Raw genomic sequence first — 115343 nt, 5'->3', positions numbered from 1 at the left:
GCAGTCCAGACAAACGGCTGGAATTTGTGATAAGTTGAAGGCGAAGGGTCTGGGTGACCTATTTCATCGCAAAACGGGTCTACTCATTGACCCTTACTTCTCGGGAACCAAGGTAAAGTGGATTCTGGATCATGTGCCTGGTGCCCGGGAGCGTGCAGAGAAGGGTGAGCTTCTGTTTGGTACGATCGACAGTTGGCTGATCTGGAAGCTGAGCGGTGGTACTCATGTCACCGATGTATCTAATGCTTCTCGCACCTTAATGTACAACATCTATGATCTGCAATGGGATGATGAATTGCTGCAAATTTTGGACATTCCCAAAGCGATGCTGCCGGAAGTGCGCGGTTCATCCGAGGTGTACGCACACACGGTTGACTACCATTTCTTTGGTCATCGGATTCCGATTGCCGGAGCAGCAGGAGATCAGCAGTCGGCATTATTCGGTCAGGGCTGTTACACAAAGGGAAGCATGAAAAATACGTACGGCACCGGCTGTTTCATGCTTATGAATACTGGAGAACAACCTGTACAGTCCAACCACGGGCTGATTACAACTATTGCATGGGGCATTAATGGTAAAATCGAGTATGCGCTGGAAGGCAGTATTTTTGTTGCCGGTTCGGCGGTACAGTGGCTGCGTGACGGCTTACGGATGCTTCGTTCCTCAAAAGACAGTGAGGATTATGCGGCACGTGTACCCTCTACAGACGGCGTTTATATGGTGCCTGCATTTGTGGGTCTGGGCAGCCCTTACTGGGACAGTGAAGTTAAGGGAGCTGTGTTTGGTTTGACGCGAGGAACCACCAAAGAACATTTTATCCGTGCAACCCTGGAAGCACTGGCGTATCAGACCAAGGATGTACTGACGGCAATGGAATCCGATTCAGGTATTCCGGTGAATGCCTTGCGTGTGGATGGGGGAGCAGCGGCCAATGATTTTCTGATGCAATTCCAGAGTGATATTCTGAATATCCCTGTGGAGCGTCCCAATGTGAACGAAACGACGGCATTAGGTGCGGCTTATCTGGCAGGACTCGCAGTAGGGTATTGGAATAGCGCGGATGAATTGGCGAATCACGAGAATACGGAGCGTGTCTTCCATCCGGTTATGGCTGAAGATGAGCGTACAGGACTGTATGCAGGGTGGCAACGTGCAGTGAAGGCAGCGATGGTTTTCAAATGAGTGGATTATATTTCGAATGGGCATTTGTACTTTTTCGTTAAAGTTCTACAATAAATGATATTTATTGGTGGAAAATGATGCATAACTTACAGGGGTTATTTTCCTGGAGAAGAGAAAACATATACCCACTATAAGGAAAAATAAATGATTAGTGGATCAGCTTGAAATTCCATCCGCAGGCAGAACAACTTTTTGAAATTTTTTTGAATAATGTGTCATTTCAGGCCTTCACGCCGCCTTAATTGTGTGATAGGATTAAGTCACAAGTTAAAAAAATGATGTCTGGAGATCGGGAGAGACCACGTACCGCTCAGCAATTGCTGAAGCGAATGACGTGGTCTTTTTTTTGTGCTTTTGTGGGTATAACAGAGGTAATCAATGGGAGGAATCAGAATGACAACATCGTTCTCGGCGGAAAAGCGTACGGAATATCTGGATCGGATGGCGAATGCACATTTTGACATATTGATTATTGGTGGGGGAATCACGGGAGCCGGGATTGCGCTGGATGCAGCTTCCCGCGGATTAAAGACAGCACTGGTGGAAATGCAGGATTTTGCAGCAGGCACATCCAGTCGTTCGACCAAACTGGTGCATGGCGGTCTACGGTATCTGAAGCAGTTTGAAGTGAAAATGGTGGCTGAGGTGGGACGGGAGCGAGCGGTGGTGTACCAGAATGGGCCGCATGTGACGACACCCGAACCGATGCTGCTCCCCATCTATACGGCGGGTACCTTTGGCCGCTTCAGCACATCCATGGGCCTGATGGTGTATGACCGGCTTGCCGGAGTGAAGCGTAGTGAACGACGCCAAATGTTAAATGCCGGCGCCGTCTCAGACAGTGAGCCTTTGCTGCGCAAGGAAGGACTGCTGGGTGGTGGACGTTATGTGGAATACCGAACGGACGATGCCCGGCTTACCATTGAAGTGATGAAGGAAGCGGTAGAGCGCGGTGCACTGGCCGTGAACTATGTGAAGGCAGCGAAATTCCTGAAGGAGAATGGGGTTATTACAGGTATTCAGGCTGTGGACCAGATCAGCGGTCAATCTTATGATTTGCGGGCAACCAAGGTGATTAATGCTTCCGGTCCATGGGTGGATGAGCTGCGCAAGATCGATGGGTCTCGCCAGGGCAAAACGTTGCAGATGACCAAAGGTATTCATCTGGTATTCGACGGTACGCGTTTCCCGTTAAGGCAGGCTGTATATTTTGATACACCGGATGGACGAATGGTCTTTGCTGTCCCGCGGGATGGGAAAACCTATGTGGGAACCACAGATACCGTATTCGAAGATGATCCCGCACACCCGTTAATCTCTGAGGCAGACCGGAATTATGTCATCGATGCCGTCAACGGCATGTTCCCGGACGTTCGGATTCGAGCCGAGGATGTGGAGTCCGGTTGGGCAGGTGTGCGTCCGTTGATTCATGAGGAAGGCAAAGGACCTTCCGAAATTTCGCGCAAAGATGAAGTGTGGGTAGCCCCTTCGGGGTTGATCACCATTGCCGGGGGTAAATTAACTGGGTACCGCAAAATGGCCGAGATGGTTGTTGATCTCACTGCTCGCCAATTGGAGCAGGAGACGGGGAAATCCGTTGGACCATGTATAACGAAAGAGATGCCAATCTCTGGAGGTCATGTTGGCGGTTCCGCCGGATTTGGCGCGTATGCAGAACGCAAGATTAAGGATGGAGTAGCACTTGGGCTCGACAGATCTACTGCGGAACGATTAGCCCGAGTGTATGGTTCCAATGTAGGCGCACTGTACGAGCGGATGCCTGACCCGCGGGCAAAGGCAGAGCTGCATGGTATGTCGCAGGAGCTGCTGCTGATGCTGCGTTATGCCATTGACGAGGAGATGGCTGTGACACCTGCAGACTTTTTTGTGAGACGCACCGGAGACCTGTTTTTCCGCATTGACGAAGTCCGTCAGTATAAGGCAGTAGTGATTCAGTTTATGGCTGAACGCCTGGATTGGCGTGAGGAGCAAGCGATACGATTTGCGAATGAACTGGATCAGTTACTCTTGGAAGCATCGGGCAAAATTTAATGCAGGATTTCGCATGTGGGGGTCGAATGGAACATGTAAGCGTGTAACAAGGAGAGGGGTTTACATCTATGACTTTACAGATCGGAATCATTGGAACAGGTTGGTTCAGCAAGGTACATGCAGATATTCTGGCACGAATGGAAGGCGTTCGTGTAGCAGCTGTCTGTGGAACAACGCTGGAAAAGGCGGAGGCTATGGCTTCCGTCTATGATGCTGTTGGCTACGGTGAACTTGAACATATGCTGGATGGTGAAAAGCTGGATGCAGTCTATATCTGTGTTCCTCCGATGTCTCATGGATCGATTGAAGCTGAATTGGTTCGTCGGGGTATCCCGTTCCTGGTGGAAAAACCGCTGAGTACAGGCATGGATATTCCTCGTCAGGTGCTGGATCAGGTACAGAAGTCTGGATTGTTGACATCGGTAGGTTATCATTTCCGTTATCAGGAGGCTGCACAGGTACTGAAAGAAGCGATGAAAGAGCAGACCGTCGGCATGGCGCTTGGGCGCTGGATGGGCGGAATGCCAGGAGTCGCCTGGTGGCGTCGCCAGGAAGGATCCGGGGGGCAGTTTGTGGAACAGACGACCCATATCGTGGATTTGCTGCGGTACTGTGCTGGTGAAGTGACAGAGGTATACGCTGCAGCGGCCCAGCGCTGCATGCATGAGAAGCACGAACATGTCACGGTAGCCGATGTGGCGAATGTAACGCTTAAGCTAGAAAGTGGGGCGATCGCGAGCATTGCCAACACTTGCCTGCTGCCAGATGGTGAAGGCGGCGCAGGGCTCCAGTTTTACACGGACGCCGGAGTCTGGGATTGGACGCCTGAACGTCTTCTTCTGCCAAGTGCTGCCCCTCATGCGATGGCAGGTCTGGAGATTCCAGCAGGGCATAACCCGTATGAGCGGGAAAATGAAGCGTTCATTCACGCCCTTCGTACCGGAGATCGTTCACGGATTTTGTCCGATTATGCGGATGCCTGCCGTACACAGGAAATTACAACGGCGGCATTGGTTTCGGCAGATTCGGGATTGCCGATACAGCTTCAGCGCTCCAAACATCTCTCTCATTAATCCTTTTATGACGTAACCAGAAATATAACCACATGAAAAAGACGCCTGAATCTGGACTGATCCGAAGATCAGTTCAATTCAGGCGTCTTTGTGTTGTACATGAATCAGAATCTGGCTACTTAGTAGACTGCTGCTGTTTCAACCAGTCTGAGGACCAGTTGTAAATCTGATTGATGACGGGTTCGATGGCTCTTCCTTTGGGCGTCAATTCATACTCTACGCGGGGCGGAATTTCAGGATACATATGCCGGGTTACGATACCTTCCATTTCCATCTCCTTTAGACGTTCGGATAATAACCGACCGCTAATCGCCATTTCTGCTTCCAGCTCTGTGAATCGTTTCGGTCCGGATAACAGTTGGTACATGATGAGCAGTACCCATTTCTTACCGATGATATCCATGGCCTGAGTAATGAGACAGGGACTTGGTGATTTTACTTTTCTCAGCTTCAACGTGTTCACCTCGATTCAAGTATTGATGGATTTCTTCGTATATTCGTATATATAAAAGTGCGTGGCTTTCTGCCGCTCTGACCAAAGTAAGGGACAATGAAGTCAACATGTTACTACAAAATGTACTGTAACATACCTTTTGTATGTATTATACACTATTCGTCAAAAAATTACTTGAATAAATAATGTTATTATTATATACTCACTTCATAAAAGTAAGTTAATAATTATTAATATGTATAATTTCAGCACGTACCTTTTTTTGCAGTGCAAACTGCCCATTTTAAAAATAGAGTTACGCAGTAACTTTTACATAGATTGCTTTTTATACAACAGATGGATATGGACATTCATTTTCAGGAGGATTATACATATGAACAAAGGCTTAAGAATTTTGGGATATATTGCGTTGGTTGTGCTTGCAGGTGTGTTTGTAATGGCGGGGGTTAACAAGGTTAGTGGAGCAGAGATGATGGTGAAGACTTTCGAAGGTTTCTCTTATCCTACATGGACGATGTATCTCATTGGTGCAGTAGAGCTGCTCAGTGCGGTGGGTCTGTTGATTCCACGAACTCGTATTCTGGCTTCAGGAGTATTGACGTTTATTCTGATTGGGGCTGTGGGAAGTCATCTGATTTACGGACAATATACGGCTGTTCCTTTCCCGGCAGTGCTACTGGTTGCCAACATTGTCGTTCTTATTATGGGCATGCGTAAACTGGAAGCAGAAGAAATGGATATGGATCTCGTGCAGGTCTAAAGAGTTAGACGCTGGAGTAACGAATATTGAAAAAGATGACCACTGTGATTAAGCGGTAGTCGTCTTTTTTACGTTTATCTCAAAAAAAAGAAGAACCCACGGATTTCAAAGGGTTCTCTTGCAACGGGACTTCTTGAAACGGAAGGTCTCCTGATTAATAAATAATCGAATAAATTCCTATTATAGTAGTTTTTTAAGTTGGGAGACGCGTCCTTGGCTAATGCCAAGCTTTTCCGCAATTTGCTGTTGAGCCAAACCAGGATTCTGTTCAACAATTTCCTTCATCTGTTGCAGCATGCGTGCCGTCTTCGGCCGCAGGTCCGGGTACTCATGGTTGGCAGCTGTAGTCCCTTCTTCCCATGCGGGAGATGAGACTGTGGCGGATTCGGTAGCAGGACGCTCCACGGGTGCAGGAGCCTGTTTGTTTGGAGGAACGAACCAATCGGGAGTGTCATCCGGGTGTTTTAATTGAATTGCACAAGTCCGGCAGATGAATTGCTCTTTGAAATACATTTCAGTATCCACATCACCGCAAAAAATACACAATGTTGATTTGTACTTTCTCAAAATCAACTCTTTCCCTTCAATGAAAAACTCGAGCGGATCGCCGATATGGATTTCCATCGTATCCCGCATTTCTTTGGGAAGGACAATTCGTCCAAGGCGGTCCAGAGATCTCTTCATTCCGGTTCTTTTCATCGCATCTCCCCCGCAATATTCACAATTAAAACCTGTCCTTATTGTAAGGAAGAAAGGGCTTTAATACAACAATAATATTTCAAGAAATAGGGTTAATTCCATCTATTATGGGAAAATAAGTTTGGATAGCACGGGTGCAACCGCTAATGTGAACAATGCGGCCAGTACCATGGAGATGCTGGAGATGGTACCTGTCAGTGAACTGAGCTCAAAAGCCTTGGATGTGCCTGTTCCATGGGCACCGGTTCCAAGCAGCGTTCCACGTGCAATCTCACCATCAATACGCAGCATTTTCACAATGGATGGCCCCATAATCGCCCCCAGCAGACCGGTCATGATGACAAAAACCGCCGTAACCGCCGGAATGCCTCCAATGGTAGCCGATACATTCATGGCAATAGGGGTCGTGATCGATCTTGGGATCAGACTATGAATGAGTCCGGAGTCCAGGCGCAGCCATTTGGCGAGCAGGGCAGAAGAGAGGACCGCCACAACGGAGCCCGTCATAACGCTGAAGACGATCTCGGAAATATGTTTTTTGAGTACATGGAAGAATGTATAGAGCGGAATAGCGAAGGCTACCGTTGCCGGTTGAAGCAGCAAACTTAGCCATTTACCACCACTGCTGTAGGCTGCGTAATCCGTGCCTGTTGCGAGCAGCACACCGACGACAAGAAGCGGCGTAATCAGCAGCGGAGACAGATACACTTTGGGCAGGTTGCGATACATGCGTTTGGCGACCAAGTAAATACCGACGGTTAACAAGAGACAGAGGAATCCAATCATCCGGTGTGACGCTCCTTTCGTTTGGCGATTCGGGTGGCAACAAGGCCTGTGCAGGCCATGACCAGAAATGTGCTAAGCAGAACAATAAACAAAATTTGCAGTCCATCTTGCTCCAGCATGGGCATGTAGTTCATAATGCCAACGGCTGACGGGATGAAAAACAGCAGCAGCTCACCGAGCAGCCAGGCAGCTCCAATTTCGATCCAGCGCAGCTTCACGACCCGGGTCTGAAGCAGAATGAATAGCACGATCATACCGAGTATTGAACCTGGTACAGGTAGATGGAGAGCACGGGCCAACTGGTCCATGAGCAGTGAAAAGGCCATCAAGAGCGCAACTTGCAAAATGCCAAGGCCCCATTTCTTCACTTCAATCCCTCCTTGTATAATGAACGTGATGATTTTGAGTTGTTTATGAAAATGAATGGAAGCATTGTTTGAATCAATTTCATAACTCACTAAAAGTGAATTTAAGTAACTAGATATAGACCAATTGAATCGTTTTGATCTATATCTAGCCCTGATTGAAGCAGACAAATGTATTATGAAAATGATTCACTTGATATCACAAATTTTACATCGCATTCTTTCATGAGTAAAATGCATATTAAGAATGTTTACCATTCCATTTATCTATGAGAGATGGGGATCAGACGATGGATATCCGCCATTTGCAATATTTTCTGGAAGTTGCGCGGCAGCAAAGCTTCACCAAAGCGGCCGAAGTGCTGTTCATTACACAACCGACGATTAGCAAAACCGTCAAAAGCTTGGAAGACGAATTGGGCGTAACGCTGCTTGATCGTTATGGCAAGAAGGTAGCGTTAACGGATGCAGGGCATGTCTTTTTTCGGCAGGCGCTGGAGATTGAAAAGTCATTTCGCAGCTTATCGTCCGAATTGGATGACTTGATGAATCTGAAGAAAGGACACCTGCGGATCGGCTTGCCGCCGATGATAGGTTCGAGCTTTTTTCCGATGATTATCGGTGAATTTCATAAAGCTTACCCACAGGTAACCATTCAGCTCTTCGAAGACGGTGCCAAAAAAGTAGAGGCCGATGTGATTAGTGGTGCACTGGATATTGGTGTCTCCGTTCTGCCTACCGTGGATGAACTCGTGGACCACTTTGTTTTTGTGGAAGAGAAACTGAATCTGATCGTACACCCTTCACACCCGCTTGCGGGCAAAGAGTCCATCGCGCTGCGCGAGCTGGAGCATGATGCATTTGTGCTGTTTCGGGAAGATTTTGCGCTGCATGACCGGATTATCGCCGCCTGTCAGCATGCGGGATTCCAGCCTCGGGTGGTGTACGAGAGCTCCCAATGGGACCTGCTCAGTGCAATGGTAGCGGCCAATCTGGGTGTGGCTTTGCTGCCAGAAACGATCTGCCGTGAGGTGGATCATATGCGTGTGCGCATTATACCTGTGATGGAACCTGTGATTCCGTGGCAGCTCGGCATGATTTGGCGGAAGGACCGATATTTATCCTTTGCAACCCGGGAGTGGATCAGTTTCACACAGTCCATGCTGAGTGAATAAGAAAATAGGTGTAAACGGGGAAGAGGAACCGGAGAGATCGTTATCTTAACTCCACTGAAAGCTATAGAATCATATTAAAGCGCCCCTCAACACGGTTGAGGGGCGCTGCTTTTCTGTCTATTTATAAAACGAGTAATATTAATGTTCCTCTATATGCACAATAAGAGTAGCTACAGCGTACATGCTAATGCAGTTAGTGAAGCTCTGGCTGTGTTTTTTTCAAATATGCACGCCAAGTAATACACCATTGTTTCGGGTCGTCCAAAGATGATTCGTCATTGCGATGCACCGTACTGTTATGCGGAGCTGATTTGACGATATCTGGCTGAGTATAGGCTTCATTTGAGATATGCTCCAGCGCATGGATATATTCGTCGAGATCCTCCTTGGAATAGGATTCCGTTGGCTCCAGTGTGAACGGCTGTGGAACAATATACGGGTGATGAGAGGTCCAGTAATGCAAGCCAAAATCGCACATTCTTCGCGTAATATCCTCCGTCGTCACTCCAGTCTCATCCGTGAGTTGTTTCCAGCTGTAGCGGACCTGTTCTAAACGGCGTCCTTGGACATACGGGGCACTCGCTCCTCGTATTTGAACAATTTTATGATATAGATAGTTGTTATTCAGCACCGCCACCTGAGCGACATCCTTCAGACCGTCCGGTCCGAGGCTCATAATCCAGGCGTAGGAGCGGAGTACAGTTTGGGCTACACCGTGAAAACTCCGTACCTTACCAATGCTGACTTCCGTTTGATCTCTCAAAATATAACGTCCGTCATCTTCCTTATCCACCAAAGGGCCGGGCATGAAATTCTTCAATTCTTCCGTCACTCCGAGAGCGCCCGTAGCAGGACCACCGCACATATGGGGCGCAGCAAAGGTTTTGTGAAGATTGAAAAAGCACATATCAAAACCCGCTTCCTTCGCTCGTGTAATTCCGAGCAGGCCATTGGCGTTAGCCTGATCATAGTAGCAGACACCACCAGCTTCGTGCACGACATCCGTAAATTCTCGGATACGATGATTGTAGATGCCTGTGTCCTCTGGATTAGCCACAACAAATCCGGCAGTCCGCTCGGAGACAACGTTCTTCAGCTTCTCAAGGTCCGGGAATCCATTCTCGTCTGGATGCAACGTAATAATCTTATATCCCTTAACCGCAGCTGTAGCGGCTTGCGAAGGATGAGAGAAGATCGTTGTAATAATCTCATCACGTTGCTCACCTTCACCGCGCGAATCATGATAGGCGCGAACGATGGAGGCCATAGCCAGAAGTGCCTGGGTTCCGCTACTCGGCTGAAAGGAGAACGCATCCATACCCGAAATCTCTCGCATTGCCAGATCGAGATTGTGGAATATCTCCAGCATCCCCTGAACAGAATCCACATCTTGTAGCGGATGAAGCTCGGTCATACGTGGATTTCGGATAAGCATTTCGTTAATCCGGGGAATATATTTCATCGTGCAGGTTCCCTGACCAATCTCCACGTTCATATCCGATCCCAGCGTTTCCTGGGATAATCTCAGATAATGCCGCAGTACCTTTGCCTGCCCGATTTCTGGCAAAGCGGGAATAGTGCGCCGCCACATGGATGCCGGTATGTTGTCTTCTGCGGAGCCTACTTCAGCTGCTACAGTCGCTTCCGTTCCCGGCGGCACGACGCCTCGCTCCCCGGGTCGGTGAAGTTCAAAGATAACGGGCTCATCCCATTTAGCTTGGTGAAACTTCCGAACCTTATGATCTCTGCGAATTCGTTTCATGGCGTTCAGTCCTCCTCTATATGATCGTTATGACGTGCTGACAATGGAACGAAGAGTATCGACGAGTCGGTCCAAATCCGCCTGGGTATGCGTTTCCGTAACGCAGTACAGTGCACATTGACCCCATGATGGGTAGGATAAAGACAGATCCTTACCTCCGAAAATTCCTGTCTCCATTAATCTTTGGTTGATCTCATCAACGGTTAGACCTGTATCATTAAAATCAACAACAAACTCTTTGAAAAAGGTGCCATTTTCGAAGTGAAGAGATACACCTGGAATTCGTGATATCTGTTTTGCAGCGTAATGCGATTTCTGGATAATGGTGCTGCCAACCTCTTGCATTCCAGCAGGACCGAGAAGAGCCAGATATACTCCTGCCGTAATGCCCCATAATGCGGTCTGAGTTCCTACCGATTCCTTGCCTTTCTCCCGAAGAGCGAATGATGTACGTTCATAGGCCACATCTCCGAAGCCATATTCGCCTTCCACTTCGGTTGGCACGATGCCAAATAGCCGGGAAGGGTATTCCATTACGTATTTTTCCTCATCACGTGTTGCAATGAAGCCAGCCTGCCCACCGCCAAAGTTCATATGCATACCCAGCGGCTGTAAATCTCCGCAAATGATATCGGCCCCGTAATGGCCCGGAGGCTCCAGAACTCCAAGTGATATGGGATCAACACCTACAATAGAAACGGCATTAATCTTATGAGCTAGTTCAGATATCTCGGCACCCTGATCCTCAATGATTCCAAGATAACAGGGATTTTCAAAGTATACTGCCGCCGTATCGTCATTTAATTTGCTGCTCAGATCATTCAGATCCATTCGTCCTGTTACCTGATCGATGTCAACATACTGAATCTCCATTACCGGAGTACAGTAATTACGAATAATCGCCGCCTTATCCGGATCTACGGAACGCGGGAGCAGCACGGTTTTGCGCCCTGTAATACGCCCAGCCATCCGAATCGCGGTGGAAGCCGCCTGAGCCCAGTCAAAGGTTGGAACATTTACGACATCCATGTCCACGAGCTCGGCAAGCAGGCTCTGATATTCGAATAGGGCTTGGAATCGACCATGGTCTTCGTAAGGTTCTCCGGCATAGGCCGTCACGAACTCAGAACGCTGATTGATCTCGTCGCATACAGCCGGGATGAAATGCTGCCAGCATCCTGCACCCAGAAAATTAAGATAATCTCCACTGTGCTTGTTCTTTGCTAACAGTCCATCAATATGTCGGCGCAGTTCATACTCGTTCATGGCTGGCGGAAGGTCCATCTCCCGCTTCAGCTTCAGGCTGTCAGGGATCGCGTCGTGGAGTTGCTCCATAGACGTTAAACCAATTTCTTTCAGCATCGCGTCCCGGACCTCCGGAACGGTATTTGGAATATAGGGATGGGCATATGTTTTGTTGTCAGCCACAATTAACGCCTCCGTTCATATGTTGGGAAAATGGTAATTCTTATCGTCCTAAGCGATCCCGCCTCCGTCAACAACGAGCACACTGCCTGTTACCCATGAGGATAAGTCACTCGCTAGGAACAATACGGCATTCGCGATATCACGCGGTGTACCTAGACGCTCCAGCGGTCTGCCTCCTGCAGAGGCAACCAGAAATGCTGACTCATCCTGCTGCAGCTGCTTCGCTTCGTCACGCAGGAGTGGTGTATCCGTATCTCCTGGTGATACACAGTTGACTCGAATATTCGCCGCTCCATGGTCGATAGCCATGGCGCGCGTCAGATTAACAACGCCTGCTTTTGCTGCACAATAAGCTGCTGCGCGGTCTCCACCTTTCAGTCCCCAACCTGAGCCTGTGTTAATGATGCTACCGCCACCGCTTTGCTCCATAATGGGAATTACATATTTAGAAAGGAGAAAGACACCTTTGAGTGAGACATCTAGTACAAGATCCCAGTCTCTTTCATCCAACTCGGTAACCGTTTTGCGGCGAATAACCCCTGCGTTATTGAACAGGACATGAATTCCTCCAAGAGTCGATTTGATCTCTGAAGCTGTGCGTTCACAATCTGCGGCAGAGGTCACGTTGCAGCAGTAAAAGCTGGCCTGACCTCCCTGTTCACGGATACTGGCGACTGCCTCGTTACCCGCAGCCTCATTAATATCAATCAAGACAGCATGTGCCCCGAAGCTCGCTAGAAGCTCAGCGGTGGCCAGCCCAATGCCTGATGCCCCACCAGTAACGACGGCTACCTTGCCAGATAAATTCAAAACGTCCTGTGTATTAAGCATCTTTATCTTCCTCCATTTCATATTGCATCGCTTCTGTACTCATTCGGCGGCTCAGCCTTTCAGGAGAGCTATCCTCCGCCATATACGCCTGAAGCAAGATACGGAACCGGAACGCTTCCGGTTTAACTGTATTCTCAGGCGACTGTGCTGGGCCGCAGCTATTACTTCCCAGTCCGTTCTGTCGGTAATCCAGATTCAGAGTAATGAAATCACGAGGTGCCAAATCGCTCATATGCTGCGCCTTCTCCAGATCACCATCCGTGTAACGTCTAGCGCTGAAATCAAGCGTTGGCGCTCCTGCCGCCAGCAGACCGATTCCTGCTCCATCGGCAATCGAAACCCATCTTACATCTGTCCGATTTCCATTCTCTTGGGGATAAATATATGACGTGAACAATCCATCTACACTGCTCTGATATACGCCGAAGCGTCCGGCCTCCCGGCTATCCGAATAGCTCTCTCCCGGCCCACGGCCATACCATTTCACACGATCTATATCACCGGGAACTTTCATCTGAAGACCGATTTTCGGGAGCATAGCAGGTGGTGTTCCTTCCGGCATTCCCTTCACATCTATAATGATTAGTCCGCTTGCAGTAACCGTATAGGACGTTTCACAGCGGAAGCCCCAATCGTAGACAGGAGGTGCTATGCGTGAAGTCCAAGTCATACGCACAGATGTTTCATTCAATCGATCCCAGCGGAAGTCGTCTATCCGCTCGGTCAGTCGATCGAGGTGTGCCTTGCGCCAATCCGGGAGCACATACATATCGTTATCAATGGGAGCACGCCAGAAATTCAGTCGTGGTCCATGTTGAATGAGTTCCTTTCCGTTCAGGTGAAGTGAGGTGACCCCTGCACGTAGACGATTAAAAGAAATACGGAAACTGTCATTCGTAAGGATTAGCTCTCGCCCTTCTTCGGTAACTGACAACTTCTGCTCTACAGACAGCAGGGATGAGGGAGATACGGCTGAGGTGGAATGATTCGGCAGTGCAAACTGCGCCCAAGCCACCTCATGCCCCTGTTCCGCCCAAGCGCAGTCTGCTGCCAGCGTAAATCCGACATTCAGCCACATCTCCGTACCCGGCTCAAGATGAATCGACTGTTGATCTGTTAAATTCAAATGTGGAATCAATACGTTTGCGCTATCACCCGGACCAATCTGAGGAAGTACGAGTGCACCACTGTTTATGGTTCTTCCATCAGCCGTGATACTGTAATGAACCTGTAGATGATCTAAAGTCACGAAATCATACCGATTCGTTACGCGAATCTTTCCTGCGTCTATTAATTCGACCCTCACAGGTTCGATGATTTTCTTATATTCAATGAGTCCCGGAGAGGGGGTACGGTCTGGGCGAACCAGCCCGTCAATAACAAAATTACTGTTATTCGGTACATCTCCGTAATCTCCGCCGTAAGCGTAGTCAGCCTTGCCATCGATTGATTTTCTGCTCAGCCCATGATCGATCCATTCCCAGACAAAGCCGCCTTGAAGACGCCGATAAGCATCAAAGGTGTCAAAATACGTCCGTAACCCTCCGGGCCCATTGCCCATCGCATGGGCAAATTCGCATAGAATATGCGGTTTCGGATGATCGGTTAGCTGGCCGAATCCTTCCATTTTCTCCACAGAAGAATACATCGTGCTCACCACATCACAGACTTCTGCTTCACGGTCTTCTTCATAATGGATAAGACGTGTGGAATCATTGGCTTTGCACCATTCAGACATCGCACGGAAATTGCAGCCGAATCCCGATTCATTGCCAAGCGACCAGAAAATCACGGAAGGGTGATTCTTGTCGCGCTCCACCATACGGCGGATGCGGTCAACATAAGCATCCTTCCAAGCGGGGTCGTCACTAAGTCGTGAAATATTACCCAGCGGCTCAAAGCCGTGTGTCTCCAGGTCCGTCTCTTCCATAACGTATAACCCATACTCATCACACAGATCATAGAACCGCGGGTCGTTCGGATAATGTGCTGTCCGCACCGCATTGATATTGTGCTGCTTCATCATTTGAATATCTTCGAACATGGTGGTTACCGTGACGGTTCGTCCCGTATCTGGATGATGGTCATGCCGGTTTACTCCTTTGAGAAGGATCGGTACTCCATTCACCAAGAACTGTCCATCCTTGACTTCCACACGGCGGAACCCAACTCGCTGGGCAATCGTTTCTATAACCTGATTCTTCGAATCAACCACTGAAATGATTAGATGATATAAATAAGGAGATTCAGCATTCCATAAAAAAGGCTTCGCCACAGGCAGATTGAACTCGACACTCGAAGGATGGTTTAGATTCTTCTCAGCAGACAGGATCTGCTCGCCAACGTTATTCAGCAGTTGCAACTGTACCGTGCCCTGAACTTCTTCTCCATCCAGATCTAAGCGGACCGACAGTACCGCATTGGTAAACTCTGTATCTAGCTCCGTTACAATTCGATAATCTGTAATACGGGATGCTGAAGGCTCGGAAACCAGATAGACATCCCGGAAAATGCCACTCATCCACCACATATCCTGGTCCTCCAAATAACTACCGTCAGACCACTGGTATACCCGGACCGCCAATCGGTTAATTCCCGCCTGAAGGAAAGGGGTCAGATCGAACTCTGATGTCAGGCGGCTGCCTTGGCTGTAGCCGACAAATGAACCATTCAGCCATACATGAAAGGCGCTATCTACACCGTCGAACTTAAGTGAAACAACTCTTCCGTCCCAATGGTCTGGCAGCGTAAATTCCCTTACGTAGCTACCCGTTGGATTATCATTAGGTACATGAGGAGGATCAACAGGGAATGGGTAGTCGAGATCCGTGTAATGCGGACTTCCATATCCTTGCAACTGCCAGTGGCCCGGGACACGAATATTATCCCAACTAGAGGTGTCATATTTATTTTGATAAAAATCCGGGGTGGCCAGATCCGGCCCCTCAGCAAATTGGAATTTCCAAATACCATTCAGCGATTTGAACCATGGAGAGCTTCCTCTGTCATAGCTCAGAGCACTTTCTTTATTGGAATGAGGAATAAAATAGGAGCGACTCTTCGCACGATTTCTCTCCAGCACGCTGAGGTTATCCCAGTCGCGCTCAATGTTCATAACAGTCATGATCGTCATTCCTTTCCTCTATCTGTGTGTCCTAACCTTTAATACCTGTCGTGGCAATTCCGCCGACAATGTAACGCTGAGCGAAGAAGAAAATCGCAAGTGGTGGAATCGAAATTAAGCAGGTGATGGCCATGATGGATTGCATATCAACACCGTACATGCCCTTAAATTGAGATAGGCCGAGCGTTAACGTATATTTCGTCTGATCATTCAGGAAAATGAGTGGTCCCAGATAGTCATTCCAACAACTCATGAACTGGAATACGGAGACCAGGATCAGCGAAGGTCCCATTAGCGGTACGATGATTCGCAGCAGAATCGTCATTTTACTAGCGCCGTCAATCGTCGCTGCTTCATCCAGCTCCCGGGGGAGGGTCATAATGAACTGCCGCAACAAAAAGATATAATAGGCAGATCCGAACCACGATGGAATAATCAGCGGTTTGAGTGTGTTGATCCAACCCAAATAGTTAAACTCCATATACTGCGGAATCATCGTTACTTCCCAAGGGATCATCATGGTAGCCAGAACGACAAGAAACAGGAAATCACGCCCCTTGAACTGGAATCTGGCGAAGCCGTAAGCGACGAGCGTACAGGATATCAGCTGTCCAAGGGTGGATAAGACCGTAACGAGCAGTGTGTTTTTCAAAAATAAATTAAAGGGCTGGATGTTCCATGCCTCTGCGAAGTTACTGAATTTCCAGACGGACGGAATCCATTTGGGAGGGAACAGATAGAGCTCCTGCGGTGATTTCAGTGCCGTGGTCACCGCCCAGAACAGTGGGGCGATGAATAGCAGTGAGAACCCAATCAGCAACGTGTATGCAACTATTTTTTTCATTAGGACCGCCCCCTTGTACTGGCCTTAAGTTTCTTCTGCGGCTGCTTTTTCATTTCACCTTCATAGAACACCCAGGCTTCCGAAGATTTGAATACCAGAAACGTCAAGGTAAGCACGATCAGAAACATAAACCAGGCGTTGGCGGCAGAGTAACCCATCTTAAAATATTTGAAAGCGTTCTCATACATGTACATCGCATAGAAATAGGTTGATTTCATTGGCCCGCCTCCCGTAAGTAGCAGGGCGAGAGTTAATTGCTGGAATGCTGCAATAATTGATGTAATGAGATTGAACAGAATGGTTGGCGTAATCATCGGAATGGTTACACTCAAGAACTTTCGGATTTTACCTGCTCCGTCGATTGATGCCGATTCATACAGGTCCTTAGGAATGCCTTTAAGTCCAGCTAGGAAAATAAGCATCATCGATCCTTGTCCCCAGAGGCTGGCAACGACCATTGCAACAAGCGACCAGTTTGTATCATTCAGCCAATCGGGCCCTTGAATACCCAGGACAGACAAGAAGTAGTTCAGAATTCCATAGTCTCCGCTGTATACCCAGGACCAGATCATAGCAAGCGCAACACCTGAAATTACAGAGGGGAGATAAAATGCCGTACGGAAAATGGCGCTTCCTTTAACCCTTTGATTAAGCAGCATGGCAAGTCCGAGTGCGACTATAATATTGAGCGGAACGAAGAGGGCTGCAAATTTCAAAGTTACAAATAAAGATTTCCAAAAAAGCGGATCATTCGAAAACATCTCTACGTAGTTGTCTAGCCCGATAAAAGTTACCTTACCGACGATTGGCCAATCGAAAAATGAAATGACCAATGAGAACAGCAGGGGGCCTAAAGTGAAGAAAACAAATCCAAATATCCAAGGGAAGATAAAGAGGTAGGGTGCAAGCCCACCCCATCTACGTTTTTTCAAGGCCTTAAGGGTAGCTGTCGGTTCTGATGTATTCTGCAGGTAGGTCTGAGCCATCTCCTAACCTTCTTTCTACAAGTGTTATTTCAAATATCGTTCGCTGTCCTTAACCGCCTGATTCAGCGCTTCTTGGGCATTGCTGCCGTGCATAACTGCTTCCACTGCAGCCGACAGCTGTCGGTTCACTTCATTCCACTTCGGATTGAGTAGAAATGCAGGTGTATTGTCCGAACGCTCAAGCATGGTGTAATAAGGTTTGTAGAGCGGATCTTGATCCTTCTTGAGTTCGTTTACAACACTTTGTCGTACTGGCAGGTCAGCAACACGCATTTTGATCGATTCATTAGAAACATAAAATTTAACGAATTCCCATGCCAGATCTTTGTTCTTGGAGTCTTTGGCAATAGACAGGGCAGATTCTGCAAGTACACCTTTAACCGGTTTGCCTGGAAAAGCCGGAATTTCGACCGTACCTACATCAACTCCCGCTTGTTTGAATGATTCGAGCGGCCAGATTCCGCTTTCCCACATGGCGATCTTACCGCCTTTAAAGATATCATCACCGCTTTGCTGGCCTTTACCACCTGTAAGTACGGCGGTGCCGTCCTTCACCATATCACCAAACATTTGGATGGCTTCAGCGGTTTCTTTACTGTTCATGTAGCCCTCGATGGTTTTACCATCTGGGGAAATAAAGGAGCCACCGTTGCTCCAGACAAAGCCCTGCAAGTCATACGTATCATTCTCGGCACGGGCACCGAAGCCGTACTGCTTCTTGGAGGTGTCCGTCAGCTTCTTAGCGATATCCTGGAAATCGCTCCATTCCCATCCGTCTTTAGGATAAGGGACACCGGCAGCATCAAAGAGCTTTTTGTTATAATAGACGACACGAGTCGTGAAGCCGGCCGGAATGCCGTATAGCTTATCGTCAATTTTTCCATAGTTGAACAATCCTTTGTAAAAATCATCTATCTTCAGGTCTTTATCTTTTTCTGCGAAACTATCCAGTGGTTCAAGAGATTGATGGTAAGTAGGGAAGTCCCACATGTACATGACGTCTGGCGGGTTGCCCGCTCCAAAGCCTGCGGCAAGCTTCTGGTCAAATCCGTCCGCATAGGCCTCAACCTGCACCTTTGTACCGGGATGTTCTGCTTCAAACTTCTTGGCGATATCCTGCTCAATTTTGAGCGCGTCTCCCGTATCCCAGGTTGCAAAACGAAGCGTCTTCGTCTGATCCGAACCGCCGTTCTCCGGATTGGCTGTTCCAGCGTTACCGCTGCATGCAGACAGTATAGATACCATTAGCGTCGTTGCAAGGACAATGTGTGAAATTCTTTTTTTCATATTGTCAGCTCCCTGTCAGTGAGGTTTATAATAATTGAACCGCTTTCATCGTAACGCGATTGAAAGCGGTTCAAAACGTGTATCTATTCGAATGTTGTTGTGATTTTGTTCGAATTATTGAAGCAGGTGTCAATCTGTTCGAGAGCTGTCGTCTTTTTGTTGGGCACGGTAATGACTCGGTGTCTGACCCGTACAGCGTTTGAACCATTTGCTAAAATATTTGCTGTCTCCAAGTCCTGTCCGTTCCGCAATTTCCTGCATGGTTAGATGTGTATCCCGCAGTAAGCCATATGCAAGGCGTAGTTTCCGTTTATATTGGAAGGCAATGAAACTATCACCGACAGCCTTCTTAAAGAGAATGGAGAAATGACTGCGGCTGAGCCCAACCTCTTCCGCCAGTTCGCTGGCTGACCAGTCAGCTGCGGGATTAGCATACAGTAGATTCACGGCTTTCCAGATCGGATCTGGCCAATGATTTAAGGATATCCCATACAGCTTCTCTAGCTCAGCTTCTTTATGAAGGTTTTGGAAAGCCTGCTTCAGATCATCGCTGTTGAGCAAGGATTCTTTACGAGTCCACTTCAGCTGACTGCATTTGCTCTTACTCTCTACCAGCAGGCTGTCTGCAGACCCTCGCAGCGTATCAGGAACGATCCAATAGTAGTATTCTTCTCCATAAGGAATGATCGTACCCTCGCGCATGCTGCGGTCATTTTTCTCAGCTTCTTGTAGCAGCTCGGTCCAAGATGCTCCGCATTCTGCTGTTCGAATCAGATATATTAACAGCGGCTGACCATTAAAATGCGATTGACCGCCATGCAGCTTCTCCAGCTCCTCTGGAAATTTACAGCTATGTCCATTCAGCCATGCAAAGAGCAGTGTTTCCATACGTCCTTCATCTTTTGGAGAGGGGGGAGCGGAGACAGACAGTTCCTGCTGGAACTTCTTTAACATGTCTTCAAGTTCTTCGTCCTCAAAAGCGGTTTTCAAAAGATATCCGGAGGCCCCAAGTTGAATTCCCTGCTGTGCGTATTCAAAGTCGCGGTGGCAACTGAGCAGAATTATTTTGGTCTTCGCCGCCATCTCCTTTATCTTGCGAGACAGCTCGATGCCATCCATCTCTGGCATTACAATATCTGTTATTACAATTTCAGGCCGATGCTCCAGAAAGGCTTCCCAGGCTTTTTGTCCATTGGGCGCGTCAGCTATAACTTCCATTCCATATTTCTCCCAAGCTACGGTCGAACGTAGGCCTTTCCGTACAATACTCTCATCATCTGCAATCAGCACCTTAATTCTCTTTGCTGTATCCATCCGGACGCTCCTCCTCTTTGGGCCAATGAATGACAATCGCTGTACCTTCACCCTTAGTCGAAAATACCGTAAGCCCGTACTGCGGGCCGAAATGCAGTTTGAATTTCTGGTCTGCGTTCTGGACGCCTAATCCTCCGCGTCCACGACGTTTTGGATCTGGAACAAGCAAACGCTCCCGTTTTTCTTCCGTCATACCCGCTCCATTATCCCGGAGAGCCAGCAGAAGTTCATTTTTTTCCACGATGACATCCAGCTTAATTACACCTATCCCATCCGTGAAGCCGTGGAAAAATATATTTTCAAACAGCGGCTGCAGAGTCATACGCGGGATCAGATACTGCTTCAGTGAGTCTTCGCAATTCAGCTCATAGCTGAACACATTTCCGTACCTGATCTCCTGAATTTTCAAGAAATGCTCAATCATGCGTAGTTCTCTGCCCACCGTGATCAGTTCCTGCGATATATCCAGATTTCCTTCCAGCACCATCGTTAAGTGATATAACATCTGACGGATATCATCAGCCCCTTCCAGACGGGCCTTCCACTGAATGGAGTTCAACGTATTGAACAGCAGGTGAGGGTTAATCTGATAATGAAAAGCCTTCAGTTCCGCTTCCTTCTTGAGTCTTTCGCTCTGTTCCACTTCTTGTACAAGCGATTGGACACCACTTACCATCCGGTTAAAACTCATATCAAGGCTACCTAGCTCATCTCGACCTTCGATCGGCATCCGTGTATCCAGCTTACCGAAGCTGACCTTCTGCATCGAATCCTTTAGCGTACGAATACGTGCTGTAAACCTCGATGAGAACAGATAGGCGAATCCAAAGGCAAGCAGACATGAAATAATGGCTACGACAATGGTATTCGACCGAATAATGCCCGAGGACAAGTAGAAGGCTTTGGCAGGTAATCTCGCTTCGATGGTCCACTGGTTCACGGCAAGCGTCCGAATCCATGTAATGTCACTATCCTTCTTCGTAAAATTGGATGCGCTTTCATATACAATCCTTCCGTCCGAAGCTTTAATGGTCAGATGCGACTTCGTATCTGTCTCAAATAGTTTGAACATATGGATTAATTCCTGCGCATTCTCCTCTATGAGTATAGTACTGCCGTTTTGCGTTCCGTTGGAATTATGAATCGGAACAGCGAGCCCAAGGACGGGGAGATTCGAATCGCCTGAGCTGCTCATTGCGTGATTTTGCATATAAAAGCCTAGCCAGTATAGTCCTTTATAAGAAGCAGGTTTTGTCTTCCATTCTGGCATATTTCTCAGCTTGGCAACATCCAAATTGTTCTCTCCATAATAATAGCCAGAGGGTGTAATGATATAGATTCCTGCGGTTTGGTCCGTCCGCAGCGATTTCAGTAGGGCTTCAAAGTCATTCTTCTCAATGATTTCGCTATAGCTTATAGGTGCTTGATTCCTTAGATCTGTATGGGCGGGATCAAGCAAATACGAGTAGATCGTTTCACTCATTTGTTTCATTCGGCCTAAAGATGAGCTCGTTTGTTGTTCCAACTGCGCTACAGCATTTTCACCATATTTGCCAAACTGGGAATTGATGATTTTGGCGGATTGGTAATAGGACAACGCACCAAGCGAGAGCAGTGGAATCAGAGTCACGATGAGAAAACAGAAGAGCAGCTTGGTCCGTATACTGCGGTAGGAACCAGAGAAAATGCGTTTATTAAGCTGCCTGATCCATTGGATGTTCATAAACGTTTTCCCCTCTCGCTATAACTACATCTACCTGCATTCTAGCATGGACAGGTAGCCTATAGAAGAATCCAATCATTTCATGGTAACGCTTTCAATTTGTTGTTTGCAAATAAAATTTTTCGAGGAAACGGGAAAAGCACCTCCCCGGAAAGCTGTTTAAAACAGCAGCCAGGGACGTGCAATATTGGTTTTAGATTGTGTACTCGTGCCCCAGAACCAGGAACACACTCGATGTCCATGTGAATGCCCTGTCACGTAGGCCTTCACCAGTCAACGCATCGAAGTTCTCCGCCATACCACTCCGGCTAAGCATACTGCAGAAGCGGCGGGATACTTCCCGAGCCAGCTCCAGGTCACCGGCAGCAGCTACGCCCTCCACGAGCAGCATGGTTGATGGAGCCCAGATCGGTCCACGCCAGTACCCGTCTGGTATATAGTAAGGGCTGCTTATGCTCTCGGTCGCCCAACCATTTTCCGTTAGGAAGCGATTCTCCTCCCGTAACCCTTTTAGAAGAAGATCTCTGATGGGTTCAGGCAGGCGTTTGCCCAGTAGGATCGGAACGAATAACAGCAGACTGTCTCCAGCTGAAGGCTCATGTGTACCTGAACGTAAGGAGATAAATCTATCCTCTTTCCAGAAGTGGCTGATCATCTTCTCCAGCGTATCATCCGCCAGTTTTCTCCATTCCGAAGATTCCTTCGTAAGCCCAAGCAACCCAGCAATTTCAGCCAGAAGCTCTGTCTGGATAATCAGAAAGGCAGCTAAATCCGGACTTTCTACGGGAATTCCATTATTAAACGCGGTGCTGTTATCCCAACCGGAATCATTACCGTGGTTATATTGGGGAATCCCATCACCATCATCATCACGATACCTGAACCACCATTTCGTCCACTTGGACAATGGGCCGTACACTTCACGAAGCTGCGCCTCGCGAATATAATCCGTACGTTGCATCATCCAAGCCAGTGTCCATCCGTGAATAGGAGGTTTGTTGCAGTTCCACAGTTCATATTTATCGTTCACAAAGTCAGGAATTAATCCACTCTCATCTTGCCGATCAAAAAAGATCATGAACTGGTCCCACGCCAGCTTTGGATCATGGCGAACAAGCGCCATCGCATTGAAACAGTGGTCCCAGCTCCATATATTCGTCATCCAGTTCTTCGACATATACATAGCTGGACGCGTCAGACAACCCTCCGCCGGAACGAGGCAGGACCAAGTAATGTAAGCCGCGAGCTCCCGCGCATCCTGCCAGCGATCAGGGATCGCAAGACTGCTGTCCAGCCACTGGCTGAATTCAGTCCGAACCGCTTTTACGTCATCATCAAAGGAATCCCATTGTGGGCGAGGCTCCCATACTGTGCGGAACTCCTCAACGGCAAACTCAGCTGTATTCGTGTCTGTATCCGGATTGAACTCTGCGATTACGCGTGAGCTCTTTATTTTATCCCACGGCACTTCCAGCTTCATGTCGCCTACAATTCCAGTCAGCATGAAGCGGCATTCATGGGTGAAGCTATTTACTTCCCAGCTGTTCTTATTGACCTCATATGCATAATCATAAGTTGAGGGGATAAAGGTCAATCTGATCCCGCACCCTTTCGAGCGGAAGCGGACCGTGCAGCTATCCGAAATACAGATTTCGGCAAAGATTGCGGGCTCTGGTGAATTCAGCCGGACAGTTTCTGGAGAAGCTTCTGCCGTGAATGGAATCGTCTGATTCTGCTGATCCAACAGTTCAATACGGAACGCCTCGCCAAATTTATCATCCCCACCCCGCACAGTTCGTAGGTAGAGGCCCTGCTGTCTATTCTTGCCTTCAGGCAGAAGAGAGACGGCAAGGAACGACTCTCTGCGGCTGAAGGGTACAAAGTTCAGATCGAATTTCATAATTCTCCTCCTTCAACAAGGAATAATACGCTTTCATTGTAAACCGCTGCTCAAGGAACAGGAACGTCCAGGTGTCTTCGCTAAAGAGGGGAATTTGTTGGCAATGGATGATTCGGGTGGTTATAGGTGTCTTTTTGTTAGAAAGTTGGGGAGAAAGGTGTTAGATATAGAGGTTAGAAGGAATGGAAAGAGCCCATGAATCAGGTCGTTTCAGACCTTTCATGGGCTCTTGTCTTTTTTCATGATGGATTAAAATTGTTAAAGTTAAAAATAAGTTCATTTCGCATGTTGGATCATTTTACGGCATTTCGATTCGGTAACTGACTCAGATAACTGTTGGATAAGTGTAGAAGATCCAAAGCCCGATCGTACTGTTCCTTCGTAATATATTCGGAAGAGGTCGATCCCTCTTCGGTTGGTATGGCAGATGCGGGCACGGCCGGTTCATCCTCCAGACTGTCTGGAATCGTCCCCTTCTCCTGATCAAGCTCTGCCGAAACGACATCCTGTCTCCCGGCATCCGCAAGGGAGTAATGAGTACCGTCACCGTACCCCGTTTCAGGAACGAACAGTGAAGCATCGTTCAGTACGGAACCGGAGGGCAGATAATAGCGCTCTGGCAGCAGATTATTTCCATCACGCAGCAAATCCTGCCCGAAATACAGTTGGTTCTGGAGAGAGGCACCGGTCAACCCGGCGATCGTTGGCAGAATATCCACCTGTCCTCCGATCTGTTCCAGCTGAGCTGCCGGCGTGATGCCAGGAGCCGTGACGATAAGTGGAATATTAATCATGTCCGCAGACGTGTACTCCCGACCGTAGATTTCCTGCATGAGCTTCTCGTCAGTCCGATCCAGCGAGTAGATAGGCAGACCCAGATGGTCACCGTAAACGACCAGCACGCTATTTTCCCATAGTCCACGTTCCTTAAGTCCCTCAATAAATTGTCCCACCGCCTGATCGGCATAATGCTGGGATACAAGATAATCCCCGGGCAACGTATTAACGTACCGTTCCGGCAACGTCAGACTTTTCTTATCTTCTGGTAAATGGTAAGGATGGTGCGCAGACATGGATATGATTTGTGCATAGAAAGGTGATCCCGTGTCCTGCATGTCCTCCAGTTTATCAAGTGTTTTGCTGTACAACACCTCATCCGATGCCGAGAAGGCGATGGAATCCTCTGTTCCGAAATAATTTATGTCATAATACTGATCAAATCCAAGCGCCTTGTATAACTGATCGCGATTCCAGAAGTGCACATCATTTGTATGGAACGTGGCTGTTTGGTAACCGTTCGCGGACATCAGTCTGGGCAGACTTGGCAATTCCTTATTAGCATAGACGGTAGCTGCGGCTCCGTTGGGCGGTGTATAAAACGATGTATTCACGACAAACTCGGCATCCGACGTGTTTCCCTGTCCCACTTGCTGATAAAAGTTGGGGAAATACAGGCTTTGTCCAGCCAACATATTCAGATTGGGTGTAACTTCCTGTCCGTCCACCTGCAATCCGATCAGGAAGTTCTGGAATGATTCGAGCTGGAGGACAATGACGTTTCGTCCCTTGGCTGCACCCTCCTCCACAACAGCGGGTAGTGCTGTCGTTTGTTTAATCTCGTCGATATGCTTCTGATCGATTTGATCGAGGGGCATGGGTTTGTCAGGCCGATCAGCCAGGATGGTGTACGCTTCGTAACCGAGGATCCCCATCTGCTCCGCCTGTGTAATCTCGCTCATGCTCGCCCGATTGGGGTATATGTTGAGCATGCACAGCATCATCGACAGAATCAGAATGACTGAGGCGATCCGTCTTCTGGCCCTTCGTTCAAGCGGCACTCTGCCTGGACGTTCAGTCCCGCCGAGCTTGATCCGCCGACGAATCAGAATCCCCGTGATAACCAGAATATCTGCAAAAATAAACAAATAATACGGATCGAGCAAAGAGAACATGCTGCTCTTGACCGAGGTTACCTGATTAACCTGTGCGAGCGCGTGATAATTAACAATAACACCATAATATTTGTAATACATGATCGCTGCGAAGAAGATGCCCGATAGCACCAAATTTAGTCCGAGATAGAGCCACATCCGGCGTTTGGCTGCGAACCATTCAATTAGACAGAAGCAGATCCAGATCAGCGGCAACTCTGTCAGCAGCGGTTTCCAGACGGGGATGTCATCGAAGATCACAATCCAGGCCAGAGAGCTTTTGATCATCATAATAACGGTAAACACTATAAACGGTCCGCTTAGAAACCGGGTGAGTGAATTGCGTGACAAGTTACCGCCTTCCTTCCTTTCCGAAGTTTCATTTAACAAGTATTATGCTATCTCATGGCATGTCGTGTCAAAAGCACCGAACTTCTGGGTTGCTCATTTCTTTCAATTATTGGAAAAAGGAGAGAGGAGCTTGGGATCATTCTTGACCTCACGTATACAAAAAGCCCCTTCCATTGATGAAGAGGCGGAAGGGGTTATCATTTTAAAGTACAAATAATTAAATGATGCTTGTCCAAAGTGTGATCACAGTATATCTGTAAACTTGCATACAGATTCTGGAGCACAAAAACAAGTTTGCTCCCGTTCGTTTACTCTATGGTGAATGTCGTGACGAATGAAGGTCTTGGAAACATGGTGGGCTTCTGTGCGGTCAGCCCTTCACTCGTGCTGCGGTTGCGGTGAGCATGGTTATAGGCTTGGGACTGCTGCCAGTTCTTGAAATGATCCTCGGACTGCCAAAGTGTAAGTACGACATACGTATCGTCCTTTAAAGGACGAAGCACACGAATGCCGACAAAGCCGGGTTCGTCCTCCACTTTGCGCGCACGGTTCTTGAAACGTTCCTCGAAGTCATTCCGTCCATCTTCGGATACGGGTATATTGTTGAGAACGGCATAACCGCCGCCTGTCCAGGAGCCTGCGGCATCGAAGGCTTCGTACGCCGCTACGTTGTCATCGGACTCGATGTTCATCAGACGTTCTGTCGATTCAATGGCCAAACGAACCTGTTCCTCGCTGCGCAAAGTCAGATGCGGATATGCAGCAAGTGCATCCGGAATTGGTGAAGGAACCAAATAGATATACATAGAAGATGCCTCCTTATTTACGTACATTCTATATAAGTTTAACTACACTTTTACACGAGAACGTAGAGGACAGAAATAAGCTGGAGAAGCGAAGCGTTCGCCTTTATCCCCGGATGTTTACCTTTGTGAAAATGAATCAAAAAATCTGGGGATAACAGCGATCGGAAGATTGTTCTGTCATCGGAGTGGCAAGTGTAACTTTATCTAGTTCAACTTATACACCCCAACATAGCATATGGGAAAGGACGGGTCCAATCCGCTGATTGGCTGGTTTGAGCACCGCTTTTCGTGATAAAGTATAGTCACTACAAACAGAACGGGTGATCGCATGACAACCGCAATTCGAATATCAGTCAGGCCTTTGGTGGAATATGTGTACCGCAGTGGCAGCATACGTCCAGGGTTCCGCTCGAATGCATCGATGCAGGAGGGAACCCGGATACACCAGCGAGTGCAGAAGGATTACACAGAAGAGGATTTGAAAGAAGTCGTTCTCGAAGTGGAACTGCAGCATGGAGACTTGACCTACGTGGTGGAGGGACGATGTGACGGGCTGATTCGTCTGGATGGTCAGCTGACGGTGGATGAGATCAAATCAACTGCGGGCAATCTGGACGATCTGGGCGATGGGGCCCCCGTACACTGGGCGCAGGCCATGATGTATGCCTATATGTACGCCGTTCAGCATGATGAACCCCGTATGCAGGTACAGCTTACATACGTGCACACCGTGAATAATGAGGAAAGACGGTTTCGGCGGATGCTGGAACGGCAGGAGCTGGAACAGTTTGCAGCAGAGCTGGTCGCTGGTTACGCGCCATACGCAGAGATGATTGTGGCTTATGAAGAGAAGCGCGATATAAGCGTGCGAGAGCTGCCTTTCCCTTTTCGCAAATACAGAGAGGGACAGCGCAAGCTGGCAGGAGCCGTATACAAGACCATCCGCGAGGGGCAGGGACTGATGGCGAAAGCGCCAACGGGTATTGGCAAAACGATGTCAGTCCTGTTTCCCACGGTCAAGGCCATTGGTGAAGGAGAAGCCAAACGATTGTTCTATCTGACCGCAAGAACGACGACGCGAGTGGCGGCAGAAGAGGCTTTTGCCCGGATGCAGGCGGAAGGATTGAAGATGCATGTGATCAGTCTGACCGCAAAGGACAAGATCTGTTTCAAGGAAGAGGAAGCCTGTGATACGGGACAGTGTGGCATGTGCGAAGGATATTATGACCGTATTAATGGAGCCGTGCTGGATATGCTGGAACATGAGACGTTAATGACACGCCCGGTTATAGAACAGTACGCACGTAAGCATCGGGTATGTCCGTTTGAATTTTCACTGGATGCTGCGTATGCAGCCGATGCGGTGATCTGCGACTATAACTATATTTTCGATCCGCGTATCTCGCTCAAACGAATGCTGGAGGAGCAGAAGCGCAAGACGGTATTACTGGTCGATGAGGCACATAATCTGGTCGATCGGGGCCGAATGATGTTTTCGGCAGAGCTGGAGAAGGCCGTCTTTCTGGATGTCAAAAGGGAATTCCAAACGCTGGGCAGCAGTGTGACTGCCGCTAAAGCCATCGCGGATCGGACGGGAGCCATCGACAAATACCTGATTACGCTTCGCAAAAATGGTGGGGATGAGGGCAAATTGCTGCAACAGGAGGCGCCAGAGGAACTGATTGAACTGCTGGAGCCTTTTGTCATGGTTGCGGAGCAATGCCTTGTTGAAGGCGGTTCGGCAAATGCCGAGACGGATGAATTGCTGCTGGCAGCCTACTTCACCGCACAGAATTTCCTGCGTATTGCCAAGTTGTACGATGAACGCTTCATTACCTATGCGGAATGTGTACGAAGTGAAGTACGAGTGAAGCTGTTCTGCCTGGATCCATCTGTGCTGCTGCGCCAGACTGCCAAGGGGTTCCGCTCTACCATTCATTTCTCTGCGACATTGTCACCTCTTGGTTATTACCGGGATATGCTAGGTGCGGAGGAAGAGGATTATACCTTACGTATTGCTTCGCCTTTCCAGCGGGAGCAGCTGGATGTGAGATTGCTGCCATTATCGATTCGCTATCGGGATCGTGAACGTTCCAGACAGCCAATTGCCAATATGCTGCGCCAATTGGTTGCAGAGTGGCCACATAGCAACCTGCTCGTCTTTTTCCCATCCTATCCTTATATGCGCGAAGTACATGCGACGTATATGGAACAGCCGGGCGAGGCAGAAGTCGTGATGCAGGAGCAGGGCATGAGTGAAGAGGAACGGGAGGCGTTCCTGAACGCGTTCCAGCCACATCCTGAACGAACACGGTTGGTATTTGCCGTTATGGGTGGTGTGTTTTCCGAAGGTGTGGATCTGCCGGGTGATCGTCTGAATGGGGTTGTGGTGGTCGGTGCCGGACTTCCCCAGATCGGTCTGGAGAACAACGTACTCCGCGATTATTATAGTCGGACAGGGCGCAATGGATTCAATTATGCCTATGTTTTCCCCGGCATGAACAAGGTATTGCAGGCAGGTGGAAGGCTGATACGTACGGAAGAGGACAAGGGCGTACTGGTACTGGTCGACGATCGATTCACCGAGGAACCATATCGTTCATTGCTGCCCGAGGAATGGCAGGACTACACACGGATTTCACCCCAATAACGATATATAGCTAAAGATCGATCGCAGACTTTTTCAGCTTTCTTTGCTGTTCATGATTGAAGGATAGGCCGAAAAGGGTATTACTTGGATAGCATACGAACGAACAAGGACGATACAGATACGTGCCGTGGTCCGCTTCGAAAGCAATCAAGGAGGTCGGTTGGGAATGAAGAGAAATCATACGATGATGCAGTTTTTTGAATGGCACCTGGCCGCAGACGGAAACCACTGGAAACGATTGGCCGAAATGGCGCCAGAACTGAAAGCAAAAGGCATTGACTCCGTGTGGGTGCCTCCGGTGACCAAAGCCGTATCTCCCGAGGATACCGGTTACGGCGTATATGACCTGTACGATCTGGGCGAATTTGACCAGAAAGGCAGCGTGCGCACCAAATACGGTACCAAGCAGGAACTGGTGGATGCGATTGCCGAGTGCCAGAAGAATGGTGTTGCCGTCTATGTGGATCTGGTGATGAACCATAAGGCGGGGGCCGATGAGACGGAAGTTTTCAAGGTGATTGAGGTTGATCCCAATGATCGATTGAAGGAAATCTCCAAACCGTTCGAGATTGAGGGCTGGACCAAATTCACATTTCCGGGCCGCGGGGATCAGTACTCCTCTTTCAAATGGAACGCCGAACACTTCAACGGTACCGACTTTGATGCCAAGGAAGAACGGAGCGGTGTGTTCCGCATTGCGGGGGAGAACAAGAACTGGAATCAAAATGTCGACGATGAGTTCGGCAATTATGATTACCTGATGTTCGCCAATATCGATTACAATCACCCGGATGTCCGGCAGGAAATGCTCCAATGGGGAAAATGGCTCATCGATACGCTGCAATGCAGCGGTTTTCGACTGGATGCGATCAAACATATCAACCACGAATTCATCAAGGAATTCGCTGCTGAGATGATCCGCAAACGCGGGCAGGACTTCTACATTGTAGGTGAGTTCTGGAACTCCAATCTCGATGCATGCCGTGAATTCCTGGATACGGTGGACTATCAGATTGATCTGTTCGATGTGTCCCTGCATTACAAACTTCATGAAGCCTCTCTGGCTGGGCGGGATTTCGATCTTTCCAAGATTTTTGATGATACCCTGGTGCAGACACATCCAACGCATGCTGTAACGTTTGTCGATAACCATGATTCCCAACCGCATGAAGCGCTGGAATCCTGGGTAGGCGATTGGTTCAAGCCGAGCGCATATGCGCTGACGCTGCTGCGTCGTGACGGTTATCCGGTTGTCTTTTACGGTGATTATTACGGCATTGGTGGTCCCGAACCTGTCGAGGGCAAGAAGGACATTCTCGACATTCTGATGTCAGCCCGTTACGACAAAGCTTATGGAGAGCAGGAAGATTACTTCGATCACGCGAACACGATTGGGTGGGTACGCCGCGGGGTGGACGAAATCGAAGGTTCTGGTTGTGCAGTAGTTATCTCGAATGGTGATGATGGTGAGAAAAGAATGTTTGTTGGCGAACACCGTGCTGGCGAAGTCTGGACCGATCTGACGCACAGCTGTGAGGATAGCATTACTATTGAGAAAGACGGATGGGCCACTTTCCATGTATGTGGTGGGGGCGTCTCCGTGTGGGTTCTTCCGGATCAGGGTGAGGAATCTGATGCTCAATAATACGGTGAGGATCATTGATCAGTGAATCTTCATATATAGACAGTTAAACCATCTGAACTGGTGATCATCTGCCAGGCAGGTGGTTTTTTATGTTAGGTGGAGTGAGTTTATTCGTGTTATCCTTATATGGAATAATAAACCAATATAATGATTACTATTAAAATCGGTTCGTGTTCATCTTAGATAGATCATACCGAGGGGGAAATCGGGTGAGGAAATTAGTACACTTGGGGTTGTGGCTGCTTGTAATGGCGGTCTGTCTGGGGGCTTGCAGTTGGGGAACAAACAAAGGGCCAAGGGGAGAACCAAAGCGAACGGATGATTATACGCTGAATACCGAACGAAGAGATTTGACCCAGCGTTTGCTGAAAAATCCAGATTCCTTTCAGGAGCGTTTGCCAGATGATTATAGCTTGACTGCTACCGTTAGGGTTAATCATGAATCGGATCTGGACCGCATTATATATGAAATTTCTGTTCAAGAGGCCCGGGTACCGATGGTCAATGTAATACAGTCTTTTACACTTGATCCATCCTTGATGAACAGCATTAACGCAACTGAGCTCCTCAACTCCAATGCGTTAAATACGCACGAGACTACTCTGGGTCCTGGAAAAGAACCATTGGGATTAAGTTTACTCAGAGATTATATTTTGAAGCCCAAAGCGGAGATCCATAGTAATAGCATTAAAACGTATCAGGATATGTATATCAAAATTTCCTACGGACCAAATGATCAGCGAACGGAAGATTACGTTCATGTTAAAGCCAAACCATCTCCTGAAACTATTGAATATATGAAATCATGGAATGCAGATCAATAGAAAGGCAGCACCCGAAATGCTCCTTCAAAGGAACCTGAATGGATGCCGCCTCTTTATTTTGGTGATACATATAGTTCGAGTTGCGTACTACACTTCCAGTTCAAACGACTCCAGCGTGCCCACCATTCTTAGATCATGTTCTTGGTTGAACTGTGTCCGTTTATCCGCATCGGCGTATTCATCATGATAATGCATGAGCACGGTTTTCTGTCTCACTTCGGCAGGCAGTTGTTGCAGATCCTTCAGTGAGGTGTGTGATTTGATCACCAGGTCATGCATATGACATTCGTGGAAAATGAGCTGTACGTCTGTGGCGGCCTGCTCTACCCGTTCCTGATCGAGCGTGCTGTCTGCGCTATAGTAGAAGTAGGGCTTTGCAAGAAGGCCGTTGCTGACCATACCCGGCACGTGTTGTGTTCGAAAAGTCTCAAACGTTACGCCCCCCAGTTCAAATGTGCCTCCATCCGGTAAAGGTACGATATCATAATAGTCGCTCATCGTACGCTCCCCATCGGTTGTATAACGCATGCCTGGGGATAAAATGTTCCATAACGGATCAACCAGTTCTTCGTGAATAAACAGACGTGGCTTGCGGTCGCCCACAATCTGTGAATAATATCCGAGCATCTGTACTCCGTTAATATGATCTTCATGCAGATGGGTAATAAACACATTGTGAATACCCGTCATTGGAAAGCCGTATTCCTTTAATGCTTTTGCATTGGATTCCGGAAAATCAATCACCAGATGTGTATCGCCGAATTCGGCCAGCATACTGTTGTGGTGTTGCTCTACACTGAACATGTCTCCTGTACCGAGAAATGTTATTTTCATCCATTTCATCTCCTTCTATCATCTTCAGATCAGCATCAATTAGATTAAAAACAGTATACCTTGTTCCAGTAAATATGCCTAAATCAACCTTTTGTGATAACGCTATCATTTTATATTGAACTTTGCGGGCAAACAGTGTAGCGTAAAGATTGGGAAGTGAACCCATATGAACGTAAACTCACCTAAAGGGAGCGTGCGAGGCGAATGAAGTCTTTTCTGGATGAACAATTTTTGCTGCACAATGAAACGGCGATCAAGTTATATGAGGACTATGCGAAGGACATGCCGATTATTGACTATCACTGCCACCTGAGTCCACAGGAAATCTACGAGAATAAAACCTTTGGCAATATTACAGAGGCTTGGTTATACGGTGATCACTACAAATGGCGGCTGATGCGCGCAAACGGGATTGAGGAGCAGTACATTACGGGAGGAGAGGGCGTAACCGATTATGATCGTTTTCTGGCGTACGCCAGAACTGTACCGATGATGATTGGTAACCCGCTGTACGCGTGGTCTCATTTGGAATTACAGCGTTATTTCGGTGTCTATGAAGTGTTGAATGAGACGAGCGCCCCGGCTATCTGGGAAAAAGTAAATGCCAAACTGAACAGTGACGGATTCGGTGCACGTGATCTCATTACCAAATCCAATGTTACCGTGGTATGCACGACGGATGATCCGTGTGATTCCTTGGAATACCACCTGAAGATTCAGGAGATCGAAGGTTTCGATACCGCTGTACTGCCTTCATTCCGTCCGGATAAAGGATTGGAATTGAACCGTGACACCTTCTCGGAATGGGTAGGCAAGCTGTCGCAGGCAGCCGGAACGGCGATTTCCGATTATGACTCATTCCTCTCGGCCCTAGAGTCCCGGGTAGAGTTCTTCCACTCCGTAGGAGGCCGGGTGTCTGACCATGCACTCGATTATGTACCTTACGGCACGGCCACACGTGAGGAAGCAGCAGCGATTTTTGCCAAGGCTATTGCAGGCGAGAAGGTTAGTCGTGAGGAAGAGGACAAGTATAAGACGGTAACGCTGGCTTTCCTCGGCAAGCTGTACGCAGATCGGGGCTGGGTAATGCAGTTCCATATTAATGCGGCCCGCAACAATAACAGCCGTATGTTCGCCCAGCTTGGCCCGGATACCGGTTATGATTCCGTTAATGATACGCCGCTTTCCTCAGCCATGATCGGATTACTCGATGCGCTGGAGCAGCAGCAGGCACTGCCGAAAACGATCTTGTATTCCTTGAATCCTCGGGACAATGAAGTGCTCGCAGCGATTATCGGCAGCTTCCAGGGCGGCGGCATTCCAGGCAAAATCCAGCTTGGTGCAGCCTGGTGGTTCAACGATACGAAGGACGGCATGCTCGCTCAAATGAAGGCGCTGGCGAATGTAGGTCTAATCAGCCGTTTCGTCGGTATGCTAACCGATTCCCGCAGTTTCCTCTCCTACACACGACATGAGTATTTCCGCCGCCTGGTCTGCAACCTCATCGGTGAATGGGCCGAACAAGGCGAGGTACCACATGATATGGAACTACTTGGACAGATCGTACAGGGCATTGCCTACAACAATGCGAAGGAGTATTTCCCTTTTGCTTCTGCGCTCAAAACTGTTTCTGCTTCACAGTCCTGATTCTTCTATAATTGGTTCAAAACCGTGGCTTTAAAGTCACGGTTTTTTGGTGTGCATTTGCTATTTGACATTCAACTTTTGCAGGAATATACTTAGTACACCTAATTAATTGATTGGCTATTTAATTGGAATGCTATTTAATAGATGTCCTATGATGTTGGACGTCTATGGAATGATAATGAAATTAAAGGGGGGACAATAATGACTGGCATAGATCCGGTAGCCCAGAAGCTTTTGTATTCCATAATGCAGTTTAATAAAGGCAAATGGAGGCAACATAAACCACATGGGCGTAATCACAATGAAATTATGGTACTGGGTTGTTTGCTCCACGGCATGCATCCGGGAGAACGATTGAATTGGCAGGATAATCCTCCTAATTTCAATGACACACTACATTCAAATCATCCAGGACTAAAAGTATCGGAAATTAGTGCTTTGTTGCGTGTGAAATCGCCGACGATTACTCCTGTCATTCGAGGGCTTGAAGACGAAGGGCTGGTTGAACGAACCATGGACCCGGAGGATCGTCGCGCAGTCCGCATCACCATTACCGAAGCAGGTCGTGAAATTATTCGGGCGGCACATCAAGAGCGCATGGAGATATTTAATAAGCTCGTTGAGCATCTGGGTGAGGAAGACAGTCTTCAGTTAGCGGCATTGTTGACCAAGGTGTACACCTTTTTTGATACAAAAGTTTCCCAACAGATGGATGCGTCCACACAAGGAGATGATAAGCCATGATGAAATTGTTTCGCATGCTTAAGCCTTACCGAGTCCCCATTTTCTTCATACTGGGTCTGGTGCTGTTACAGTCGTTAGCTGAACTGTATTTGCCAACCCTGATGGCGGACATCGTTAATGGCGGCATAATAAAAGGAGATGTTCCATACATCTGGCAGATTGGTGGCTGGATGCTGGTGATTGCGATAGCAGGCACGGCTTGTTCCATCACAGCCAGTTACCTTTCATCCCGCACAGCGGGTGGATTTGCCAAACAGCTGCGCAGCAGAGTATTCCGCCATGTGGAGAACTATTCGCTGCAGGAATTTGATAAATTGGGTACAGCATCACTAATTACCCGTACCACCAATGATATTACGCAGGTACAGAACGTATTAACGATGATGCTGCGCATGATGGTTATGGCTCCGATGATGTGTATCGGTGGTATCTTCATGGCGGTATCCCAGGATGCCAAATTATCGACCATCTTCCTGGTTGTCTTGCCTGTACTGGCTGGAGCCATTGCACTGATTGGTGCGAAAGGTCTACCTTTGTTCAAACAAATTCAGAAAAAACTCGACCGACTCAATCTGGTCCTGCGTGAGCAACTAACTGGGATTCGCGTGGTTCGTTCCTTTAATCGTGGGGAACATGAACGTGCTCGCTTTAATGGAGCCAATACAGATCTGAGAGACGTTTCCATTAAAGTGAATGTGCTCATGGCAACATTAATGCCTGTTATGATGCTGGTTATGAACTTTTCAATGATTGCCATCCTGTATTTCGGTGGACAGCGTATCGACAGCGGGAATATGAATATTGGTTCATTAATTGCCTTTATTCAATATGCGATGCAAATCATGTTCTCCCTCATTATGGTCTCCATTATCTTTGTCATGATTCCAAGAGCTTCGGCTTCGGCAGAGCGGATCAACGAAGTATTGGATATGCATCCGGATCTCAGCAACCCAGAGCAGCCTCGTGAGATGAAATCGCTGCAAGGCACGATTGAATTCGATAACGTGACATTCCGTTATCCGGGTGCGGAAAATGCTGCGTTGTCAGGCATTTCATTTACGGCACGCCCGGGTGAGACCACAGCGATTATTGGGGGTACGGGCTCAGGTAAATCCACATTGCTCAGTCTCATTCCACGTTTCTATGATGTAACGGAGGGCACTGTACGGGTAAATGGAACAGATGTCCGTGAGCTACGGCAGGAAGATCTGCGGGCCAAAATCGGATTTGTACCACAAAAAGCAATTCTTTTCACCGGAACGATTGCGGAGAATATCCGCCACGGGAAGGATGACGCCACGATGGAGGAGATTGTTCGAGCCGCTCAAACGGCCCAGGCAGAGAACTTCATTACGGAGATGAAAGACGGTTACGACAGCGTCATTGCGCAGGGAGGTAACAACGTATCCGGTGGACAGAAGCAGCGTTTGTCCATTGCACGCGCACTGGTTCGCCGTCCGGAAGTATATATTTTTGACGACAGCTTCTCGGCTCTCGATTTCAAAACTGATGCCAAACTTCGTGCTGCCCTGAAGTCCGAAACGACTGAAGCAGCAGTGCTTATTGTGGCTCAGCGCGTAAGTACGGTTATGGATGCAGATCGCATTCTGGTTATGGATGAGGGACGGATTGTCGGTTCGGGAACACATAAAGAGCTGATGGAGCACAATGAAGTATATCGCGAGATTGTATCCTCCCAGCTGACAGAGGAGGAGATCGCATGAGTGAACGTACAGAACGCAAGTCATCTCGTCCCCCTGGCGGGCCGGGTCATCCCGGAGGCGGAATGGGCATGCGGCCTCCCGTGGAGAAAGCGAAGGATTTCAAAGGTACACTGCGACGCTTGATGCGTTATCTTCAGCCCCACAGCTATCGTTTGCTGGGTGTGCTGGTTGCTGCAATTCTAAGTACCGTGTTCAGCATTATCAGCCCAAAGGTTATGGCAGAAGGTACGGATATTCTCAGTAAAGGCGCTATTGCCATCCTTCAGGGTGTACAGGGGGCCGGCATTGATTTTCCTGCCTTGATGAAAGTATTGTATCTGCTTGGGGGACTCTATCTGTTTAGTGCAGCTTTCATGTACATTCAGCAATATCTGATGGCTGGTGTTGCTCAGCGAGTTGTGTATGACATGCGTGAGCAGATCAGTGCCAAGGTTGGACGTCTGCCGCTGAAATATTTTGACTCCCGTACCCACGGGGAAACATTAAGCCGGGCGACGAACGATGTGGACAACATCAGTAATACGCTCCAGCAAAGTTTGGCGCAGTTCATTACGTCTGTAGTCACCATTGTCGGGGTTATCATCATGATGTTGACCATTAGTCCATGGATGACCCTGATAACCATTTTGACACTGCCATTAAGTGTAGTTGTTGTTATTCTGGTGGCATCCCGTTCGCAAAAACACTTTGCAGGCCAGCAGAAATCACTTGGTGAATTGAATGGCCATGTTGAGGAAATGTACACCGGACATAAGGTGGTCAAAGCCTTTGGACGGGAAGAACATTCGGTAGAACAGTTCGAAAAAGTGAACGAAGAGTTGTATGAATCCGGTTGGAAAGCCCAGTTTATCTCAGGGATTATTATGCCACTGATGACGTTTGTAGGTAACCTTGGTTATGTGCTAATTTGTGTGGTCGGCGGGATCTTTGTTACACGTGGTGCCATCTCCATCGGGGATATCCTTGCATTCACACAGTACTCCCGTCAGTTCACTCAGCCAATTAACCAGATTGCCAACATCTCGAATATCATTCAGTCCACCATCGCTTCGGCGGAGCGGGTATTTGAATTGCTGGATGAAGAGGAAGAGGTTCCAGAATCTTCAAAACCAGTACAATTGCAGTATCCACAGGGTGCCGTTGCATTCCATGGTGTGAATTTTGGATATAAAGCGGATGAGTTACTCATTCAAAATATGAATATTGATGTAAAACCGGGACAGACGGTAGCCATCGTCGGACCGACTGGAGCGGGGAAAACAACGTTGATCAACCTCCTGATGCGTTTCTATGAAATTCAGGACGGCCAAATTACAATTGACGGTGTTAATATCGTGGACATGGAGCGCGGCAAGCTGCGCAGCCTGTTTGGGATGGTGCTTCAGGACACATGGCTGTTCAACGGAACGATTCGTGACAACATCGCCTATGGCCGAGAAGGCGCAACGGAAGAGGAAGTCATCAAGGCAGCCGATGCGGCCCATGCTGATCACTTCATTCGTACCTTGCCTGATGGATATGATACGGTGCTGAATGAAGAAGCATCGAACATTTCACAGGGGCAGAAACAATTGCTGACTATTGCGAGAGCAATTCTGGCGAATCCGGCCATTCTGATTCTCGATGAAGCGACGAGCAGTGTCGATACACGGACCGAAGTGTTCATCCAGAAAGCGATGAATGATCTGATGAAGGATCGCACCAGCTTTGTCATTGCCCACAGATTGTCCACCATTCGCGGAGCCGACCTGATTCTTGTCATGGATCATGGTAACGTGATTGAGCAGGGTAATCATGAGGAACTGATGGAGAAACAAGGCTTCTATGCTGATCTGTACAACAGTCAGTTTACGGAGCAACAGCCACAGGCGATCTGATCTTAGATGGCGTTAACATAATAGCCGGGTTCACCATTTAGGTGAACCCGGCTATTTGTTTGCTACCGCGGAAAGTCCCACGATATAATTTCTTCTTTCTTTAGTCCTTTTTCGAATCTTCTGGAGCTTTACCTTCGATGTCGCCGGATGACGTCTTTACCTCCAGCTTTGGATCTTCGTCTGCTTCCTCAAGCGCAGAAGGTGCCGGCTCGCCCGGTAGTAATTCACGCTGCTCGATCATACGTTTCACGACCTCATAACAGTCCTCAACATGTTTGTTGCCGACATACCGCATGGCTGTAAAGCTGAGCGCGGCAGCCAGTCCTTGACCTGCAAAAGGTACAAATTTGGCGACTGATTTGGTGGCTACGCGTACTCCGACCCTTTTTAGCACGACTACTACCAGTTCTTTGGTTACCATACGTCCAATAACTTTACTTCCGATGGACATGACGAATCCGTAGATCATGGATTTGGTCTCAGGGTCCAACCCGTCGAGCTGTTTTTGCGATAATCCGAATTTATTGTTTATGGCAGGCAGTAGCTGCATGAGCATTCCCACATCAGCCAGGACGTCTGTACCTGGAAGAGGAACGAGTGTTGTACCAGCGGAAGCGGTGGCTCTCTTTTTGACCATGGTGCGGCATTCCTTGCGAACTTGCTCTAATTGTTCCAACGTTGCTGGAATCATAGGGAATCCCTCCATTCGTATATGGTATAGATATAACCGTTTTGAGTCGTTTTGAATGGTGTTTTCTACAGTAGAAATTGGTGACCTTGGCATATGAGTGTAAAGTAACCTTTTTTCTCAACCGTACGTCTAGTAAAAAAAGGGAATCAGTAAATTGCTATGACGGGTATCTGAGTATTACGGATGAGGGGGGATTACGATGCATGCACGGTTAGGAGTACTACTGTTATTATGCTGTATAAGTGGGCTGATCATTACGAGCTGTTCAGCAAAGGGGGACCCGAACAAGATGCAATTCAATTCGAATCAGGAGCTGTCCGAGTCAGAACGAAAAGCTGCTCTGAAAGAGATCGAACCTGAAACAATCCAATCCATGAACACCATGGGACTGCACATCCTTCAACAGATGGGCGCAAAAGAGAAGACTGATGGGAATAATCTGCTCATCTCCCCTTATAGCATTGCGGCAGCGATTGGCATGGCATATAACGGTAGCGTAGGTGAGACTAGGCGAGAGATGGCAGAGGTCATGGGCTGGTCGGGGCTAGAAATGGAACGAGTAAATGCTTCTCAAGCGGCTTTGCAGCAGTTGTTGACCTATCCGGGAAAAGGCATACAGATCGGTATTGCGAACTCCATGTGGGTGAAGGACCGAATTCCGGTAGAGGAAACGTACCAAACAGCCGTACAGCAAACGTATGAAGCCGAAATCAGGACACTCAATGGACAACCAGCACAAGCAACGGAAGAGATCAATCAATGGGTGAAGCAGCACACCGAAGGTATGATTTCAAACTTGATGCAGGAGCCACCTGCAAAGGAAACCCTGATGATTCTTGTGAATGCCATTGCATTTGATGGAAACTGGATGGCTGAGTTTGACCCGGAGTACACGACGGATGATGAGTTTAAGCTGGCAAATGGAAAGGCATTATCTGTGCGGATGATGCATCAGACAAAGCAGTTCCAATACTCGGAGAATGAGGCTTGGCAGGCGGTGAGGCTGCCTTACGGAGATGGCCAGATGCATCTGCTTGTCGTTTTGCCACGAGAGGGGCGTACGCTGGATGAGGTTCAGCAGCAGTTGCTGGATGACCCAAAACGGCTTGATCGTGGCTCCGAATATAGCCTAGTTGAGCTGTCCTTGCCACGTTTTCGTGCGGAGTATGGCATGAACCTGAAAGAGACGTTGCAGCAGATGGGGATGGAAATGGCCTTTGATCCGTATGCTGCCAATTTCACGGAAATGATGTCTCCCGGGCCGAACTTGCAAGCATACATTGGTCAGGTACTGCATCGTGCCGTGATGGAAGTGAGCGAGCAAGGGACTGTAGCGGCAGCTTCAACGCTGGTAGAGATGCAGGCTGGAAGTGCTCCACCAACTGATCCAATCAAGATGGAGGTTAATCGTCCATTTATGGTTGCTGTAGTGCATAAATCCACTGGAGCATGGTTATTTGCCGGGAACGTAAACCAACCGGAAGAGATTCCCTCCCGGTAGCACGTAGTCTTCGTTATCCAAGTATGCTGACATGCCGCTCTCGGAATTCATTCTCCAGCATGCTCATCTGAATGGCATCGTGATATTGATGATTGTAATACAAGGCATCTCGCCGTAAACCTTCACGTTGAAATCCTAGTTTCTCATATGTACGAATCGCACGTTGATTGAAGGCATACACTTCAAGCTCGATTCGGTGCAGATTGCAGATACCGAAACCATAATGCAGCATAAGCAGCAATGCCTCACTGCCATATCCTTTTCCTTGATGCTCTGTATGATCAATGGCGATTCGGATGTGCGCACTGCGATTTTTGGTATGCATATCCATCAGGGCAATCTCTCCGATGACCTGGTCATTCTCCTGCAAGGCAATCAGCAGCATCAGGCGTGAGTCATCCTGGGCCGCGTTTTCGATGTAACGTTCTACTTGGGTACGGGTGAAGCTGTTTTGTGTTCCAGTAAGTCTGCGCATCTCGGCGTCAAACAATCCGGGGAAATAGGTATCAATATCAGTCGATTCAAATGGACGCAGATAGATGCGCTTCGTTTCCAACAGACGTGGGATGCGTGCGGATGGTGTTGGTTGGGACATGATTTACTCCTCCTATGGGTTCAAATCGTCATGCAGGACTGATTGAGCTGGTATCGCGGCATTGGCAAAAGCATGGAGAGATCTTTACGCCTTGTGAGCGGCTCCACCCAAAAATAAAGCTACCAGCTCATGTGCCAGATCGGCAATCGTTGCATGCATGTCGCGCACGTCTTCGCGGTTTGCCAGCATCAGCAAGGACGTAAACGCATGGGCAAGCAGCATCGGATTGGCAGATCGCAAATAACCGTTGTCCATCTCCCGCTTAAAGTGGGTGGCGAGGACTTCATAGATGCGGACTTCGGCTTCACGGATCTGGGCCAGCTGATCTGCATCAAGATAGGTATTGGCTTCACGCATCATGGTCTCGGTATCGACGTGGGATTGTTGCATCCGTCCTTCCGCAACTTTCTCCAACCGCTCTTGTAATGTACCTGGTGCATCCATACGGAGAGCTGTCTGCTGCATGCCCATAGCCATCATACTGGTGATGGCGACGGTGAATAGCTGCGGTTTGCTGGAAAAATGATAATAGATCGATGCTTTGGTTACGCCGCATAGCGAGGCGATTTGCTGGAGAGAGACGGGCTCATACCCGTATTCCATAAATAGCCGCGAGGCGGTCATTAGTATTTTTGACTGGGCTGAAGCCTGATCAGCACCAGCTTTGGGCCTGCCCGGCGAGCGGGGAGGGTTCGTTTTTTTGCTCATGGTTGCATACCTCTTTACTTATTCATGTTGGCTGTACAAAAGTGTTCACAAAATTAGTATTTGCAATATTAACCTTCCGGTATATATAATTAAGTCAATTATACTATGACCCGTGGTTCATTTCTATATTTATCACATAAAAACGGCTTCATAGAACCAAAATAGGGAGATGAAGAGACAATGCAAGAAGGTTCGGGCTACGGCCGCTGGGTTGCCGGCAAACGAAGCAAATGGATTACACTGTTGGTATGGATCATCATCGCGGTTGTTCTTGGTGTGGTGTGGCCTGCTGTTGGTGACCGTGAAACGAATAACGCGCAGGATCTGAGTGATTCCAAGCCCTCGGTGCAGGCGGCAGCAGTTGCCCAGAAAGAATTTCCCGGCGGCGAAGGTGTTCCCGCTCTTATCGTATGGCGTCAAGCCGGCGGGCTGACGGATGAACAGATTAAGAACATTCAGGCGTTAACCGAGCGACTGGATCAAGATCCGGTGGAGCAGCAGCAATCTGTGGTACCACTATATCAGTTGCCGCCTGAGGCTCTGAAAGGTCAGCTTTCGGAAGACGGAAGCACCTTGGTTATGCCGCTCTTTTTCAATCAGGAAGCTGATTCGTCACAGTTGAAAGAAGGCATTGAAGCGCTGGAGCAGAAAACGAAAGATATTTTCGGTTCCGACCCATTTAATGTTGCCATTGATGATGCGAGCGCACTAAGTGCACGGGTTACAGGTCCGGTGGGGATATCGATTGATGCAAGTGGGCTGTTCTCATCTGCGGATGTATCCTTGCTGATTGCAACGGTTGTACTGGTACTTGTGCTGTTGCTGTTGATCTACCGTTCGCCCGTACTGGCGATTATCCCAATTATTGCAGTTGGGTTCGCTTATATGGTCACCAGTCCGATTCTCGGATTTATGGCGGATCAGGGCTGGATTACAGTGGACGCGCAGTCCATCTCTATTATGACGGTGCTGTTGTTCGGTGCAGGAACGGACTATTGTCTGTTCATGATCTCCAGATTCCGTCAAGTTCTCTATCATGAGCCGGATAAAAAGAAAGCACTCTTCCAGGCGATTACCGGATCGTCCGGTGCGATTGCCATGAGTGGATTTACAGTTGTTGCAGCACTGCTTGTACTGCTGTTCGCAGAATATGGTGCCTATCACCGTTTTGCCGTACCATTCAGTTTATCCATCTTCATCATGTTTATTGCGAGCCTGACGCTGGTTCCGGCTTTGCTCGCGATCTTCGGTCGGGGTTCATTCTACCCGTTTGTACCGCGTACGCATGATATGGAAGTAGAACGTGCGAAGAAAAAAGGCAAACCAGCGCCTGCTCCGCGTAAAATCAAGGAAAGCTGGATTGGCCGTACAGTAGTAACCAAACCGTGGACAGTACTGGCGATTACGCTGGTGTTGTTGGGTGGACTGGCTGCTTTCTCCAGCCAAATTAAATTCACGTATGACTTGCTATCATCCTTCCCGGAGAATGTTGCTTCTCGTGAAGGTTTCAAAGTCATTGGAGAACAGTTCTCGGAAGGTGAACTCGCTCCGGCGAAAGTGATTATCGATACAGAAGGCAGCGAGACAGATCTGAAACAACGTCTGGAATCGCTGGATTACGTAAGCAAGGTAGGTGAAGCGCAGCAGGGTGCTGAGAATGCAAACATCACCGCTTACGATGTGGAATTCAATCTGAATCCATACTCTATGGAGGCGATGCAGCATATCCCGGATCTGCGGGCAACGGCTGAACAGGCATTGAAAGATGCTGGAATAACAAGCGTGGACAGCCATGTCTGGATCGACGGTCAGACGGCTGAGCAGTATGATATCGAAGTCACTGGAGAGCGGGATGCCAGCATCATTATTCCAGTGGTGATCGGAATGATCACATTGCTGCTGCTGTTATACCTGCGTTCCGTCGTAGCGACGGCGTATCTGATCGCGACAGTAGTACTATCCTACTTCTCTGCATTGGGCCTGGGTTGGCTCATTATTCACTATGGATTGGGAGCAGACGCCATTCAGGGAGCGATTCCGCTGTATTCCTTCGTATTCCTTGTGGCGCTGGGTGAGGACTACAACATCTTCATGATCTCAAGCATCTGGCAAAAACGCAAAACGATGCCACTTCGCCAAGCGATCAAGGAAGGTGTGGGTGAAACCGGATCTGTTATTACTTCCGCAGGTCTGATTCTCGCAGGTACGTTTGCCGTGCTGGCAACACTGCCTATACAGGTGCTGGTGCAGTTCGGTATTATCACGGCTGCGGGTGTCTTGCTCGATACGTTCCTTGTTCGACCGTTCATGGTGCCAGCCATTACAACGTTGCTGGGCAAATGGGCTTTCTGGCCAGGCAAGTATGTGCCTGTTGCAGAGAAAGCCAAAGAGAAACAAAAACAATCCATGTAATCGATGGATAGATTCAGACAAGGACAGTGGGGCCTCTAGCCCACTGTCCTTGTTTTTTTTCATTTTCCTATTGGAGTGCAGGCTGCTTCGGGCAAATGCTGAGATGGAATGGGGGAACTGTAAAATATCAGCAGAAACAGAACTGGTCGCTATTTTCTTTGTGCGAGGAAGGTTTACGTGGCCAAGGGTTTTGGGACATAATAGAGGTAACGTCAGCCACAGGCAGACGGACGGGATGAACATCAATGGGACAACCAGGGGGAAGGATGAAAACAAGCATGACGAACCAACTTAATGTGTACTTTAACCATGACGGCGGCGTGGATGACCTCGTATCGCTGTTCATGCTTCTGCAAATGGACAACGTAAATGTAACCGGTGTATCGGTTATTCCGGCAGATGGATATCTGGAGCCAGCTACAGATGCCAGCCGTAAAATTATCGATCGCTTCGGCACATATTCCGTAGAGGTAGCGAAATCCAACTCCAGAGGGAAGAATCCGTTTCCTGCGGCGTGGAGATTGCACTCCTTCTATGTAGATGCACTTCCAGTACTGAACGAGTCCGGCAAAATGGAAGCTCCTTTGTCTGCCGTTCCGGCTCATCAGCATCTGATTGAGAAAGTGCGCAACACCGAAGGCAAAACGCTGCTCCTGTTCACAGGGCCGCTGACTGACCTCGCGCGTGCACTGGACGAAGCACCAGACATTGAAGAGAAAATCGACAAGCTCGTGTGGATGGGTGGTACGTTCGAAAGAGGGAACGTTGAAGAGCCTGAGCATGATGGTACAGCAGAATGGAACGTATTCTGGGACCCGGAAGCGGCTTACCGTGTATGGCAGAGCGGTATCCAGATTGATCTGGTAGCCCTGGAAAGCACGAACAAAGTGCCTCTGACACCTGCTGTACGTAACCGTTGGGCTGCAGAGCGCCGCTTTGAAGGCGTTGACTTCCTGGGTAACTGTTACGCAGGATGTCCGCCACTGGTGTACAGTGAAACGAATTCCACGTACTATCTGTGGGATGTGTTGACTACGGCTTCCGTTGGACGTGAAGACATCGTGAAGAAGAAAACGGTGAACTGTATTGTTATTCCGGATGGTCCAAGCCAAGGCCGTACGGTGGAACAAGCAGACGGACGTCCAGTACAACTCGTGTATGATACCGATCCAGAAGCGTTCTTCACATACATGACGGATTTGGGCAAAAAAGCTGCTCCGCAGCGTTATTAATTCAGGCAGCCGCAAGGCCAGCCTCCATTAAAGGTAGAACAATAAAAATCCGCAGGCAGAGTGAGCAGGAATGGGGTAAGCCCCATGTTCCTGTTCCCTGCCTTGCGGCTTTTTTGTATTCATCCGGTGGGCTCCATGGAATGCCCATCTGCAATCCGATTTATATTTTGAATCGGCTTATCAACCCGTTCAATTCACTAGACAACACACGAAGGGATTCCGCGGACGTACTCATCTCATCCATCGATTGAAGTTGCCCGTCAGTTGCAGCCGATACTTCCTGAATGCTGGAAGAGGACTTGCGCGAGATATGTTCCATATCCTCAACGGAAGCGGATACTTCTTCTGCACTGGCGGAGAGCTGTTCGGAAGCGGCGGACACTTCGTGCAGGCGTTCATTCATCGTCTCAATGCCGGAATGAATGGACGTGAATGAACGTCCTGCTTCCTGAACAACAGCAAGACCGGCTTGAACTTCTGAGGTACTGGCCGACATATGCGAAGATAAAACGGCAGTCTGTCTCGTCATTTCGGCGATCAGTTCAGTCACATGCTGGGACGATTGCTCTGATTCCCCCGCAAGCTTCCGAACCTCGGAAGCAACAACGGCGAATCCGCTGCCATGTTCCCCGGCCCGAGCAGCTTCAATGCTTGCATTTAATGCCAGCAGACTGGTCTGAGAAGCGATGCCCTTCATCATGTGGGCTACCGATTCAATTTTGCTGGAGTATTGCGCAAGCTGGGAGGTAGATGCTTCCATCTGGGCGTTGGCCTGATGAATCTTGTCCATGCGGTCGATCGCGGTGTTGATGTTGGTCTGGCCCTGTATCGCGTTATGGGTCGTCTCCTCGGATACATCAGCCACCATGGAAGATGAATTCGCAATATGCTGCATGCTGCGTGTAATTTCCTCCATCGCTACAGTAACTTCCCCCGCGCGTGCAACCTGCTCCGCAGCCCCTTTGGCTGTGTGATCCGTGTGCTCAGCAATGCGCTGGCTGGCTTCCGCTGTCGCCTGCGAGTGTCTGGATACCCCTTCGGCTGCTTGCAGCAGGGAATCGGAGCTTTTGCGGATGCCTGTCATGACATCTCTTGTATCCGTGACCAGATGTTTGAACTCCGAAGCCAGTTGTCCGACCTCATCCTTCCGTCCAAGCTCGACATCGACGGTCAGATCACCATTGCCCACCTCAGCAATGATCTTCTTCAGTTTCACCAGAGGACGGGTCAAATAATGAGCAAATCCATAGACCAGCAGCACGCTGAGTAATACGATGGCAAGGGCAGTCCAGATCATGGTCATCCGATTGCGTGTCATTAACTCGTAGACGGCGGTGGAGTCGAGGTCGGCGCCAACCAGACCAAGCAGTTCCCCATTAGCCCCGTGAATTGGTACATAGGCTGTAATCGTTGCGCCGTACTCATCCTGGGTCAGATCGCCCCGGAAAGGTTCGTTTTGTGCAAAGGCTTGCAGCATTCCCACATAGTGGTTCTCTTCTGGGGACCCGTAGGGAGAGAAATCATCCTCTTCCACATCCGGAGCAGCGCCATCCACCACGTAATAATACGATGCGGCTCCGTTATCTTCACGCTTACCAAGCGTGTATAGATACTTCAATCCATTGGACTGGCGAAGCTGGCTGAGTTGTTCGCGCAATGTATCGTAATACTCGGTTTGATCCTGTCCTGTACTAAGTGGCGCATACAGGGAGGTGTCGATGGATTGCGCTGCTCGTTCGGCAACAGCCTGTGCCTGCATGCCCATCGATTGTTCAACCAGCTGTGCAGATGAGCGATACATGGTAATGCCAAGAACGGCTCCTGCCGCCAGCATCAGACAGGAAAAAAATAAAAAGATACGCATAAACAAACTGTTCATTAGTAGAAATGTTCCCCCTTGATATGTAGGACTATGAATTCTTATATTGAAGTTGGATGAATCTTCTTATTGGGAATGCGTTTGCTACTTTGCTAACGTACATATATGTATTTCATTTCTATTTAAAATATCGGCATCTGCATGATAAAGAATTAGCCCCCGGATCAAGTAGATCCAGGAGCTTATCTTGTTTGAAACGTATAAATGGATATCTCATCTCTTGGACTCCCCATGATTGCAGGAACCATTTGCTGCTGTTACTACAAAGAGGGCATTACATCGTCCCGCCACCCTGGCGGATGGAGGCAGGGATCTTCTCAGGTCCCTGATTAATATATTTATTAATAAAAGTGCCTACTTTGGCATCATCGAATTGGTCCAGCTTCATCGTTTTGGTCCATGCCGTCACGATGACCTCACTGCCCTCGGGGATGTCTTTGTTCGGTACAGCGAGAATACCTGATCCAGCTTTGCGGAACTTGGCAAGGTATTTCAGATGCTCCTTCAGCTCATCACTTGCATTCTCACGGTAATAAATGATGATATCCCCATGCTCTAGATTATGTACTAGATATGGATAGCCGGGGAAATCGGTGTAGAATCCAAATTTGATATCATGCGGGTTATGAGGCCCCGATGTCGGGATGGTCATCTCATATTGAATCGGCTCTTCCGTATGATCGGCTCCGTAGTATTTATCGTCAGTCACTTCGATCGCAGCACCGGCATTCAGATCCGCAACGTCATACTTGGTAAATGCGCCCTGCATGAAGAAAAGAACAAACGCAATGATCGATACCCCCAGTAGTGCATGAGCAGCCAGGCGGATAGATCGGGTTTTCTTTTTAATCACAGCTCGTTCATTCTTCTTCATATGTGCCAGTACAGACTTCTGGGTGCGTGAAGACCAGATATAAGCTGCGATGGAGAGCAATAGAACGACTGCCCCAATGATAAGCCAAAGATAGGATGTCCCTGCCTCGTGCTCCATTTGCATATGATTCATATTCATATCCATTTCCTCTACCCTTCTTAATAAAATAAATGATCACAACAATACACTACATAATGTAGTGTTAATGACAATGGTGCAGATCCGATATAAGCATGGAGTGTTTCTCACCTCATATCCTTACGTAAAAAAGGACATACCTTTTACACTACACATTATAGTGTATGGAACGCAACGAGTGCAATCTGCTGACGTTGAAAACAAAAGAAGACCCTCCTCGCATAAGCAGGGAGAGCCTTCGTAAGAGCTTTTGAACTAGATACTACATACGACCGTATGGAGAAAACATGAAACTAATCAATCCAATGATTGTAGTGCCCAGAAAGCGAGATAGAATAAAAAACAATACAACATTGGCAATCAACACGCTGTACATGCTATCGATGGCTGCCTTCGTACGATTCAGCGGATACTGGAACAGCACCGTGTTAAGAGATACAAAGATAATCAAATACGAGACAACGAGGAAGAAGATAGCGATGGAATACGAGATAACAATAAACAGATTCGCCAGAACGAGCGACGCTACAGCGGGAACTAGTAATGATCCAAACTGGGCAACCAGCGTTTTGGGGCGAAACGTTATTTTCTCAATCTTCAGTATGGCATACATCAATGCGATCGCAACGATCAAGGAAATGGCGGTGAACAATAGCGGTCTGATAAACCCGCCAATGAACAATCCGTCCATATCCATCCGGCCGAATGTAATCAAAAAGTATGTAGAGGATAGGACCGCAATCAGAGCCATCGTGATCCAGCCGTTAAGAGAGTGCTGTTCACCAACGGTTTTCATGGTTTGATAAGGACGAGTGAGCACACTAAGGAAATAGGATAGATACTGTTTGCTTACTTCTTTGGCTTGCTGAAATTTCTCATTTTGTACGATGTTATTCCACTGATTGGTGTTTTTGTCTCCTGAAGATGAAGCGCCCTCTGTGCTGGAAGAGTCGGATACATGTTGTACAGGTCTGGGAGCAGAAGGTGTGTTGGGAGAAATGGGAGCGTGAGAAGGTGTCGTCTGTGTGCTCGACCAACGGGTATATTCAGGTTCGGCAGCAGCGGATTGTTGCTCCTGAGCGGAATTTGCAGTAGGGGAGGAAGGGGCTAGATTAGCGCCGCACCTCTCGCAAAAACTGGCATTTCCATTTTCATGATTACATACTGGGCATTTCATGGCATGAGCCTCCAATTTGATAAATTAAAGTAATCTAGACATTTTGTCTCATTTTAACGGCTGATGACGAAGTTTGTCTATGTTTTCAAGGGAATTAATACCCGGTATTTTCCACCTGAGTATATGATTAAACCGGTCCCCTTATTTTCATATTGACATAAGTATGCGCCGGAATTATGATGTCATTACCGAAATTGATAATCATTATCATTAAATGAACGTTAATCCAAGGGTTTGTACTCATCGACATATTAATCGCACGAGTATAGACAAATCAGTCTAACCATAGGGAGTGTATCGTGTTGAAAAAAATATTGACATTGCCGGCTGTTGTGCTGGCAACTTCGGTTTTACTCGCCGCTTGCGGCAATAATGAAGCGGCTTCGGACAAGCAGGCAGAAACGCCTGTTGCTCAAAGCGAAAACCAAACTTCCACAGAAACCACGGATGCAGCAGATCAGGAAGCGACCGGGAGCGATTATACAACCGCAGTGGATGGCTATCGCGCGTTTGCAATTGAGCAGATCGATGAATTCGTGAAGCAAACGGAGAAGTTCACGGATGCCGTGAAAGCTGGTGATCTGGAGACTGCCAAATCATTATATGCACCAGCTCGTATGTATTATGAACGCATTGAACCGGTAGCCGAAGCACTTGGCGATCTTGACCCGAATATCGATGCACGTGACGGAGATGTGGAGGCTGCCGACTGGCGCGGATTCCACCGGATTGAGAAATCACTTTGGGAAGACAAGACGACCGAAGGCATGACTGACTTTGCGGATACATTGTTAAGTGATGCGAAGCTCCTGCGTGCTAAAGTCGAGACGATGGATATCGATGCGAGTCTGATGGTAACGGGTGCGGTAGAACTTCTGAATGAGGTTTCCTCCAGCAAGGTAACCGGTGAAGAAGAACGTTATTCCCATACGGATTTGTATGATTTTGCAGCGAATGTAGAGGGAGCACACGAGATTTATAACCTGCTCAAGGATGATCTGGCTGCCAAAGACAAGGATCTGAATCAGCAAATTGCGGACCGATTCGATGCGCTGGAGAAAGAGCTTGCTCCATTCAAGGATGGAGACGGGTACGTTTCCTATGAGAAGCTGAAGGATGAAGACGTGAAGAAGCTGAGTCAGAACCTGGATGCATTGGCTGAGCCACTGTCGAACATGGGACAAGTACTGGGAGTGTAGAACAATGACTGAGCAGAAAAAGGATTCGCTGAAAAAGCCGTTGTCACGGCGTGAAATGCTGAAGCTGACCGGCGTGGCCGGATTGGGTCTGCTCTTGGGCGGAGGCGGTGCCAGCGGACTGATGGCGCTGGGCCGCAAAAGCAGTTCGGCGGTAGTGAAAGAGGCCGCGCCAGACAAGGGCCTGCCCTTCTATGGCAAGCATCAGGCGGGCATCACCACCCCGGCTCAGGATTTCATCTGCTTCGCTGCCTTTGATGTGACGGCGGGAAGTGCGGATGATCTCCGCCGTCTGTTCAAGAACTGGACGGCTGCCGCCGCTGCCATGGCCGCCGGAGAAATGATTGGCGAACATAATACAACGCTGAATACGCCCCCTACCGATACGGGCGAAGCGGCAGGCCTGACACCGTCACGAACCACGTTGACGTTTGGTGTGGGGCCCTCTTTGTTTGACGGGCGCTTCGGGCTGCAGGGCCGGAAGCCCAAGGGCCTGCGCGATCTGCCGGCATTCGCCGGAGATGCGCTGGACCCGCAGTGGTGTGGTGGCGACCTGTGCGTGCAAGTCTGCGCAGACGATATGCAGGTCGCCTTCCATGCCATCCGCAATCTCGCGCGCATCGCACGCGGGCATGCGGTATTGCGCTGGACGCAGGAAGGATTCCAGCGCACGGGCCGAGCTGACCCTGCGGGTGGAACACCGCGCAACTTGCTCGGCTTCAAGGATGGCACCGGCAATCCGGATACAACGGATGCCGTGCTGATGGACCAGACCGTCTGGGCGCAGCCTGCTGACGGTCCGGGATGGATGGCTGGCGGCAGCTATATGGCCGTCCGCCGGGTTCGTATGCGTGTGGAGGTGTGGGACCGCTCCACACTGAAAGACCAGGAGGCGACATTTGGCCGCCACCGGGATAGCGGAGCGCCGCTCGGCAGCCGCGGCGAGTTCGATCCGGTAGATCTGAAGGCCAAGTCTGCCGATGGACAGCCTGTCATTCCGGCAACGTCACATCTGCGTCTCGCGAAGGGTGATGGCAGTCAGCAAATTTTACGCCGCTCCTACTCGTATTCGAGTGGGCTCGATGCCAAGACCGGACAGCTGGATGCAGGTTTGCTGTTCATTAGTTATCAACGGGACCTGGAGAAGCAGTTTATTCCGATTCAGAAACGACTGGCAAAGAACGACAAGCTGAACGAATATACCGTGCACACAGGCAGTGCTGTATTTGCCTGTTTCCCGGGGATTACGAATGGCGGATATATTGGGGACACCTTGATTTAGTAGAAGGTTAGATGGCACTGATCGGTTTCAGAGGAATGGGGAGGATGACAAAGATGAGCAGGATCGCAGATCGGAAGGCGCAGAAGCGGCTGCTGCACAAAGGAAGGTTGATGCGCTCCTTGCTGATGCTGCTGGTGTTTCTGATGGTGGGGTCCAGTGTAATTCGTTTACCGGGCATGCCACACGCTTCTGCTGAGGGGCTCCAAAACAATGAGCAGTCCGTGCAAAAACAACTGGATAGTCTATTGCCGCCTGTGGGCAGCGCCTTGGTTGAAGCGGGACAGGGCAAGCTGGCAGAAGCCACGGAGGACGTCGCCGAATTCCGGCAACTGTGGGATGCTGCCAGCACGTTGGTGCCGGAGCAGAACGCAGATCAGGTTGCGACGACCGCCAGCGTTGTAGTTGAAGCTTTGTCTAAAGCGGAACAGGCACTGTCGGGCAATGATTCTGATGCTGCCAAGAAAGCATTGGCGGATCTTGCCCGTGCGACCAATCAGTACATTGAGGCGTTTCAGGGTGCGGAAGAGAGCAGCGACGCAGGCCGTAAAGCGGCCGGAAGGCTGCTGCCAGACGCACGTAAAAGTTTGAGTGCAATGGAACAGGGCGATTGGACCCAGGCAGAGCTTGCCTATAAACGGATTGTTACGGCCTGGAAAGGCACCGAAGCTCCGATCCGTCAGGATCATTTTGGCGTATACAGCCAGTTGGAAAAAGACATCAGCCTGGTTCGTATTTCAATGCAGGCCGAGCCCCGCAAGGAAGAACAGGCAACAGAGCGTATGCAGGAACTAGTCACGTTGCTCACGGACTACAGTGCAGGGACACTCAAGGAAGGGGAAGTTGAGGATACGTCAGCATCCTCTGGTGTTTCTTCATTGTCCGACCTGCTGAAATTACTGGAGCAAATAGAGCAGCAGATCCAAGCCGGGGATACCACTTCTGCTGCAACGGGATTGGAGCAGTTTATCGTGGCCTGGCCTTTGGTTGAAGGTCAGGTACAAATATCATCTCCCGCTTCATATACGGCCATTGAGAATGAAATGGCGGAAGCATCCGGATATGTCGTCTCCAATCCGCCCAATACGGCGAAGGCAACCGAGGTTGTAACCCGCATGATCAATCGGCTGGAGCCGTTAACGGCTACTACCTCATACACGGCATGGGATGCAGCATTGATCCTGCTTCGCGAAGGATTGGAAGCCATTCTGGTACTGGCTGCATTGCTCGCTTATGCCAAGAAAAGTGGCGAGACTGCGGCCCGGCGCTGGATCTGGGCTGGTGCCGGTAGTGGTCTGCTGCTTAGTGCGGCGCTGGCCGTTGTACTGTCGCTGACCCTTGCTGTGGCATCATCGGGTAGCACACGGGAGATGATTGAGGGGTATACGGGGCTTGCAGCCGTTGTACTAATGTTGACGGTTGGACATTGGATGCATAGCAAATCGAATACCCGCTCCTGGAATAGTTATGTACAGCGACAGGTAGGTGGTGCACTGGCAAGGGGGAGTCTGTGGTCACTCTTTGCTGTGGCGGGACTCGCCATCTTGCGAGAAGGTGCGGAGACTGCGATCTTTTATATTGGCATGGCGCCTGCAATTGATACCTCGCAGATGTTGATCGGTATGGGGGCAGCATTGCTCATCCTGATTGTATTGGCTGTGGCCATTATTCAGTTCAGTGTACGTCTGCCTGTACGATGGTTTTTCCTGACCGCTACGCTGCTGATTTATTATCTGGTATTTCGTTTCCTTGGAGAGAGTATTCACTCCCTTCAAGTCTCAGCAGCGCTGGGGGCTCATGTTGTGCCGAGTCTGCCAACGATTGGCTGGCTTGGCATGTATCCGACATGGGAGACCTTTATTCCACAACTCGTTGTTCTGGTCTTTATGATCTTTAATTTGATTCGCACAGAGGTACGTTCGGCCAAAGGAGCATCCAAGGCATCCGTGTAGCACGGAGCTACGAATGTTGGTTAAAGGCTGCGTCCTGTTCGCATCATATTGTGAATGCATCATACAAAGGGCATATAGAAGTCCCTTTAAAAAAAGCCGTATCCTTCACGATCTACTCTGCGTGAAAGATACGGCTATTTATTTTTTTAGAGATTCATGAGATAAGTTAAACGGTTTGTGGATTGGCATTCATAAGTGTGGGAGTGGACTCCCGTATGATCGGTTTGGTCACGATATGCGAGACCTGATAAGGCTGTGACGGATGATCAATCCGGGATAACAGCATCTCCGCAGCCTTGATGCCCATTTCGTTGCTGTAGATATGAACCGTCGTTAATGCAGGCTCAATAATCCGTGATTCAGGTGCGTTATCAAAGCCGCATATGACGATATCCTGCGGCACTGTAACACTCCTCGCTCTCAAAGCTCTGATGAGATCGACTGCGATAAAGTCGTTGGCACACACATACGCATCAGGCAGTGACTTCATCTCCGCTACTCGCTCGTTCAACCAGCCGGGCTTCGAGAAGAACAGGCGGTCATCATCCACAATGCATTCGGATGGATCGACCTGCAGGCCCGCTTCCAGCATGGCCCGCTGATACCCTACCCAACGTTCATTAAAGCTTTTGCAATGATTGTAATCCCCGGCAAATCCAATATGGTTATAACCGCTCTCAATTAACTTTCTGGTTAACTGGTACGTGCTGTGCTCATTCTCCATCAGCAGCAAATCTGCATGAAATTCCGGAAAACATATGTCAGAAGCGCAATCGATGAAGATTGTGGGAATTCCCAGATCGGTAATAAGCTGCGTATATTTCAGATCGAACAATTCAATGCAGATGATGCCATCTACGTTGGAAATATCAAAATTGTTAGGAAGTGTAAGTGAATCCTGATCAACCTCACGCACAATATGAATGGAGAGATTGTACCCCTCTGCGCTGATTCTTTTCTCCAGACCGCTGATTAACATTGAACCAAAGTGAGATGTATTGGGCAGATTTTCCGTTAACAGGGCGATATTGCTTGGAGCTTTGGTTAGAACATGCTCATTTTCCATATAGGCAAACTGTTTATATTTAAGTTCAATTGCTTTTTTAATTACACGATTACGTGTCTCATCCGGGATGTTTCCGCTATCATTCAAGGCTTTGGAAGCTGTATTCCGGGAGATGCCCAAAGCATCCGCGATGTCCTGTATCGTAACCTTTTCTTTTGCCATCTAGTGCTTCACCTCTAATGATCATATGGTCGTCCATAGTATTATCTTAGTCAAATGTATAATAGATCGAAACAAATAGCAATCTCAATTTTACATATGCACAATTTAGTTTACATTTTTAATTCAGATAATGCGCTATTATTTATATTCAGAAGTTTCGTTACAAATGATAATTAGTACAAAATATCCTACCTCTGATAAGGAAAATGACAGGTTGAAGGCTAAATAGTAAACGTTATATATACCATTTAATGCACATTCATAACTCAAAAAACACACAAAATGTTATCAAATGCACAATTATTTTTTTACAAAATGTATTGACTAATGCCTAGATTACCTGCTAAATTGTAAATTATTAAATGAGCAATTGTAAATATTGAAAGCCCTTACTACAAACAATTGTCAACTTCAGGAATGAACGGAGGTCATGTGTTGGATAACACGGTGGATACCAAAAAGGGTACAGGAAGGGCGTTGAAAGAGAGGACATCAACCGGTCACAGGATGCAGCAGTTCAAAAAGAATTATTTTTTGTATTTGTTACTCGCACCAGCTCTGATCCTGACCCTTATCTTCAAATACATCCCGATGTACGGAGCCATTATCGCATTTAAGGATTTTAGTCCAATCAAAGGCATCATGGGCAGTGAGTGGGTAGGACTGAAGCATTTCGAGAAATTTATAGCTTCACCCAATTTCGATATCATTTTAATGAATACGCTTAAACTGAGCTTTTTGGGGTTGATATTCAGTTTTCCGGTGCCCATTCTACTTGCTCTTATGCTCAATCAGGTACGTAAAGCTGGAGTGAAAAAAAATATTCAATTGTTTCTGTATGCACCCAACTTCATATCGGTTGTTGTCGTTGTGGGTATGCTGTTCATCTTCCTATCCCCGACAGGACCGGTTAACCAATTCGCGACATGGATTACCGGTCATCCAATCATGTTCATGTCCGAGCCGGAATATTTCCGCTGGATCTACATTTTGTCGGATATTTGGACCGGAGCAGGCTGGGCTTCCATCATTTATGTCGCTGCTTTGGCCAATGTCGATCCGGAACTTCACAATGCAGCCAATCTGGATGGAGCCAATCTACTTCAGCGTATTCGCCACATCGACCTTCCGACGATTCGTCCGATTATGGCTATCGTATTTATTCTTGCCGCTGGCGGAATCATGTCGATTGGATTTGAGAAGGCCTACCTGATGCAGACGTCCATGAACCTGCCTTCCTCCGAGATCATTGCCACGTATGTCTACAAGGTGGGCTTGCAGTCCGGAGATTACGCTTATTCTGCGGCAGTGGGATTGTTCAACTCGGTCATCAATGTCATTTTGCTGGTGACTGTGAATCTGATTGTGAAGAAATTGAATGAAGGCGAAGGCCTCTATTAGGAAAGGAGTATTATCCATGGTAGTCAAACACACGGGAATGGATCGTCTGATCCTCGCACTGAACGCCATCTTTCTCACCTGTGCTGTACTGGTTGTGGTCGTTCCTTTGATTTACATCGTTATCGCCTCATTTATGGACCCTACTGTGCTGCTGAATCGGGGATTGTCCTTCAATGTATCCGACTGGAGTCTGGACGGGTATCAGATGATTCTATCCAATCCGGCCATGATTCGAGGATTTGCCAATGCGGTGCTGTACTCGGTTTCCTTTGCACTCGTGACGGTGACCGTCTCCATATTTGCAGGGTATGCCTTATCTGATGATAGGCTGGCTGGGCGAGGGTTTTTCATGATTATATTTATCATCACGATGTTCTTCGGTGGCGGTTTGATCCCTACCTATCTGCTTGTTCGTAATCTCGGCATGCTGGACACGGTATGGGCCATTATCATCCCAGGCGCAGTCAACGTATGGAACATCATTCTCTCCAGAACCTTCTTCAAAGGGGTACCGCGAGAACTGAGAGAAGCCGCCAATGTGGATGGCGCCTCCGAGATGAAGATTTTCTTCCAGATCGTCATTCCGTTATCAAAACCTATCATTTTTGTCCTCGCGTTGTACGCGTTTGTAGGGCAGTGGAATTCCTATTTTGACGCCATGATCTATCTGGACAACCCGAACCTTCATCCGTTACAGCTCGTTCTGCGCTCCATTCTGATTCAGAATCAGGCTGCACCGGGCATGATCAGTGATCAGCTTGCGATGGCAGAACTGAAACGGCTCTCGGAAATGATCAAATATTCAGCCATTGTCATTTCGAGTCTGCCACTCATCATCATGTATCCGTTCTTTCAGAAATATTTCGAAAAAGGTGTCATGGTAGGTTCGCTCAAATAGTGAACAGCCTGAAATATATCGCGCTCGATCCAACATAATCCACGGAGGTCATTATCATGAAAAAAGTGAACAAGTCCAGAAAAGCCGCTACAACGGCATCCATTTCCATGTTGTCAGCTATGCTCCTGCTCTCGGCTTGTGGCGGGGGAGGAGGCGGTGCAGCGAGTGAAGCTCAGTCACCTGATGGCAAAGTGACATTGAATTTTATAACACAGAGCTCTCCCCTGGCTCCGTCTGATCCGAACGAGAAGCTGATTAACAAGAGACTCGAAGAGAAAACCAATGTGCATATCAACTGGAAGAACTATACGAGTGATGTGTTCGCGGAAAAAAGAAACCTGGCGGTAGCCAGCGGTGATTTGCCGGATGCTATTTTTGACGCAGGTTATGGGGATTATGATCTCCTGAAACTGGCGAAGGACGGGGCCATCATTCCACTGGAAGACCTGATTGAGCAATACATGCCGAATCTGCAAAAGGTGCTGGAGGAAGCTCCCGAATACAAAAGCATGATTACAGCTCCAGACGGACATATTTATTCCTTTCCCTGGATTGAGGAGCTCGGAAGTGGCAAGCAGCGCATACAGGCGGTTGATGACTTGCCCTGGATCAATGTGGAGTGGCTGAACAAGCTTGGATTGAAGATGCCAACGACGACCGAAGAGCTGAAACAAGTGCTGATTGCGTTCAAAACCCAGGATCCCAACGGTAATGGTAAGGCGGACGAAATCCCGTTGTCTTTCATTAACAAGCCTGGCGGAGAAGATCTGACATTTCTCTTTGCCGCATTTGGACTTGGAGAGAACTCGGATCACACGGTTGTAACCAACGATGGAAAAGTGGTATTCACGGCAGCTGATGAAGGCTACAAGGAAGCGGTCAAATATATTCACGAATTGGTTCAGGAAGGTCTCGTGGACATCGAAGCGTATCAGCAGGATTGGAATACGTATCTGGCCAAGGGCAAAGACAACAAGTATGGCATGTACTTCACTTGGGATAAGGCCAACATTACAGGCATGAATGATACCTATGATGTTCTGCCTCCGGTTGCCGGGCCCAATGGAGAGGTTAATGTTGCACGTACGAATGGTATTGGTCTCGACCGCGGACGTATGGTTATTACGAGTAGCAATAAAAATCTGGAATCCACGGCGAAGTGGGTGGACCAATTGTACGATCCGCTCCAATCCGTGCAGAACAACTGGGGAACCTACGGCGATGAGACACAGCAGAATATATTTGAATTCGATGAAGCCAAAGGCATGCTGAAGCATCTTCCGCTGGAAGGCTCTGCACCTGTTGAGCTCAGACAGAAAACGAGTATATCAGGACCACTGGCCATTCTCGACAGTTACTATGATAAATACACGACCAAACCGGATGATGCCGCATGGCGTATGGAATTGCTTGACAAAGTTATGGTTCCACATATGAAAGCAGAAAACGTCTATCCAAAAGTGTTCTTCTCGATTGATGAACTCGACCGCCTCTCCACGATTGAGACCGATCTGTTCGCCTATGTGCTGCGTATGCGCACGGAATGGTATCAGAACGGAAAGATCGATCAGGAGTGGGATGCTTATCTGAAAGAGCTGGATCGTCTTGGCTTGCAAGAGTGGCTTCAAATTAAACAAGCGGGATATGACCGCAATACCCAATAAAACAAACTCGATGAGGAGACTCTGCCGTACATAGCATTAAGGTGCGTGAGTGAAGCAAGTCTCCTCTTCAACGGTTTGAATCAAAGGAGTAAACCAACATGTCTACCATTTCAACAACGGATTACCGGGGCGCCTATCACTTCTCGCCCAAGAAAAATTGGATGAATGACCCCAACGGTATGGTATTTTTCAAAGGCGAGTATCACTTGTTCTATCAGCATCATCCATTTGGCACAACATGGGGACCGATGCATTGGGGACACGCGGTGACCAAGGACCTGGTTACCTGGGAAGAGCTGCCTGTGGCTTTGGCGCCGGATGAGCATGGCATGATATTCTCCGGCAGCGCCGTGGTGGACTGGAACAATACGTCCGGATTCTTTGACGATGAGCCAGGACTTGTGGCTATTTTCACCCATCATCAGGAGGTGCCTAACAATCCTCCCGTTCAGTCTCAGAGCCTCGCATATAGCAAGGATAGCGGCAGAACATGGATGAAATACGAGGGCAATCCGGTACTGGAGCATGAGTCGTTCGTGGATTTCCGTGATCCCAAAGTGTTCTGGCATGAACAGACCAAGGAATGGATTATGATTATCGCTTGTGGTCAAACGGTATGTCTGTACCATTCCCCCAATCTGAAGGATTGGACACTGGGCAGTGAATTCGGCGCAGGGATCGGTTCGCATGATGGCGTATGGGAGTGCCCTGATCTGTTCCCGCTGGCCGTGGATGGAGATGCGAGCCAGGAGAAATGGGTGATGCTCGTCAGCATTGGTGCAGATCCGGCCTTCAAAGAAGGCTCCAGAACGCAATACTTCACCGGAGATTTTGATGGCATTACATTTGTTCCTGATGAAGCTTCCCATACCGTTCGCTGGCTTGATCATGGTCGGGATAACTACGCAGGGGTCAGTTGGTCCGACATTCCGGCCGAAGACGGCAGACGTCTGTTTATGGGCTGGATGAGCAACTGGATGTATGCCAATCAGACACCAACCGAAGCATACCGCGGCGCGATGACCATTGCGAGAGAGCTGACATTGGAGAAAAGGGACGGAGAAGTCCTGCTGGTTCAGCGTCCTGTACGCGAGCTGGAGCACGCACGCACGCCAGTACTGTCCTTACAGAATACTTCTATTAGACAAGTGAGTGAGCAGTTGAACACCTTGGGCCTTGTAAACTATGAGATTCATGCGGAATGGCCTTCTGATCAATCTGTTCAATTTGCATTACGAAGTGGTGCGGACAATGAAACTCTCATCGGCGTGGACGTTCGTCAGAATGAGGTATATGTTGATCGCAGTCGATCGGGTATTATCGATTTTCATGAACATTTCCTGGGTCGCCATGCAGCTGGATTAAAAGCAGTGGACGGCAACCAACATCTGCGTATCTTTGTGGATTACTCATCCGTAGAGGTATTTGCCAATGACGGTCAAGCGGTGATTACCGATCTGATCTATCCGGATGCGGGTTCTGAGGGAATCTCTGTTCAGTCCGAAAATAAGGATGTAGTATTTGCTTCGCTTCATATCTACGAGCTATCCCCTATCCGAGCTGAAGTCCAATTGAAATGAGCACTAGGGGGACAGCAAGATGCGTATAGGAGCAATAGAAGCCGGTGGAACAAAGTTTGTATGTGGTGTAGGTAATGAGCGAGGGGGAATTGAAGATTGGTGCAGCTTTCCAACGGAACATCCAGAGACCACACTGGCGAAGGTTATTGACTATTTCAGGGATAAAGGAGTAGCCGCAATCGGAATCGGCTCCTTTGGTCCGATTGATCTGCAACCGGATAGCCCCACCTGTGGTTACATTACAACAACGCCCAAGCCAGGGTGGGGAAACTGTAATGTTATTGGAACCTTGAAGCGCGAATTCCCGATTCCCTTCGGATGGGATACGGATGTGAATGCAGCGGCCCTTGGAGAAGTCACTTGGGGAGCAGCAAAGGGATTGGAAAACTGTGTGTATTATACAATCGGCACAGGTGTTGGGATTGGACTTGTAGCGGGAGGTAAACGTGTGCATGGATTGCTGCACCCAGAGGGTGGGCACATCCGGACGAGACGGCACCCGGAGGATCATTTTGCCGGATTATGTCCGTATCATGGCGATTGCTTGGAGGGCATGGCTGCGGGGCCAGCCATTCAAGCCCGTTGGCAGAGCCCTGGCAGCGAACTGCCGGCAGACCACCCTGCCTGGGAGATCGAATCCTTTTACATTGCGGAGTCCATCACGACAGCCATTCTGCTTCATTCCCCGCAAAAGGTCATCTTGGGCGGAGGGGTGATGCAGCAAAGTCATCTGTTCCCCATGATCCGGGAGCGGGTTGTACGAAATCTGAATGGTTATGTGAATGCAGCCTCAATAACGCAACATATCGATCAATATATTGTCCAGCCGGGATTGGGCCAGCACGCAGGACTATGCGGTGCGCTTGCATTGGGTTTAGAGGCATTGCAGCAACATCCAACGTCGGCTTTATAATTTCTTATATTAATAATGTCCCAGAAGGGACGGATGCAGGTTCACTTGGCTATGTGACCTCACCGTCCTTTGTGGGATTTTTGTCTCATTTACTACAAGAAAAAGTACGCCACGGTTCAAGGCGGATCAGGAAAAGGTGATGCTCAGTCGTTTTGAGTTTCATCCAGAGAACGAGTATCAAAATTGGGTTTTTAAGCAAGAATAATAGAGAAAAGAGATACAGGTAACGCTAAGCACGCTCACGGTGAATATTTACGAATTGTTTTCGCTAGTTTATACCTATCGTTCGCTTTTATGTGTTATTTGCATGTTAACTATATCTTTTGGGTTGCCTAAAATCGTAGATATATGTATAATCAATCGTGTTAACACGTCGAACGTACGGTAGTAAATGATGTGGGTGAGTTCATGGAACTGCTGGACAGCAATGAGAGCAAGAAGAAGATGTGCCAGTATTATAACGAAATTTCGAAGGAACTGTTCGGCTTTGGGACCACTCTCCTGAGAGTGACCATTGATCAGAACATTGTAACCTTCTACGCGAAGCACCGACGTTCACCGCGCTCTGACGCCCTGGAAGGGGAGGCCCCCGGCTTGAAGCTGGAAGTGGACTTCCGCATGTCTGTCTTGTATAAGAAGAAATTCAGGGAGAAGTTGGAGCAGCACATGGGTTTGCCAATCGAAGCTGTATTACGGGATTACGATGCGTCCACGCAGTGGGCCATCACGAATGTGATATTGGAACAAGCATAGGATGGATCGACAGGTTCGATGCATGCGGTGCGAACGATTCTAATTCATCATTCGGATTCCAAACAATTTCATATGATGGCGTCTGACTTCGGATTGATTCTGAAGCAGAAACCGATGATGTACCGGCAGCGGGTGTCGCTTTCCTTTGTTTACGAAGAAAAGTGTTCTTGTTTATACAAGAATGCTTTTCTTTTTGTTTTTTAAGTTGAACTAGCCCTAAATAACGCATGTACCCTTCGAAAATCAGAAGACCTTCCGATCGCTGTTATCCCCAGATTTCTTTTATTCCCTTTAATAAAGGTAGAAATCTTGTGATAGCTTATGCTTTCGAAGAAGCTTTCTTTCAGAAAGCTTTTAGGCGAACACTTCGTTTCTCCAGGTTCTTTCTGTTTTCTAGGTGAAATGCGTTATCAAGCTAGTTCAACTTAATGGTTTGGGTTGTTAAATCACACATATCAGGGGGAATCAGATCATGATGAAAAAGTGGATTAGCGGTTTGGCGGCAGTGGCAATGACATCGGTATTACTTGCAGGTTGCGGCAGCAGCACAGAGAACGCAACAGGCGGATCAGGCAGCGGAGGCACGGCGCCAACTAAGCTGGTCATCTCCACTTGGGGGTTCTCGGAAGATTTCTTCAATGAAGAAGTATTTGGTCCATTTGAAAAAGAACATAATGTAGACATCGTGCTTGAAGTGGGTAACAACGCTGAGCGTTTGAACAAAATCCGCCAAGGTACATCCAATGTGGATGTGATCTATTTGTCCGATTACTATGCACAGCAAGGTATTGATGAAGGTTTGTTTGAGAAAATCGACCGCTCCAAAATTCCGAATGTGAATGATATTTATGATATTGCCAAAGCACCGCTTGGCGAAGATTACGGCCCGGCCTATACGGTTGGACAGCTCGGAATCGCTTATAATCCAGACCTCGTTAACAAAGAAGTCACTTCATGGGCAGATCTGTGGGACCCGGCGTTTGCGGGTAACCTGACCATTCCGAATATTACGGCAACAGCAGGCCCAATGGTATTGGATGCAGCTTCCCGTGTAGCCGGAAACGAAACGTTTAATGAAGATGCAGCATTTGCGGAACTGAAAAAATTAAGCAGCAACGTTGTTAAATTCTACACGCAAACTTCCGAATTCGTGAACATGTTCTCCCAAGAAGAGATTGCGGGCGGACCGATTATGGAAATGTACTTCAAAGACCTGAAAGCTGCAGTTCCAAATGCGAAGTTTGTTACACCTAGCGAAGGTGCATATGCAGTCATGAATACGATCAATGTCGTGAAAGGCAGTAAGAACAAAGAACTCGCCGAAGAATTCATCAACTGGCAGTTGAGCCAGGATGTACAAACCAAATCCGCCAAAGCTAAAGTGGACTCCCCGGTAAATACGAAGGTTGAATTGAATGCCGAAGAAGCTGAAGGCGTAACATATGGTGCGGACGTAGTTGGCAAGCTGAACAAGCTGGATATGGAATTTGTGAATCAACAGGCTAAAGCATGGACAGATCGTTGGAACCGCGAGATTGCACAATAAGCATAATTAGCGTTAGAACGATAAGGTTTAGAGACAGGTATAGATTGTGCTCGACAAACAAAAATTTGCAGCAAGCAATCATTGAACGACAGAGGAGTTGGGAATGTATGAGTGAAACAGGAAATCGCATCATTCTGGATGTGGATACCGGTATTGATGACGCGCTGGCCATCTTGCTGGCCGTCAAGAGTCGGAAGCTGGACATTCTCGGAATTACCACGGTCTGTGGGAATGTATCGCTCCAGCAGGCAACGGATAATACATGCAAAATTCTCGAGCTGGTGGGAGCACCCTCCATTCCGGTCATTGCCGGAGCGGCTGGGCCACTCACACGCAAGTCTCACTATGAGCACCGGGTACATGGGCAAGACGGATTGGGTGGTGCGCTGCCCGATCCGGCCGTGTCCAAGCAGGCTGATGAAGGTTTTGCCCCGGAATTTATCGTTGAACAAGCGAAGTTGTACCCAGGCGAACTAACATTGATTATGACTGCGCCGTTAACGAATCTGGCGCTTGCGTTAATGAAGTGTCCTGAGCTGCCTACATTATTGAAGGAAGTCATCTTCATGGGTGGCGTCGTTCGTGGACATGGCAATGTTACCCCTACTGCGGAGTACAACACGTACGCCGATCCCGAAGCCGCACGCATTGTATTGCACGCAGGTTTCGAGAAGCTTACGCAGGTGGGCTTGGATGTTACCCGCCAAACGCTGCTGAATGAAGAAGCCATCGGACGATTAACTGATCCGGTATTGCGCGATTACGTGGCACAGAGCACGGAGATTTACATCAAGCGGTATGAAGAAATGAACGGCATACGCGCCTGTGCCCTGCATGATCCACTGGCCGTTGGTGTCGCTCTTGCCCCGGAACTGGTTGGACGCAAATCGTATTACGTTGATGTAGAGACGGCCAGCCGTTTGTGCGATGGTCAAATGGTATGTGACTTCCAAAACCGTTTGGGTGAACAGCCTAACACATTGGTATGCGAAACGGTAGATGCCGAAGCATTTCTTGAGTTGTTTATTAATGCGTTAAATGCGTAGCTATGATCTTCACGGCATTGGGGTATAGTCTAAAAATCATTCCTTACGTATTTCGCTGGTAGTGGAGGGGACGAAATCGATTCTGTAGAAGCGAAGCGTTCGCCTTTATCCTTGGATTTTTCCTTCTAACAGAAGGCGATCAAGAAAATCCAAGGATAACAGCGATCGAAAGAACGATTCGTAACCGTAACGGTTGGTGCGACGAACGTATAGCATTTATTTTGAAATGTGCTCCAATGAAACGTGTGATTAAAACCATTTTATAAGTCAGGAGTACCGCGATGAAGAAATCAGTATACTGGCTATTGCTGCCGGGATTTGTGTTTTTGGCGGCATTTATGATCATTCCGATTGTCCTGACGATCGGATCGACGTTTTTTCAAGAAAACTCCTTCACGTTTGAAGGATATATGCATTTTTTCAGAGACCCTTACTTTTTGAAAATATTGCTTACGACGCTGCAGGTCAGCGTGGTCACCACCATCGTCTGCGTGGTGCTCGGATTCCCGACAGCTTATTATATTTCACAGAAAGCGCCGCGCCGCAAAGGCATTCTGCTTGCGTTGGCAATCTTCCCACTGCTGACGAGCCCGGTTGTGCGCTCGTTTAGCTGGATGATTATTCTGGGACGCAAAGGGCTGATTAACAACGCCCTTGTTGGGCTTGGTATCGTGGACAAGCCGCTGGATATTCTTTATACGCCGGCAGCCATGATGATTGGTTTGACCCATCTGTTCCTGCCACTTATGATCATTTCCCTGGTCGGTGTGCTTGAGAACATCGATGGTGATCTGCTCAAGGCAGCACAGAGTTTGGGTGCATCCCGCTTCACGGCATTTCGCCGGGTGGTGTTCCCGCTGGCTGTGCCAGGGCTCGTTATCGGAGCCGTACTTGTTTTTGTCGGAAGCCTGACGGCTTATACAACGCCTGCACTATTGGGAGGCAAACAGCGTGTAATTGCGACGTTCCTCTATCAGAACGCCATGACCCTGAACGACTGGTATCTGGCCTCGGTCGTTGCTGCGATTATGATTGTCATTACGTTTGTCGTGGTCGGTGTCATGAACAAAATGGCCAAAACTTTAAATCCGAAGGGGTAGACATATGCGGGAGAAACATATCGGGCTGGGCCTGTTCAGTCTGCTGGTCTTTATCTTTCTGCTGGGCCCGCTTCTGATCATCTCGGTGACTTCGTTTGAACCGGGGACGGTACTCAAATTTCCGCCGGAGGGCTTTTCCCTCCGCTGGTACGAGAATATTTTCAACACAGGCGGTTTCCTCCGCACGTTCCAGACGTCCATCATCATTTCCCTACTGGGGAATTTGCTGGCGCTGTTGCTCGGGGTTCCAGCTGCGTACGCACTTAGTCGTTATGATTTCAAGGGCAAGTCCGTGCTGAATGCATTGTTCTTGTCTCCGGTACTCATTCCGGGAATCGTGCTTGGTTTTACATTGATGAAATACCTCATCGTGATCTATCATCTGCCGATGTATTTGGGTTTGCTGATCGGTCACACGATTATTATGCTTCCATTTATCATTCGCGTTATCGCATCGAGTCTGTCGAGCTTTGACTTTGCGGTAGAAGAAGCAGCCCTGAGTCTCGGCGCGGGACGGGTAAGAACATTCTTCCAGATCGTGCTGCCTAACATTCGCTCAGGAATTCTCGCTGCGGTGCTGATTGCCTTTTTGGAGTCGTTCAACAACGTGGACATTTCCGTGTTTATGACCGGACCAGGGGTAAGCACATTGCCAATTCAGATGCTGACCTATGTAGAAAATTATTTTGACCCAACCATTGCAGCCATTTCCGTGCTTTTGATGGTATTAACTGGACTTTTAATGTTCGTGATCGAACGGATCATGGGCGGATTCTCATACTTTACTAAACGTTAATTGGAGGCGCAGAACGCTATGGCATTGCTGACATTGGATCGCGTATCGGTGGCTTACGATAACCAGACGATCCTGAAGGATTTTCAATTGGAGCTGGAAAAAGGTAAGCTGCTCTCCCTGCTCGGACCGAGCGGTTGCGGCAAAACAACTACGCTGCGCCTCATCGCCGGATTCCTGGAAGCAACACAGGGTAAGTTTATGTTCGGCGGCAAGGATTATACGAAGGTTCCGGTAAACAAGCGGAATTTCGGATTTGTATTTCAGAGTTATGCGCTGTTCCCGCATCTGTCTGTCTATGACAACGTGGCCTTCGGCCTGCGGATGCGCAAGGTAAAAGACAAGGATATTTCTTCACGCGTAATGCGCATCCTTGAAGTGGTGAACCTGAACGGCTTCGAGAAACGCTTCCCGCAGGAACTGTCCGGTGGACAGCGTCAGCGTGTGGCGATTGCCCGCGCACTCGTCATTGAACCGGATTTGCTGTTGTTTGATGAACCGCTCAGTAACCTGGATGCCAACCTGCGGCTGAATATGCGGGTGGAGATCCGCCGGATTCAGCAGGAACTGGGCATTACGACGCTTTATGTCTCTCATGATCAGGAGGAGTGCTTCTCCATCTCGGATCAGGTAGCGATTATGAACAAAGGCGTTGTCGAGCAGCTCGACCGCCCGGAGACGATTTTTAAATACCCGGCCACAGAATTTGTAGCCCAATTTATCGGCTTCCACAATTTTATTGAATTCGCAGAGCGCAGTGATGCAGGAGAGGTGATCACGCTGAAAGCGGGTGGTCGTTTGTTCACGGCAACAGCGCATCCCGGAACAGCACGTCCCGGTGCACGCAAAGGTGCGATTCGTCCGGATGATCTGATGGTTAGCGGAGATACCTCTGGGGACATGGCAAATGCTTTGCCAGGGATTATCAAAGTAAGCACGTATCTTGGACGCAGTTATCAGTACGTCATTGAGACAGAACTTGGCGACTTCACAGCCAATCAGGAGATGGAGACACCTTATCTCAGCGGACAGCGGGTTAATCTGATTTTCCCGCAGGATAAACTTGTCCTTGTGGAATAGCCGCAGGAAGCAGAAGCAGCAAAAGAGGCATTTATCAGCTGAATCCAGAGCAATATAGCTAGTTGTAACTGCTGCTCTGGATCGCTGTAAGATGCTCATGAAGAAGGAGATTATGCCCCATGCGTGCAGATCAACTAATTAAGAATGTACATGTGTATAACAGTTATTATAAACGATTCGAAATGAACAACGTGGCTGTACTGGACGGTAGATTTATGTATGTTGGTCCAGGTGGACCGGAGATGATTGAAGCCGATGAAGTGATTGATGCACGCGGACGTTACATGATTCCGGGCCTTATTGATATTCATCTGCACATTGAGAGTACGATGGTGACACCGGCAACCTTTTCCCATGGCCTGATCCGCTGCGGGGTAACGTCCATTGTGGCGGAACCGCATGAGATGGCGAATGTGTTTGGGCTGGAAGGTGTGCAGGAGATGATGTCGGCCAGTCGTGAGACAACGGTGGACATGTTTTACGCCATCCCAAGCTCCGTTCCGGCGACTCCCATGGAAACAACAGGTGGTTCAATTGAAATCGAAGACATGGATGTGCTGCTCGCTACTGGAGAGATCATCTGTCTGGGTGAGATCATGAACTATGTGGACGTCATCCGTGATCCGGAATGCAAGACCAATCAGATTCTTCAGCATATTCGCAAAAACTATCCAGATCTTGTGATCGAAGGTCATACACCGAAATTGCTTGGGCTGGATCTGCACCGACTGATCTATGCGGGCATCGATTCCGATCATACGCATCAGAGCATTGAGGGCTTGCAGGCGCGAATTGCGGCAGGTATGTTCATTGAAATTCAGGAAAAATCGATGACGCCAGAAGTCATGGAATACCTGATTCAGCATGATGTCGCTCAGCATTTCTGCTTCGTAACAGACGATGTTATGCCAGATTCGCTAGTGGAACGAGGACATCTGGATCATATCGTGCGTAAAGCCATTCGGATGGGGATGCGCCCCGAAGATGCGATTTACGCTGCAACCTCAACCCCTGCATCCCGGATGAAAATGACCGATCGCGGTAGCATTGCCCCAGGCAAAGTGGCGGACTATGTGCTGCTGTCCAACTTAGATACACTTGCAGTAGAGCAGGTATACAAAAATGGCCGTAAAGCTTATGACGACTACGAACCGTACAAGCAGGACCGAATTAGTGGACAGTTCCCGCCTCACTTTTACCAAAGCGTGCAATTGGATCTGCTGGGAGCCGAGGATTTTGCAATCCGTTTGTCTGATCCGAAGGTGAACGGGCAAAGTCAAGCATCTGACTCAGACGCGCAGTTATCTGAAAATGGTTTAAACAACTGCCGGGTTATGATGGTGAAGGATGGTTCAACCTTTGTGGAAGAACATATCGCACAGGTTCAGGCTGCGAATGGTGAACTTCTCTGGGAAGAGAGTGGATATGGACAGATTGCGACCTTTGAACGTTATGGTGTGAACGGTAACCGAGCACATGGTTTGATTGGTGGAGACACGATCAAGCGTGGTGCCATTGCAACAACATATTCACATGATAACCACAACCTATTGGTCGTAGGACGCAATCGTGAAGATATGATCTTAGCAGCTAACACGGTAATTTCGAGCCAGGGTGGGTTCTGTGTGGTGGAAGACGGCAAAGTGTTGTCCCATCTCGAACTTCCTGTGGGTGGTATATTGACGGAGGAACCGCTGGCAGTAGTATCACACCAAGTGAAAGAGCTGCGTGCAGCGATGTTGTCTCTTGGTTATGTGCACTATAACCCAATCATGTCCATCAGTACCCATTCCCTTGCGGTAAGTCCGGCTCTGAAAATTACGGATCACGGCCTGATTGATGTGAATGCAGGCAAGGTTGTACCGTTGATACTTTAATTGGAATACACATAATTCGTGAAGTATCTCTTAATTAGATGATTGATCGCGGAATACTGTAAATAAGTTAAAGTGAAGAATTAGAAAAAGGTAGGTATACTGTAGAGAAAGAATACAGTGCACCTACCTTTTTTTTGAAGCTCATTTATGGCAACGATAACATTTATATTGTCGATGTGGATTATCAATGCGTCTTCATTTTCTTGAGAGTTGCTGCATAGTACACTGATCTTATGGCACAACTGATCATAGGACCCATGAGTATTAAGTTGCTGTATGTTGGAACAGTAGTGTAACTATAATGGATATAAATTAGCACTGATGTCGAAACAACAAAAAGGAAGAGATTTAACACTAAGTTGTATACTTTTCGCTTCTGTTCTTTGGGATATAAGGAGAATGCCATATAATCTACTTCCTTGCAATATTCGTTATAGAAATATGCTAGCATTTATCAGGATTTATTTCCACATTATTGTAATTATTAATTAAATTTTATGAGATCGAATAAGGGAGATCCATCATGTTATCTAACGACAACGCCCCAAAAGCTATATTTTTCGACGTAGACGATACCTTGTATGACCACTTGCAGCCGCTTCGTGGCGCTTTACAGCAAGTTCTTGGTTTATCAGATGAGTTCCCATATGGGGAGGCATACCATCGCTTCCGTTATTATAGCGACTGGCTGTCTGCCCAAGAAGACTTGTCTGCTGTACCCGAACCGGAAGCGGTGGAACGGATGCGTCATCGCAGATTTGAGCTGACCATGGCGGAATTTGGATATCCCCTAGAACAGGGACAGGCTGAAGAACTGCAAGCACAGTATTTGAGTAGACAGTTTCAGATTCAGCCCTTTGATGGAGCATATGAGCTTATTCGAAGACTTCTTGCAGAAGGGCATATGGTGGGATTAATCACCAACGGAGAAGGAAAACATCAGCAGCGGAAGCTCGAAGCGCTGGATGTGTTCAGTCTTATTCCCGAGGAACGGATCTTCATATCGGGTACCCTAGGTTACGCCAAGCCGGATCGCAGATTATTTGAGCATGTAAGCAGGCGGACAGGATCGGATTCCGAGTCCAGTTATTATATCGGCGATTCCTGGCGCAATGATGTTATCGGTGCAGTGGATGCCGGATGGAAAGTGATTTGGTTCAACCATCGTGATGCTTTGCCAGAATCAGAGCATCAGCCTCATCACGTTGCGGGTAGTTATGAAGAGGTAAGCCGTATCCTTACATCCGAGTTGATTCAACAATAAAGCGTGCGCTATGTGCGTTGGTGCAGTCCTGATCCTCAGTGAGGATCAGGGCTGTTTTTTGTTATATGGGACGTGAGGATTGTCATTGTACATCGGTGAAAATCGAGGTATAGATACTGTGTGTAAAGGTGTTTAAGGGGTCTTCTCACACTGTCCAAACATGAAGCGTAGCTTCATGGAATCTTCATTCAAAAGAGTAGGCTATAGCCTTCACAAAGGATAAGGGCAGTGCTATAATTAAAACAAGATTTAGATTAAGTCTAAATTAAACAAACGAAAGAAAGTTACGTTACGTTATCAAATTCAAAACTATATCACATTCGAGAGGGGATAAATTCCATGAGCACAATCCAAACTAGAAACAATACTTTTGCAAACCATGCTACTGAACTTCAAGAGGTCCTGAACCGCCAGATCGCTGGTTGGTCTGTACTGTATACTAAATTGCACCACTTCCACTGGTATGTGAAAGGTCCTCATTTCTTCACACTGCATGCCAAATTCGAAGAGCTGTATAACTTGGCTACGGCGAATATGGACGAAGCCGCAGAACGTCTATTGGCGATTGGTGGACGTCCGGTCGCAACGATGGCTGAGCAACTGCGGTTGTCACCTGTTGAGGAAGCACAGGGACAGTTGTCGGCTGAAAAAATGGTAGAAACCGTAGTTACTGATCTGCAAGCGATGGTGGGTGTAATTAACGAGGGTATTCAAGCAGCTGGCGAAGCTGAGGATAATGCAACTGAAGATATGTTGATTGGATTCACTGCTGCATTGGATAAAGAGGTCTGGATGTTAAACGCATTTCTGGGCAAATAAGCTAAGTTACCCTGCATCCTGAACAACGATATGTAGAGTCCGTGAACAAAGTGCCCGTTCGCTTACAAATCCGGTGTGCTTGCCGTATAATGATGGCATTCAAGATGTATAGATTGGTGGAGTGAATAATGCGGACAGACCTGGAAGAACTGCGGGATGAAGCTGAACGGTTTATATATAGATGTTATGAAGAGCTGGGCCATTCGCGTGAAGACGCGCAGGCCCGGCTTGTTGCAGTTTTGAACGAGATTGAGCACACAGGCACATATGTGCATACTGCGGATGAACTGGAGCATGGCTGTAAAATGGCATGGCGGAACAGCAATCGCTGCATCGGGCGGCTATTCTGGGATAAACTGCGCATCGTTGATGCACGTCATGCAGATACGGTTGGAACGGCAGCAGATGCTGTGATGACGCACATCAGAGCGGCTTCCAACAAAGGGAAGATTATTCCCATGATTACGATTCTTCCACCTGATGGACCGAAGGGAGCCCCTGTGCGAATTTGGAATCACCAGTTAATCCGTTATGCCGGATATGAGACGACGGAAGGCATTGTAGGTGATCCTGCCTCCGTTGAGCTAACGAAGACAGCAATGTCGCTTGGCTGGCTGGGGGAAGGCACGCCTTATGATGTGCTTCCATTGATTATCCAGGCTAAGGGGCAAGCTCCAGAGTGGTATCCTGTGCCCAAGGAAGACATCGTGGAAGTGAATATTGAACACCCGGAGCGTCCCGAGATTGCTGAACTGGACATGCGCTGGTACGGTGTACCAATGATTGCCGATATGCGGCTGGAGATTGGCGGCATATCCTACCCGGCAGCACCATTCAACGGCTGGTATATGGGCACTGAGATTGGCGCACGCAATCTGGCGGATACGTTTCGGTATAATAAACTACCAGCGGTAGCGGCAGCACTTGGCTTGAATACGTCGAGTGAAACGACACTTTGGAAGGATCGGGCTCTGGTAGAGCTGAATGTAGCGGTGCTGCATTCGTTCAAGAAAGCAGGCGTCAGCATTGTGGATCACCACACAGCGGCAGCGCAATTTGCCCTGTTTGAGCAGCGGGAAGAGAAAGCCGGGCGCGAAATGACAGGCGATTGGGTCTGGCTGATTCCGCCGGTGTCTCCGGCAACGACGCATATTTTCCACAGTTCCTATCGCAATGAGATTGTGAAGCCTAACTTTTTCTATGGAGATCATTCCTACACATTGGATACAGAGAAATCGGAAGCTGAACGGATGGACAGGGGAAAACAACAACCCGAGGGGGATCAGCAGCCTCATGCTGAGAACCCACCAATGAAATGCCCGTTTGCACACTGATGTGTGAACGGGTTGTTTTTTTGCTGTTTTTTCATCAAAGCACGGACTCTAAAATAGGAAATAAATCTGAATATTCTTTCTCTATATGGAAATTAATTGAACTTCTATAATGAGGATCATGACTTAATATAGGAGGGTTACCCATGCACAGAGTTCGAAGGTGATTTGAAGCCCGATGGGGTGGAAGTTCTTGAAGCAAAGTTTTACAAGCCGACGGAATTGCCTGAGAACACAGACCCTTATTTGAAAAATAAAATCAAAGAAAATGCACTACATATCGCAGCACTATTGGGTAAAAAATGATTGGAGGCTGCCCACTGATGTGGGCAGTTTTGTGCGTCTACACTCGTTTCGATCTGTAACGGCTGCGCATCACAGCCTGAACGGCAATGGCAGCAGCAATTAGAAGCAGATTGAACACAAACACGGTATACAGCGATCCACGCTCCACAAGCAGAGCAGCCACCAGAGGGGACACGATGGAACCGATCTCTGCCACAGAGACAATTTTGCCTATGACGGAGCTTCTACCCTCGTCCGGGATATGATCCCCGATATGAGCAAAGAACGAATCCATGTAACATGCACCGCCTACGCCGCCGATCAGCATGCCCACGTAAACCAGCACATATGAAGATGTGCTCAGAAAAACCACCACTTCGATGCCAATCATCAGCATGCCGAACATGCAGAGCAGCAGACGATCACCCATTCGATCAGACAGGTAACCGGCTACCGGAGCAGCCGCGAGTGTAGAAATACCAACGACGGTAAAGGCAAGACTGATCGCAAACGGGTCCCACTGCATGATATGAGCTGCATACAATGCAAAGTAAGTCAGAAACACGGCATAAGCACTCATCTCCAGGAAATGAACCGTACCGTAGCCAATCAGTTGCTGCCTCCGGGTAAGTCCGGTGGACGGAATGATTGGGCTAGGAGTAGCGTTTACTGGAGAAACTGTATAATCGGCAGGCGTTTGCGTTGGTTTGGCATCCGTTGGAGACTCGCTTAAGTCGTGACCGTCCGCCACATTCTCAGATACAGGATTGGGCTTTGCTGCTGTCTTCATCCCCATTGCCGCAACCACAGCCATCAGACAGCACACGGTAACGAGTAAAAAAGGCACCGACAAAGGCCAATGCAACGAGAGCCAACCGCTGATGACCGGACCCAGCACCATGCCCCCACCTTCACTGCTGCTAATATAACCGTTGTAGAGCCCCCGGTTGTCGACGTTCCCCTCATCCCCAATGATGGAACGTACGACGACCGTAAGTCCGGTAGAAGCGAGCCCTTGCAGCAGCCGCAGCAGACCAAATACTAGTGCGGCAGAAGATACAGCGAAACCGCCCATACAAACAGCGAGCAGCAGAAGCATGGCAATAAGTGCCCGCTTGCCCCCGATTTTTCGATAGAGTGCCGCAGCGGGCACCCCGCCAATCACTTTACCGACATAAAAGAGTGCAAAAATAACCCCCATCATCCAGCCGGACAGGCCGAATTCCTCAATAAACAAAGGGAACAGGGGCAGGATCATGAAACCGCCCATCTGACTCAGAAAACAAATGATCATCAGCAAAGGCAGGTTACGACGAATATCCACGAACAGGACTCCTTTCACATGACTTGATTCGGAAATCCTCATGAAATCGCTCTACTTGGATGCGTAGATATCGACATATATCCGTAATGTATGCTGTATTTGTGAGAATAAGAAGAAATAACACATGGCGTTTACATCAAAACCATTGCGGATATAGCTGAATCATATATAATAGATGGGATTTGTAATGAAGCATGCATGAAAAGAAGTGTACAGGCTCAAGGTATACCTCAAGTTTAAAGGGGGCGAAATGAAGCATGTCAGAACAACAACCGATTATCCGGTTCGACCGGGTGACCCAGCAATACGATCAGGATGAAGCCGTATTGAAGGAGGTCAGTTTCGAGATTGAGCGGGGTAAATTTTATACGCTACTCGGCCCGTCAGGCTGCGGGAAAACAACGATATTGCGCCTGATCGCTGGCTTTGCGGAGCCGACACAGGGCAGTATTTATTTTAACGGTGCACTGATTAACCAAGTGCCGGCTCACCAGCGGCAGGTGAATACCGTATTTCAGGATTATGCGTTATTTCCACATTTGAACGTATTTGAGAACGTAGCTTTTGGTTTGCGGATCAAAAAAATGAAAACCGCTGAAATTCAAGGCAAAGTGCTGGAAGCACTCAAGTTCGTCAATCTCTCTGGCTATGAAAACCGTGAAATTGGCGAGATGTCCGGTGGACAACGGCAGCGTGTCGCCATTGCGCGGGCGATTGTGAATGAACCCGAGATTTTGCTGCTGGACGAGCCGCTCTCAGCGCTTGATCTGAAGCTGCGGACCGAAATGCAGTATGAACTGCGTGAGCTGCAACAGCGATTGGGCATTACGTTTATTTTTGTCACACATGATCAGGAAGAAGCCTTGGCGATGTCGGATGAGATCTTTGTCCTGAACGGCGGCGTCATTCAACAGAGCGGCACACCGAATGATATCTATGATGAGCCGATTAACCGTTTTGTGGCGGACTTTATTGGTGAATCGAACATTGTATCCGGCAAAATGAAGCAGGACTTTGTGGTGGAATTCGCTGGCGCAGAGTACGAGTGTGTCGATCAGGGTTTGCAGCGGGACGAGCCTGTAGAGATTGTGATCCGTCCAGAGGATATGGAGATTACAACCGAGGAACAGGGCAAGATGCAGGTCAACGTGGACTCCCAGCTGTTCCGTGGGGTGCACTACGAGATATCCACATACGATGATGCGGGTAATGAGTGGCTGGTGCATTCCACGAAGAAAGCCGTCGTAGGCGCTCGTATTGGACTGTATTTTGACCCGGAAGCCATCCACGTCATGCGCTTTAATGAGACGGAAGAAGAGTTCGATAAACGTCTGGAAGCCTACCAAGAGGCCGTTCATGCAGACTAAGGCGAGTACACGCAATGCGTATCTGATTCCATATGTATTATGGATGGTGTTGTTTGTAGTTGCTCCGGTTCTGCTGGTGGTGTATTACTCGTTCTTCGATGTGGAGGGCAATTTCACGCTGGGTAACTACGCTCGGTTCTTTACACCTGTGTACATGCAGATGACCCTGAGCTCGTTCTGGTATGCATTTCTAATCACAGTGTTCTCACTGTTGGTCTCGTATCCGACGGCGTATTTACTGACTCGTACAAAGCACAAGCAGCTGTGGCTGCTGCTTATTATTTTGCCAAGCTGGATCAATCTGTTGTTAAAAGCGTACGCCTTTATCGGCCTGTTCGGCACGTATGGCTTGACCAATTCCCTGCTGGAAGTGGTGGGCATTGGCACGCAACAGATTTTGTTCACCGATTTTAGCTTTATCTTTGTCTCGGTGTACATCTTCATTCCGTTCATGATCCTGCCGATCTTCAACGCGTTGGAAGAGATGAATCCTTCGCTGATCTATGCGGCCCGGGATCTTGGGGCATCGTCATGGCTGACGTTCCGCCGGGTTATCTTCCCGTTGACGCTCAGCGGAGTGAAATCCGGCTGTCAGGCCGTATTTATTCCGGCGCTATCTTTGTTCATGATTACCCGCCTTATTGCGGGGAACCGGGTAATTACGCTGGGAACAGCGATTGAGCAGCATTTTCTCGTCACCCAGGACTGGGGGATGGGTTCGACGATTGCCGTCTTTTTGATTATTGCGATGGCGATCATTATGTTCCTGACTGGATCAGGCAAGAAGGAGGTGCGTAATGGGAAGAAACGGAAAGCTGTCTAACGTCTATCTGGCCGTTGTATTCGCCATACTGTACGCACCGATTGCGTATCTGATCTTCTATTCCTTCAACAGTGGCGGGCATATGCGCGGTTTCGAAGGATTTACATTGAAATGGTACAGGGAAGTATTTGCCGATACCCGGCTGCTGATCATTGTACTGAATACGTTCATTATTGCGCTCCTGTCCTCTGCGATCTCGACGATGCTCGGTGTGGCAGGGGCACTGGCGATCTACCATGTGCGGCGCAAACGGACCAAGAATACGTTGCTGTCACTCAATAACGTGCTGATCGTTAGTCCGGATGTCATCATTGGTGCATCCTTTCTGATTCTGTTCACCATGATTGGCATCAAGCTTGGATTCACTTCGGTATTGTTGTCTCATATCGCATTCAGCGTGCCGATTGTAGTAATTATGGTACTGCCAAAGCTTCAGGAGATGAGCCCGACATTGATGGATGCGGCGCGCGATCTGGGTGCTGGATCATGGCAGATCCTAACTCGTGTCGTGCTTCCATACGTTAAACCGGGTATTTTTGCCGGATTCTTCATGGCATTGACTTACTCGCTTGATGACTTTGCGGTAACATTCTTTGTCACGGGTAACGGATACTCCACACTCTCTGTGGAGATTTATTCAAGAGCAAGGCAGGGTGTGTCATTGTCCATCAATGCGCTGTCCACGCTGCTGTTCCTGCTGACGGTGCTGCTGGTGGTTGGGTATTACTTCATTAACCGCCGTGCAGCGCGAACGCCTGCGGGAAGGGGGCTGCGTCCATGAAGCAACTGGTTCGGACATTTGCGATTGTATTTGTGGCTGCCTTTGCCTTGATGATTCTCGCTTCGTATCTGAACAAGAGTCAGGGGTATTCCGGCGGCAACACGCTGACGATTTACAACTGGGGCGATTATATCGACCCCGATTTGCTGAAGGAATTTGAACAAGAGACCGGCATCAAGGTGATCTATCAGACGTTTGATTCGAACGAAGCGATGTTAACCAAGATTGAGCAGGGCGGAACGACGTTTGATGTGGCGATTCCTTCTGAGTATGCGATTAGCAAAATGAAAGAGGAAAACCTGCTCATTCCGCTGGATCACAGCAAGCTGCCCAATCTAAGCAACATCGACTCCCGGTTTATGGACCTATCCTTTGATGAGGGCAACAAGTACTCCATCCCTTACTTCTGGGGAACGGTGGGTATTGTGTACAATCCTGAACTGGTCGATGGGTTAACGTTTGAGAGCTGGAATGATCTGTGGGACCCACGTTTGAAAAATCAAATCTTGCTGCTCGACGGTGCCCGTGAAGTCATGGGCATGGGGCTGAACAGCCTCGGGTATTCGTTGAACGATACGAACGAAGATCATCTGCAGGAAGCTTTGAAGAAACTGTCGACCCTCACGCCTAACGTCAGAGCGATTGTCGGAGACGAGATCAAAATGCTGCTGGCAAACGAGGAAGCGGCGGTAGGACTCGTATGGTCCGGTGATGCGTCAGAAATTATGGATGAGAACGACAAGCTGGATTACGTGGTTCCGGAGGAAGGCTCGAACCTTTGGTTCGATAACATGGTCATTCCGAAGACCGCGAGTAATATTGAAGGTGCTCATCAGTTTATCAACTTCATGCTGGACCCTGATCATGCGGCTCGTAATACTGAATATGTAGGGTACTCTACACCGAACGCCGAGGCATTGAAGCTGCTGCCAGAGGATATTTCGGAGGATGAACGATTCTATCCAGATGAGACACTGACGGGTAAGCTGGAAGTGTACAATAATCTGGGCAAAAAAATGCTCTCGCATTATAACGATTTGTTCCTCGAATTTAAAATGCATAGCAAATAAAAGGTATTCGAGTGAGATGTATAGTTAATGACCACCAATAGCGCGTGTACAGTTCGTTAGAATAAATAGGGGTGCAGCTCGTCATTTCAATTGAATGACGAGCTGCACCCCTACATTTTTACTCTGCCTCAGAGCAAATAGCTCAAGTGTTTTGTTCTATTTAGTTTACACGTTAACGGAGAGGACAGAACAAACTGAAGAAGCGAAGCGCTCGCCTTTATCTCCGGATTTTTCCCTTTATTAAAGGGGAATCAAGAAAATCTGGAGATAACAGCGATCAAAAGTTGTTCTGTCATCGGAGTGGTCAAGTGGAAACAATCAGAAGTTTACATGCGCTTTTTGCGACCCACAATGATCCATGCCCCGCCCATAATCAGCACAATCGCCACGAATGGCTGGATAAAGGACAGACTGTTCAGCATCGTGCCAATCGACATGACGGCGAAGAATAACAGTGAGATAACCGTCAGAATGTTGATCGGAATCAGCAACCATTTGTTACGGCCACCGAACCAATACAATTCGAACAGACCTACCGCTACCGCAAGAATGAAGCCAGGCCACATCGTGCTCCAGTTACCAAAAAGCATGGCGATCTGGGAGACAACACCTACCGTAAGCAAGATGCCCCCGGGAACAAGTAATCCGATCCCTCGTCCAATCATGGAGAAGTAGAGCCAATGGAAGAATAGCCCCAGTGGAATCACAAATAGGGTGGGCCAGAACGTGGCAAAGATTGTACCTGGACCGAGTGAACCTCCCTGGTTCAAAATCAGGTACACGCCGAGCAAAATAAGCACAGGCGCAAGGATGGTGCGTTTAGCCATAAATATCTCTCCTTTTCAATACAAGATCAATTCCCGAACGGTCATGGAGTATGTTTTCTCGTTATTCACAGCATACCATGAACCGCAAAAGGGTATCCTCGGTCTTTGGAGTTAAACTTCACCTAGACTAAAGTCTAGGTTCAAAACATGTAATCACTAATCCCCTTAGGAGGATTGGATTCGGGATTATTCAACTACGGGGCTGCATGGGCTGTTTGAGACTGGAACGGTATTGCCCGGGAGTCTGTCCCGTCCACTTTTTGAAGGCATTCTGAAACGCGCTTTGCTCCGAAAAATGTAAGGCATACGCAATATCCCCCACGGAATAGGTTCCCTTCTGCAAATACCGCAATGCCATTTCCTTGCGTACCTGAACGGATATCTCATGATACGTTGTATCTTCTTCACGCAATCGGCTCTGAAGTGTGCGAATGCTCACGCCCAGATACTCTGCGGTGTGTTGTAATGTGGGAAAGAAGGTTGGTAGGCTCTCCATCATCCATCGACTTACTTTGCCAGAGAAGGATTGAGATGAATGAAGCTCATCTTTGCTTTCCTGAGCCATGGTTTCAAAGACCTTCAGCATTCTTGCATCCGAATATAATACGGGCTGATCCAGAATGTCTTTGTGCATTCGCAGGAGTGTATGGGTAGCCCCGAATTGCGGCTCTATTCCTAATATGCCAACATAAGGAGATAGATCGCCTGAAGCATCGGGGGCTTGATGACTAAACTGAACCTCTTTTAACTCCACCCGGCGATTCGCCAGTTTGCTGATCAAATACACCATCGAGACAGCCATATCTTCCACACAATGACGGGACATCTGCTTCTCCGAATTTTGCAAAGACAATTGAAGGACCAGATCCGTTCCGGCTACTTTCCAATCCAGATTAAATCCACTATATAGAATGATGTTATATCGTTGATAAGCAGCGAGTGCATCTCCAATCGTCTTGGAATGCATCATGACGTAACCAGGAAGGCCAAGGTCCGCAAAGTCCAGCAGTTGTCCCTGGTTCAATCCAAAATACAGATCATCCGAGTATCTCGCAGCATACTGCATAATCCGTTCCAACTCTTCAACTGGAATACGTGCTTCCGGATTCTGCATAATAGCAGGATCTAAGCTGACGTACTCGAAAAACGCTTCGGATTCGTACCCTTTGTTCACCAGCGTCTTCATAATCGGATACAACATGGAAATGGACACACCGTGATTATGGTTGTTCATGCTACCCCCTTTTGCGCGAATCAGCAATGTTTTGGCGCCGTTGATCATTTGTTTATGTATGCGTTCATTCTATGCTTGTGATATGCCTGCTTCTTCGGCCTTCATGAACTTTATTATACAGGAGGAACAGATGTATGAAGTCAAATATTTTGGTAATTAATGGTCATCCGGATCCGCAAAGTTACTGCAAAGCACTGTCAGAAGCCTATATAAAAGGAGCCCGACAATCGGGCAGTTCTGTGGAACTGATCGACCTGAGCCATATTCAGTTTAATCTCAATCTTCAGTACGGGTACCGTCAGCGGACGGAATTGGAGCCTGATTTGGTGAGAGCTCAGGAATTGATCCGATGGGCGGACCATCTGGTGTTTGTATATCCGACGTGGTGGGGAGTGATGCCTGCTATTTTAAAAGGGTTTATTGATCGGGTGTTTTTGCCTGGATTCGCGATGAAAGATCGGGAGGACTCACCCCTATGGGACAAATTGCTGAAAGGAAGGTCTGCCCACATCATTGTGACCATGGATACACCACGCTGGTACAATCGATTCATTTACAGACATGCAGGGCACCGGGTCATGAAATCCAATATTCTCAAATTCTGCGGGGTCTCCCCGGTACGTGTAACCGAAATTAGTCCAATCAAAGGCTCCACTGAGGCGTTCCGTCTGAAATGGCTGGATAAATTCATGAAGATGGGCATGAAGCAAGGTGGCAGAAGTAAACCCCATGCTGGTCACTCAGCGAATTCTAACCAACAAGTTTAGCCCAACTTTAGCAGCCATGGATTTATATTAGCTATGTCACGTTGTTTGCTATGTAAAGAAGCCCACTCCGCGAAGAGTAGGCTTCTTTTATCTTTTATAAAAGGGAACAGACCCTTATTTCACCACATCAGAATGTTTCTTGCCCCAGCTGTTCACACCATCATCTTCGATAATCGAGATGGCCGCATCGGCGATGTCTGGATCTGTCATTAACTTCTCTTGGATACGGAACTTGATATCATCTGCATCGGCAAGGCTCAATCCTTTGGTCAGTTCGATCAGACCCTCAACGTGGTAATAACGACCTTCCTGAATAATACGCATCATCTGGATATCTGCAACATGAGAGTCTGCCAGAATGGTCTGGGATACTTTATCCTCAACATCCTGTGGAGCCGCTACACCAATCAGTCCGATCATATTGTCATAACCTACACGGAAAGCGACAGCGATCATCAGGCATCCAATAATGGTTGTCACGACTCCATCGAGCAATGCAAAATTGGTCAGTGCAATGACAACGACAGAGATCAGTGCGAGTGTCGCACCGAGTACCGCTACAATATCTTCGTAAAATACAAGGCGTGTTGGCGGCGCGGCACGTCCTACATTTTTGATTGCAGCAGGGAACAGGGCGAGACCTGACGCTTTGGGCGCACGTGCTTCGTGTAGAATTTCTTTCATTGCTTTAATCAAAATGGCTCCATCGATCACAATGTTAAGCACCAGCACGCCGATGTTAATCCAGATACCGCCGGAATGAGCAGCTGGATGCAGTAACAGATGAATGCCTTCATGGATCGTTTCATACGCCATAATGGTAACAACGATAACGGCAATCATACAGAAAATGTTGATGACTCGCCCGAATCCGGTCGGAAAGCGGCGTGTAGGTTTTTTCTCGGACAACACACTTCCTACAAAGACAAACCCTTGGTTGATGGCATCGGCTAGAGAGTGCATCGCCGAGGCGAACATGGCGCCACTGCCACTGAATAGAAAGGCTCCTCCTTTGCACAGTGCAAGTACAGCATTTCCTGCCATAGCTACAGCCGAGGATGTGTTCCCCTTTTTGACGAGAGACATTAAGCTCTCAGACATTGGTTGTTCAGCCACTTCGAATGTTCCTCCCAGAAAGATGTGATAGGTGTAGAAAGAGTATTCCTTAATTACAGCTTGGTCATTTCCACTAAATGTTATTATAGCTTGCTTTACAACTCCCAGCATTATGCAAAAAAGGTCATATCACTAAAAACACCCGTGAGAGTTCGCACGAGTGTCTGGTTATTTTTATATAAAATGTTATATCAATCGATCAATCAAATCTCCAGCAGGACAGGCTCAGGTTGCCATACTGATAGGCTTTGAACAGGAGTGATGCCTGCTTGTTCTGATCTCCCGCACCCATGGCGAGCAGCAATGGTACAAAATGCTCTGGCGTAGGCACGGCTGCTTGGGCTGATGGCGCCAGCTTGTCATAGGCGAATAGGGACGCTGTATCCCAGCTCACAAGTTTGTCTTGCAGCCAGTTGTCAAACGCCAAGGCCCAAGGGTCAATGCCTGCGCTTTCCCAGTTTAACTGACGCAGGTTGTGTACCGTCCCACCACTGCCAATGACGAGAACGTCCTGCTCACGCAATGTGGCGAGTGCCTGCCCAACCTGATACTGCTGTTCATTGGACAGATAACGGTTCACGGATAAAGCAACGACCGGAATGTCCGCATTTGGATAGAGCAGGCGAAGCACAACCCAAGCACCGTGATCCAGACCACGAACAGAGTCGCTTTCCACCGGAATACCAGCATCCCCGAACAGGCGCTGAATCTCCGCTGTTGTCTCTTCATGTCCTTGTGCAGGGTATTTGATCTGATACAGCTCGGGCTGGAAGCCGCCAAAATCATAGATGGTCTCGTAGTTGGCTACTGAAGAAACCAATTGAGTTGTAGATTCCCAGTGAGCAGAGAACAATACGATCGCTTTGGGTTTCGGCAGTTCCTGTCCAAGTTTTTGCAGAAACTCAGTGTATGCATTTTCCTCCAGTGCGAGTGATGGTGCACCGTGAGCGATAAACAGGGATGGCATCATTATGAATTCAGTCCTTTCGGGTCTTCGGCAGTCAGCTTGGCGGCATCCGTCCGAAGCCATTGTTGAAATTGTTGATATAAGTCGGGGGTGACTTGGTGTCCACCGTGATATGGAACATACGTAACGTTATTGGTCTGTTCCCGGAAGAAGCTGGCGTTATCTTCGCCAAGTTGCAGCGGGAAGAGATGATCCTGATCGCCATGCGATATAAATACAGATAACTCCGAGTTGGGCTGTATCTTGTATTCGTCTTTCACAAATTGCGGAATGTAACCGCTCATGGCTACAATTCCCTTAATTGCATCTCCCATGATCAGCGAGAGCGTCATCGCCATAATGGCTCCTTGACTGAATCCGGCGATATAACGCCGTGCGGGATCAATGGCATATTTGGCAGACAAGTCAACCATTAGCTGTTGCAGTCCCTGAACAGAGGCGTCGAACAACTCACGGACGGGGTTGCCAATGCTTTTAATTTGAAAAAAGGCGTAGCCGCTACCCTGAACAATGGGCCCACGTACGGCAACGATAATAAAATTGGACTGAAGAGGCTCCATTAAGCGAAGCATATCCTGTTCATCCGAACCCATGCCATGCAGGGCAAAGATAACGGGATATTGTTGTTCTGTATTGTAATCGGAAGGAAGCCGAACCTCGTAAGTCAATGAATAATTCAATGCAACCACCACCTGATAAGAAATGAGTAATCAAAATAAAGTTTACTAATATGAAATTAATATTCTTATTGATGAACAAAATTTATCATGATTCCATTGTAGGGTCAATATTTTTTTTGTATTATGAAAATATGTTCCGTATAAGAAATCTATAATGCTCAATAACGATGGTTGGGTATCGGATATACAGATCAAAGGGGGAGGATTGCAACATGGATATTGGTCTAGCCATTCGTACGATCCGCAAACAAAAACAGATCACCATCATGCAAATGTGCGAGGGTACGGGGCTGTCCAAGGGATTTATCAGCAACGTGGAAAATAATAAAACATCACCGTCCATCGCGACGCTTGAAAGTATCGCAGATTATCTGAAAGTGCCACTGCCATACTTGCTGCTGTCACCGGAGCAGCGGATGAACGTGGTGCGCAAGGATGAGCGCAAAGAGACGACTGCCGGAAGTGGACAGATCAAAGTACAGCATCTAACGGCAAAGGGTGCCATGCGCATGTCCATTGTAGAGCTGCCAGCAGGTGCATCGACTGGGGTTAATAAGCACGCCGGAGAAGAGAGTCATCTGGTTCTGCAAGGCCGAATTCGCGCAGAGCAGTGTGAGGACGTAGAGATTCTGGAAGCGGGGGATTCATTCAGCTGGAATGCCATCGTTCCCCACGAAGTAACCAATATTGGGGAGGAACCCGCGGTAGTACTGATCGCCGTGTCCAAGGAACTGGATTTGGACCATTTGTGGAACGCATAAGCAGAGAATCGCGGAATGGAGAATGAGAGAAGTAACGCTGCATTAATCATAAGGGTAGAGATTCAGCGTGATGAATCGTATTCGGACACGATGGCGACTGCTGAATATGTAAAAGGCCGCCCAGAGGTTTCTCGGGCGGCCGGATGGCGACGGAGTGCATCATTAGAAATGGTTGCTTCCGTCATTCATTGTTCTTTATAAATGGTCTCACTACTCCTGCTTACTGTGGATTAGTTGTCCAGATGCCTGCGGCTTTAACAAATACACGGTCCGACAGTTTGAGCGTCGCCAAAGCCAGTTCAGCTACGTCTTCCGCTTGCATCATGCGGTCTTCGTCTCCAATTTTGAGTCCGGCATTCGTCGCCAGCTCCGTGTTCACTGTACTTGGTGTTAACGCAGTAACCCGAATATTGGATTTGCGCACTTCCTGCATCAGGGATTCGGTCATGCCGAGCAATGCGAATTTGGAAGCACAGTAAGCTGAGCCTGTAGCAAATCCACGCTCGCCTGCGGTGGAGGCGATGTTGATAATGCTGCCGCTGCTTTCCTTAATCATGCTTGGCAGTACAGCACGAGTTACATAGTATGTACCCATGACATTAACATGCAGGATACGTTCCCACTCTTCCGGGTCCATATCCAGCAGTGTGCCGAAGCTTGCAATGCCTGCATTGTTGATCAGAATATCGACTGCGCCAAGCTCCATCTCAATCGCAGCTACGGCTGCTTCAGCCTGAGTGCGATCGGAAATATCCGCAATAGCACTGGTTACTTTTACACCATATTCCTGGCTCAGCGATTGCTGGAGAGCCTCCAGATCGGAGGCCGTCCGAGCGATCAGGCCGAGATGTACACCTTCCTTGGCAAGTGCTTCAGCAATGGCACGGCCAATACCTTTACCGGCGCCAGTGATGACAGCCGTTTTATTTTTAAGTTCCATGTGGGTAACTCCTCCTTAGAATTGGACTAGCATTTAATTATACTATATTACCCACAGTTCGAATATTTGCTTCATCATGATTGTTTGATTTTGATACTGCCTGAGGTAGTGCGAGCTTTGATGACCTCACGGCTTACCATGGGGGAATCAGGTATATTTACATCACCGGAAGTGGCCTGTGCATCGTAAATGCCGTCAAAATCGGGCGCTGCCTGTATGGAAATATCTCCTGACTGTCCCGATACATCAATTGGACCGGAAACTTCTTGCTCAATTTTCACACTACCGGAAGTGAAGTTAACATTTGCTGCACCGTTCAATTGCGTAATTTTGGTATCTCCCGACTGTACACTTCGGGTCACATCGCCATCAATGCCATTCAGCGTGAAACTTCCGGAAATTTGTTTGACTTCCATATCTCCTGCAATTGCTGCAGCTTTAATGTCTCCTGAAGTTAGATCGAGTTGAATGATTGGTACGGTAATGTCCTGAAGGTGAATGCTTCCAGACGTAGTGTTAAGGTCCAAGGTATTGGCATGCAGACCCTTCAGATCCAGGTCACTGGAAGAAGAGACGATGTTAACTTCATCCAGCTGGTGTCCTTCAGGTAACGCTACTGTGATCGTTTGCTGCTGATTATTCCAATAAAGGGTGAAAAATTGCAAACGCAAACGCTCTTCCTGGTTTAACGTAAAGGTTCCATCCGTGATCGAAGCCTGTTTAAAAGCTTCAATGGTGGCCGGGTCCCACTTTCCGTCGACTTCAATGTAGCCATTGGAATCCGGACTGACAACGAATTCAATATCTGCGCTTAAGTTGGCATTCATCATGATATTGTGCAGCTCATCATTTTTGAATTCCCAACGTTTGGAGTAGGGTTCTCTCTCGTCTCCGAACTGAACTCCGTATATGGAGGTTCCGAGCAAACCGATGCCGATACATAGTATCGCTAAAGCGATCCATTTTTTGGTGCTCATGATTAGACATCTCCCTTCATCGTCTTTTGATTCCATCTTATATACTGAAGAGTGATCAACTTAAAGGCTGTAAACACCCTTTTTGTCGCAATGGCGAATAGAATGCCTATACCGAATACTCCAATCGAAACAAATAATTCAGAATACTCGAAATGGCCGAGATATAAGAAATCTACAGCAGCAGCAACCGGGGCTACGACCAGCAGCGACAAACTGGCAATCGTGAGCCATACCGACCACAGAGTCAGTCCTAGTGGAATCGCCAGTATAATGTTCAGGAAAAAAAGTCCGATTGCCGTGAAGAAGTTGCGTGCAGCTCGATTTCCCTTCTTTTGCTGTGAACGCATTTCTTCGAATGTCCGTGCGTAGAACGGATCAGATCCTGGCGTTTGTGCATCATACCGGTCACCGAGCGCTTCTTTGGCAATCTCGATCGGATGCCCCAGTTCCCGTGCAATCTCTTCTTCCGGTCTTCCTTCTCTTAATCCCATCTCAAAATGCTGTTCATAATCAGCGAGCAATTCTGCCCGTTCCAGCGGGTCCATCGGTCTTAAATGAATCTCCATTGCCTGCATGAATTGTTGTCTATTCATTGGGGGTACCTTCCTCTATAAGATTTGCGACATTGCGCACAAAACCATTCCATTCATTCGTCAGAGTCTTCATATAGTCACGGCCGGTATCAGACAGTTTGTAATACTTACGTGGTGGTCCTTCACTGGATTCCTGCAGGTAAGTCGTACAATAGCCGTCATTGACCAATCTTCGCAAAAGGGGATACAGCGCACCTTCCGCCACTTCAATATGCTGGGATACAGCCTGAGCCAGTTCGTAGCCGTAACGATCCTGGCGGTTGATTAACACGAGGACGCATAGTTCCAGCACCCCTTTTTTGAATTGAATATTAACATTCACTTGGGTTCCTCCTTGTTGCTCTATCCAATCACTAGTGTGTATTGTTCAGTAGTCGTAAATTCATCATAGCATCCGGTACTGTTTAATGCAAGGTAGTGATTTTAAAATAGTTCCGTATCACGATTTCCCGCTAAGTTGGATTAACTTCGTTTTCTCGCTATTTTATCTATAGATCAGCATACGCAAAACCCGAATCGGTTACTTCCGTCTGAAGGCGGATTCCGATCCGGGTCTATGGGATGAAGATATACGCTGATGGGGGTATCAGCTTGGTTTATTCTTGTGCTTCTAGCATCTTAAGGTCTTTAACGGCAGGTCCTTCAATGACTTTGCCCGCGTAATCGTAGCGTGATCCGTGGCATGGGCAATCCCATGAACGTTCCCCGGCATTCCATTCGACTTCACAACCCAAATGGGTGCAGGTGGTATCCACAAGAAAGAGTTTGCCAGTCGGGTCCTTGTAGGCGCCAGCGCGTTTGCCGTCATGGCGAACAACAGCCCCTTCATCGTTGCCGAGTTCTCCCGTGTTTTTGTGAATAATGCCGACTTTGCCAGAGATCAGTTCCGCGGCTACATTGACATTCTCTACAAGGAAGTTTTTCACACCAGGGTCTACCTTGAATCTTGCAGGATCGAATACTGCTGCGTAAGAGTTATCTCGTCCAGTAATCCGGTCTGTAAGGATATGTCCAGCCATCGTTCCTGTGGTCATGCCCCATTTGGCAAAGCCGGTAGCCACATAGACACGTTCATGTCGTCCAGTAATTGGCCCAATGTAAGGGACCTTATCGATGGAGATCAGATCCTGAGCTGACCAGCGGAAAGGGATGTTGCGAATGCCAAATGTATCGGCTGCATAACGCTCCAAATTTTCATAATGACCGACAGTGCATATGCCCTGTCCGGTTTTGTGATTTTCTCCTCCAAAGAGGATGTGTTCCTTCCCTTTATGAATGACGGTACGCAGGGATCGATAGGGTTTATCGTCAGAGATATACATGCCACCTGTGAAAGGTTTCTGAGGTTCAACAACAACAGCATAGGAACGCTCGGCGTGCAGCCGTGAAAAATAAAATCCGGGGTCATAGACCGGGAAATGGGAGGCAACAACGACATGTTCGGCCGTTACGGATGGACCATTCTCATATGTCCGCACATGTAGCGAGGCATCTTCCTCCACATCGGTTACCGTTGTATGTTCGTAGATGCGGACACCTTGCTTGACTGCGGATTCCAGCAGATAATGTAAATAACTAAGCGGGTCAAAGCGAGCTTGTCCCGGCATCTTAATACCTGCTCTGGCCGGAACAGGGATGGGAAGGGGATCAACCCATTGACCAGGAATATTCAGCTTGCCATAGGCAGTCAGCTCAATCTCCAGCTTCTTGAGATTCTCCTCGGATTGAATGTAGACATAGGCTTCTTCCTCTGCCCACTGGCAATCAATCTGTTTCTCTTTTACCAGATCGCGCATCCACTTGGCGGCTGTTGCATTGCCTTCATAATACATGCGGGCCTGTTCTTCTCCAAAATGATGAAGCAATTCATCAAATATCACGCCATGCTGTGCCGATACCTTGGCCGTTGTATGGCCTGTTGTGCCATCCAGTACTTTTCCAGCTTCAAGCACGACCACGCTCATTCCCGTCTGGGCCAGCAAATAAGCTGTTGTGATACCTGCAATTCCTGCACCAATAATGGCTACATCGGCTGTTGTATCTTCTGTCAGTTTCGGATATTCATTGAATGTGTTTGTCGCTCTCCACAGGGATTCCGGTATGGAAGGCAAACCTGTCGGGGGCTGTTGATGCTCACTCACTTGATTTTCCTCCTTCAATATTCTTCTTCATTAAGGACTATGCTTAGCTCAATAAGTACGTCATATCTATACTCCTATCCATGATTACCATACTGTGCCAGAATAAAACGATTGTCCGCATACTTTCCTGAGGAAAGTTCACATTTTCCTGTGAAGCCCCCCTGTTTTTTTTGCTAAACATGCTATATGATAGATTTACCGAAACCGTTTTAGTAAATGAAATGAAGAGTTAACGACGGCTCGTAAAGTGCTTGTTCTAAAAGGTTAAATCTTCGAATCGTGAGCTCGGATACGTCAAGAATACATCGTATTAATTTATCAATTATGTATCCGCTATCATTCTAAATAAATCAATGAATTCCCAAAGGAGATTCCATATTATGACCAACCAAACGAAATATCCGTTTCAGGATACAACGATCGAACTGGATACACGTGTAAAGGACCTCGTGTCCCGTCTGTCGGAAGATGAGAAAATCGAATCGATGCTGCAATACCAACCCGCAGTTGAACGACTGGGTATCGCAGCATATAAACACGGCACAGAAGCAGCCCATGGTCTGGCCTGGCTTGGCGAAGCGACTTCCTTCCCGCAGCCAGTAGGGCTGGCGTGTACCTGGGATGCGGACCTGATGAAAGAGATCGGCTCCGTGATCGGAGACGAGGCACGTGTATTTTATAAACGCAATCCAGCAGTAAACGGTCTGACTCTGTGGGCACCTACGGTTGATATGGAGCGTGATCCACGTTGGGGGCGGAACGAAGAAGCTTATGGTGAAGACCCGGAACTGACTGCTGAACTGACAACGGCGCTGGTTAAGGGAATCCAGGGCGACCATCCGAAGTATTACAAGGCGGTTGCTACGTTGAAGCATTTCCTTGCAAACAATAATGAAGTGGATCGTGGCAGTGGTTCATCGAGTATTGATCCGCGCAACATGCGTGAATATTATCTGAAAGCGTTCGAGAAACCGTTCAAAGAGGGCGGCGCACAATCAATGATGACCGCGTACAACTCTATTAATGGTACACCGGCATTGCTGCATCCGTTTGTAAACGAGATTGTGAAGGGCGAATGGGGCATGGATGGCTTCATCGTGAGTGATGCAGGGGATGTCATGGGGATCAAGAACGATCATAAATACTATGATTCCCACACACCAGGTACAGTAGAGTCCGTCAAAGCCGGAATTGACAGCATTACCGATGATGCGGATCTGTCGAAGCAGGCGCTGCGCGAAGGACTGGAGCAGGGCACACTCACGATGGAAGATATCGATCTGGCGTTGTTCAATACGTTCCGTGTGCGTTTCCGTCTAGGTGAATTTGATCCGGCTGAGGGCAATCCATATGCTTCGATTGGTGAAGAAGCGATGATGACGGAGAAGGCGAAGGCCCTTTCACTGAGAGCAGCGAGAGAACAAGTTGTATTGCTTAAAAATGATCAAGGCACGCTTCCACTGGATAAAACAAAATCCGGCAAAGTGGCTGTGATTGGTCAACTGGGTGGAACAGTCTATCGCGACTGGTATGCAGGCACCATGCCATATAGCGTATCCCCGCTTGAAGCGATCAGCGGCAAAGTAGGCGGCGACAAGGTTGCATTCAAGGATGGCAATGACCGCATTACACTGACTTCCGTCGCATGTGGTAAGGCTGTCGGATTGGCTGAGGATGAGAAATCATCCATCATTGCTTCGGGAAATGCGGAGACATTTACACTAAGTGACTGGGGCTTTGGCAGTTACACGCTGAAGGCAGATAGTAATGGGAAATACCTGACGACGGATGAAGAAACGGTTACGGCATCGGCGGATGAAGTATATGGCTGGTTTGTGAAGGAAGTATTCCATCTGTTGCCACAACAGGACGGAAGCGTGGGGCTGAAGACTTGGAACGGTAAAACAGTAACGGCACCCAATGGTGGAAACGATGCGTTTGCGGTATCCGAAGAGATGAAATCTTTCGGTGCTACGGAAACGTTCAAAAAGGATATTGTGGTGAATGGGTTGGAGGAAGCGGTAGCGGCCGCGAAGGAAGCGGAGACAGCGATTGTATTTGTCGGCAACAATCCACTTGTGAATGGTAAAGAAGAGATCGACCGCCCAAGTCTGGACCTGGCTGAATCCCAGCAGCGTCTGGTTGAAGCCGTTTATGCAGCGAATCCAAATACCGTTGTAGTTATAGTGGGAAGTTACCCGTTCACGTCCAACTGGGTGCAGGAGAACATTCCGGCTGTATTGTATACATCCCATGCAGGACAAGAGTTGGGGAACGCTGTGGCTGACGTATTGTATGGCGATTATGCACCAGCAGGCCGCCTGAATATGACGTGGGTGCAATCGGCAGATCAGCTGACCGATATCAGAGACTACGATATCATTCAATCCGGACGTACGTATCAGTATTTTGAAGGTGATGTACTATATCCATTCGGACATGGATTAACGTATGCATCGTTTAAATACAGTAATTTGGAGCTGAACCCGGCCCAAGCTGGAGTCGAAGAGACCATTACTGTGCATGTGGATGTGACGAATACAGGAACGATCGCCAGTGATGAGGTTGTGCAGTTGTATGTGCGTGCCGGGCAGTCCCGTGTTAAACGTCCACTCAAAACGTTAAAAGGTTTCCGTCGTCTTCATATTGAAGCTGGGGCTACAGTGAAAGTCAGCTTCACACTGCCAGTTCAGGAACTGGCGATCTGGGATGTAACCCGTGATCGCTATGTGGTCGAAAGCGGTACCTACTCCATTATGGTGGGCAAATCTTCTGCTGATGTTCAGCTTGTTGCTGACCTGACGGTACAAGGGGAGACTATTCCTTCACGTAATCTGGGTGTGGCTACTCGCGCCGAAAATTACGATGCATACTTCGGTGTGGATCTGGATGAGAGCAAAGAAGGCGGAACCTCTGTCCGTGTGATTGGTGAGCAAGGATGGATTGGCTTCAAGGATGCAGATCTGGGAAGCAATGCAGCAGCGCTTGAAGCTCGTGTATCATCAGAGCAGGCAGATGCGGTATTGGAAATTCGACTGGGCGCACCTGACGGTACACTGGCAGGACGCGTGGAGCTGGCACAGGGTAAGGCACAGCAGTGGTCCACGGTTAAGGCAGACCTGAAAGGTGTATCAGGTCAACAGGATGTATACCTCATGTTGTCCGCAGGAGTACGTGTCAGCCATTTCGAGATTCATTAAGTCGGATAGAATAACATTAGCAAGATGACCATGACCAAAATGGAATGATAGTAAATGAAAAATCCTCCGAAGAGATTCGGAGGATTTTGTTTGTGCATTTGGTTGAGTGGGTTAGGAGTTTCTTTTTCCTTTTTACTTTCCGTCAAATGTAATCAGTTTGTGCACAAATTGTTTCAATTGTTGGTTCGTTGCATTCAACTGCTCAATCGTGCTCATAAAATTGTTAACCAGTTCCGCTTGCTCCTGAGAACTCGCGGTAATCTCCCCAAGTTCATTCTCCATCCCCTGAATGGATTGGCGGACGGAGAGGAGGGACTCTTCAATACGCGTGGTCGCTTCCTTTGTATCTACGGACAGCTTGCGGATTTCCTTGGCGACGACGCCAAATCCTGCACCTGCTTCACCGACACGAGCAGCTTCGATGGCGGCATTCAGGCCGAGCAGATTCGTTTGCTCCGAGATTTCACGGATGAAGCTGGCGACCTGAGTCACGTTGCCTGATTTCTGTACAGCTTGTTTGGAGTTGTTGCGAATTTCTTCGGTGGTGGCGCTCAGCTCCTCCGAATGTGCAGCTACGTGCTGAACGCTGTCAATCAACTGGTTGGTCAGGTTTTCGGTAGCATTCATGAGCTGCTGCAGCTGATCCTGATCATCCATACTATAGAGCAGGTTGAATATAGCGATGACCTCGCCCTGTTCATTTTTGATCGGAAGGTAGGCGACATCAAACGGCACTTCAAATAACTCCTTCGGGTAATGATCAAATTGTTTGTCCGTACCGCCTTTCAGATCGGCAAAATCACGATTAGGCTCGAGCAGTGGATCACCTGCTTTGAACTCCAGTTGTTTTAACGACTCTCCTGCGGAAAAATACAGGAATTTCTCCCGGTCAATAATGGAAAGGGTTACATCTTGGCGAATCGTATCCCGAAAAAAGGGCATACATGCGATTAGTGATTGAATCATATCCATTGGAAAGGTCCATCTCCTCAATTTTCTGATCTGATAAACGATTGTTTTAAATTGTTATTTAATAACTGCCTATATCATATATCGTCATGCAATAAGGAATAAAATAGAGAGAAATGATAATATATGATTCTTTAGAAGAGTTAGCTGCAGTTTCAAATACCTTTAGCTTCTGCATGGTTGTTCCGGGTGTACCGGACGGTAACTTGCAGGACACGTTGAACTGGCGCAGGAGTACGCGTCAGCCATTTCGAGATTCATTAAGTCAGGTAAAAAGATATTAGACAGATAAACAAATAGAATGATAGTAAAAGAAAAAAGCCTCCGAAGGAATTCGGAGGCTTTTATTTGCATTCTCAAGCTTTGTTTAGATTGAGGAATCAGCGGTTACACGTTCTCTTGCTGTACGAGCAGCATCCACCATGATGCTCAATGCATCTACAACTTCCGCTTTACCACGTGTTTTCAGTCCGCAGTCAGGGTTTACCCAGAACAGATCTGCTGGCAGCACTTGAAGTGCACGCTCAATCATATTCAACATCTCGTCCTTGCCTGGAACACGCGGACTGTGGATATCATATACACCGAGTCCGATGCCTTTGTCATACGTATTCTGCTCGAAGCTGCCTACCAGTTCCCCATGGCTACGGGATGTTTCGATCGAGATCACATCTGCATCCAGGTCGCTGATGGCTTCAATAATATCATCGAACTCGCAGTAGCACATATGGGTATGCACCTGCGTTGTTGGTTTTACGGTAGCGGTAGCTAAACGGAAGGATTCCACGGCCCATTGCAGGTACTCATCCCATTTGCTCCGTTTGAGCGGAAGTCCTTCACGCAGAGCTGGCTCATCGACCTGAATCATCTCAATGCCTGCTTGCTCCAGCGCTTCAACCTCGTCGCGAATGGCGCGAGCAATCTGGTAGGATACTTCACTGCGTGGAATATCCGAGCGGACAAAGGACCAGTTCAGGATCGTTACCGGACCTGTTAGCATGCCTTTCACCGGTTTGCTGGTCAGTGTCTGTGCATAGGCTGTTTCTTTCACCGTCATCGGTTCATTGAACAGTACATCTCCGTAGATTACAGGTGGCTTCACGCAGCGTGAGCCGTAGGACTGTACCCAGCCATTTTTGGTGAAGGCGAATCCGGTCAGCTTCTCACCGAAAAACTCGACCATATCGGTACGTTCGAACTCACCGTGTACCAGCACATCCAGACCAATTTCCTCCTGGATAGTAATCCATTCTTGGATCTGTTCACGTACATAGGCATCATATTGCTCCGCATTCCATTCCCCTTTACGGAAGAGTGCACGTGCTTTGCGCACGTCTGCTGTTTGCGGGAAGCTGCCAATGGTTGTTGTTGGCAGCAGCGGGAGCGACCATTTTTGCTGCTGCAATTCGCGTCGCTCCTGGAATGACGCGTTGCGGAGCAACTGCTCGTCAGCGTGCACCCCTGCAGGCGCACCACTCAGGCGTGTCCGTGATTCGGACTCGCTCAGCAGGCGCACCGCTTCGGTGCTTGCCTGGGCGCGGCGGCTGGCTTCAGCCAAAGCCGCTGCTTGGTCCGCCTGCTTTGCACCGCCGGACAACAACGTGCCGAGCGTCGCTATTTCCTCCAGCTTCTCGTCGGCAAAGGCCAGGGCATTGCGCAGTACCGGATCAAGCGCGCTCTCCTGAGCGGCAGTAACCGGTACATGCAACAGGCTGCAGGAAGGCTGAATGATTAGCTTGCCTTCGACTGCGAATTCAGCCACCTGCTCCAGCAGCTTCGCCGTCTCTGCGAGATCGGCACGCCAGATGTTGCGCCCGTCGATGACACCGGCGCCCAACCATTTATCCTGCGGGAAGCCATGCTCCCGCAGGCTGGCGAGGTTGCCTTCATAGCCGTGGACCAGGTCCAGGCCGATTCCGGCAACAGGCAGTGCTGTCACGACCGGATAAGCTTCCACCGATTCGAAGTACGTTTGAAGCAGCAGCTTCAATTCCGGTGCAGCTTGTGCCAAGGCAGCATACACCTGTTGCAGCAAGGCTTCATCTTCGGAAGAGACAGCCAGCGTCAGAGCAGGCTCGTCGATCTGTACCCACTGTACGCCTTCTGCTTGAAGCTCAGACAGAAGCTGGGCGTATACGGGAACGAGGCGTGTGACGATCTCTGCGAAGCGTTCCGCGTCATAGCCTTTGGCGAAACGTACATACGAGTACGGACCGACTACGACCGGTTTACCTTCCAGCCCAAGCTCTTGCTTCGCTTCGCGATAGGCGGCAAGGGGTTTATTTTCAAGCAATGCAAATGCAGTATCATTATTAATCTCAGGAACGATGTAGTGATAGTTGGTGTTCAGCCACTTGGTCATCTCACAGGCTGTTGCCTGATCATTACCCCGGGCCATGGCGTAATAAGTAGAAACGGATACCGGTCCGCCTGCATGGTTAAAGCGCTCAGGAACGACGCCAAACATCGCCGATACGTCAAGAATATGATCATAGTAGGAGAAGTCGCCCACAGGAATCAGATCGAGCTGCTGTGCCTGCTGTTTCTTCAGATCCTGCAACCGAAGTGTGGTCAGCTCCTGATGAAGCGTAGATTCATCGATTCGGCCAGCCCAGAAGGACTCCAGTGCTTTTTTCCATTCGCGTCCCGCACCGATACGGGGGTAACCAAGGTTGCCTGTCAGTACTTGTGGCTGTTGTTGCTGTGATTGCGACATGTAAAATTCCTCCTCATTTATAATAGGTAACTCATCAAGTTGAAGCTATTGTGGTGTGTTTCTTTTGAAAGCATCAAAAAAAGGCATTCCTTCCGATTCCATACCCCGAGAAACAGGCATCATGAATGACGACTGTGCACAAAGATAGAATGGGAAAGAACACCTGCTATAAGTAGTTGTAGCGGTTGCTCTAACACCTTCCTATCTTCCGTAGGTCATGCGATGCTGTCGAAACAGGCAGGTCTCCTGGCTTGCGGATCATGGTCATATGCATTCCTTCCCGGTGGTTACACCAGTGGATTATATGCACAGACTCCCCGTATACAGTGGCGGGACCGCGACGGATTTACACCGTGCTTCCCTTTTAAGCCTGACCACGCATGTAGCGCGGTAGGCACCTGTTTCCGTGTGCAGAAATGTGCGTACACATCTCTGGCTATGAAATTGGCGACCAAGCATAGATGATAGATTGTATCATGATGCAATCGTCGTATACTTGCTCTTATGCTACCAATCATAGACGATAACCTAAGGGCTTGCAACATATATCATTAATCCGATCGGAAATAAAATATTGCTCTATGAATCCTAGATATATTGGCAGATTTGACTCCTTAAAATGAACCATATCATCGCCCACGCTGTGCTTGATCCCCCTCAAATAAAAAAATCGTTACCATGCATCTAACTGCATGGTAACGATTGTCCGGCCTGCCATTGTTGCACCCACATTAACGATGCGCTGATTACGACTGCCACGAAAAGGAAGAGACACATCACGTTCAGCTGCGATATAAGGCCCATCGATAATGACGTCGCATAGCTGGGATAACTCCGCCCGTGACGGGTCTGTAATCAATTCCTCATACACAAACCCCGTGTATGCCCATACAGTCAGATCAGGTCGTGCAGCCCGAAGCTGCCGAACCCAGGATGCGCATTCTGCCGCAGAGAAAAAAGGATCACCTCCGCATAACGTTACCCCTTCCAGCAAGGGATGAGAGGTTACCTCATGCAAAATCTGCTGCTGCCGCTCCTCCGTAAATGGTTCGCCTGCACGGAAGTTCCATGAGCCGGGGCTAAAGCAGCCCGGACAGGCATGACGGCATCCGCTGATGAACAACACGGCACGCAGGCCAGGCCCCTCATTCACCGATTCCGGAATGTAACCATACAGATTCACCGATGTTTCACCCGGTCTCTCACTTCGGCCTGCTTCGCCCCATTGAAGCGCACTTTATAGTCACCGGTCAGATATCCCGTCACCCGGCGCAGCCGCTGGAAATGCACGTGGTTTTCATGAGCCTCACATCCGGGACATACATCTCCAATAACGCCCTCATAGCCACAGGACGGACAGCGGTCAATCGGATGATTAATGGAGAAATACCCGATGTCCTGGGCCAGCGCGTATTGCACGATTCGTTGGAAAGCGGCGGTATTGGCCCTTACGTTCCCGTCGAGTTCGACATAAGAGATCGCTCCGGCATTACATAGTGAGTGGAAGGGAGCTTCCAATTCAATCTTGCGATAGGCAGGAAGGGAATGATAGACCGGAATGTGAAATGAATTGGTGTAGTATTCCCGGTCATTGACCCCCGCGATGCTGCCGTATCGCTCACGATCAATCTTGGTGAATTTGCCGGACAGTCCCTCGGCGGGCGTAGCGAACAAGGTGATATTCAGGTTATGCTGCTCACTCATCCGGTCACAGAATTCTCTCATCGTATGAATGATATTCAAGGCTTCTCGATGTACATGGAGGTCTTGTCCATGGTGACGGCCATATAGAGCGGTCATACATTCAGCAAGTCCGATAAAACCAAGGGATAACGTACCATGTTTCAACAGATCGGCGACCGGTTCAGTCGGAGCCAATTGTTCACCACCTTCCCATACTCCTTCCCGCATCATGAAGTCCGATGCTTTGGCAGGCTGGTTCATCTGAATTCGATACCGGTGCAGCAGTCCATCCGTAGCATTGTGCATGACCGATTCCAGCGCCGTATAGAAGCCAGCCCGGTCAGCGATGGCTCTTGCTCCCTGGCAGATCCCATATCGAATGCCGAGCTTGACCAGATTGATGGTGTTAAAGGACAGATTGCCTTTGCCGCTCTGACGATTGCGTCCGAAGCGATCAGCCAGTGTGCGTGTCCGGCATCCCATCGTCGCAATGATCGTATCGGGATCTTCCGGTTGATAATAGGGCAGGTTGAAGGAAGCATCCACATTGACAAAGTTCGGATACATGCGCCGTGAGGAGCAGGTCACAGCAAGCCGGAACAAGTCGTAATTCGGATCTTTCTGAGCTTGGTTAATTCCTTGCTTGCACTGGAAAATATGTTGTGGGAACACGGGCGTTTCTCCATTACCGAGTCCACGAATGGTCGCTTCCAGCAACGACCGGGACACGAGTCGACCTTCGGCTGAAGTGCACAGCCCGTAGTTCAGCGAAGTGAACGGAATCTGTCCCCCAGCACGACTGCTCATGGTGTTCAAATTATGGATCAGAGATTCGGCAGCCTGTTCGGTCTCCAGTTCCGTTTCTTCACAGGCAAAGGCAAAGGCTCGAGGACACTTCTCCTTTGCTTCATCGCTATCCAGATGCAGTTGCTCATCCTCAATTGGGGCAATCTCCCCAAACAGCCGTTGCCCCTTCCGATAATGCTTACGGAACGAACGCTTCACATAAGGTGCGAGATCCCAGTCGATTTTATTGGCGGATACACCGCCGTACTGGCTGTTTTGCTGGGATTGAAAAATAATGGCCACCAGTGCCATGGCAGACATGATTGTCTGTGGTGTACGAACCGAACCGTTGCCGGTATTGAATCCGGAGGCCAGCAGTCGGTCAAACGGAATAAAGATACAGTTGGTCGTTCCAAGGGCATACTGATCCAGATCGTGTACATACAGATCGCCGTTCTCCACAGCTAGAGCGAGTTCCTTAGGCAGCACATGACGCAGAGCATGCCACTTGGCGGTCTCCGAACCGAGCCTGCTCATCTTGCCGCTGAACGAGTCTCCGTTCAGATTGGCATTCTCCCTCAGCGTATCGGCATCTTCAGCACCAATAATTCGTCTTCCCAGGTCAGATAGAAGATCAGATGCCGGTGGAGAGGCATACTCAAGCATGTTCATATCAGTTCCTCCTAAATAATGAAATTGAAATTGTATAGGGATAATGTCCATTCATTGAACACTACATGTAGAGTTTCTTTATCCATTTATAAACTATATATTGTTATTTAGGTGTGATAATGATCACATGGGAGAGGCTGATCAACTGTCATGATTTATAGCCCTGAATGATAAATGTTTTCAAAGCTGGAGGGTAAGCGTATAATTTCTATTTACCGTGCAAGTTCAGTTGACGATGCTTGAAAAAAGGATAGAAAACTTCATATATGAATAGTTTGTGACAGCTGTTTTGGAACATTTGATCCCTCGTTAATCGATTGAATCATACTGTGGGATACGGATTTGAAGTGCAGCTAAAACAAGAGGGGTGAATCATGGGAACGTTAGGCATTACAAGGGGCTTCTATGAAAATATACAGGAAGCCGCATCCCATATTGTAGATGTATTAAGCGGTATATTAAAGGTGAACACCATTTTCGTTGCCACGAATGATGGCGTGACGAATGTTATTATGGAAGCTTTTAACCGCGAGGAAGAGTTGATCGCCAAAGGTAGTGAACTTCCATTTGAAGCGTCATATTGCAGCCTGGTCTTAAGAGATAAGGGCAGCAGTCTGATCATCACGGATACATGTGAACATCCCCTTACGAAATCAATGGACGTAACAAGCGGACTGGGCAATCGTTTCTTTGTGGGGATTCCCATTATGAGGAGATCCGGGGAAACGTTCGGCACGATCTGTCTGATGGATGACCCTGATTATGTGATCAGTGAAACGGATATGAAAACACTGCAAGCCATGGCCGTTTTTCTCGGATATGTTGTGGATCTGGAAGATACGCTGCAAGTTCAGGAACAGAAGTTGAGTGATTCGGAGCAACTACAAGAGCAGTTGCAGGCAGAGAAGGAACGTGCGGAGTCTGAGGCAATGACCAAGACGCAGATGCTGTCGCTGATGAGCCACGAAATACGTAATCCGCTGAACGGCATTCTGGGATTAACGGATCTGATGCGTACACCAGATATGTCGGACGAGCAGGCAGAATATGTGAATATGATTGAAACCAGCGGTAACATTCTGCTCTCCCTGCTGAATAATATGATGAGTTTTAACGTCAATGACGCAGGCAAAACGGTTGTACACGATGATCCATTTGATCTGGTAGCCACGATTGAGAATACCGTTTATCTCTATGCAGGACTGGCGCTGAGCAAGAACATTGAGCTGGGATTGAACCTTGATCTGAATGTGTCCCAGGTTTTCGTCGGGGATGAGATCAAGATCGGGCAACTATTGGCCCATGTCATTCAGTATGCTCTAGATTCAACACGGACAGGTTCGGTATTGGTTACGGCAACCGTAGCTGGTGGAGATGCAGAGGAGGCGGGTACGCTTCAACTCCATGTGAAGTACACCGGACGTATGTTGTCTTCGGACAATAAGCTTAGATCATTTAACAATTTGGATGGAAATATAAGTACACAGAAGCTGGTAGGAACCAATCTCGGTTTGGCGGTCAGCCAGAATCTTGCCATCCTAATGAACGGCCGTATTCAGGTGCATGGCATGGGAGACAAGGAGACAGAATTCGAGATCTGCCTGCCGCTCCGCAGACATTGGGAACTGCCTCAGCTTGCCAATATTCAGCATCGACTGAAGGGCAAAAAGGTGCTGCTTGCGAAGGACCCTGACATTCTGCAAGGGGCCTCTTCCCTGATGCGCAGATGGGAGATGGATGTGCATATGACCTCAGTTACCACCGAAGCGTACGACTGGATTCAGGAGGGCTTTAAGCCTGATGTGGCCGTTGTGGATATGGGACTGTTGGAGGGCGGTGCTGTGGATTTTGTACACAAGCTGAAGCGCTTGGTTACAGATTCACCGGTCATTGTTCTGATCCCGTATGGCATGCATATCGATCCACATGAAGCGGAAGTCTTCGATGCGGTCCTGACCAAGCCGGTGAAGCAGGCTGATTTGTTGAATGCGTTAAGCATCATTGTGCATTAAGAATATGTGAACATATATTAAACTGGCGCACCTGTTACGGGTGCGCTTTATGTTGTTATTTTGAAGGAAGAGGAAGCTCGAACAAGCAGCTCCGAGTCGACTTTAAATACACGTTTGTCCTGAAAATCATTTGTATTCATCGTGTCAATCATCTTCTCCATAAGAATGGCCCCCATCGTATACTTGGGCTGGTTCACCGAACTTAGCGTAGGATGAATGTATTTGCTGATTCGATTGTTGTCCACACCTACGATAGCCAATTGCTCAGGGATGCGTATCCCGTATTCCATACATGCTTTGTATACACCTAGCGCCATTTCATCATTAGCCGCATATACAGCGGAGAAGGACAGGCCTTTGTTAAACAGTCTTTTGATGGCCTCGTACCCACCTTCCTCATTGAAGTTCCCATTCTCGATCAGTTCGGGACGGAACGGAATCTGATGATTGCGCAGGGCCTTCAAGTAACCTTCTAGCCGTTCATAGCTGTCAATTGCTTCAGGATAACCGTTTAAGAAAACGATATTTCGATGTCCGGCCTCAACGAGATGCTGAACAACTTCCTGGGAGAATTTCACGTTGTCCGTATATATACACGGGATCTGATCATGTTCGATATATTTGCCAACGATGCCAATGCGATACCCCTTATCCGCAAGCTGGAATAATTCCTCATCCGCCAGCATGGGCGTGATAATGATGACACCGTCAATGGTTCGATCCAGCAGCAAATTAAGATAATCGACTTCTCTCTCTTTCAGGTTATGAGCATCACATATAATGACCTTGTAATGGCGGGCATAGGCGATGTTCTCAATGCCTTTAATAATTTCGGCATAATAGGAGTTGTTAATATCGGGAACGATTACGCCAATTGTCATGGTTCTCTGTGAACGAAGATTCTTGGCTGCTGCGTTGGGGTGATATCCCAATTGCTCGATGGCGCGCATCACCTTATCTTTGGTCTTGGTGCTTACTTTGCTGTGCTGATTAATGACCCGCGATACGGTTGCCGGGGACACACCTGCAATGGCAGCTACATCAATGATTTTGACATCCATATTCTTCACAACTCCAAATAAGTGATTGACAATTAATTCAAATTCATTATAATTCCAATTGAAAACGATTACAAGTTATAACCGATTGAAACAATAATTGGGATAGTGGAGGAATAAAGGGTTTAATATTCAATAAAATGTAATCGATTTCACTAACTCCAGTTGTGATAAATAGCGGACATCCATGGATTGTCCCCCTCGTACACCCGCTGTTTATATAGCATTACCGTTACCTGTCGTGAGTGCTGCATCCTGGTTCAGTCATACCTCAAGATATGACCATTTAAGGGAGGCGTCAACATGTTGAAGAAGAGCACTATTATGCTATTGTGCAGCTGTCTGCTGCTGGGACTGCTGGCTTCGGCCGTAGGTTCACCGAAGGCCAGTGCGGCTTTTGGATCAGGGGATTTCCTGAAGGCTAACGGAACGGTTGTCCGCAATAGTTCGGGTACAGGCAACGTGGTAAATCTGCGTGGAACAAATTTGGGTGGTTGGCTGCTGCAGGAAGAATGGATGACGCCCTCCGGGGCGGTAGATGAATACACGCTGCGTCGCACGTTGACGAATCGTTTTGGGGAATCGGGTGCACAGAGCCTGATCAATGGATATCAGGACAACTGGATTCAGGTTGGTGATCTGGATAACATCAAGAACTGGGGCATGAACGTTGTGCGTGTGCCGATCTATTGGGAGGATTTTATGAACACCAGCGGTGTCATGAAGCCTGATTCGGTTACGTTCCGCAAACTGGATTGGCTGATTGATGAAGCGGGCAAACGGAACCTGTATGTCATTCTCGATCTGCACGGTGCACCGGGAGCCGCCTGTCCATGGCATTCCTGCGGTCAGGAGAATTCCAACCAACTGTGGACTAATTCTACATACCAGAACTGGACTATTCAGATCTGGGAACGGATGGCGACACGTTACAAAGGTAATCCAACTGTTGCCGCGTACGACCTGCTCAATGAACCTCTGGTAACCATGGGAACGGGTGAAAATGCAGCTCAAATCAAGCAAAAGATGGATTTCTATGACCGGATGTACAAAGCCGTCCGTGCCAAGGATGCCGATCACATGATCATCATCGCAGCATTCTTCGACTGGTGGGCAGCTTCACCACCAACGACTTATGGCTGGACGAATGTGATGTATCAGACGCACCATTATCAATTCACGGATTATAACAACTGGGATCTGACCAATTCGGAGATGGATCGCTGGCTGAAGGATATGGCGTCCTATCAGAAGAATTGGAACGTTCCGGTGTTAGCGGGCGAGTTCTCGTTTGGTCAGGATGATCTGACCGAGAAGTGGCTGTCTGGTCTGAATGCACTGAATGCTTCATGGACGAACTGGAGTTATAAGGTCAAAGGCGGCGGAACTTGGGGCTATTACAATAACAACAACAACCCGGCACCGAACCTGAATACGGACAGCGCGGCAACAATTGCTTCCAAATGGAGCAAGTTCACAACGGCGAACTTTGCCTCTAATACTTCGTTCCAGAATGTGGTCAAAAAACATACGGGAACGGCTCCTTTTACAGAGACATGGTCCAGCCTGAAAGCCAATGCCAACGGCACATTTGTTAGCGCAGAGAATGGCGGTGCAGATGCACTGGTAGCCAATCGGGATACTGCCGGACATTGGGAGCGGTTCAAAATCATCCAGAATTCGGATGGTACGGTATCCTTCCTGTCGATGAGCAACATCAAATATGTGCAAGCAGATCTGAATAATGGCGGGCGTTTGATCGCCTCGGCCACGTACCCATCCACATGGGAGAAGTTTACCCGTGAAGATCTGGGTGGGGGATTGGTGGCCTTCAAATCCGTGGCGAACGGTAAATATGTCAGTGCGGATCTGAATAACGGAGGCGTGCTGTCTGCCAATCGTAACGCTGTGGGCGGAGCATGGGAACAATTTAACGTAACAGCTAACTAAGATTAACTAGTGCCCATTCATTAAAATGTGGTGACTGGGTAATATTTGACGCGTGTCGTGGCTCCGCTCTTTAGCGGAGCTTTTCATATTCATCCCTATCTATATCCCAAATTCTTCTCCAAAGCCCTTTTAATCCGAGCCGAATACGATACAATAGAAAGGGAACTTCATCATTAATCAGTTTAGAGGAGGATGTGCATTCAATGGAATACCGTAGATTAGGTGGAAGCGGACTGAAAGTAAGCGAGATTAGCCTGGGTAGCTGGCTGACATACGGAGGATATGTGGAACGTGAAAACGCGGTGAAATCAATTGAAGCCGCATTCGATGAAGGCATCAACTTTTTCGATACAGCCAATGTGTACGAGCGGGGTGCAGCAGAAGAACTGCTGGGGCAGACGTTGAAAGCGTATTCCCGCGATTCCTATGTCCTTGCAACCAAGGTTTTTGGCAAAATGGGTGACGGTCCAAATGACCAAGGGTTATCACGTAAACATATTAAGGAACAATGCGAAGCCAGCTTGCAACGGCTAGGTGTTGATTATGTAGACATATATTATTGCCATCGCTATCATACCGAAACACCGATTGAAGAGACACTGCGAGCACTTGACGATCTGGTGCGTCAGGGCAAGGTGCTCTACGTAGGTGTTAGTCAATGGACCGCGGCACAGATGGAAGCTGCGCTGGGTACCGCTGACCGCCTGTTGCTGGATCATATCGTGGTGAACCAGCCGGTATACAACATGTTTGACCGTTACATCGAAAGTGAAATCATCCCTTTGGGTGAGCGCAAAGGTATTGGACAAGTCGTCTACTCCCCGCTTGCACAAGGATTGTTGACCGGGAAATACACTTCGGTGTCCGATATTCCCGAGAACAGCCGGGCAGCGAAGCTGGGATGGGATGAAGGGAAAATTAATGCTGACCGGATTGGCAAGGTTCGTCAGTTGATTGAAGTGGCGGAAAAGCTGGACTTGAAGGTTGGTCAATTGGCTCTGGCGTGGATTCTGCGTCAAAATAACGTGTCCAGTGCGCTTGTAGGGGCAAGTCGCCCTGAGCAGGTGAAAGAGAACGCTGCCGCTTCCGGTGTGAAGCTGGATGCTGCCATCGTTGAAGAAATCGAACAAATCTTAGCTTAAGGCGAACTCAACCTCACAGGTTGCTTTTTACCCGTACGCGAGTTGATTCGAATGCTGCAAAATGTTGAGATAAGAAAGGGATGTCCTGGCTAGCCTGATAGGCTATGAGGACATCCCTTTTTTGGTTTGAGATTAGAATGGGCTTTGGCCGCCGGAGAGCGACCTGGAACGCAGCGGAATGGCACATACGCGGTTCCTGCCCGTATTCTTGGCTTCATATAATGCACGGTCTGCCTGTTCAAAGAAATCGTTATCATCCCGGTCGTCGCAGTGATCCGGAAAAACAGCGACCCCTATGGAGATGGTCAGCCGGATCGTATTGCCATCAGGCAGCGCAAAATGGTACTTCTCGACCGATTGTCTGATGGACTCGGCAATGGCCATGGCTTGGTGATGACCACAATCGAGCAATAGTATAGCGAATTCCTCGCCTCCGTTTCGAGAGACGATATCCGCTGAGCGGGTATGCTCAATGAGCAATTGTCCGAGTTGTTTCAGAACCGCATCACCTGAAGTATGACCGAAAGTATCATTTACTTTTTTGAAACGATCGATGTCGATGACCAACAGGGATAGTTTTTGCTTGTACTCACGAGCCCGTTCCAGTTCCAACTCAAGTGATTTCTCAAATTGTCTGCGATTACTGAGATTGGTAAGATGGTCGGTGGTTGCTTTTCGTTCGAGCAGGAACAACATCTCATTCGATTTATTAATGAATTCTGCGATGAAATAAATAAAGATTCCACCGACAAAAGAAATGGTCATCTGTAAAGGATATACTTTCATTAATGAGTTCATGCTGGTTGTATTCAGCATCAGGATCACAAAGATCAGCGTCATACCCAGCAGGTTCATGGTAATAATTTTGGTTAATCTCGACCAGGGAGCATAGGCAAAATATACACCGGATAGTCCGATAATCGTCATGACGAATGCTGCATCGATGGCAGCGGATGACATTCCAAACATGACAATACGCAGGATGGAAATGACAAGTCCCGAGATGACCGAAGCCAGTCCTCCTAAATATACGGCTGCTGTGACGATAGCCAAATGACGCAAATCCACAATGGTAGTTTCATTTAAAGGAAAGGAATAATTCATCAGTACCGTTCCATAGATCCCGAACAGCAGACCACCGATCATCTGAACACGCATCGAGGGAAAGGGCACGCGGATACGATAGAATTTGGCTATGATTCCGGACACATACATGAACGTGATCATGACACAGAGATTGACGAAAAACGTGCTTAGCAACAAGCATCCCCCCTTTAGCGCACATTACTATATTTTAGCTGAAAAGCAGTATAGTAGCGAACCATATTATCCCAAATGAGAGCAACGGATGCTTAGAAGAGGCTTGGCTATAAGTATTCATGAATAAAATAGTCGGATATTGACTTCATTGTGCAATGAGATTTATACTTAATCTAAATCAAAAATGATTTTGATGTTTCAGGGAATCATAGCAATCAGTAGATTGCTGTGTCATCTTATATACTATTGAATGGGTTAATAAAGGAGAATTGCTGGTGAGAACTCTAAATCTGACGATACAGCGTCAAGCTGTTTACGATGTAGTCCGTCATTCCGAAGACCATCCAACGGCAGCAGAAGTGATGAACCGTCTGGTGGAGCAAGGTTATAATTTGGCTTATGGTACGGTATATAATTCGCTCCGATATTTAACGGATAAAGAGTTGATTCGAGAACTCAAGTTAGGCGAGACGGCCAGTCGTTATGATGCCCGCATGGACGATCATCAACATATTATGTGTGAAGTATGTGGCAAGGTGGATGAAGTCATGACGGAGGTTCCTCCGCAATGGATGAAGCAAGTCGTGGAGGAAACCGGGTATGCGATTGATCACGCTCATGTGGTCTTTGGAGGTGTCTGCGCGGAATGCAGAAACAAACGGGTCAAGTAAAAATCAACCTGTCCGGTCGTCGTTTGCCGCTCCGGGTCAAGCCTGCCCTTGCGGATCCAACTCCCCTTGTGGATAATTGCCCGGTTACGAGACGGGTCATTCTGATTAGTCCTATGCCAGGGCAAGTACATGAGCTGGTTAAGGCACTTACGGATAGCTGCTTCGATGTGCTGGTGTTCCACCGCTGGGAGCCTGATTTGCATGAACGGCTTGTATTTGATCTGTTGATCTATGACCTGTCTGTTGCTGGAACCATTGATGCTTTTGCCGGTATCAGCAGCCGATTGAATCGTGAAGCGGAACATGCAACACCCTGTCTGTATCTGGTGGGGGAGAAGATGATTGGCAGTGCCAGTGGCCCGATGCTTCAGGAGGAATTACTGGTCTGGCCAGCCCGTCCGCAGGAAGCGTTGTATCGTGTGCAACGCATGATCGGCAACAGTCCTGCAGCACCGAAACGTGGATTTCTACCTCAGGAAGGCCAACGCATCGCTTTCAAGGATCTATGGCTGGATCGTGAGCGGATGAGTGTGCACCGGAACAATGACCGCATTCACCTGACCAAGACAGAGTATGATCTGCTGCTGAAGCTGATTGATGCCAAAGGTGCAGTGATTTCCCGTGAGGAGATGCTCAGCGATATTTGGGAGACTGATTTTACGGGTGGAAGCAATGTGGTGGATGTTCATATCAAAAGCTTGCGCAAAAAACTTGGCGATAACGCGGCTTCGCCTCAATATATAGTAACGGTAAGAGGAGTGGGCTACCGCCTGGCGGATTAGTCCGCTTTTTTTTTGTGTGGACACATTGCGCTGTTCATGTCACTCGTATGCGGGTATATCCACTAGAGAGAGTAGATCAAGCAATCGGAATGGATCAATGCTCATCTTACTCCAAGTTGATGTTCATATTTCATTCATGAAACGAACAAGAAACTCATCTTAATCTCATACGAACCTCATGCAAGGGGCGAGTGGGACATGTTAGAATCAATTTAACAGTTAGATCAAGTCTAAATGTATATTTAAAGCGATGGCGAATATGATTTTAATAGAGTATATACAGCAGGCATGAGACCAACATGAGGAGGATAACGATATGACAGAACGCATGACAACCAATCAGGGCGCACCCGTAGGTGACAACCAAAACTCCCGTACCGCAGGAAGAAGAGGTCCCACATTACTTGAGGATTATCATCTTCTTGAGAAGATCGCACACTTTGACCGTGAACGTATTCCGGAACGGGTCGTTCATGCAAGAGGTGCGGGTGCACATGGCGTGTTTACGCTGGAGAAGAGCATGAAGGCTTATACGACAGCCGATTTCTTACAAGACCCGGGCACAGAGACGGATGTACTGGTGCGGTTCTCCACGGTAATTCACGGTACGGGTTCACCGGAGACAGCGCGTGATCCACGTGGTTTTGCCGTGAAGTTCTACACGCGTGAAGGGAACTATGATATTGTGGGTAACCATTTGCCCGTCTTTTTCATCCGTGATGCCATGAAGTTCCCGGATATGGTTCATTCCCTGAAGCCTGCGCCGGATACGAATATCCAGGACCCTGCACGCTACTGGGACTTCATGACACTGTCACCGGAGTCGACTCATATGATGACTTGGTTGTTTTCCGATCTGGGTACGCCAGCAAGTTACCGTGAAATGGATGGATTCGGCGTACACGCCTTCAAATGGATTAATGCTCAAGGGCAAGTCCATTATGTGAAATACAAGTGGGAATCGGCTCAAGGCGTGCGAGGCTTCTCACGTCAAGAGGCAGCTGAGGTACAAGGACAGGATTTCAACCATGCCACCCGAGATTTACACGATCATATCAAAAACGGTCAATACCCGCAGTGGAAGCTGCAGGTACAGTTGCTGAAGCCGGAGCAGATGGATGATTTCGCCTTCGATCCGCTCGACCCAACCAAGACTTGGCCGGAAGATGTACTACCGTTCCAGACGATCGGAACCATGACATTGAACCGTAATCCACAAAACTTCTTCGCAGAAGTGGAGCAAGCAGCCTTTTCACCAAGCGCTTTGGTGCCTGGAATTGAGCCTTCCGAAGATAAATTGCTGCAAGGTCGTCTGTTCTCTTATCCGGATACACAGCGCCACCGGCTCGGACCGAACTATTTGCAGATTCCGGTGAACTGCCCTTATGCTCCGGTTCGCAATCATCAGCGTGATGGATTGATGAATGTGAGTCAGGACCCGTCCCCGGTAAATTATGAACCGAACAGCTCGGGCAACAGCCCGGAAGAAGCACCGGAATACCGTGACAGCCAGGTTCCGTTAGAGGGTCATGTTACGCGCGAGAAAATTGAGAAGACCGATAACTATACGCAGTCAGGGGAGTTGTTCCGTTCATTCACGGCGGTGGAGCAGCAACATTTGCTCGATAACCTGATCAATGACCTGAAGGCAGTACCGGAACAGACCCAGCTTCGTGCTTTATGCCATTTCTTCCAGGCAGATGGACAGCTCGGTGGTCGTTTGGCTCATGGACTTGGTGTGGATATCTCCGCATTTATGCCCTCACAGGATCGCAATTAAATAAAAGCACTGATTTCATCATTATTTCAGAAATGAATAATCGATTTATGAATTAGACCGGGCAGGACTGCAGAATAGCAGACCTGCCCGGTCTTTAGGCTTTTTTCAGCTATAAACCGAACTTGTGCATCAAAATGATGTTCTGAAATGGAAAACATATTTACAAATCATTTACAATAAATAGCTGACATAGAGGTTGACTTCTCGTTTTTTGGCACTACAATGAGTAGTGTGAGGGGTGTCTGAACATGAGAATACACAATTTTAAAGTGGGTGAGCGTGGGCTGAACCGGTTTTTCGGTCCGCTGGAGGCGAAGATTATGGACATTTTATGGGCGCGTCCAGGCAGCAGCATTCGCGAAGTACAAACCGCACTAGAAAAAGATAAAGACGTTAATTTCAATACAGTCATGACGGTGATGAATCGCCTCGTGGACAAGGAGCTGCTCCACAAGTCGCAGAAGGGCCGAACGTCACTGTACCACCCGGTACAGAGCAGGGAGGAGTTTATGAACGACCAATCCAAGGAATTGTCACATGAGTTGGTGGATGAATTCGGGGCACTTGCTGTGAATCACATGCTGGATGCGCTGGATGAAGCAGATGCAGGGTTGATTGAGCGGCTGGAGCAGAAGATTAAGCAATGGAAAAAGGATAGCGATTGACATGTGGAAGGCCCGCTCGAAGCTGTTGTTTACTGTCGGGTTTGGCATTCCGTTATTCGTGTTCATGCAGATGTTCATGTACGCGATGTACAAAATATTTGGCTGGGACATTCCGTTTAATCTGCTCTGGCTATGTAATCACTGGATGAGCAGGCTGGGTTGGTTATCCATGGGGCATGTTCTTATGGCACTGGTGCTCCTGACGTTTGCCGGTACAGGCTGGCTGCTGTTCGATCGCATGATCAAGACAAGTGCAGCGGTACGGAAGCTTCGGTCGTTGGAAGACGGGGCCATGTCTCGTAAACTTGAGGCGCGGTACCGTCATCTGAAACAACCTCGATTCATTGTGGTGGACAAGCCGTCACCGGTTGCATTTACGATTGGTCTGTGGAAACCCTGTATAGTGCTTTCCACAGGGCTGCTCACGATGCTGGATGCTGAAGAAGAAAGAGCAGTTGTGTACCATGAGGTGCATCATCTGTGGCATCGTGATCCACTCAAGACGACATTGCTTTCGGTATTTGCCGTCATGATGCCTTATATTCCGGTGTTGAAGCATACTTCAAAACATTACAATATCATTCGAGAAATTCTGGCTGACAATGAAGCGATTGAACGTACGGGGAACGCCGCGGGCATTGGCAGTGCATTGCTCAAACTGATCCGGGCTTGCCCTGAACCTTGGAGGATTAGAGAGACAGCTATTCAATCGTCTTTTGCCGATACTTCGGTGAATGTACGTATTTCCCGTCTATTAGACCCGGAACAGGATGTTACGCTGACGCTTCCCCGCTATGCGGTATTCATTTCTGCCACAGTGATCCTGCTGCTGTCTGTCTTGTTTGTTTGGTCAATTGGTTGAAATTTAACGTTGAACTTAAACTCCAAGGAGGAAGATGAATATGAATAGAAGTGTGGAGATAGGGTTATTTTTCTCAAGGATCATGATTGGTCTCATCTTTGTATTACATGGTTGGAGCAAATTCGAAGGTGGAATTAGCGGTACAGTCGGTTTCTTTGAAAGTATCGGCATTCCTGGTTTTCTGGCATCGGTTGTGGCGATCATTGAATTGGTGGGTGGTGCAGCCATGATTCTGGGGTTAGGAACACGTGTATTTGCTGCATTGTTCATCGTAGTTATGGGTGGGGTTCTGCTTACTGCCAAAGTAGGGCAGCCGTTCATGAGTGGTACCGAGTTTGATTACCTGCTGCTGGCGGGTTCATTGACACTACTCTTCACAGGCAGCCGTTTCCTGGCGGTGGATCATTTCTTCTCTAGACAAGGGAACGCTCGGCAGAATGTGAGTGCATAACGGGTATATCACCATCGAGTAGGGATGGACTAACAATTTCATTCAAGCAGGTATATCCTGTATAGAAGCCTTTTCTCGCTAGTTCGGAATACGCGTAATTATACGTGTGAACCATTCGAACCGGGAAAAGGCTTTTTGTTTTGGACGACAAGCCCATCGATTTGGTACAATGAGAATAAGTATGCTACTAAGAAAAAATAAGAGAACATATAGGAGGATGTCTTTATGATTAACGTCATTCCATCCGATTCCCGTTCCAGCTTCGACCGGGGCTGGCTGCGCGGCAATCACAGCTTTTCCTTTGGTGAATACCAGGACCCGGAGAATACTGCGTTTGGACCCATGCGGGTAGCTAACGATGATGTAATTGCCCCTGGTCGTGGTTTCGGGGCACACCCGCATAGTGATATGGAGATTGTGTCCATCGTGCTGAACGGGAAGTTGCGTCATGAAGATAACCTGGGCAATGTGGCTGTTACATCATTTGGTGGAATTCAGCGCATGTCAGCAGGCAGTGGCATGATCCATACCGAACACAATGCCTCCGATTCTGAAGAAGTGCGTATATTACAGCTTTGGTTCATGCCACATACGAAAGGGCTTGAGCCGTCTTATGAGACAACTTCTTTTGATCCAGACGCACTCGCGGGAGCACTCGTACCCGTGGTATCCCCTGAAGGTGGGGCGCGTATCGCATCCATTCAACAGGATATGACCATCTATCTTGGCCGATTGGCTGCAGGTCAGACTTTAACATATGAACAGGCTGCAGATCGCCGCATGTACATTTTTGCCATTGAAGGAAAGCTTGGCTTGAACGGAGAGTATCAGCTAAATGAAGGGGATACGGCTCGTGTGGAACAGACGACATCCATGAACCTGGATGCAAGCGAGGACGCTTTCTATATGTTGATCGATCTGCCCTAGATTACCGAAATGGATTGAAACTCCAAGATCAAAGGAGGAATTACGTTTATGACGCAGCAGGAATGGTTCATGGTTAAGCATGCAGTGACAGGGCGAGGGTTAGTGAACAGCAAAACAGATTCGATGTCCTATCGCTATCAAAGAGAAGGCACTGGGTTTGTTTTTACCGTTACGGGTCTGGAACAACAGGTGGTAGATAGCATTATGGAGCTTAGACAGGAGCTCAATGTGTTTCGATTTGTACAGCGTAAAGATCAGCCCTTGGTGAAGCACTGGTATTACGTTCAGGGAGACCGGGTGCAGTATGATGGAGAAAGCCATACATTGACGATATATGCGGAATCTGAGATCCGCTATGTTCCTGAAGATTATTTTGCCGACTAACTGAATCATTAAAAAGGCCTTCCAATTGGAAGGTCTTTTTCCTTATATACAATTAAACTTAAATTATATGTGTTTCAGGTTGTTTTATGAAATTTAGAAAAAGAGAAGCAGAGGAAGGTTGACATGAAGAAATTAATATCGATATAATTACTCTAATTGATAATGAGTATCAATATCAAATCGAACTAAGTAGAGCAGCTACAAGTGTTTTACGGCTATTGGTGAGGGGATTAGTAGAGAGATGAAGTTAGGCTATATGTTGATCGTGCTGGCTTTTTTGTCTATCGTATACTTGTTTATTGGCAATTCAGACATTTCGCCCATGGATATATTTCATTTGACCCCAGTCCAGCTTCAGGTGTTACAAGTCAGTCGTTTTCCCCGTCTAATCAGCATCCTTGTCGCAGGTATCAGTATGAGTGTCATTGGACTGATCATGCAGCAGCTGACACGCAACCGATTTGTTTCTCCGACAACGGCCGGAACAATGGACTCAGCCCGATTGGGTATCCTCGTTACTTTGATGTGGTTTCCCGGTGCTTCTCCACTGCAAAAAATGTTGGTCGCTTTTGCCTTCGCACTGGCTGGAACGCTAATTTTTATGCGGATACTGGAGAAAGTCAAATTCAAGGATACGATATACATTGCTCTCCTTGGTTTGATGTTTGGCAATATTGTAAGTTCAGTCACGACCTTTTTTGCTTACAAAAACGATTTGATCCAGAACATGTCGTCCTGGCTGCAAGGTGACTTCTCCACGATTATGAAGGGACGTTATGAACTGATCTATATCAGTATTCCGTTGCTTATTATCGTATATCTGTTCGCTAATCGCTTTACACTTGCGGGCATGGGTGAAGATTTCTCAACCAACCTTGGACTGGCTTATCGTAAAGTGGTTAATCTCGGACTGATTCTGGTTGCCATGGTTTCAGCCGTCGTCATTATTACCGTAGGTACAATCCCGTTTCTGGGTCTTGTAGTACCAAATATTGTGACGTTGTATAAGGGTGA

94 protein-coding genes and 1 riboswitch (2 of these 95 running past the window's edge) are annotated in these 115343 nt (G+C 48.2%); of the genes, 53 read left to right on the top strand and 41 right to left on the bottom strand.

The annotated features are described in order from the left end of the window. From glpK to PTQ21_RS03420, 3 genes are all read left to right on the top strand, one after another. Window positions 1-1183, top strand: the 3' portion of a protein-coding gene (glpK, locus tag PTQ21_RS03430; protein ID WP_274568820.1) for a glycerol kinase GlpK. It extends 305 nt beyond the left edge of the window; 1183 of the gene's 1488 nt are visible here — the last part of the coding sequence; its start codon lies beyond the left edge, outside the window; the stop codon is at window positions 1181-1183. A gap of 393 nt (window positions 1184-1576) precedes the next feature. Then, a complete protein-coding gene (locus PTQ21_RS03425; protein ID WP_274568819.1) occupies window positions 1577-3235 on the top strand; it encodes a glycerol-3-phosphate dehydrogenase/oxidase in 1659 nt (552 codons plus the stop codon). A 68-nt stretch (window positions 3236-3303) separates the two neighbouring features. Continuing rightward, window positions 3304-4308 carry a Gfo/Idh/MocA family protein gene (locus PTQ21_RS03420; protein WP_274568817.1) on the top strand — a complete coding sequence of 335 codons (1005 nt, stop codon included), beginning with the start codon at window positions 3304-3306 and terminating at the stop codon, window positions 4306-4308. Between the two features lie 115 nt (window positions 4309-4423). On the opposite strand, the gene PTQ21_RS03415 is transcribed toward PTQ21_RS03420, so the two are convergent. After that, window positions 4424-4711 (bottom strand): winged helix-turn-helix transcriptional regulator, encoded by a 288-nt coding sequence (locus tag PTQ21_RS03415; protein ID WP_062321783.1) that lies wholly within the window; start codon window positions 4709-4711, stop codon window positions 4424-4426. 424 nt (window positions 4712-5135) lie between these two features. Here PTQ21_RS03415 and PTQ21_RS03410 point away from each other — a divergent pair, with 424 nt between their 5' ends. Further along, complete coding sequence (locus tag PTQ21_RS03410; RefSeq protein WP_274568816.1) at window positions 5136-5522, top strand: DoxX family protein; 387 nt, start codon at window positions 5136-5138, stop codon at window positions 5520-5522. 180 nt (window positions 5523-5702) lie between these two features. Here PTQ21_RS03410 and PTQ21_RS03405 read toward each other — a convergent pair whose 3' ends face one another. The 3 genes from PTQ21_RS03405 to PTQ21_RS03395 all read right to left on the bottom strand — a co-directional run bounded on the left by PTQ21_RS03405 (window position 5703) and on the right by PTQ21_RS03395 (window position 7375). Next, a complete protein-coding gene (locus tag PTQ21_RS03405) occupies window positions 5703-6221 on the bottom strand; it encodes an AbrB/MazE/SpoVT family DNA-binding domain-containing protein (RefSeq protein ID WP_064641751.1) in 519 nt (172 codons plus the stop codon). 105 nt (window positions 6222-6326) lie between these two features. After that, entirely contained in the window at window positions 6327-7007 is a 681-nt protein-coding gene (locus tag PTQ21_RS03400; protein ID WP_063567333.1) for a CidB/LrgB family autolysis modulator, read from the bottom strand. Further along, window positions 7004-7375, bottom strand: coding sequence for a CidA/LrgA family protein (locus tag PTQ21_RS03395; protein ID WP_063567332.1), 372 nt, complete (start codon window positions 7373-7375; stop codon window positions 7004-7006). The genes PTQ21_RS03400 and PTQ21_RS03395 overlap by 4 nt, the downstream gene beginning before the upstream one ends. A gap of 287 nt (window positions 7376-7662) precedes the next feature. Here PTQ21_RS03395 and cidR point away from each other — a divergent pair, with 287 nt between their 5' ends. Further along, the gene (gene cidR, locus PTQ21_RS03390; protein ID WP_079695497.1) at window positions 7663-8547 is read left to right on the top strand and encodes a cidABC operon transcriptional activator CidR; all 885 of its coding nucleotides are present in this window, start codon (window positions 7663-7665) and stop codon (window positions 8545-8547) included. A gap of 193 nt (window positions 8548-8740) precedes the next feature. Here cidR and gcvPB read toward each other — a convergent pair whose 3' ends face one another. The 12 genes from gcvPB to PTQ21_RS03330 form a co-directional block, all read right to left on the bottom strand. Continuing rightward, a complete protein-coding gene (gene gcvPB, locus PTQ21_RS03385) occupies window positions 8741-10309 on the bottom strand; it encodes an aminomethyl-transferring glycine dehydrogenase subunit GcvPB (RefSeq protein ID WP_072733728.1) in 1569 nt (522 codons plus the stop codon). Between the two features lie 27 nt (window positions 10310-10336). Continuing rightward, the gene (gcvPA, locus tag PTQ21_RS03380) at window positions 10337-11671 is read right to left on the bottom strand and encodes an aminomethyl-transferring glycine dehydrogenase subunit GcvPA (RefSeq protein WP_244552138.1); all 1335 of its coding nucleotides are present in this window, start codon (window positions 11669-11671) and stop codon (window positions 10337-10339) included. A 114-nt stretch (window positions 11672-11785) separates the two neighbouring features. After that, the gene (locus PTQ21_RS03375; RefSeq protein ID WP_072733726.1) at window positions 11786-12568 is read right to left on the bottom strand and encodes an SDR family NAD(P)-dependent oxidoreductase; all 783 of its coding nucleotides are present in this window, start codon (window positions 12566-12568) and stop codon (window positions 11786-11788) included. Further along, window positions 12561-15692 (bottom strand): beta-galactosidase, LacZ type, encoded by a 3132-nt coding sequence (lacZ, locus tag PTQ21_RS03370; protein WP_274568813.1) that lies wholly within the window; start codon window positions 15690-15692, stop codon window positions 12561-12563. Before lacZ ends, PTQ21_RS03375 begins: the two co-directional genes overlap by 8 nt. Before the next feature lie 31 nt (window positions 15693-15723). Continuing rightward, window positions 15724-16536: a carbohydrate ABC transporter permease gene (locus PTQ21_RS03365; RefSeq protein ID WP_163755485.1), complete on the bottom strand. Its 813-nt coding sequence runs from the start codon at window positions 16534-16536 to the stop codon at window positions 15724-15726. After that, complete coding sequence (locus PTQ21_RS03360) at window positions 16536-17522, bottom strand: carbohydrate ABC transporter permease (RefSeq protein ID WP_063567326.1); 987 nt, start codon at window positions 17520-17522, stop codon at window positions 16536-16538. The genes PTQ21_RS03365 and PTQ21_RS03360 overlap by 1 nt, the downstream gene beginning before the upstream one ends. 24 nt (window positions 17523-17546) lie before the next feature. Further along, complete coding sequence (locus tag PTQ21_RS03355) at window positions 17547-18809, bottom strand: ABC transporter substrate-binding protein (protein ID WP_274568808.1); 1263 nt, start codon at window positions 18807-18809, stop codon at window positions 17547-17549. A 129-nt stretch (window positions 18810-18938) separates the two neighbouring features. After that, window positions 18939-20123, bottom strand: a complete 1185-nt coding sequence (locus PTQ21_RS03350; RefSeq protein WP_274568807.1) for a response regulator transcription factor — start codon at window positions 20121-20123, stop codon at window positions 18939-18941. Then, complete coding sequence (locus tag PTQ21_RS03345; RefSeq protein WP_274568806.1) at window positions 20101-21846, bottom strand: sensor histidine kinase; 1746 nt, start codon at window positions 21844-21846, stop codon at window positions 20101-20103. Before PTQ21_RS03345 ends, PTQ21_RS03350 begins: the two co-directional genes overlap by 23 nt. Window positions 21847-22039: 193 nt before the next feature. Then, the gene (locus PTQ21_RS03340) at window positions 22040-23746 is read right to left on the bottom strand and encodes an amylo-alpha-1,6-glucosidase (protein WP_274568804.1); all 1707 of its coding nucleotides are present in this window, start codon (window positions 23744-23746) and stop codon (window positions 22040-22042) included. Between the two features lie 293 nt (window positions 23747-24039). Continuing rightward, entirely contained in the window at window positions 24040-26028 is a 1989-nt protein-coding gene (locus PTQ21_RS03335) for an LTA synthase family protein (protein ID WP_274568803.1), read from the bottom strand. Between the two features lie 308 nt (window positions 26029-26336). Then, window positions 26337-26834 carry an antibiotic biosynthesis monooxygenase family protein gene (locus PTQ21_RS03330; protein WP_079695508.1) on the bottom strand — a complete coding sequence of 166 codons (498 nt, stop codon included), beginning with the start codon at window positions 26832-26834 and terminating at the stop codon, window positions 26337-26339. 328 nt (window positions 26835-27162) lie between these two features. On the opposite strand from PTQ21_RS03330, the gene PTQ21_RS03325 reads away from it, so the two are divergent. From PTQ21_RS03325 to PTQ21_RS03315, 3 genes are all read left to right on the top strand, one after another. Then, window positions 27163-29484 (top strand): helicase C-terminal domain-containing protein, encoded by a 2322-nt coding sequence (locus tag PTQ21_RS03325; RefSeq protein ID WP_063567320.1) that lies wholly within the window; start codon window positions 27163-27165, stop codon window positions 29482-29484. Between the two features lie 166 nt (window positions 29485-29650). Beyond that, a complete protein-coding gene (locus tag PTQ21_RS03320) occupies window positions 29651-31129 on the top strand; it encodes an alpha-amylase (protein WP_063567319.1) in 1479 nt (492 codons plus the stop codon). A 209-nt stretch (window positions 31130-31338) separates the two neighbouring features. Next, complete coding sequence (locus tag PTQ21_RS03315) at window positions 31339-31953, top strand: hypothetical protein (protein ID WP_274568801.1); 615 nt, start codon at window positions 31339-31341, stop codon at window positions 31951-31953. 87 nt (window positions 31954-32040) lie between these two features. Here the strand turns inward: PTQ21_RS03315 and PTQ21_RS03310 are convergent, their stop codons facing one another. Next, window positions 32041-32787, bottom strand: a complete 747-nt coding sequence (locus tag PTQ21_RS03310) for an MBL fold metallo-hydrolase (RefSeq protein WP_274568800.1) — start codon at window positions 32785-32787, stop codon at window positions 32041-32043. Window positions 32788-32991: 204 nt separating this feature from the next. Between PTQ21_RS03310 and uxaC the strand changes: the two genes are divergently transcribed. The 4 genes from uxaC (at window position 32992) to PTQ21_RS03290 (ending at window position 38779) form a co-directional block, all read left to right on the top strand. After that, window positions 32992-34434 (top strand): glucuronate isomerase, encoded by a 1443-nt coding sequence (gene uxaC, locus PTQ21_RS03305; protein ID WP_274568798.1) that lies wholly within the window; start codon window positions 32992-32994, stop codon window positions 34432-34434. Between the two features lie 201 nt (window positions 34435-34635). Then, entirely contained in the window at window positions 34636-35178 is a 543-nt protein-coding gene (locus PTQ21_RS03300) for a MarR family winged helix-turn-helix transcriptional regulator (protein ID WP_063567315.1), read from the top strand. Beyond that, entirely contained in the window at window positions 35175-36902 is a 1728-nt protein-coding gene (locus PTQ21_RS03295; protein ID WP_063567314.1) for an ABC transporter ATP-binding protein, read from the top strand. Before PTQ21_RS03300 ends, PTQ21_RS03295 begins: the two co-directional genes overlap by 4 nt. Beyond that, window positions 36899-38779 carry an ABC transporter ATP-binding protein gene (locus tag PTQ21_RS03290; RefSeq protein WP_063567313.1) on the top strand — a complete coding sequence of 627 codons (1881 nt, stop codon included), beginning with the start codon at window positions 36899-36901 and terminating at the stop codon, window positions 38777-38779. Before PTQ21_RS03295 ends, PTQ21_RS03290 begins: the two co-directional genes overlap by 4 nt. A gap of 100 nt (window positions 38780-38879) precedes the next feature. Here the strand turns inward: PTQ21_RS03290 and PTQ21_RS03285 are convergent, their stop codons facing one another. Further along, complete coding sequence (locus PTQ21_RS03285; protein WP_274568796.1) at window positions 38880-39470, bottom strand: hypothetical protein; 591 nt, start codon at window positions 39468-39470, stop codon at window positions 38880-38882. Between the two features lie 289 nt (window positions 39471-39759). Between PTQ21_RS03285 and PTQ21_RS03280 the strand changes: the two genes are divergently transcribed. Further along, window positions 39760-40971, top strand: coding sequence for a serpin family protein (locus PTQ21_RS03280; RefSeq protein ID WP_274568795.1), 1212 nt, complete (start codon window positions 39760-39762; stop codon window positions 40969-40971). A 13-nt stretch (window positions 40972-40984) separates the two neighbouring features. On the opposite strand, the gene PTQ21_RS03275 is transcribed toward PTQ21_RS03280, so the two are convergent. Together PTQ21_RS03275 and PTQ21_RS03270 are read right to left on the bottom strand one after the other, a co-directional pair. Then, window positions 40985-41566: a GNAT family N-acetyltransferase gene (locus PTQ21_RS03275; RefSeq protein WP_090809078.1), complete on the bottom strand. Its 582-nt coding sequence runs from the start codon at window positions 41564-41566 to the stop codon at window positions 40985-40987. Window positions 41567-41650: 84 nt separating this feature from the next. Further along, the gene (locus tag PTQ21_RS03270; protein WP_274568792.1) at window positions 41651-42169 is read right to left on the bottom strand and encodes a TetR/AcrR family transcriptional regulator; all 519 of its coding nucleotides are present in this window, start codon (window positions 42167-42169) and stop codon (window positions 41651-41653) included. A 285-nt stretch (window positions 42170-42454) separates the two neighbouring features. On the opposite strand from PTQ21_RS03270, the gene PTQ21_RS03265 reads away from it, so the two are divergent. Together PTQ21_RS03265 and PTQ21_RS03260 are read left to right on the top strand one after the other, a co-directional pair. Then, window positions 42455-44686 (top strand): MMPL family transporter, encoded by a 2232-nt coding sequence (locus PTQ21_RS03265; protein ID WP_274568791.1) that lies wholly within the window; start codon window positions 42455-42457, stop codon window positions 44684-44686. Between the two features lie 278 nt (window positions 44687-44964). After that, window positions 44965-45918 carry a nucleoside hydrolase gene (locus PTQ21_RS03260; RefSeq protein ID WP_063567354.1) on the top strand — a complete coding sequence of 318 codons (954 nt, stop codon included), beginning with the start codon at window positions 44965-44967 and terminating at the stop codon, window positions 45916-45918. Window positions 45919-46078: 160 nt separating this feature from the next. On the opposite strand, the gene PTQ21_RS03255 is transcribed toward PTQ21_RS03260, so the two are convergent. The 3 genes from PTQ21_RS03255 to PTQ21_RS03245 form a co-directional block, all read right to left on the bottom strand. Then, a complete protein-coding gene (locus PTQ21_RS03255) occupies window positions 46079-47797 on the bottom strand; it encodes a methyl-accepting chemotaxis protein (RefSeq protein ID WP_090952145.1) in 1719 nt (572 codons plus the stop codon). 274 nt (window positions 47798-48071) lie between these two features. Beyond that, a complete protein-coding gene (locus tag PTQ21_RS03250; protein WP_274568788.1) occupies window positions 48072-48809 on the bottom strand; it encodes a DUF3105 domain-containing protein in 738 nt (245 codons plus the stop codon). A 262-nt stretch (window positions 48810-49071) separates the two neighbouring features. Continuing rightward, window positions 49072-49986, bottom strand: coding sequence for a zinc ribbon domain-containing protein (locus PTQ21_RS03245; RefSeq protein ID WP_090952140.1), 915 nt, complete (start codon window positions 49984-49986; stop codon window positions 49072-49074). Window positions 49987-50288: 302 nt separating this feature from the next. Between PTQ21_RS03245 and efeO the strand changes: the two genes are divergently transcribed. Genes efeO through PTQ21_RS03230 form a run of 3 tightly spaced genes read left to right on the top strand, consistent with a single transcriptional unit; the run spans window position 50289 to window position 54413 of the window. After that, window positions 50289-51185, top strand: a complete 897-nt coding sequence (efeO, locus tag PTQ21_RS03240) for an iron uptake system protein EfeO (RefSeq protein ID WP_090952139.1) — start codon at window positions 50289-50291, stop codon at window positions 51183-51185. 4 nt (window positions 51186-51189) lie between these two features. Next, window positions 51190-52464: an iron uptake transporter deferrochelatase/peroxidase subunit gene (gene efeB / locus PTQ21_RS03235; protein ID WP_072733707.1), complete on the top strand. Its 1275-nt coding sequence runs from the start codon at window positions 51190-51192 to the stop codon at window positions 52462-52464. Window positions 52465-52517: 53 nt separating this feature from the next. Beyond that, entirely contained in the window at window positions 52518-54413 is a 1896-nt protein-coding gene (locus PTQ21_RS03230; RefSeq protein WP_274568786.1) for an FTR1 family iron permease, read from the top strand. Window positions 54414-54579: 166 nt separating this feature from the next. Here PTQ21_RS03230 and PTQ21_RS03225 read toward each other — a convergent pair whose 3' ends face one another. Beyond that, window positions 54580-55641 (bottom strand): LacI family DNA-binding transcriptional regulator, encoded by a 1062-nt coding sequence (locus PTQ21_RS03225; RefSeq protein WP_090952136.1) that lies wholly within the window; start codon window positions 55639-55641, stop codon window positions 54580-54582. Between the two features lie 507 nt (window positions 55642-56148). On the opposite strand from PTQ21_RS03225, the gene PTQ21_RS03220 reads away from it, so the two are divergent. The 15 genes from PTQ21_RS03220 (at window position 56149) to PTQ21_RS03150 (ending at window position 73709) form a co-directional block, all read left to right on the top strand. Continuing rightward, window positions 56149-57042 (top strand): ABC transporter permease, encoded by an 894-nt coding sequence (locus tag PTQ21_RS03220; protein ID WP_240321538.1) that lies wholly within the window; start codon window positions 56149-56151, stop codon window positions 57040-57042. 16 nt (window positions 57043-57058) lie between these two features. Next, window positions 57059-57940 (top strand): carbohydrate ABC transporter permease, encoded by an 882-nt coding sequence (locus PTQ21_RS03215; RefSeq protein ID WP_063567184.1) that lies wholly within the window; start codon window positions 57059-57061, stop codon window positions 57938-57940. 56 nt (window positions 57941-57996) lie between these two features. Then, window positions 57997-59604, top strand: a complete 1608-nt coding sequence (locus PTQ21_RS03210) for an ABC transporter substrate-binding protein (protein ID WP_079695532.1) — start codon at window positions 57997-57999, stop codon at window positions 59602-59604. A gap of 98 nt (window positions 59605-59702) precedes the next feature. Continuing rightward, on the top strand, window positions 59703-61184 hold the full coding sequence (locus PTQ21_RS03205) for a glycoside hydrolase family 32 protein (protein ID WP_090952130.1): 1482 nt from the start codon (window positions 59703-59705) through the stop codon (window positions 61182-61184). A gap of 19 nt (window positions 61185-61203) precedes the next feature. Beyond that, window positions 61204-62097, top strand: coding sequence for an ROK family protein (locus PTQ21_RS03200; RefSeq protein WP_090952127.1), 894 nt, complete (start codon window positions 61204-61206; stop codon window positions 62095-62097). Between the two features lie 408 nt (window positions 62098-62505). Then, a complete protein-coding gene (locus PTQ21_RS03195) occupies window positions 62506-62850 on the top strand; it encodes a Na-translocating system protein MpsC family protein (protein ID WP_024632855.1) in 345 nt (114 codons plus the stop codon). Window positions 62851-63325: 475 nt separating this feature from the next. After that, window positions 63326-64396 carry an ABC transporter substrate-binding protein gene (locus PTQ21_RS03190; RefSeq protein ID WP_063567243.1) on the top strand — a complete coding sequence of 357 codons (1071 nt, stop codon included), beginning with the start codon at window positions 63326-63328 and terminating at the stop codon, window positions 64394-64396. Window positions 64397-64503: 107 nt separating this feature from the next. Then, on the top strand, window positions 64504-65442 hold the full coding sequence (locus PTQ21_RS03185) for a nucleoside hydrolase (RefSeq protein WP_072733701.1): 939 nt from the start codon (window positions 64504-64506) through the stop codon (window positions 65440-65442). 281 nt (window positions 65443-65723) lie between these two features. After that, window positions 65724-66542 carry an ABC transporter permease gene (locus PTQ21_RS03180; RefSeq protein ID WP_063567190.1) on the top strand — a complete coding sequence of 273 codons (819 nt, stop codon included), beginning with the start codon at window positions 65724-65726 and terminating at the stop codon, window positions 66540-66542. Between the two features lie 4 nt (window positions 66543-66546). Then, on the top strand, window positions 66547-67338 hold the full coding sequence (locus PTQ21_RS03175) for an ABC transporter permease (protein WP_024632851.1): 792 nt from the start codon (window positions 66547-66549) through the stop codon (window positions 67336-67338). Between the two features lie 18 nt (window positions 67339-67356). After that, the gene (locus PTQ21_RS03170) at window positions 67357-68415 is read left to right on the top strand and encodes an ABC transporter ATP-binding protein (protein ID WP_063567191.1); all 1059 of its coding nucleotides are present in this window, start codon (window positions 67357-67359) and stop codon (window positions 68413-68415) included. A 119-nt stretch (window positions 68416-68534) separates the two neighbouring features. Then, window positions 68535-70292, top strand: coding sequence for an adenine deaminase (locus tag PTQ21_RS03165; RefSeq protein WP_063567192.1), 1758 nt, complete (start codon window positions 68535-68537; stop codon window positions 70290-70292). Between the two features lie 523 nt (window positions 70293-70815). Beyond that, window positions 70816-71556: an HAD family hydrolase gene (locus tag PTQ21_RS03160; protein ID WP_063567194.1), complete on the top strand. Its 741-nt coding sequence runs from the start codon at window positions 70816-70818 to the stop codon at window positions 71554-71556. 339 nt (window positions 71557-71895) lie between these two features. Next, window positions 71896-72375 carry a Dps family protein gene (locus tag PTQ21_RS03155; RefSeq protein WP_063567195.1) on the top strand — a complete coding sequence of 160 codons (480 nt, stop codon included), beginning with the start codon at window positions 71896-71898 and terminating at the stop codon, window positions 72373-72375. Window positions 72376-72503: 128 nt separating this feature from the next. Then, entirely contained in the window at window positions 72504-73709 is a 1206-nt protein-coding gene (locus PTQ21_RS03150; protein WP_274568785.1) for a nitric oxide synthase oxygenase, read from the top strand. A 340-nt stretch (window positions 73710-74049) separates the two neighbouring features. Here PTQ21_RS03150 and PTQ21_RS03145 read toward each other — a convergent pair whose 3' ends face one another. Then, the gene (locus PTQ21_RS03145) at window positions 74050-75315 is read right to left on the bottom strand and encodes an MFS transporter (protein WP_161490634.1); all 1266 of its coding nucleotides are present in this window, start codon (window positions 75313-75315) and stop codon (window positions 74050-74052) included. Between the two features lie 257 nt (window positions 75316-75572). On the opposite strand from PTQ21_RS03145, the gene PTQ21_RS03140 reads away from it, so the two are divergent. Genes PTQ21_RS03140 through PTQ21_RS03125 form a run of 4 tightly spaced genes read left to right on the top strand, consistent with a single transcriptional unit; the run spans window position 75573 to window position 79356 of the window. Continuing rightward, complete coding sequence (locus PTQ21_RS03140) at window positions 75573-76682, top strand: ABC transporter ATP-binding protein (RefSeq protein WP_063567198.1); 1110 nt, start codon at window positions 75573-75575, stop codon at window positions 76680-76682. Beyond that, window positions 76672-77505: an ABC transporter permease gene (locus PTQ21_RS03135; RefSeq protein WP_024632841.1), complete on the top strand. Its 834-nt coding sequence runs from the start codon at window positions 76672-76674 to the stop codon at window positions 77503-77505. Before PTQ21_RS03140 ends, PTQ21_RS03135 begins: the two co-directional genes overlap by 11 nt. Further along, window positions 77480-78286: an ABC transporter permease gene (locus PTQ21_RS03130; RefSeq protein ID WP_063567199.1), complete on the top strand. Its 807-nt coding sequence runs from the start codon at window positions 77480-77482 to the stop codon at window positions 78284-78286. The genes PTQ21_RS03135 and PTQ21_RS03130 overlap by 26 nt, the downstream gene beginning before the upstream one ends. After that, complete coding sequence (locus PTQ21_RS03125) at window positions 78283-79356, top strand: ABC transporter substrate-binding protein (RefSeq protein ID WP_063567200.1); 1074 nt, start codon at window positions 78283-78285, stop codon at window positions 79354-79356. Before PTQ21_RS03130 ends, PTQ21_RS03125 begins: the two co-directional genes overlap by 4 nt. 326 nt (window positions 79357-79682) lie before the next feature. On the opposite strand, the gene PTQ21_RS03120 is transcribed toward PTQ21_RS03125, so the two are convergent. Both PTQ21_RS03120 and PTQ21_RS03115 read right to left on the bottom strand, forming a co-directional pair. After that, window positions 79683-80183: a hypothetical protein gene (locus tag PTQ21_RS03120; protein ID WP_063567201.1), complete on the bottom strand. Its 501-nt coding sequence runs from the start codon at window positions 80181-80183 to the stop codon at window positions 79683-79685. Window positions 80184-80373: 190 nt separating this feature from the next. After that, window positions 80374-81417 (bottom strand): AraC family transcriptional regulator, encoded by a 1044-nt coding sequence (locus tag PTQ21_RS03115; RefSeq protein ID WP_274568784.1) that lies wholly within the window; start codon window positions 81415-81417, stop codon window positions 80374-80376. 134 nt (window positions 81418-81551) lie between these two features. On the opposite strand from PTQ21_RS03115, the gene PTQ21_RS03110 reads away from it, so the two are divergent. Next, the gene (locus tag PTQ21_RS03110) at window positions 81552-82184 is read left to right on the top strand and encodes an NAD(P)H-dependent oxidoreductase (protein ID WP_274568783.1); all 633 of its coding nucleotides are present in this window, start codon (window positions 81552-81554) and stop codon (window positions 82182-82184) included. A 114-nt stretch (window positions 82185-82298) separates the two neighbouring features. Here PTQ21_RS03110 and PTQ21_RS03105 read toward each other — a convergent pair whose 3' ends face one another. The 3 genes from PTQ21_RS03105 to PTQ21_RS03095 form a co-directional block, all read right to left on the bottom strand. Further along, on the bottom strand, window positions 82299-83285 hold the full coding sequence (locus tag PTQ21_RS03105; RefSeq protein WP_274570434.1) for a cation diffusion facilitator family transporter: 987 nt from the start codon (window positions 83283-83285) through the stop codon (window positions 82299-82301). Between the two features lie 214 nt (window positions 83286-83499). Further along, window positions 83500-84270 (bottom strand): dioxygenase family protein, encoded by a 771-nt coding sequence (locus tag PTQ21_RS03100; protein WP_064641801.1) that lies wholly within the window; start codon window positions 84268-84270, stop codon window positions 83500-83502. Further along, entirely contained in the window at window positions 84270-84947 is a 678-nt protein-coding gene (locus PTQ21_RS03095) for an alpha/beta hydrolase (protein WP_269054008.1), read from the bottom strand. The genes PTQ21_RS03100 and PTQ21_RS03095 overlap by 1 nt, the downstream gene beginning before the upstream one ends. A 212-nt stretch (window positions 84948-85159) precedes the next feature. Between PTQ21_RS03095 and PTQ21_RS03090 the strand changes: the two genes are divergently transcribed. After that, the gene (locus PTQ21_RS03090; protein ID WP_063567206.1) at window positions 85160-85708 is read left to right on the top strand and encodes a helix-turn-helix domain-containing protein; all 549 of its coding nucleotides are present in this window, start codon (window positions 85160-85162) and stop codon (window positions 85706-85708) included. 15 nt (window positions 85709-85723) lie between these two features. Continuing rightward, window positions 85724-85909 (top strand): hypothetical protein, encoded by a 186-nt coding sequence (locus tag PTQ21_RS03085; protein ID WP_139209297.1) that lies wholly within the window; start codon window positions 85724-85726, stop codon window positions 85907-85909. Window positions 85910-85928: 19 nt separating this feature from the next. On the opposite strand, the gene PTQ21_RS03080 is transcribed toward PTQ21_RS03085, so the two are convergent. From PTQ21_RS03080 to PTQ21_RS03060, 5 genes are all read right to left on the bottom strand, one after another. Further along, window positions 85929-86648 carry a 3-ketoacyl-ACP reductase gene (locus tag PTQ21_RS03080; RefSeq protein WP_064641804.1) on the bottom strand — a complete coding sequence of 240 codons (720 nt, stop codon included), beginning with the start codon at window positions 86646-86648 and terminating at the stop codon, window positions 85929-85931. 74 nt (window positions 86649-86722) lie between these two features. Next, window positions 86723-87625, bottom strand: coding sequence for a DUF4097 family beta strand repeat-containing protein (locus tag PTQ21_RS03075; RefSeq protein WP_274568782.1), 903 nt, complete (start codon window positions 87623-87625; stop codon window positions 86723-86725). A gap of 2 nt (window positions 87626-87627) precedes the next feature. Then, complete coding sequence (locus PTQ21_RS03070) at window positions 87628-88218, bottom strand: HAAS signaling domain-containing protein (RefSeq protein WP_064641806.1); 591 nt, start codon at window positions 88216-88218, stop codon at window positions 87628-87630. Next, window positions 88211-88540 carry a PadR family transcriptional regulator gene (locus PTQ21_RS03065; RefSeq protein ID WP_063567210.1) on the bottom strand — a complete coding sequence of 110 codons (330 nt, stop codon included), beginning with the start codon at window positions 88538-88540 and terminating at the stop codon, window positions 88211-88213. Before PTQ21_RS03065 ends, PTQ21_RS03070 begins: the two co-directional genes overlap by 8 nt. 274 nt (window positions 88541-88814) lie before the next feature. Continuing rightward, window positions 88815-90359 (bottom strand): FAD-dependent oxidoreductase, encoded by a 1545-nt coding sequence (locus PTQ21_RS03060; RefSeq protein WP_063567211.1) that lies wholly within the window; start codon window positions 90357-90359, stop codon window positions 88815-88817. A gap of 380 nt (window positions 90360-90739) precedes the next feature. On the opposite strand from PTQ21_RS03060, the gene PTQ21_RS03055 reads away from it, so the two are divergent. Next, window positions 90740-93559 (top strand): glycoside hydrolase family 3 C-terminal domain-containing protein, encoded by a 2820-nt coding sequence (locus tag PTQ21_RS03055; protein ID WP_274568778.1) that lies wholly within the window; start codon window positions 90740-90742, stop codon window positions 93557-93559. A gap of 132 nt (window positions 93560-93691) precedes the next feature. Here the strand turns inward: PTQ21_RS03055 and PTQ21_RS03050 are convergent, their stop codons facing one another. The 4 genes from PTQ21_RS03050 to PTQ21_RS03035 form a co-directional block, all read right to left on the bottom strand. Beyond that, window positions 93692-94531 (bottom strand): methyl-accepting chemotaxis protein, encoded by an 840-nt coding sequence (locus PTQ21_RS03050; protein ID WP_274568776.1) that lies wholly within the window; start codon window positions 94529-94531, stop codon window positions 93692-93694. A gap of 364 nt (window positions 94532-94895) precedes the next feature. Then, the gene (metE, locus tag PTQ21_RS03045) at window positions 94896-97244 is read right to left on the bottom strand and encodes a 5-methyltetrahydropteroyltriglutamate--homocysteine S-methyltransferase (RefSeq protein ID WP_274568775.1); all 2349 of its coding nucleotides are present in this window, start codon (window positions 97242-97244) and stop codon (window positions 94896-94898) included. Window positions 97245-97463: 219 nt separating this feature from the next. Beyond that, window positions 97464-97661: riboswitch (cobalamin riboswitch) on the bottom strand. A 256-nt stretch (window positions 97662-97917) separates the two neighbouring features. Beyond that, window positions 97918-98427, bottom strand: coding sequence for an anaerobic ribonucleoside-triphosphate reductase activating protein (gene nrdG / locus PTQ21_RS03040; RefSeq protein WP_063567215.1), 510 nt, complete (start codon window positions 98425-98427; stop codon window positions 97918-97920). Beyond that, complete coding sequence (locus tag PTQ21_RS03035; protein WP_274568771.1) at window positions 98424-100385, bottom strand: anaerobic ribonucleoside triphosphate reductase; 1962 nt, start codon at window positions 100383-100385, stop codon at window positions 98424-98426. Before PTQ21_RS03035 ends, nrdG begins: the two co-directional genes overlap by 4 nt. A 374-nt stretch (window positions 100386-100759) precedes the next feature. Here PTQ21_RS03035 and PTQ21_RS03030 point away from each other — a divergent pair, with 374 nt between their 5' ends. Then, on the top strand, window positions 100760-102397 hold the full coding sequence (locus PTQ21_RS03030; RefSeq protein ID WP_063567217.1) for a hybrid sensor histidine kinase/response regulator: 1638 nt from the start codon (window positions 100760-100762) through the stop codon (window positions 102395-102397). Window positions 102398-102444: 47 nt separating this feature from the next. On the opposite strand, the gene PTQ21_RS03025 is transcribed toward PTQ21_RS03030, so the two are convergent. Beyond that, on the bottom strand, window positions 102445-103458 hold the full coding sequence (locus tag PTQ21_RS03025) for a LacI family DNA-binding transcriptional regulator (RefSeq protein WP_063567218.1): 1014 nt from the start codon (window positions 103456-103458) through the stop codon (window positions 102445-102447). A 300-nt stretch (window positions 103459-103758) separates the two neighbouring features. On the opposite strand from PTQ21_RS03025, the gene PTQ21_RS03020 reads away from it, so the two are divergent. Together PTQ21_RS03020 and PTQ21_RS03015 are read left to right on the top strand one after the other, a co-directional pair. Next, complete coding sequence (locus tag PTQ21_RS03020; RefSeq protein ID WP_274568770.1) at window positions 103759-105405, top strand: cellulase family glycosylhydrolase; 1647 nt, start codon at window positions 103759-103761, stop codon at window positions 105403-105405. Between the two features lie 203 nt (window positions 105406-105608). Beyond that, on the top strand, window positions 105609-106547 hold the full coding sequence (locus PTQ21_RS03015) for an aldo/keto reductase family protein (RefSeq protein ID WP_072733682.1): 939 nt from the start codon (window positions 105609-105611) through the stop codon (window positions 106545-106547). A gap of 132 nt (window positions 106548-106679) precedes the next feature. On the opposite strand, the gene PTQ21_RS03010 is transcribed toward PTQ21_RS03015, so the two are convergent. Continuing rightward, window positions 106680-107807 (bottom strand): GGDEF domain-containing protein, encoded by a 1128-nt coding sequence (locus tag PTQ21_RS03010; protein ID WP_072733681.1) that lies wholly within the window; start codon window positions 107805-107807, stop codon window positions 106680-106682. Window positions 107808-108082: 275 nt separating this feature from the next. Here PTQ21_RS03010 and PTQ21_RS03005 point away from each other — a divergent pair, with 275 nt between their 5' ends. The 9 genes from PTQ21_RS03005 to PTQ21_RS02965 form a co-directional block, all read left to right on the top strand. Next, window positions 108083-108478 carry a Fur family transcriptional regulator gene (locus PTQ21_RS03005; protein ID WP_274568769.1) on the top strand — a complete coding sequence of 132 codons (396 nt, stop codon included), beginning with the start codon at window positions 108083-108085 and terminating at the stop codon, window positions 108476-108478. Further along, window positions 108454-109260: a winged helix-turn-helix transcriptional regulator gene (locus PTQ21_RS03000; protein WP_072733680.1), complete on the top strand. Its 807-nt coding sequence runs from the start codon at window positions 108454-108456 to the stop codon at window positions 109258-109260. Before PTQ21_RS03005 ends, PTQ21_RS03000 begins: the two co-directional genes overlap by 25 nt. Before the next feature lie 316 nt (window positions 109261-109576). Beyond that, window positions 109577-111040: a catalase gene (locus PTQ21_RS02995; RefSeq protein ID WP_063567223.1), complete on the top strand. Its 1464-nt coding sequence runs from the start codon at window positions 109577-109579 to the stop codon at window positions 111038-111040. A gap of 248 nt (window positions 111041-111288) precedes the next feature. Beyond that, window positions 111289-111705, top strand: a complete 417-nt coding sequence (locus PTQ21_RS02990; protein WP_063567224.1) for a BlaI/MecI/CopY family transcriptional regulator — start codon at window positions 111289-111291, stop codon at window positions 111703-111705. A gap of 1 nt (window position 111706) precedes the next feature. Then, a complete protein-coding gene (locus PTQ21_RS02985; protein ID WP_090809010.1) occupies window positions 111707-112567 on the top strand; it encodes a M56 family metallopeptidase in 861 nt (286 codons plus the stop codon). Between the two features lie 40 nt (window positions 112568-112607). Further along, window positions 112608-113018 (top strand): DoxX family protein, encoded by a 411-nt coding sequence (locus PTQ21_RS02980; RefSeq protein WP_063567226.1) that lies wholly within the window; start codon window positions 112608-112610, stop codon window positions 113016-113018. A 225-nt stretch (window positions 113019-113243) separates the two neighbouring features. Next, entirely contained in the window at window positions 113244-113945 is a 702-nt protein-coding gene (locus tag PTQ21_RS02975) for a pirin family protein (RefSeq protein WP_063567227.1), read from the top strand. A gap of 48 nt (window positions 113946-113993) precedes the next feature. Next, on the top strand, window positions 113994-114329 hold the full coding sequence (locus PTQ21_RS02970; RefSeq protein ID WP_063567228.1) for a hypothetical protein: 336 nt from the start codon (window positions 113994-113996) through the stop codon (window positions 114327-114329). A 241-nt stretch (window positions 114330-114570) separates the two neighbouring features. Further along, a protein-coding gene (locus tag PTQ21_RS02965) for an ABC transporter permease (protein WP_076287502.1) crosses the window boundary here: on the top strand, window positions 114571-115343 show its 5' portion. 181 nt of this gene lie beyond the right edge of the window; the window shows 773 of its 954 coding nt (coding positions 1-773); it begins with the start codon at window positions 114571-114573; its stop codon lies off the right edge, out of view.

It is taken from the genome of Paenibacillus marchantiae (assembly GCF_028771845.1).
GTDB lineage: Bacteria > Bacillota > Bacilli > Paenibacillales > Paenibacillaceae > Paenibacillus > Paenibacillus marchantiae.
This window is presented reverse-complemented; position numbering and strand designations above follow the sequence as displayed.

Coding starts and splice junctions, on each gene's coding strand:
- PTQ21_RS03425 (WP_274568819.1), top strand. CDS start 1,577: ATGACAACATCGTTCTCGGCGGAAAAGCGTACGGAATATCTGGATCGG.
- PTQ21_RS03420 (WP_274568817.1), top strand. CDS start 3,304: ATGACTTTACAGATCGGAATCATTGGAACAGGTTGGTTCAGCAAGGTA.
- PTQ21_RS03415 (WP_062321783.1), bottom strand. CDS start 4,711: ATGGATATCATCGGTAAGAAATGGGTACTGCTCATCATGTACCAACTG.
- PTQ21_RS03410 (WP_274568816.1), top strand. CDS start 5,136: ATGAACAAAGGCTTAAGAATTTTGGGATATATTGCGTTGGTTGTGCTT.
- PTQ21_RS03405 (WP_064641751.1), bottom strand. CDS start 6,221: ATGAAAAGAACCGGAATGAAGAGATCTCTGGACCGCCTTGGACGAATT.
- PTQ21_RS03400 (WP_063567333.1), bottom strand. CDS start 7,007: ATGATTGGATTCCTCTGTCTCTTGTTAACCGTCGGTATTTACTTGGTC.
- cidR (WP_079695497.1), top strand. CDS start 7,663: ATGGATATCCGCCATTTGCAATATTTTCTGGAAGTTGCGCGGCAGCAA.
- gcvPB (WP_072733728.1), bottom strand. CDS start 10,309: ATGAAACGAATTCGCAGAGATCATAAGGTTCGGAAGTTTCACCAAGCT.
- gcvPA (WP_244552138.1), bottom strand. CDS start 11,671: ATGCTGAAAGAAATTGGTTTAACGTCTATGGAGCAACTCCACGACGCG.
- PTQ21_RS03375 (WP_072733726.1), bottom strand. CDS start 12,568: ATGCTTAATACACAGGACGTTTTGAATTTATCTGGCAAGGTAGCCGTC.
- lacZ (WP_274568813.1), bottom strand. CDS start 15,692: ATGACTGTTATGAACATTGAGCGCGACTGGGATAACCTCAGCGTGCTG.
- PTQ21_RS03365 (WP_163755485.1), bottom strand. CDS start 16,536: ATGAAAAAAATAGTTGCATACACGTTGCTGATTGGGTTCTCACTGCTA.
- PTQ21_RS03360 (WP_063567326.1), bottom strand. CDS start 17,522: ATGGCTCAGACCTACCTGCAGAATACATCAGAACCGACAGCTACCCTT.
- PTQ21_RS03355 (WP_274568808.1), bottom strand. CDS start 18,809: ATGAAAAAAAGAATTTCACACATTGTCCTTGCAACGACGCTAATGGTA.
- PTQ21_RS03350 (WP_274568807.1), bottom strand. CDS start 20,123: ATGGATACAGCAAAGAGAATTAAGGTGCTGATTGCAGATGATGAGAGT.
- PTQ21_RS03345 (WP_274568806.1), bottom strand. CDS start 21,846: ATGAACATCCAATGGATCAGGCAGCTTAATAAACGCATTTTCTCTGGT.
- PTQ21_RS03340 (WP_274568804.1), bottom strand. CDS start 23,746: ATGAAATTCGATCTGAACTTTGTACCCTTCAGCCGCAGAGAGTCGTTC.
- PTQ21_RS03330 (WP_079695508.1), bottom strand. CDS start 26,834: ATGTATATCTATTTGGTTCCTTCACCAATTCCGGATGCACTTGCTGCA.
- PTQ21_RS03325 (WP_063567320.1), top strand. CDS start 27,163: ATGACAACCGCAATTCGAATATCAGTCAGGCCTTTGGTGGAATATGTG.
- PTQ21_RS03320 (WP_063567319.1), top strand. CDS start 29,651: ATGAAGAGAAATCATACGATGATGCAGTTTTTTGAATGGCACCTGGCC.
- PTQ21_RS03310 (WP_274568800.1), bottom strand. CDS start 32,787: ATGAAAATAACATTTCTCGGTACAGGAGACATGTTCAGTGTAGAGCAA.
- uxaC (WP_274568798.1), top strand. CDS start 32,992: ATGAAGTCTTTTCTGGATGAACAATTTTTGCTGCACAATGAAACGGCG.
- PTQ21_RS03300 (WP_063567315.1), top strand. CDS start 34,636: ATGACTGGCATAGATCCGGTAGCCCAGAAGCTTTTGTATTCCATAATG.
- PTQ21_RS03295 (WP_063567314.1), top strand. CDS start 35,175: ATGATGAAATTGTTTCGCATGCTTAAGCCTTACCGAGTCCCCATTTTC.
- PTQ21_RS03290 (WP_063567313.1), top strand. CDS start 36,899: ATGAGTGAACGTACAGAACGCAAGTCATCTCGTCCCCCTGGCGGGCCG.
- PTQ21_RS03285 (WP_274568796.1), bottom strand. CDS start 39,470: ATGATTCCAGCAACGTTGGAACAATTAGAGCAAGTTCGCAAGGAATGC.
- PTQ21_RS03280 (WP_274568795.1), top strand. CDS start 39,760: ATGCAATTCAATTCGAATCAGGAGCTGTCCGAGTCAGAACGAAAAGCT.
- PTQ21_RS03275 (WP_090809078.1), bottom strand. CDS start 41,566: ATGTCCCAACCAACACCATCCGCACGCATCCCACGTCTGTTGGAAACG.
- PTQ21_RS03270 (WP_274568792.1), bottom strand. CDS start 42,169: ATGGAATACGGGTATGAGCCCGTCTCTCTCCAGCAAATCGCCTCGCTA.
- PTQ21_RS03265 (WP_274568791.1), top strand. CDS start 42,455: ATGCAAGAAGGTTCGGGCTACGGCCGCTGGGTTGCCGGCAAACGAAGC.
- PTQ21_RS03260 (WP_063567354.1), top strand. CDS start 44,965: ATGACGAACCAACTTAATGTGTACTTTAACCATGACGGCGGCGTGGAT.
- PTQ21_RS03255 (WP_090952145.1), bottom strand. CDS start 47,797: ATGAACAGTTTGTTTATGCGTATCTTTTTATTTTTTTCCTGTCTGATG.
- PTQ21_RS03250 (WP_274568788.1), bottom strand. CDS start 48,809: ATGAATATGAATCATATGCAAATGGAGCACGAGGCAGGGACATCCTAT.
- PTQ21_RS03245 (WP_090952140.1), bottom strand. CDS start 49,986: ATGAAATGCCCAGTATGTAATCATGAAAATGGAAATGCCAGTTTTTGC.
- efeB (WP_072733707.1), top strand. CDS start 51,190: ATGACTGAGCAGAAAAAGGATTCGCTGAAAAAGCCGTTGTCACGGCGT.
- PTQ21_RS03230 (WP_274568786.1), top strand. CDS start 52,518: ATGAGCAGGATCGCAGATCGGAAGGCGCAGAAGCGGCTGCTGCACAAA.
- PTQ21_RS03225 (WP_090952136.1), bottom strand. CDS start 55,641: ATGGCAAAAGAAAAGGTTACGATACAGGACATCGCGGATGCTTTGGGC.
- PTQ21_RS03220 (WP_240321538.1), top strand. CDS start 56,149: ATGCAGCAGTTCAAAAAGAATTATTTTTTGTATTTGTTACTCGCACCA.
- PTQ21_RS03215 (WP_063567184.1), top strand. CDS start 57,059: ATGGTAGTCAAACACACGGGAATGGATCGTCTGATCCTCGCACTGAAC.
- PTQ21_RS03210 (WP_079695532.1), top strand. CDS start 57,997: ATGAAAAAAGTGAACAAGTCCAGAAAAGCCGCTACAACGGCATCCATT.
- PTQ21_RS03205 (WP_090952130.1), top strand. CDS start 59,703: ATGTCTACCATTTCAACAACGGATTACCGGGGCGCCTATCACTTCTCG.
- PTQ21_RS03200 (WP_090952127.1), top strand. CDS start 61,204: ATGCGTATAGGAGCAATAGAAGCCGGTGGAACAAAGTTTGTATGTGGT.
- PTQ21_RS03195 (WP_024632855.1), top strand. CDS start 62,506: ATGGAACTGCTGGACAGCAATGAGAGCAAGAAGAAGATGTGCCAGTAT.
- PTQ21_RS03190 (WP_063567243.1), top strand. CDS start 63,326: ATGAAAAAGTGGATTAGCGGTTTGGCGGCAGTGGCAATGACATCGGTA.
- PTQ21_RS03185 (WP_072733701.1), top strand. CDS start 64,504: ATGAGTGAAACAGGAAATCGCATCATTCTGGATGTGGATACCGGTATT.
- PTQ21_RS03180 (WP_063567190.1), top strand. CDS start 65,724: ATGAAGAAATCAGTATACTGGCTATTGCTGCCGGGATTTGTGTTTTTG.
- PTQ21_RS03175 (WP_024632851.1), top strand. CDS start 66,547: ATGCGGGAGAAACATATCGGGCTGGGCCTGTTCAGTCTGCTGGTCTTT.
- PTQ21_RS03170 (WP_063567191.1), top strand. CDS start 67,357: ATGGCATTGCTGACATTGGATCGCGTATCGGTGGCTTACGATAACCAG.
- PTQ21_RS03165 (WP_063567192.1), top strand. CDS start 68,535: ATGCGTGCAGATCAACTAATTAAGAATGTACATGTGTATAACAGTTAT.
- PTQ21_RS03160 (WP_063567194.1), top strand. CDS start 70,816: ATGTTATCTAACGACAACGCCCCAAAAGCTATATTTTTCGACGTAGAC.
- PTQ21_RS03155 (WP_063567195.1), top strand. CDS start 71,896: ATGAGCACAATCCAAACTAGAAACAATACTTTTGCAAACCATGCTACT.
- PTQ21_RS03150 (WP_274568785.1), top strand. CDS start 72,504: ATGCGGACAGACCTGGAAGAACTGCGGGATGAAGCTGAACGGTTTATA.
- PTQ21_RS03140 (WP_063567198.1), top strand. CDS start 75,573: ATGTCAGAACAACAACCGATTATCCGGTTCGACCGGGTGACCCAGCAA.
- PTQ21_RS03135 (WP_024632841.1), top strand. CDS start 76,672: ATGCAGACTAAGGCGAGTACACGCAATGCGTATCTGATTCCATATGTA.
- PTQ21_RS03130 (WP_063567199.1), top strand. CDS start 77,480: ATGGGAAGAAACGGAAAGCTGTCTAACGTCTATCTGGCCGTTGTATTC.
- PTQ21_RS03125 (WP_063567200.1), top strand. CDS start 78,283: ATGAAGCAACTGGTTCGGACATTTGCGATTGTATTTGTGGCTGCCTTT.
- PTQ21_RS03120 (WP_063567201.1), bottom strand. CDS start 80,183: ATGGCTAAACGCACCATCCTTGCGCCTGTGCTTATTTTGCTCGGCGTG.
- PTQ21_RS03115 (WP_274568784.1), bottom strand. CDS start 81,417: ATGAACAACCATAATCACGGTGTGTCCATTTCCATGTTGTATCCGATT.
- PTQ21_RS03110 (WP_274568783.1), top strand. CDS start 81,552: ATGAAGTCAAATATTTTGGTAATTAATGGTCATCCGGATCCGCAAAGT.
- PTQ21_RS03105 (WP_274570434.1), bottom strand. CDS start 83,285: ATGTCTGAGAGCTTAATGTCTCTCGTCAAAAAGGGGAACACATCCTCG.
- PTQ21_RS03100 (WP_064641801.1), bottom strand. CDS start 84,270: ATGATGCCATCCCTGTTTATCGCTCACGGTGCACCATCACTCGCACTG.
- PTQ21_RS03090 (WP_063567206.1), top strand. CDS start 85,160: ATGGATATTGGTCTAGCCATTCGTACGATCCGCAAACAAAAACAGATC.
- PTQ21_RS03085 (WP_139209297.1), top strand. CDS start 85,724: ATGGAGAATGAGAGAAGTAACGCTGCATTAATCATAAGGGTAGAGATT.
- PTQ21_RS03080 (WP_064641804.1), bottom strand. CDS start 86,648: ATGGAACTTAAAAATAAAACGGCTGTCATCACTGGCGCCGGTAAAGGT.
- PTQ21_RS03075 (WP_274568782.1), bottom strand. CDS start 87,625: ATGAGCACCAAAAAATGGATCGCTTTAGCGATACTATGTATCGGCATC.
- PTQ21_RS03070 (WP_064641806.1), bottom strand. CDS start 88,218: ATGAATAGACAACAATTCATGCAGGCAATGGAGATTCATTTAAGACCG.
- PTQ21_RS03055 (WP_274568778.1), top strand. CDS start 90,740: ATGACCAACCAAACGAAATATCCGTTTCAGGATACAACGATCGAACTG.
- PTQ21_RS03050 (WP_274568776.1), bottom strand. CDS start 94,531: ATGGATATGATTCAATCACTAATCGCATGTATGCCCTTTTTTCGGGAT.
- metE (WP_274568775.1), bottom strand. CDS start 97,244: ATGTCGCAATCACAGCAACAACAGCCACAAGTACTGACAGGCAACCTT.
- PTQ21_RS03035 (WP_274568771.1), bottom strand. CDS start 100,385: ATGAACATGCTTGAGTATGCCTCTCCACCGGCATCTGATCTTCTATCT.
- PTQ21_RS03030 (WP_063567217.1), top strand. CDS start 100,760: ATGGGAACGTTAGGCATTACAAGGGGCTTCTATGAAAATATACAGGAA.
- PTQ21_RS03025 (WP_063567218.1), bottom strand. CDS start 103,458: ATGGATGTCAAAATCATTGATGTAGCTGCCATTGCAGGTGTGTCCCCG.
- PTQ21_RS03020 (WP_274568770.1), top strand. CDS start 103,759: ATGTTGAAGAAGAGCACTATTATGCTATTGTGCAGCTGTCTGCTGCTG.
- PTQ21_RS03015 (WP_072733682.1), top strand. CDS start 105,609: ATGGAATACCGTAGATTAGGTGGAAGCGGACTGAAAGTAAGCGAGATT.
- PTQ21_RS03000 (WP_072733680.1), top strand. CDS start 108,454: ATGCAGAAACAAACGGGTCAAGTAAAAATCAACCTGTCCGGTCGTCGT.
- PTQ21_RS02995 (WP_063567223.1), top strand. CDS start 109,577: ATGACAGAACGCATGACAACCAATCAGGGCGCACCCGTAGGTGACAAC.
- PTQ21_RS02990 (WP_063567224.1), top strand. CDS start 111,289: ATGAGAATACACAATTTTAAAGTGGGTGAGCGTGGGCTGAACCGGTTT.
- PTQ21_RS02985 (WP_090809010.1), top strand. CDS start 111,707: ATGTGGAAGGCCCGCTCGAAGCTGTTGTTTACTGTCGGGTTTGGCATT.
- PTQ21_RS02980 (WP_063567226.1), top strand. CDS start 112,608: ATGAATAGAAGTGTGGAGATAGGGTTATTTTTCTCAAGGATCATGATT.
- PTQ21_RS02975 (WP_063567227.1), top strand. CDS start 113,244: ATGATTAACGTCATTCCATCCGATTCCCGTTCCAGCTTCGACCGGGGC.
- PTQ21_RS02970 (WP_063567228.1), top strand. CDS start 113,994: ATGACGCAGCAGGAATGGTTCATGGTTAAGCATGCAGTGACAGGGCGA.